Origin of the sequence: Kitasatospora sp. NPDC094016, assembly GCF_040304045.1 — a bacterium.
In the GTDB taxonomy this organism is placed as follows: Bacteria; Actinomycetota; Actinomycetes; order Streptomycetales; family Streptomycetaceae; genus Kitasatospora.
On sequence record NZ_JBEOUK010000013.1, the window covers coordinates 1 to 111,491 of the forward strand.

At 74.7% G+C, this 111,491-nt stretch carries 103 protein-coding genes and 1 pseudogene (1 of these 104 running past the window's edge); 48 read left to right on the forward strand and 56 right to left on the reverse strand.

Annotated features, from left to right (window positions below):
• Positions 1-59: 59 nt before the first annotated feature.
• From galE to ABT015_RS14800, 4 genes are all read right to left on the reverse strand, one after another.
• Positions 60-1,076 (reverse strand): UDP-glucose 4-epimerase GalE, encoded by a 1,017-nt coding sequence (gene galE, locus ABT015_RS14785; RefSeq protein WP_350879370.1) that lies wholly within the window; start codon positions 1,074-1,076, stop codon positions 60-62.
• Positions 1,077-1,229: 153 nt separating this feature from the next.
• Positions 1,230-1,877 (reverse strand): hypothetical protein, encoded by a 648-nt coding sequence (locus ABT015_RS14790; RefSeq protein ID WP_350879371.1) that lies wholly within the window; start codon positions 1,875-1,877, stop codon positions 1,230-1,232.
• 807 nt (positions 1,878-2,684) lie between these two features.
• A complete protein-coding gene (locus ABT015_RS14795; RefSeq protein WP_063350641.1) occupies positions 2,685-3,116 on the reverse strand; it encodes a hypothetical protein in 432 nt (143 codons plus the stop codon).
• Between the two features lie 91 nt (positions 3,117-3,207).
• Entirely contained in the window at positions 3,208-3,945 is a 738-nt protein-coding gene (locus ABT015_RS14800) for a sigma 54 modulation/S30EA ribosomal C-terminal domain-containing protein (RefSeq protein ID WP_350879372.1), read from the reverse strand.
• Between the two features lie 336 nt (positions 3,946-4,281).
• On the opposite strand from ABT015_RS14800, the gene ABT015_RS14805 reads away from it, so the two are divergent.
• Positions 4,282-6,822 (forward strand): cytochrome P450, encoded by a 2,541-nt coding sequence (locus ABT015_RS14805; protein ID WP_350879373.1) that lies wholly within the window; start codon positions 4,282-4,284, stop codon positions 6,820-6,822.
• A gap of 7 nt (positions 6,823-6,829) precedes the next feature.
• On the opposite strand, the gene ABT015_RS14810 is transcribed toward ABT015_RS14805, so the two are convergent.
• The 5 genes from ABT015_RS14810 to pdxR (ABT015_RS14830) all read right to left on the reverse strand — a co-directional run bounded on the left by ABT015_RS14810 (position 6,830) and on the right by pdxR (ABT015_RS14830) (position 11,342).
• A complete protein-coding gene (locus tag ABT015_RS14810; RefSeq protein ID WP_350879374.1) occupies positions 6,830-6,973 on the reverse strand; it encodes a DUF6126 family protein in 144 nt (47 codons plus the stop codon).
• Between the two features lie 134 nt (positions 6,974-7,107).
• Entirely contained in the window at positions 7,108-7,452 is a 345-nt protein-coding gene (locus ABT015_RS14815; protein WP_063350638.1) for an ArsR/SmtB family transcription factor, read from the reverse strand.
• A 257-nt stretch (positions 7,453-7,709) separates the two neighbouring features.
• Positions 7,710-8,180: a hypothetical protein gene (locus tag ABT015_RS14820; RefSeq protein ID WP_350879377.1), complete on the reverse strand. Its 471-nt coding sequence runs from the start codon at positions 8,178-8,180 to the stop codon at positions 7,710-7,712.
• A gap of 249 nt (positions 8,181-8,429) precedes the next feature.
• Positions 8,430-9,632, reverse strand: a complete 1,203-nt coding sequence (locus ABT015_RS14825; RefSeq protein WP_350879379.1) for a glycoside hydrolase family 3 N-terminal domain-containing protein — start codon at positions 9,630-9,632, stop codon at positions 8,430-8,432.
• Between the two features lie 159 nt (positions 9,633-9,791).
• Positions 9,792-11,342, reverse strand: coding sequence for a MocR-like pyridoxine biosynthesis transcription factor PdxR (gene pdxR / locus ABT015_RS14830; protein WP_502897320.1), 1,551 nt, complete (start codon positions 11,340-11,342; stop codon positions 9,792-9,794).
• On the opposite strand from pdxR (ABT015_RS14830), the gene ABT015_RS14835 reads away from it, so the two are divergent.
• Positions 11,341-12,210 carry an L-histidine N(alpha)-methyltransferase gene (locus tag ABT015_RS14835; protein ID WP_350879384.1) on the forward strand — a complete coding sequence of 290 codons (870 nt, stop codon included), beginning with the start codon at positions 11,341-11,343 and terminating at the stop codon, positions 12,208-12,210. The two genes, pdxR (ABT015_RS14830) and ABT015_RS14835, sit on opposite strands and share 2 nt — an antisense overlap.
• A 40-nt stretch (positions 12,211-12,250) precedes the next feature.
• On the opposite strand, the gene ABT015_RS14840 is transcribed toward ABT015_RS14835, so the two are convergent.
• Positions 12,251-12,754 (reverse strand): MarR family winged helix-turn-helix transcriptional regulator, encoded by a 504-nt coding sequence (locus ABT015_RS14840; protein ID WP_350879385.1) that lies wholly within the window; start codon positions 12,752-12,754, stop codon positions 12,251-12,253.
• 141 nt (positions 12,755-12,895) lie between these two features.
• Between ABT015_RS14840 and ABT015_RS14845 the strand changes: the two genes are divergently transcribed.
• From ABT015_RS14845 to ABT015_RS14855, 3 genes are all read left to right on the forward strand, one after another.
• A complete protein-coding gene (locus tag ABT015_RS14845) occupies positions 12,896-13,798 on the forward strand; it encodes an EamA family transporter (RefSeq protein ID WP_350879386.1) in 903 nt (300 codons plus the stop codon).
• Positions 13,799-13,966: 168 nt separating this feature from the next.
• Positions 13,967-15,571 (forward strand): alpha/beta hydrolase, encoded by a 1,605-nt coding sequence (locus ABT015_RS14850; protein ID WP_350879387.1) that lies wholly within the window; start codon positions 13,967-13,969, stop codon positions 15,569-15,571.
• Between the two features lie 173 nt (positions 15,572-15,744).
• Positions 15,745-16,443, forward strand: a complete 699-nt coding sequence (locus tag ABT015_RS14855) for a DUF6585 family protein (protein WP_350879388.1) — start codon at positions 15,745-15,747, stop codon at positions 16,441-16,443.
• A 34-nt stretch (positions 16,444-16,477) separates the two neighbouring features.
• On the opposite strand, the gene ABT015_RS14860 is transcribed toward ABT015_RS14855, so the two are convergent.
• The gene (locus ABT015_RS14860) at positions 16,478-16,774 is read right to left on the reverse strand and encodes a hypothetical protein (RefSeq protein WP_350879389.1); all 297 of its coding nucleotides are present in this window, start codon (positions 16,772-16,774) and stop codon (positions 16,478-16,480) included.
• Positions 16,775-16,795: 21 nt separating this feature from the next.
• Positions 16,796-17,179 carry a hypothetical protein gene (locus tag ABT015_RS14865; protein ID WP_350879391.1) on the reverse strand — a complete coding sequence of 128 codons (384 nt, stop codon included), beginning with the start codon at positions 17,177-17,179 and terminating at the stop codon, positions 16,796-16,798.
• A gap of 673 nt (positions 17,180-17,852) precedes the next feature.
• On the opposite strand from ABT015_RS14865, the gene ABT015_RS14870 reads away from it, so the two are divergent.
• Complete coding sequence (locus tag ABT015_RS14870; RefSeq protein ID WP_350879392.1) at positions 17,853-19,340, forward strand: lytic transglycosylase domain-containing protein; 1,488 nt, start codon at positions 17,853-17,855, stop codon at positions 19,338-19,340.
• Positions 19,341-19,436: 96 nt separating this feature from the next.
• On the opposite strand, the gene ABT015_RS14875 is transcribed toward ABT015_RS14870, so the two are convergent.
• On the reverse strand, positions 19,437-19,970 hold the full coding sequence (locus ABT015_RS14875) for a GbsR/MarR family transcriptional regulator (protein ID WP_350879393.1): 534 nt from the start codon (positions 19,968-19,970) through the stop codon (positions 19,437-19,439).
• Between the two features lie 95 nt (positions 19,971-20,065).
• Between ABT015_RS14875 and ABT015_RS14880 the strand changes: the two genes are divergently transcribed.
• Positions 20,066-20,992 (forward strand): ABC transporter ATP-binding protein, encoded by a 927-nt coding sequence (locus ABT015_RS14880; RefSeq protein WP_350879394.1) that lies wholly within the window; start codon positions 20,066-20,068, stop codon positions 20,990-20,992.
• Entirely contained in the window at positions 20,989-22,650 is a 1,662-nt protein-coding gene (locus tag ABT015_RS14885; RefSeq protein ID WP_350879396.1) for an ABC transporter permease, read from the forward strand. Before ABT015_RS14880 ends, ABT015_RS14885 begins: the two co-directional genes overlap by 4 nt.
• 63 nt (positions 22,651-22,713) lie before the next feature.
• On the opposite strand, the gene ABT015_RS14890 is transcribed toward ABT015_RS14885, so the two are convergent.
• Complete coding sequence (locus tag ABT015_RS14890) at positions 22,714-23,301, reverse strand: TerD family protein (RefSeq protein WP_350879397.1); 588 nt, start codon at positions 23,299-23,301, stop codon at positions 22,714-22,716.
• A gap of 371 nt (positions 23,302-23,672) precedes the next feature.
• Here ABT015_RS14890 and ABT015_RS14895 point away from each other — a divergent pair, with 371 nt between their 5' ends.
• Positions 23,673-25,886, forward strand: a complete 2,214-nt coding sequence (locus ABT015_RS14895) for a hypothetical protein (protein WP_350879398.1) — start codon at positions 23,673-23,675, stop codon at positions 25,884-25,886.
• 31 nt (positions 25,887-25,917) lie between these two features.
• Here the strand turns inward: ABT015_RS14895 and ABT015_RS14900 are convergent, their stop codons facing one another.
• The 3 genes from ABT015_RS14900 to ABT015_RS14910 all read right to left on the reverse strand — a co-directional run bounded on the left by ABT015_RS14900 (position 25,918) and on the right by ABT015_RS14910 (position 28,412).
• On the reverse strand, positions 25,918-26,964 hold the full coding sequence (locus ABT015_RS14900) for a TolB family protein (RefSeq protein WP_350879399.1): 1,047 nt from the start codon (positions 26,962-26,964) through the stop codon (positions 25,918-25,920).
• Positions 26,965-27,015: 51 nt separating this feature from the next.
• On the reverse strand, positions 27,016-27,693 hold the full coding sequence (locus tag ABT015_RS14905; RefSeq protein WP_350879401.1) for a hypothetical protein: 678 nt from the start codon (positions 27,691-27,693) through the stop codon (positions 27,016-27,018).
• Positions 27,694-27,767: 74 nt separating this feature from the next.
• Positions 27,768-28,412 (reverse strand): methyltransferase domain-containing protein, encoded by a 645-nt coding sequence (locus tag ABT015_RS14910; protein WP_350879403.1) that lies wholly within the window; start codon positions 28,410-28,412, stop codon positions 27,768-27,770.
• Between the two features lie 285 nt (positions 28,413-28,697).
• Here ABT015_RS14910 and ABT015_RS14915 point away from each other — a divergent pair, with 285 nt between their 5' ends.
• A complete protein-coding gene (locus ABT015_RS14915; RefSeq protein WP_350879404.1) occupies positions 28,698-31,049 on the forward strand; it encodes a glycosyl hydrolase family 18 protein in 2,352 nt (783 codons plus the stop codon).
• Positions 31,050-31,124: 75 nt separating this feature from the next.
• On the opposite strand, the gene ABT015_RS14920 is transcribed toward ABT015_RS14915, so the two are convergent.
• Positions 31,125-31,895, reverse strand: a complete 771-nt coding sequence (locus ABT015_RS14920) for a bestrophin-like domain (RefSeq protein WP_350879405.1) — start codon at positions 31,893-31,895, stop codon at positions 31,125-31,127.
• Positions 31,896-32,097: 202 nt separating this feature from the next.
• Between ABT015_RS14920 and ABT015_RS14925 the strand changes: the two genes are divergently transcribed.
• Positions 32,098-32,553 (forward strand): hypothetical protein, encoded by a 456-nt coding sequence (locus ABT015_RS14925; protein ID WP_350879406.1) that lies wholly within the window; start codon positions 32,098-32,100, stop codon positions 32,551-32,553.
• A gap of 646 nt (positions 32,554-33,199) precedes the next feature.
• On the opposite strand, the gene ABT015_RS14930 is transcribed toward ABT015_RS14925, so the two are convergent.
• From ABT015_RS14930 to ABT015_RS14945, 4 genes are all read right to left on the reverse strand, one after another.
• A complete protein-coding gene (locus ABT015_RS14930) occupies positions 33,200-34,609 on the reverse strand; it encodes a family 2B encapsulin nanocompartment shell protein (protein ID WP_350879407.1) in 1,410 nt (469 codons plus the stop codon).
• Positions 34,610-35,134: 525 nt separating this feature from the next.
• Entirely contained in the window at positions 35,135-35,647 is a 513-nt protein-coding gene (locus ABT015_RS14935; RefSeq protein WP_350879409.1) for a hypothetical protein, read from the reverse strand.
• Positions 35,648-35,867: 220 nt separating this feature from the next.
• Positions 35,868-37,322, reverse strand: a complete 1,455-nt coding sequence (pdxR, locus tag ABT015_RS14940) for a MocR-like pyridoxine biosynthesis transcription factor PdxR (RefSeq protein WP_350879410.1) — start codon at positions 37,320-37,322, stop codon at positions 35,868-35,870.
• A gap of 54 nt (positions 37,323-37,376) precedes the next feature.
• On the reverse strand, positions 37,377-37,898 hold the full coding sequence (locus tag ABT015_RS14945) for a universal stress protein (protein ID WP_350879412.1): 522 nt from the start codon (positions 37,896-37,898) through the stop codon (positions 37,377-37,379).
• Between the two features lie 474 nt (positions 37,899-38,372).
• On the opposite strand from ABT015_RS14945, the gene ABT015_RS14950 reads away from it, so the two are divergent.
• A complete protein-coding gene (locus tag ABT015_RS14950; protein WP_402452231.1) occupies positions 38,373-38,768 on the forward strand; it encodes a transglycosylase family protein in 396 nt (131 codons plus the stop codon).
• A gap of 138 nt (positions 38,769-38,906) precedes the next feature.
• Here the strand turns inward: ABT015_RS14950 and ABT015_RS14955 are convergent, their stop codons facing one another.
• On the reverse strand, positions 38,907-39,848 hold the full coding sequence (locus ABT015_RS14955) for a hypothetical protein (protein ID WP_350879413.1): 942 nt from the start codon (positions 39,846-39,848) through the stop codon (positions 38,907-38,909).
• Positions 39,849-40,072: 224 nt separating this feature from the next.
• Here ABT015_RS14955 and ABT015_RS14960 point away from each other — a divergent pair, with 224 nt between their 5' ends.
• A complete protein-coding gene (locus ABT015_RS14960) occupies positions 40,073-40,429 on the forward strand; it encodes a hypothetical protein (protein ID WP_350879414.1) in 357 nt (118 codons plus the stop codon).
• A 25-nt stretch (positions 40,430-40,454) separates the two neighbouring features.
• On the opposite strand, the gene ABT015_RS14965 is transcribed toward ABT015_RS14960, so the two are convergent.
• Entirely contained in the window at positions 40,455-41,045 is a 591-nt protein-coding gene (locus ABT015_RS14965; protein WP_350879416.1) for a pyridoxamine 5'-phosphate oxidase family protein, read from the reverse strand.
• A gap of 206 nt (positions 41,046-41,251) precedes the next feature.
• Here ABT015_RS14965 and ABT015_RS14970 point away from each other — a divergent pair, with 206 nt between their 5' ends.
• The 4 genes and pseudogenes from ABT015_RS14970 (at position 41,252) to ABT015_RS14985 (ending at position 44,527) form a co-directional block, all read left to right on the forward strand.
• Positions 41,252-42,166: a helix-turn-helix domain-containing protein gene (locus tag ABT015_RS14970; protein ID WP_350879417.1), complete on the forward strand. Its 915-nt coding sequence runs from the start codon at positions 41,252-41,254 to the stop codon at positions 42,164-42,166.
• A gap of 29 nt (positions 42,167-42,195) precedes the next feature.
• Positions 42,196-42,627, forward strand: coding sequence for a VOC family protein (locus ABT015_RS14975; protein WP_350879418.1), 432 nt, complete (start codon positions 42,196-42,198; stop codon positions 42,625-42,627).
• Positions 42,628-42,733: 106 nt separating this feature from the next.
• Positions 42,734-43,612: pseudogene (gene ligD, locus ABT015_RS14980) on the forward strand (non-homologous end-joining DNA ligase); the annotation flags it as partial.
• 60 nt (positions 43,613-43,672) lie between these two features.
• The gene (locus ABT015_RS14985) at positions 43,673-44,527 is read left to right on the forward strand and encodes an ATP-dependent DNA ligase (RefSeq protein WP_350879563.1); all 855 of its coding nucleotides are present in this window, start codon (positions 43,673-43,675) and stop codon (positions 44,525-44,527) included.
• An 18-nt stretch (positions 44,528-44,545) separates the two neighbouring features.
• On the opposite strand, the gene ABT015_RS14990 is transcribed toward ABT015_RS14985, so the two are convergent.
• The 10 genes from ABT015_RS14990 to ABT015_RS15035 all read right to left on the reverse strand — a co-directional run bounded on the left by ABT015_RS14990 (position 44,546) and on the right by ABT015_RS15035 (position 53,484).
• Positions 44,546-45,130 carry a type 1 glutamine amidotransferase domain-containing protein gene (locus ABT015_RS14990; protein ID WP_350879419.1) on the reverse strand — a complete coding sequence of 195 codons (585 nt, stop codon included), beginning with the start codon at positions 45,128-45,130 and terminating at the stop codon, positions 44,546-44,548.
• 3 nt (positions 45,131-45,133) lie between these two features.
• Entirely contained in the window at positions 45,134-45,439 is a 306-nt protein-coding gene (locus ABT015_RS14995; protein ID WP_350879420.1) for a PRC-barrel domain containing protein, read from the reverse strand.
• A complete protein-coding gene (locus tag ABT015_RS15000) occupies positions 45,439-45,864 on the reverse strand; it encodes a hypothetical protein (protein WP_350879421.1) in 426 nt (141 codons plus the stop codon). The genes ABT015_RS14995 and ABT015_RS15000 overlap by 1 nt, the downstream gene beginning before the upstream one ends.
• A 66-nt stretch (positions 45,865-45,930) precedes the next feature.
• Complete coding sequence (locus tag ABT015_RS15005; RefSeq protein ID WP_350879423.1) at positions 45,931-46,398, reverse strand: HAD family hydrolase; 468 nt, start codon at positions 46,396-46,398, stop codon at positions 45,931-45,933.
• Between the two features lie 151 nt (positions 46,399-46,549).
• Positions 46,550-47,161, reverse strand: a complete 612-nt coding sequence (locus tag ABT015_RS15010) for a GNAT family N-acetyltransferase (protein ID WP_350879424.1) — start codon at positions 47,159-47,161, stop codon at positions 46,550-46,552.
• A 137-nt stretch (positions 47,162-47,298) separates the two neighbouring features.
• Positions 47,299-47,997 (reverse strand): TNT domain-containing protein, encoded by a 699-nt coding sequence (locus tag ABT015_RS15015; protein WP_350879425.1) that lies wholly within the window; start codon positions 47,995-47,997, stop codon positions 47,299-47,301.
• 225 nt (positions 47,998-48,222) lie between these two features.
• Positions 48,223-49,545 (reverse strand): geranylgeranyl reductase family protein, encoded by a 1,323-nt coding sequence (locus ABT015_RS15020; protein ID WP_350879427.1) that lies wholly within the window; start codon positions 49,543-49,545, stop codon positions 48,223-48,225.
• A 390-nt stretch (positions 49,546-49,935) separates the two neighbouring features.
• Positions 49,936-51,036 (reverse strand): calcium:cation antiporter, encoded by a 1,101-nt coding sequence (locus ABT015_RS15025; protein WP_350879428.1) that lies wholly within the window; start codon positions 51,034-51,036, stop codon positions 49,936-49,938.
• Between the two features lie 91 nt (positions 51,037-51,127).
• The gene (locus tag ABT015_RS15030; protein WP_350879429.1) at positions 51,128-52,726 is read right to left on the reverse strand and encodes a protein kinase domain-containing protein; all 1,599 of its coding nucleotides are present in this window, start codon (positions 52,724-52,726) and stop codon (positions 51,128-51,130) included.
• On the reverse strand, positions 52,723-53,484 hold the full coding sequence (locus ABT015_RS15035; protein WP_350879431.1) for a serine/threonine protein kinase: 762 nt from the start codon (positions 53,482-53,484) through the stop codon (positions 52,723-52,725). Before ABT015_RS15035 ends, ABT015_RS15030 begins: the two co-directional genes overlap by 4 nt.
• Before the next feature lie 283 nt (positions 53,485-53,767).
• Between ABT015_RS15035 and ABT015_RS15040 the strand changes: the two genes are divergently transcribed.
• On the forward strand, positions 53,768-54,175 hold the full coding sequence (locus ABT015_RS15040; protein ID WP_350879432.1) for a hypothetical protein: 408 nt from the start codon (positions 53,768-53,770) through the stop codon (positions 54,173-54,175).
• Between the two features lie 276 nt (positions 54,176-54,451).
• The gene (locus ABT015_RS15045; protein WP_063350602.1) at positions 54,452-55,234 is read left to right on the forward strand and encodes a glucosamine-6-phosphate deaminase; all 783 of its coding nucleotides are present in this window, start codon (positions 54,452-54,454) and stop codon (positions 55,232-55,234) included.
• A gap of 77 nt (positions 55,235-55,311) precedes the next feature.
• Here the strand turns inward: ABT015_RS15045 and ABT015_RS15050 are convergent, their stop codons facing one another.
• The 3 genes from ABT015_RS15050 to ABT015_RS15060 form a co-directional block, all read right to left on the reverse strand.
• The gene (locus ABT015_RS15050; protein ID WP_350879433.1) at positions 55,312-56,442 is read right to left on the reverse strand and encodes an aminotransferase class I/II-fold pyridoxal phosphate-dependent enzyme; all 1,131 of its coding nucleotides are present in this window, start codon (positions 56,440-56,442) and stop codon (positions 55,312-55,314) included.
• A 7-nt stretch (positions 56,443-56,449) separates the two neighbouring features.
• Complete coding sequence (locus tag ABT015_RS15055) at positions 56,450-57,190, reverse strand: helix-turn-helix transcriptional regulator (RefSeq protein WP_350879434.1); 741 nt, start codon at positions 57,188-57,190, stop codon at positions 56,450-56,452.
• 126 nt (positions 57,191-57,316) lie between these two features.
• Positions 57,317-58,966: a beta-propeller fold lactonase family protein gene (locus ABT015_RS15060; protein WP_350879436.1), complete on the reverse strand. Its 1,650-nt coding sequence runs from the start codon at positions 58,964-58,966 to the stop codon at positions 57,317-57,319.
• 290 nt (positions 58,967-59,256) lie between these two features.
• Here ABT015_RS15060 and ABT015_RS15065 point away from each other — a divergent pair, with 290 nt between their 5' ends.
• From ABT015_RS15065 to ABT015_RS15085, 5 genes are all read left to right on the forward strand, one after another.
• The gene (locus ABT015_RS15065; RefSeq protein ID WP_350879438.1) at positions 59,257-59,700 is read left to right on the forward strand and encodes an RrF2 family transcriptional regulator; all 444 of its coding nucleotides are present in this window, start codon (positions 59,257-59,259) and stop codon (positions 59,698-59,700) included.
• A 73-nt stretch (positions 59,701-59,773) separates the two neighbouring features.
• Positions 59,774-60,952, forward strand: coding sequence for a globin domain-containing protein (locus ABT015_RS15070; RefSeq protein WP_350879439.1), 1,179 nt, complete (start codon positions 59,774-59,776; stop codon positions 60,950-60,952).
• A 105-nt stretch (positions 60,953-61,057) separates the two neighbouring features.
• Complete coding sequence (locus ABT015_RS15075; RefSeq protein ID WP_063350596.1) at positions 61,058-61,819, forward strand: (Fe-S)-binding protein; 762 nt, start codon at positions 61,058-61,060, stop codon at positions 61,817-61,819.
• The gene (locus ABT015_RS15080; protein ID WP_350879441.1) at positions 61,816-63,246 is read left to right on the forward strand and encodes a lactate utilization protein B; all 1,431 of its coding nucleotides are present in this window, start codon (positions 61,816-61,818) and stop codon (positions 63,244-63,246) included. The genes ABT015_RS15075 and ABT015_RS15080 overlap by 4 nt, the downstream gene beginning before the upstream one ends.
• Entirely contained in the window at positions 63,243-63,932 is a 690-nt protein-coding gene (locus ABT015_RS15085) for a LutC/YkgG family protein (protein ID WP_350879443.1), read from the forward strand. The genes ABT015_RS15080 and ABT015_RS15085 overlap by 4 nt, the downstream gene beginning before the upstream one ends.
• A gap of 179 nt (positions 63,933-64,111) precedes the next feature.
• On the opposite strand, the gene ddaH is transcribed toward ABT015_RS15085, so the two are convergent.
• Both ddaH and ABT015_RS15095 read right to left on the reverse strand, forming a co-directional pair.
• Positions 64,112-64,939 carry a dimethylargininase gene (gene ddaH / locus ABT015_RS15090; protein ID WP_350879444.1) on the reverse strand — a complete coding sequence of 276 codons (828 nt, stop codon included), beginning with the start codon at positions 64,937-64,939 and terminating at the stop codon, positions 64,112-64,114.
• Between the two features lie 227 nt (positions 64,940-65,166).
• The gene (locus ABT015_RS15095; RefSeq protein WP_350879445.1) at positions 65,167-66,060 is read right to left on the reverse strand and encodes an MBL fold metallo-hydrolase; all 894 of its coding nucleotides are present in this window, start codon (positions 66,058-66,060) and stop codon (positions 65,167-65,169) included.
• 219 nt (positions 66,061-66,279) lie between these two features.
• Here ABT015_RS15095 and ABT015_RS15100 point away from each other — a divergent pair, with 219 nt between their 5' ends.
• Complete coding sequence (locus ABT015_RS15100) at positions 66,280-67,062, forward strand: SGNH/GDSL hydrolase family protein (RefSeq protein ID WP_350879446.1); 783 nt, start codon at positions 66,280-66,282, stop codon at positions 67,060-67,062.
• Positions 67,063-67,069: 7 nt separating this feature from the next.
• On the opposite strand, the gene ABT015_RS15105 is transcribed toward ABT015_RS15100, so the two are convergent.
• Positions 67,070-67,501 carry a ribosomal maturation YjgA family protein gene (locus ABT015_RS15105; RefSeq protein ID WP_350879447.1) on the reverse strand — a complete coding sequence of 144 codons (432 nt, stop codon included), beginning with the start codon at positions 67,499-67,501 and terminating at the stop codon, positions 67,070-67,072.
• Between the two features lie 93 nt (positions 67,502-67,594).
• On the opposite strand from ABT015_RS15105, the gene ABT015_RS15110 reads away from it, so the two are divergent.
• From ABT015_RS15110 to ABT015_RS15130, 5 genes are all read left to right on the forward strand, one after another.
• Complete coding sequence (locus tag ABT015_RS15110) at positions 67,595-68,056, forward strand: ribonuclease domain-containing protein (protein WP_350879448.1); 462 nt, start codon at positions 67,595-67,597, stop codon at positions 68,054-68,056.
• Between the two features lie 837 nt (positions 68,057-68,893).
• Complete coding sequence (locus ABT015_RS15115) at positions 68,894-70,741, forward strand: APC family permease (RefSeq protein WP_350879564.1); 1,848 nt, start codon at positions 68,894-68,896, stop codon at positions 70,739-70,741.
• A 91-nt stretch (positions 70,742-70,832) separates the two neighbouring features.
• Complete coding sequence (locus ABT015_RS15120; RefSeq protein WP_350879449.1) at positions 70,833-71,852, forward strand: LysR family transcriptional regulator; 1,020 nt, start codon at positions 70,833-70,835, stop codon at positions 71,850-71,852.
• Between the two features lie 69 nt (positions 71,853-71,921).
• Positions 71,922-72,593: a DUF3592 domain-containing protein gene (locus tag ABT015_RS15125; RefSeq protein ID WP_350879450.1), complete on the forward strand. Its 672-nt coding sequence runs from the start codon at positions 71,922-71,924 to the stop codon at positions 72,591-72,593.
• A 178-nt stretch (positions 72,594-72,771) separates the two neighbouring features.
• On the forward strand, positions 72,772-73,836 hold the full coding sequence (locus ABT015_RS15130; protein WP_350879452.1) for a substrate-binding domain-containing protein: 1,065 nt from the start codon (positions 72,772-72,774) through the stop codon (positions 73,834-73,836).
• Between the two features lie 20 nt (positions 73,837-73,856).
• Here the strand turns inward: ABT015_RS15130 and ABT015_RS15135 are convergent, their stop codons facing one another.
• Together ABT015_RS15135 and ABT015_RS15140 are read right to left on the reverse strand one after the other, a co-directional pair.
• On the reverse strand, positions 73,857-74,651 hold the full coding sequence (locus ABT015_RS15135; RefSeq protein WP_350879454.1) for a sugar phosphate isomerase/epimerase family protein: 795 nt from the start codon (positions 74,649-74,651) through the stop codon (positions 73,857-73,859).
• Between the two features lie 9 nt (positions 74,652-74,660).
• Positions 74,661-76,718 carry a DUF2264 domain-containing protein gene (locus ABT015_RS15140; protein ID WP_350879455.1) on the reverse strand — a complete coding sequence of 686 codons (2,058 nt, stop codon included), beginning with the start codon at positions 76,716-76,718 and terminating at the stop codon, positions 74,661-74,663.
• Between the two features lie 210 nt (positions 76,719-76,928).
• On the opposite strand from ABT015_RS15140, the gene ABT015_RS15145 reads away from it, so the two are divergent.
• The 8 genes from ABT015_RS15145 (at position 76,929) to ABT015_RS15180 (ending at position 86,328) form a co-directional block, all read left to right on the forward strand.
• A complete protein-coding gene (locus tag ABT015_RS15145) occupies positions 76,929-78,266 on the forward strand; it encodes an ABC transporter substrate-binding protein (RefSeq protein WP_350879457.1) in 1,338 nt (445 codons plus the stop codon).
• Positions 78,263-79,213 carry a carbohydrate ABC transporter permease gene (locus ABT015_RS15150; protein WP_350879458.1) on the forward strand — a complete coding sequence of 317 codons (951 nt, stop codon included), beginning with the start codon at positions 78,263-78,265 and terminating at the stop codon, positions 79,211-79,213. Before ABT015_RS15145 ends, ABT015_RS15150 begins: the two co-directional genes overlap by 4 nt.
• Positions 79,210-80,124, forward strand: a complete 915-nt coding sequence (locus ABT015_RS15155; protein ID WP_350879460.1) for a carbohydrate ABC transporter permease — start codon at positions 79,210-79,212, stop codon at positions 80,122-80,124. Before ABT015_RS15150 ends, ABT015_RS15155 begins: the two co-directional genes overlap by 4 nt.
• Positions 80,121-81,170: a hydroxyacid dehydrogenase gene (locus ABT015_RS15160; protein ID WP_502897321.1), complete on the forward strand. Its 1,050-nt coding sequence runs from the start codon at positions 80,121-80,123 to the stop codon at positions 81,168-81,170. The genes ABT015_RS15155 and ABT015_RS15160 overlap by 4 nt, the downstream gene beginning before the upstream one ends.
• An 85-nt stretch (positions 81,171-81,255) precedes the next feature.
• Positions 81,256-82,359 (forward strand): Gfo/Idh/MocA family protein, encoded by a 1,104-nt coding sequence (locus tag ABT015_RS15165; RefSeq protein WP_402452255.1) that lies wholly within the window; start codon positions 81,256-81,258, stop codon positions 82,357-82,359.
• Entirely contained in the window at positions 82,359-83,531 is a 1,173-nt protein-coding gene (locus ABT015_RS15170) for a dihydrodipicolinate synthase family protein (protein ID WP_350879462.1), read from the forward strand. The genes ABT015_RS15165 and ABT015_RS15170 overlap by 1 nt, the downstream gene beginning before the upstream one ends.
• Positions 83,528-84,454 carry a sugar phosphate isomerase/epimerase family protein gene (locus ABT015_RS15175; RefSeq protein WP_350879464.1) on the forward strand — a complete coding sequence of 309 codons (927 nt, stop codon included), beginning with the start codon at positions 83,528-83,530 and terminating at the stop codon, positions 84,452-84,454. Before ABT015_RS15170 ends, ABT015_RS15175 begins: the two co-directional genes overlap by 4 nt.
• Positions 84,455-84,522: 68 nt before the next feature.
• Positions 84,523-86,328 (forward strand): glycoside hydrolase family 35 protein, encoded by a 1,806-nt coding sequence (locus ABT015_RS15180; RefSeq protein WP_350879466.1) that lies wholly within the window; start codon positions 84,523-84,525, stop codon positions 86,326-86,328.
• Positions 86,329-86,389: 61 nt separating this feature from the next.
• Here the strand turns inward: ABT015_RS15180 and ABT015_RS15185 are convergent, their stop codons facing one another.
• Positions 86,390-87,181 carry a methyltransferase domain-containing protein gene (locus tag ABT015_RS15185; protein ID WP_350879467.1) on the reverse strand — a complete coding sequence of 264 codons (792 nt, stop codon included), beginning with the start codon at positions 87,179-87,181 and terminating at the stop codon, positions 86,390-86,392.
• 275 nt (positions 87,182-87,456) lie between these two features.
• Between ABT015_RS15185 and ABT015_RS15190 the strand changes: the two genes are divergently transcribed.
• Positions 87,457-88,536 (forward strand): peptidoglycan recognition protein family protein, encoded by a 1,080-nt coding sequence (locus ABT015_RS15190; RefSeq protein WP_350879469.1) that lies wholly within the window; start codon positions 87,457-87,459, stop codon positions 88,534-88,536.
• Positions 88,537-88,614: 78 nt separating this feature from the next.
• Here the strand turns inward: ABT015_RS15190 and ABT015_RS15195 are convergent, their stop codons facing one another.
• On the reverse strand, positions 88,615-89,088 hold the full coding sequence (locus tag ABT015_RS15195) for a helix-turn-helix domain-containing protein (protein WP_350879471.1): 474 nt from the start codon (positions 89,086-89,088) through the stop codon (positions 88,615-88,617).
• Between the two features lie 299 nt (positions 89,089-89,387).
• On the opposite strand from ABT015_RS15195, the gene ABT015_RS15200 reads away from it, so the two are divergent.
• Together ABT015_RS15200 and ABT015_RS15205 are read left to right on the forward strand one after the other, a co-directional pair.
• Positions 89,388-90,440, forward strand: coding sequence for a DUF2690 domain-containing protein (locus ABT015_RS15200; protein WP_350879473.1), 1,053 nt, complete (start codon positions 89,388-89,390; stop codon positions 90,438-90,440).
• A gap of 56 nt (positions 90,441-90,496) precedes the next feature.
• Complete coding sequence (locus tag ABT015_RS15205) at positions 90,497-91,066, forward strand: DinB family protein (protein WP_350879475.1); 570 nt, start codon at positions 90,497-90,499, stop codon at positions 91,064-91,066.
• 38 nt (positions 91,067-91,104) lie between these two features.
• Here ABT015_RS15205 and ABT015_RS15210 read toward each other — a convergent pair whose 3' ends face one another.
• Entirely contained in the window at positions 91,105-93,537 is a 2,433-nt protein-coding gene (locus ABT015_RS15210) for a polysaccharide lyase 8 family protein (RefSeq protein ID WP_350879477.1), read from the reverse strand.
• Between the two features lie 101 nt (positions 93,538-93,638).
• Positions 93,639-94,655: a LacI family DNA-binding transcriptional regulator gene (locus ABT015_RS15215; RefSeq protein WP_350879479.1), complete on the reverse strand. Its 1,017-nt coding sequence runs from the start codon at positions 94,653-94,655 to the stop codon at positions 93,639-93,641.
• Between the two features lie 241 nt (positions 94,656-94,896).
• Between ABT015_RS15215 and ABT015_RS15220 the strand changes: the two genes are divergently transcribed.
• Positions 94,897-96,345 carry a DUF2252 domain-containing protein gene (locus ABT015_RS15220; protein ID WP_350879481.1) on the forward strand — a complete coding sequence of 483 codons (1,449 nt, stop codon included), beginning with the start codon at positions 94,897-94,899 and terminating at the stop codon, positions 96,343-96,345.
• Positions 96,346-96,415: 70 nt separating this feature from the next.
• Here the strand turns inward: ABT015_RS15220 and ABT015_RS15225 are convergent, their stop codons facing one another.
• From ABT015_RS15225 to ABT015_RS15235, 3 genes are read right to left on the reverse strand one after another with little or no spacing between them, the layout of a single operon-like run.
• Positions 96,416-97,102, reverse strand: coding sequence for an alpha/beta fold hydrolase (locus ABT015_RS15225; RefSeq protein WP_350879482.1), 687 nt, complete (start codon positions 97,100-97,102; stop codon positions 96,416-96,418).
• Positions 97,103-97,129: 27 nt separating this feature from the next.
• Positions 97,130-98,608, reverse strand: coding sequence for an MFS transporter (locus ABT015_RS15230; protein ID WP_350879484.1), 1,479 nt, complete (start codon positions 98,606-98,608; stop codon positions 97,130-97,132).
• Complete coding sequence (locus ABT015_RS15235) at positions 98,605-99,168, reverse strand: helix-turn-helix domain-containing protein (RefSeq protein WP_350879486.1); 564 nt, start codon at positions 99,166-99,168, stop codon at positions 98,605-98,607. Before ABT015_RS15235 ends, ABT015_RS15230 begins: the two co-directional genes overlap by 4 nt.
• A gap of 273 nt (positions 99,169-99,441) precedes the next feature.
• Here ABT015_RS15235 and ABT015_RS15240 point away from each other — a divergent pair, with 273 nt between their 5' ends.
• Complete coding sequence (locus tag ABT015_RS15240) at positions 99,442-100,752, forward strand: DUF5685 family protein (RefSeq protein WP_350879488.1); 1,311 nt, start codon at positions 99,442-99,444, stop codon at positions 100,750-100,752.
• A 190-nt stretch (positions 100,753-100,942) separates the two neighbouring features.
• Here the strand turns inward: ABT015_RS15240 and ABT015_RS15245 are convergent, their stop codons facing one another.
• Positions 100,943-101,110: a hypothetical protein gene (locus ABT015_RS15245; RefSeq protein ID WP_350879489.1), complete on the reverse strand. Its 168-nt coding sequence runs from the start codon at positions 101,108-101,110 to the stop codon at positions 100,943-100,945.
• A 186-nt stretch (positions 101,111-101,296) separates the two neighbouring features.
• On the opposite strand from ABT015_RS15245, the gene ABT015_RS15250 reads away from it, so the two are divergent.
• Complete coding sequence (locus ABT015_RS15250) at positions 101,297-102,493, forward strand: alginate lyase family protein (RefSeq protein WP_350879490.1); 1,197 nt, start codon at positions 101,297-101,299, stop codon at positions 102,491-102,493.
• Between the two features lie 96 nt (positions 102,494-102,589).
• On the opposite strand, the gene ABT015_RS15255 is transcribed toward ABT015_RS15250, so the two are convergent.
• Positions 102,590-103,429, reverse strand: coding sequence for an HAD family hydrolase (locus ABT015_RS15255; RefSeq protein ID WP_350879491.1), 840 nt, complete (start codon positions 103,427-103,429; stop codon positions 102,590-102,592).
• Positions 103,430-103,822: 393 nt separating this feature from the next.
• Here ABT015_RS15255 and ABT015_RS15260 point away from each other — a divergent pair, with 393 nt between their 5' ends.
• Together ABT015_RS15260 and ABT015_RS15265 are read left to right on the forward strand one after the other, a co-directional pair.
• Positions 103,823-104,701: a chitosanase gene (locus tag ABT015_RS15260; protein WP_350879492.1), complete on the forward strand. Its 879-nt coding sequence runs from the start codon at positions 103,823-103,825 to the stop codon at positions 104,699-104,701.
• A gap of 231 nt (positions 104,702-104,932) precedes the next feature.
• Entirely contained in the window at positions 104,933-106,198 is a 1,266-nt protein-coding gene (locus ABT015_RS15265) for an ROK family transcriptional regulator (protein WP_350879493.1), read from the forward strand.
• Positions 106,199-106,231: 33 nt separating this feature from the next.
• Here ABT015_RS15265 and ABT015_RS15270 read toward each other — a convergent pair whose 3' ends face one another.
• On the reverse strand, positions 106,232-106,801 hold the full coding sequence (locus tag ABT015_RS15270) for a TetR/AcrR family transcriptional regulator (protein ID WP_350879494.1): 570 nt from the start codon (positions 106,799-106,801) through the stop codon (positions 106,232-106,234).
• Between the two features lie 101 nt (positions 106,802-106,902).
• On the opposite strand from ABT015_RS15270, the gene ABT015_RS15275 reads away from it, so the two are divergent.
• Together ABT015_RS15275 and ABT015_RS15280 are read left to right on the forward strand one after the other, a co-directional pair.
• A complete protein-coding gene (locus tag ABT015_RS15275; protein WP_350879495.1) occupies positions 106,903-107,373 on the forward strand; it encodes a nuclear transport factor 2 family protein in 471 nt (156 codons plus the stop codon).
• Between the two features lie 308 nt (positions 107,374-107,681).
• Positions 107,682-108,878, forward strand: coding sequence for an RICIN domain-containing protein (locus ABT015_RS15280; protein WP_350879496.1), 1,197 nt, complete (start codon positions 107,682-107,684; stop codon positions 108,876-108,878).
• Positions 108,879-108,967: 89 nt separating this feature from the next.
• Here ABT015_RS15280 and ABT015_RS15285 read toward each other — a convergent pair whose 3' ends face one another.
• From ABT015_RS15285 to ABT015_RS15300, 4 genes are all read right to left on the reverse strand, one after another.
• A complete protein-coding gene (locus tag ABT015_RS15285; RefSeq protein WP_350879497.1) occupies positions 108,968-109,957 on the reverse strand; it encodes a PI-PLC domain-containing protein in 990 nt (329 codons plus the stop codon).
• 89 nt (positions 109,958-110,046) lie between these two features.
• Complete coding sequence (locus ABT015_RS15290; protein WP_350879498.1) at positions 110,047-110,196, reverse strand: hypothetical protein; 150 nt, start codon at positions 110,194-110,196, stop codon at positions 110,047-110,049.
• A gap of 154 nt (positions 110,197-110,350) precedes the next feature.
• Positions 110,351-111,235 carry an alkaline phosphatase family protein gene (locus tag ABT015_RS15295; RefSeq protein ID WP_350879500.1) on the reverse strand — a complete coding sequence of 295 codons (885 nt, stop codon included), beginning with the start codon at positions 111,233-111,235 and terminating at the stop codon, positions 110,351-110,353.
• Positions 111,236-111,313: 78 nt separating this feature from the next.
• Positions 111,314-111,491 carry the final stretch of a phospholipase D-like domain-containing protein gene (locus ABT015_RS15300; protein ID WP_350879502.1) on the reverse strand. Its footprint extends 821 nt past the window's final position, so the window shows 178 of its 999 coding nt (coding positions 822-999); its start codon lies off the right edge, out of view; the stop codon is at positions 111,314-111,316.

The following is a 111,491-nucleotide window of genomic DNA, read 5'->3' on the forward strand; positions in this document are numbered from 1 at the left end:
CCCTTTTTGCGCGCCATTTGGCCGGCCCTCTCCGGGCCCGGGAGCGGCCGCGCCGGGGATCAGCTGGCGCCGAGGCGGGCGGCCCACTGCGCGCGCCAGGCCAGCGCGTCGGCGACGCCCTCGGCGATGCCCCGCCGCGGCTGCCAGCCGAGCAGCTCGCGGGCGGTGTCGACGGCCGCGTAGCAGCCGATCACGTCGCCCGGCCGGGGGCCCGCCTCGCGGACGTCGAGCGTCGCGCCGACGGCCTGCTCGAAGGCGGCGATCAGCTCGCGCACGGTGGTGCCGTCGCCCGTGCCGACGTTGATGACCTGGTAGCGGTCCTCGGCGCCCTCGGCGATCACCTCGTCGAAGCGGAGCAGCGCCGCGACGTGCGCCTCGGCGAGGTCCCGCACGTGGACGTAGTCGCGGATGCCGGAGCCGTCCCTGGTCGCCCAGTCGACACCGGTCACGGTGAACGGGGTTCCGTTGGTGTGCGCCTCGATCAGCTTGCCCAGGGCGTGGGTGGGGTTGAGGTCCTGGAGTCCGGTGCGCAGCCGCGGGTCGGCGCCGATCGGGTTGAAGTAGCGCAGGGCGATGACCCGCTGCCGCTCGGCGCCCTCCCCCCTGGTCCAGTCCTGGAGCACCTGCTCCATCATCAGCTTGGTGCGCGCGTACGGACTGTTGGCCTCGACCGGGCTGCTCTCGTCGACCCGCCCGTCCGGGGTGGGCGCGTAGATGGAGGCGGAGCTGCTGAAGACGACGCGGGTGCAGCCGTGGCGCTGGAGGGCGTCGAGCAGTTCGACGGTCTTGCCGACGTTCTCCCGGTAGTAGTACAGGGGCCTGGCCACCGAGTCCGGGACGACGATCCTGGCCGCGCAGTGCACGGCGGCGTCGATGTCCGGGTGCTCGGCGAAGATCCGGTCGAGCAGGGCCACGTCGGCGACGTCGCCCTGGTAGAACACCTTGCCCTCGACGAACTCGGCCCGGCCCTTGGACAGGTCGTCCAGGATGACCGGGGTGATGCCCTGGTCGAGGAGGGCGAACACCACCGAACTGCCGATGAATCCCGCGCCGCCGGTGATCAGGACCTTCTTCATGCGCGGACGCTCCCTTGCGGTCGGCCGGGCGCCCGGTGGCGCCCGGTGACCTCTGGGACGGTGGTTCGCGCTCGACGGTTCCCGCCGCCGGGCTCAGCGGTGGACTCGGTGGCGGACTCAGTGGCGGACTCGGTGGTGGACTCGGTGGCGGACTCAGCGGTGGGGGCGGCGGCGGAGCCAGAAGCCGGTGGCGACCAGTACGACGGCCGCGACGGCGGTGCCGATCGCGGCCCAGGCGGCGGCGTCGGGCGTGGTGTCGGAGGGGGTGTCGCGGGCGCCGGAGCGGGCCCGGGCGGCGCCGTCGGCGGCCGTCGGGGCGGTCGGGGCCGGGGGCGTGGCCGGGGGCGTGGTCGGGGGCACGGGCGCGGGTATCGGGGCCGGGGCGCCGGTCGTCGCGCCCGTCGCCCCCGGCAGCGGCGGATCACCGATCACCGCGGCCTCCACGTCGAGTTCACCCTCGCCGTGCCCCGGCGAGGGGAACGCGCAGTCGACGCTCACCCGCCAGTGGCCGGCCGGGAGGATCTCCCGGGTGGTGTAGGTCCCCGGCTCGCCCGGCACGGCGACCAGGCGCCAGGGGCCGGCCGTGCGCCCGTCGGTGGCCGTCGCGGCCAGCGTGCCGGTGAACTCCCCGGTGACCGGGTCGTGGTCGTTCTCCCAGGTGGCGATGGTGCTGACGCGGCCGTTCCGCTGGCCGGAGACGTCCAGGTGGACGGAGTCGCCGTGGGCGGCGACCGGCACGGCGGCGGGCAGCACGGCCGCACCGGCGAGGGCGAGGGCGACGACGAGGGGTCGGGTTCGCATGGCGGGCAATCCTCGTGAGGGGTGAGGGGCAGGGAGCGGTGACGCCGGGTGCGGGCGCCGCCGGGTGGTGACGGTGCCCGCACCCGGCGCCGCCGGACGGTCTCAGGAGGCCTTCAGCAGCGGCCGGTTGTTGCACGGCCGGCCGTTCGGGCTGCTGGAACTCCCCCAGGGGCGGGCCCGACGGTTCGCGCCCTGCGAGAATCGTCGGATCGCCCCGAGGCGTGTCCTGTGGATCAGGACACGCCCTAGCCGACCACCGTAGTACCAGCGGCCGTCGAGCCCGAGCACCAGCGCGCCGCCACCCGTCGCGAAGTGAACCGGCCGACGCCGGAGGCGAGTTGCCGCTACGGGGGGGCACGGCTCCGCGCTCCGGCGTCCCATCGCGTCTTCCCCTCCTCGTACGAGGTGCGGGCGCTCCGCGGAGCGGGGCCCGGACCTTCCGGCACTCAGGAGAGCGGCGGGCCAGGCGGGAATAACGAAAACCTCTTGCGGAATTCGGCCCGCTGGCGCGCGGCCGGCCGGGTCGCACGAAGCGGACGACACCGCAGGGGCGGGCCGAGGGCTGCCCGAGAGACCCCAGGGGCGGCCCCGGACGTGACGGTGCCGGGAAGCGCACTCGGGGGGTGTGCGCTCCCCGGCAACGGGGTGGTGGCGGCCACCCGGCCGGAGTCCCGGGGCCTGGGCTCAGACGGCCGTGACGGAAATGCTAGGGCGTGTCACGGGGCCGTGGCCAGAGTCCTGAACTGGCCAATTCCCGCCCAGGACATGCCAGCTGGCGCCAGTGGCTGACGCTGCGTCAACCAGCGGTCAGGCCGCTGCCCGCACCGGGGCCTGCTGCGCCGCCGCCCGGCCGCCGGCGCAGCCGCCGTGCAGCCGGGCCAGCCCGGCGGCCAGCCCCGCCCGGTCCCCGGCGAGCCACAGGCGCAGCGCGGCGGACAGCGCGGCACTGGCCGGGCCGCTCGACGGACCGCCGGTGCGCGCGATCCGCTCGCCCAGCAGCGGCAGCAGGTCCGCGATCGGGGCGGGCAACCAGAGGGTCAGGGCGCAGGGGGCGGGCCGGGCCAGGACGCGTCGCAGCGGCAGCGCGGAGGCGTCGTCGTGCAGCGCGGGGATGACCTCCAGCAGGCCGTCGACCACCACCTCGGAGACGTCCCCGCCGTGGCCGCGCGCGAGGGCCCGCAGCAGCGCGCGTTCGGCGGCGGTGATCCGGACGGTCAGCATGACCTCGTCGCAGTCCATGGTCCCGGTTCCCCTGTCGTGGAAGTCGTGGCGGTCGTGGCGGTCGTGGCCAGCGGGGCCGGTGGGCCCGCCCCGGTGGTTCTCCTGCCCGTCAACGAGGCTCCGCTACCGGCGTTATCAGGCCGTAGTGGCCGTCGTAGCGGCGGTAGAGCACCCGGGCACGGCCGTCGCCGGGGTCGGCGTAGCAGACGAACGGGCCGCCGGTCAGCCAGAGCCGCCGGGCCGCCTCGGCGAGGTCGAGCGGGCCCGCCGGGTCGGCGCCCGTGGACGGGCCCGCCCCGGGCGCGCCGCTGAGCGGACAGCGGTGGACCAGCGCGTCCCGGCCGGTCACGGCGTCCGCGAAGAGGTGGAACGGCCGGTCCAGCGCGAGCAGTTCGCGGGTGGCCTGCTCGGGGGTGCGGCGGGCGGGGACGACCTCCTTGCGCCGGGCGATCCGCCGTTCGGCGAGCGGGCGGGCGGCGTACTGCGGGCGGTAGGCGCTCTCGTGGGCGGCGGCGAACCCGATGTCACCCTGCTCGCGCAGCCGGCCGGCCCGGCCGGCGAGGGTGCCCAGGGTGACGTCGACGGCCTCGCGGGCGGTGGCGGCGGCGAGTTGCACCCGGACCGGGCCGACGCCGGCCAGGTCGACGTCGGCCTGCGCGAGGGCGGGCCGGGTCATGGCCCGGTCGCGCACGCGGGTGAGCCGGATGCGCAGCGCGCGGGTTCCGGGGCCGAGCCCGACCGCCGTGTCCAGTGCCTGCGCCCGGGCGTACTCGGCGTCCTCGCGCGGCAGCTCGCCGCGGATCTCCACCCGGACGTCGAGGGCGGGCCGGTGGCGCAGACTGGTCATCAGGGTCCTCCTTCTCCTGGACCATGCTGGCCCTCGGGCGGCCGGACGGCGAGGGTCCAAAGACCCTCCGCGAGGGGCCCGGCCCGGATCTTTCCGGTGGGGCCTTCACCGCAGGTCAGCACCACGTTCCGGGGCGGTCGGAGCCACTGCGGATGATCGACCGTTGGAGTGATCCGCCCGCGTTCGGCGCAACGCCCGTCGGACCGGCGCGTTTGCCATAACGTGCGCCCCTCCAGCCGGGGCACGCGCGGATCCGCGCGAGCCGGCCCCCCACCTCCCGGCCCGCCGGGGCCCCCGGTATCGTCCGCACCGGCTCCTCTGATGAGAGGTACTGACATGACCCTGCTGACCGAGACGCGGCAACGGGACCTCCCCCCGAGAACCGCACCCACCGCACCCCGCACCACCCGCGCGGCCGTCCCCCCGCTCGCCCCCGGCGCGGTCCCCGGCCTCGGCCACGCGCCCGCCCTGCTGCGCGACCCGCTCGGCTTCCTCGGCTCGCTCTCGGGGCACGGCGGCGTCGTCCGGATCCGGCTCGGGCCGCGCACCGTCTGCGTGGTCACCGACGCCCCGCTCGTCCACACCCTGCTCGTCGCCCTCGCCTACGACTGCCCGCGCGGCGCCGTCCAGGACACCCTCAAGACGGCGTTCGGCGACGGCCTGCTGATGTCCGAGGGCCAGGCCCACCGCGACCGCCGCCGGATCATCCAACCCGCCTTCGGGCCGGACCGGATGGCCGAGTACGTCGCCGTGATGCACCAGGTCACCGAGGAACGGGCCGGGCGCTGGCACCCCGGTCAAGTCCTCGACGTGGCCAAGGAGATGAACCACCTCGCGCTGGAGATCGTCACCCGCTCGCTGTTCGACGCCCGGCTGAGCGAGGACGCCACCCTGGCCTTCCACCAGGCCCTGCCGGACCTGGTGAAGGGCCAGATCGTCCAGTCCCTCTACCCGCACCCGGCGCTCGCCCGGCTGCCGCTGCCCGTCAACCGGCGCTTCGACGCCGCCGTCCGGGTGCTCAACCAGGTCGTCGACCAGGCCGTCCGGCCGACGGGCGCCCGATCCGCCGAGCGGGGCGGCACCCTGCCCGCCCTGCTGCGCGCCGCCACCGACCCGGGCACCGGCCGGCCGCTCACCGAGGCGGACGTCCGGTCCGAGGCGATCACCATGTTCGGCGCCGGCACCGAGACCGTCTCCACCACACTGACCTGGCTCCTCGACGAACTCCTGCGCCACCCCGAGGTGGAGGCCCGGGTGCTCGCCGAACTCGACGAGCACCTGCCCGCCGGCGCCGCCCCCACCCCCGAGGCGCTGGCCAGGCTCACCTACACCCGCAGCGTCACCCAGGAGGTGGTGCGGCTGCACGCGCCCAACGCCTTCCTGATGCGCACCGCCCAGGTGCCGGTGGACCTCGGCCCGTACCGGATCCCGGCCGGCACCGAGCTGCTCTACAGCCTCACCGCGCTGCACCGCGATCCGGACCGCTACCCGGACCCGCTGCGCTTCCGCCCGGAGCGCTGGCAGTCGGGCGGGGTCGGGCGGCACTCCTTCCTCCCCTTCGGGGCCGGCAAGCACAAGTGCGTCGGGGAGGCCTTCGCCTGGGCCGAACTGACGGTCGCGGCGGCCGCGATCCTGCGCCGCTGGCGGCCGGTGGCCGTCCCCGGCTCCCGGGCCCGGGAGGTGGTGTGGACGACGGTCCAGGCGCACGGGCTGCGCGTGCGGCTGACCCCGCGCGGCGCCCGGGTGCCCCGCCCGGACAGCCCGGCGGACGACCAGGTGGGGGACGACCGAGCAGCGGACGACCGAGTGGTGGACGACCGGGCAGGAGACGACCGGACGGGAGACGACCGCTCGGTCGTCGAGGCCCCGGCGGCGGCCCGCTGCCCGGTGAGCAACCCCGCCCCGACCCCCGCCGCGCCCCAACTCCCGCAGCGGTCCGGCGAACTGCGCACCGCCGCGGCTCGGCACGCCGCCTGGGTGGTCGGCCGCAACCTCCTCACCCCGCCCGAGATGACCCGCTACGGGGCCTACGCCCTGCACGAGTTGATCGGCCACGCCTTCCCCCGCGCCCACGGCGCCAACCTCGACCTGCTGGTGGACATGCTGGGCTGGTTCACCATCCTCGACGACCGCTTCGACGGCCCGCCGGGGCACCGCCCCGCCGAAGCCCGCGCCGTCGTCGACCCGCTCATCGACGCCCTGCGCCGCACCGGGCCCGATCGGACGGGCGCCTGCGCGCCGGTCGGCGGGGGCCCGGCACCGCGCTCGGGCGACCACCTGCTCCGCGCCTGGAACGACCTGTGGAGCCGCCAGGCGCAGGGCATGTCGCCCAACTGGCGCGGCCGGGCCGCCCGGGAGTGGCAGGCCTGTCTGGAGACCTTCCCCGCCGAGGCCGAACACCGCGCCCAGGGCACCGTCCCCGCCCTCGGACTGCCCGAGACCATGCGGCTGCGCCGCCACGGCAGCTGCCTCTACCCGTTCATGAACATACTGGAACGGGTCCACGGCGCCGACGCCCCCGCCGCCCTCCACGCGGAGCCCGCACTGCACCGGCTGCGCGCCAACACCGCCGACGCCGCCACGCTGATCAACGACCTGTACTCCCTGGAGCGGGAGGAACGCCAGAGCGCGGCCGCCTTCAACACCGTCCTCACCCTGCAACGGATCCGCGGCTGCACCCGCAGCCGGGCCGTCGGCGCCGTCCGCTCCCGGGTCGCCCGGCTGCGGCGGGAGAACGAAGCCCTGCGCAGCGACCTGCGCCGCCGCCACCCGGCCGGGCGCTGGTACCTGGACGGCACCCGGGAGCTCATCGAGGGCGTCCAGGCCTGGACCAGCACCAGCGACCGCTACCTCGTGAAGGACGGCCCTCGGACGTAGGAGGTACCTACTTGCGGCCGCCGAGCGCGAACAGCAGCAGCACGAAGCCGGCGAACAGGTGCGTGGCGAAGATGTAGATGCCGGCCCGGATGAGCATGGCCTTGCGTCGGCGCTTCTCCTCGCGCATGCCGTCGCTCGTGCTCTCGCTCATGGCGGGTGTTCTCCTCGGGTCGGCCGACCGGGTCGGGCGCGGGTTCAGCGGGCCGGCCAGGGTCGCCGGACCGGCCGGGTCGGCCGGGTCGGCCGGGCTCCTCGGGTCCGGTCGGCCCGAGGGCCTCGGCGGGCTCAACGGTGCGGCCGACCGCCGGGCTCGCGCAGTTCGGTGAGCAGCGCGCCCTGGTCGGTGATCAGCTCGGTCAGGATCCGGCGCGCGGCCCTCAGCAGCTCGGCCACGTCCGGGGTGCTGAGCGCGTACACCACGGTGTTGCCCTCGCGGGTGGCGGCGACCAGCTGGGTACGGCGCAGCACCGCGAGCTGCTGGGAGAGGTTGGACGGCTCGACCTCGATCTCGGCCAGCAGCTCGCGCACCGGCCGGGGCCCGTCCTGGAGCAGTTCCAGCACCCGGATCCGGACCGGGTGGCCGAGGGTGCGGAAGAACTCCGCCTTGGCCTGGTACAGCGGGACGGGCATCGTCGGCGTCCCTCCCTCGGGTACGGATCGCTGGGTGTGCGGCCGCGTCCTCACCGGCGGCCGGCAAGCATCATCGCCACAGATGAAGGTTTCTTCAAGTCGTCACAGTGGGCGCCCGGCCGTCACCTGGTGGCGGCCCGGCCCGCGGGGGCCGCCCCCGGGTGGTCCACGTCACATCCGGAGGGTGCGCGGGAACGCCGGAAGCCGAGCCCGGGACGCTGCCAACTCCCGGACTCGGCGGTCATGGTGAGGTTCCGTCAGCAGCCTACAGGTACATCCACCTCGACCGGGGCCGGCCCCCGCGAGATCGACTCGACCGCGAAGGTCGCGTGGAGGGTCGAACCGCACGGCACGGTGACGCTGATGCCGTCGACCCGCACGGTCGCGGCCGTGAACACGGCACGCACGCTCGCCGAGCCGAGCGACTCGCCGCCGACCACCCCGGCCGACAGGCGGGTGAGCAGTTCCTGCGGCTTCGGCGGCCACGGGGTGTCCGGGGTGGGCGGACCGGCCAGGCCGATCTGCCCGTACAGCACGACACTGCCGCCGGTGACCTCGGCGCAGACCTTGGTCGACAGCCCGGCCTGGAGGCCGCTGTAGCCGCAGGTCGTCACCGTGGCGGCGGTCTCGGCGGCGCCACCGGTCGACGCGGCGAGCGCCGGCACCGGCGCCGCGAGCAGGGCGACGGCACCGGCCGCGCCCGAGGCGATCCGAGTGATGCGGTTCATTGCCTTCTCCTTCGGAGGGTACGAGGAACGATCAGAACAGGTGATGTCACATGTGACATTTCACATGTGCCATGACGAGACTTTGCCATGTGATTCCCATGTCATGACCGCGATTCTGCCTTCGAAGTGCCGAGCAGACCGAAATCAGACCTTCGATGGCGTAATCCCACCCCGGAGGGTCGGGCTCCACGCACCTGCCGCGGCCGCTCTCCCCGGCGCCCCGCGCGGGGACGGCCGACCGCCGCCGGCTCAGTCCAGGGAGGCCCGCAGGGCGTCGACCCGGGTGACGGCGTCCGCGAAGGCGGCGCGGTCGAGGCGGCCGGAGTCCAGGGCGTCGGCGAGGGCCGTGGTGGCGTCCTCGGCCTGCTGCGGGTCGCGGGCCGAGCAGAGGATCAGGTCCATCCCGGCCTCGGCGGCAGCGACCGCACGGTCGCCCGCGCCGCCGTACGAGGCGAGGGCCTCGGCCTCCAGGGCATCGGTGACCGTGACGCCCTGGAAGCCCAAGCGCCCGCGCAGCTCGCCCTGGACCACGGCGGGCGACATCCCGGCCGGGCGGTCCGGGTCGAGCGCCGGGTAGACCGCCCAGGAGGCCATCACCAGCCGGACGCCCGCCGCGATGGCCGCCCGGTAGGGCTCCTCACCGCGGGTGCGCAACTCGTCCAGCGGCACGGACAGGGTGACGGGGCGGTCATCGGTGTTCTCGCCGTTGGCGGCCGAGCCCAGCCCGGGGAAGTGCTTGGCGGTGGCGGCCACGCCCAGGCCCTGCTGGGCGGCGAGGAAGGCGCTGCCCAACTCGCCGACGCCGGCCGGGTCCTGGCCGTAGGAGCGCTCATGGCGGTCGATGAAGTTGCCCGGGGTGTCGTAGACGTCCAGCACCGGCGCGAGGTTCACGTTGAGCCCCGCGTCCGCGAGCGTCCCGGCGGCGCCGACACCGGCGCGGCCTGCCGCGCCGAGCGGGTCGGGGTCCGATCCGGTCCGGCGGGCGGAGAGTTCGGGCTCGCCGGGCAGGCGGCGCACCTTGCCGCCCTCCTGGTCGGTCATCAGGAGCAGCCCCCCGGGCACCGACGACTGCGCCGCCGCCTCCCGCAACTGACCTACGGCCTCGGCCAGTTGCGCCGGGCTCGTGACATTCTCGGCGAACAGGATGACCCCGGCCGCCCGCCCCTCCCGGATCGTCCGCAGCACACCCGGCGGCGGTGTCGGACCGGCGTAGGAGAGTACGATCCGGCGCCCCGCGAGCTGCCGCGCGTCCTGGTCGGCCATCTCCGCCGCCACCGTCCCCTCTCCCGGGGCAACTCCCCGCCCCGGTATCGACTCCGGCGCGTCCGGTATCGAGGCCGGCACGGACACCGGTGCGGACGCCGACACCGACCCGGCCGGAACCGGCCCGAGCGTGGCCGCCAACACCACCAGCATCGCGCCGAACTGGACGGTGCGCCGAAGCACGGCCATCACGCCTCCCTGAAGTCGGCAGCGGGATACGGCCCGTCGAGGCACCCAAGCCTGTCCAGGCACCCGAGCCCGTCGCCACCATAGCCCGGACCCCGGAGGAGCACACCCGCGCCCGCGCGGACGGGGGATACGGGCGCCAGGCGCCGGACGTCCGGCGGCCTACCGGCGCAGCAGCAGCCCCAGGACGGCGATCCCCTCCGCGATCTCCCCCGGCGCACCCGCCGCGTAGCCGAGCACCAGCCCCGGCGGGTACGGCAGGCGCGCGTGCCAGGACAGCGGCTGCACCTTGACGCCCTCGGCGAGCGCCGCCGTGGCCAGTTCGGTGTCCGTGCAGCGGACCCCGGGCGGCAGGGTGAGCATCAGGTGCAGGCCGGCCGCCGCGCCGTGGACGGTGGCGCCAGGGAGGTGGGCGTGGACGGCGGCGATCATCGCGTCCCGTCGACGGCGGTGGCGGTGCCGCAACAGCCGCAGGTGGCGGTCGAGTTCGCCGGACTCCATCAGCCGGGCCAGCACCAGTTGCGGCAGCACCGGGTTGCCCAGGTCGGCGAACCGCTTGGCCTCCAGGACAGCCTCGCGCAGCCGCGGCGGCACCAGCAGCCAGCCGGTGCGCAGCGCGGGGGCGAGCAGCTTGGAGATGCTGCCCGCGTAGCAGACCTGCTCCGGCAGGACGGCGCGCAGCGCGGGGACGGGCGGGCGGTCGTAGCGGTGCTCGGCGTCGTAGTCGTCCTCGATGACCAGGCCGCCCTCGCCCGCCCAGCGCAGCAGTTCGCGCCGCCGCTCGCCGCCGAGGACGACCCCGGTCGGGTACTGGTGGGCCGGGGTGAGCAGGACGGCCGGGGCACCGGTGGCGCGCAGCGCGTCGACCCGGACGCCCTCGGCGTCGACCGGGACGGGCGGGGTCGCGGCGAGCCAGTGGGCGAGGTGCTGGCGGGCGCCGAGCGAGCCCGGGTCCTCGACGGCGACCTCGGTGACGCCCACCCGGCCGAGGGCCCGGCCGAGCAGGGCGAGGGCCTGGGCCGTCCCGGCGACGATCAGCACCTCGTCCGGATCGGCGCGGATGCCCCGGTTGCGGGCCAGCCAGTGGGCGACGGCCCGGCGCAGCGCGGGGGTGCCGCGGACGTCTCCGTAGCCGAGGTCGGCGGCGGCGAGGCCGTCGAGGACGGCGCGTTCGGCGCGCAGCCAGGCGGCACGGGGGAAGGCGGCGAGGTCGGGTACGCCGGGAGTGAGGTCGATCCGGGCGGGCGTGCCGCGCAGCAGGTCGAACACCTCGGGGTCGGGGTCGGCGTGGAACAGGACGGGCTCCGGCCGGGCGCGCGACGGGGCCGGGGGCGTGTCCGGCAGCGGGGCTGCGGCCGACCGTGGGGGCGCGGGCGGCGTAGGGGCCGCGACGACGACGGTGCCGCCCCTGCCCCGGCCGGCGATCTGGCCCTCCTCGGCCAGGCGCCGGTAGGCGTCGGTCACCACTCCCCGGGAGACGCCGAGTTCGGCCGCCAGCCCCCGGGTGGCGGGCAGCAGGCTGCCCGTGGGGAGGCGGCCGTCGGCGATGGCCTCGCGCAGCCGGCGGGTGAGCCAGCCGGTCAGGCCGCCGGGCGGGGCGTCGGCGGTGTCGAGCTGGAGGAAGTCGGCGCCCGGGTCCGCCTGTTTGGACCTGCCGTCCGGTGCTTCTTTGGACCTGTTCACCGGGCCATTGTGGCGCGAGGGTGGGGCCATGACCACGGAAACGGCATCACCGAAGGACCGGCAGGACGCCGCAGGCCCAGGCCACGGCTACGCCCCGGATTACGTCCACGGCTACTCGGAGACCGAGGCGCACCGGCTCGGCGACCAGGCGGACACCCTCGCCGAGCTGCTGCACGCGGGCACCGCGTACCCGGCGGGCAGCCGGGTGCTGGAGGCCGGCTGCGGGGTGGGGGCGCAGACCGCGCACCTGCTGGCGGCCAGCCCCGGCGTGCTGCTGACGGCGGTGGACGTCTCGGCGGAGTCGCTGGCGCGGGCCCGGGCCCGGGTGGCGGCCGAGGCGCCCACCGCGCGGGTCACCTGGCACCACGGCGACCTGCACCGGCTCCCCTTCCCGGACGGCGCGTTCGACCACGTCTTCGTGTGCTTCGTGCTGGAGCACCTGGCCGACCCGGTGGCCGCGTTGACCGCGCTGCGGCGGGTGCTGCGGCCGGGCGGCACGATCACGGTGATCGAGGGCGACCACGGCTCGGCATTCTTCCACCCGCAGGGCCCGGCGGCCCGCGACGCGGTCGACCTGCTGGTGCGACTCCAGGCGGCGGCGGGCGGCGACGCCCTGCTCGGGCGCCGCCTGTACCCGCTCCTGACGGAGGCCGGCTTCCGGGACGTGGCCGTCCGCCCCCGCACCGTCCACGCCGACGGCGCCCGCCCCGCCCTGGTCGAGGGCTTCACCCGGCGTACCTTCGTCGCGATGGTCGAGGCCGTCCGCACCGAGGCGCTGGCCGCCGGTCTGACCACCCCCGACGCCTTCGACCACGGCATCGCCGAACTGCGCCGCACGGCCGAACCGGGCGGGACGTTCCACTACACCTTCTTCAAGGCGGTGGCGGTCAACCCGTAGGCCGGTCGGGCGTGGAGGCCCGCCCGCGCGCGCCTCCCGCTCAGTCCGGGCTGTCGCCGAGGGCGGCCAGGAGGGTGCGCATGGCGTCGACGAGGGCGGCGGTCCCGGGGTCGTCGAGGCCGGCGAGGAGGGCGCGCTCGGTGGCGAGGTGGTCGGGGAGGGCGCGGTCGATCAGGGCGTGGCCCTCGGGGGTGAGCGCGACCACGCGGCTGCGGCCGTCCTGGTCGCTCTGGGTGCGGGTGACCAGGCCGCGGGCCTCCAAGCGGTCCAGGCGCTGGGTGATGGCACCGGAGGTGACCATGGCGGACTGCATCAGTCCGGTGGGGGTGAGGCGGTAGGGCGGGCCGCTGCGCTTGAGGGTGGCGAGGACGTCGAAGGAGGCGGCGTCCAGGCCGTGTTCGCCGAAGGTCCGGTTGAGCTCCGTGTCCACCAGGCGGTAGAGGCGCTTGAGCCGGCCGAACACCTCCATCGGGGAGACGTCCAGGTCGGGGCGCTCGGCGGCCCACTGCGCGACTACTCGGTCCACATGATCTGCATCTGCCACAGGTTCAGGGTAGGGGATTGCACCGGGATTCCTTAGCGATGAGGTAACTGTGAGCCACGTCACCCCATCAAAGCGGCGAGATATCTCTTAGCGCTGAGATATATTTGCTTAGTGCTAAGAAACCGCCTCGGAATCGTGCTGATGACGGCAATAGCCCCCGCCGTCTGGGGGTCGACGTACATCGTCACCACCGAACTGCTCCCGCCCCACCGCCCACTCCTCGCGGCCGTCCTCCGGGCCCTGCCCGCAGGACTGCTGCTGATCGCCGTCACCCGCCGGCTGCCGAAGGGCAGCTGGTGGTGGCGCGCACTGGTCCTCGGCGCGCTGAACATCGGCGCCTTCCTCGCCCTCCTGTTCATCGCCGCCTACCGCCTGCCCGGCGGGGTCGCCGCCACCGTCGGCGCCGTCCAGCCGCTGATCACCGCCGGACTCTCGGCCGCGCTGCTCGGCGACCGGCTCACGCCGCGCACGGTGATCTGCGGCATCGCGGGGATCGCGGGCGTCAGCCTGCTGGTCCTGCGGGCCAACGCCCAGCTGGACGCCGTCGGCGTGGCCGCCGCGTTCGCCGGCGCGGTCGTCATGGCCACCGGCGTCGTCCTCTCCAAGCGCTGGGTCTCCCCCGCCCCGCTGCTCGCCACCACCGGCTGGCAACTCACCGCCGGCGGACTGCTGCTGGTGCCGGTCGCACTGTTCGTCGAGGGCGCCCCGCCGTCCCACCTCACCGGCGGCAACCTGCTCGGCTACGGCTACCTCAGCCTGATCGGCGCGGCCCTCACGTACGCGCTCTGGTTCCGCGGGATCCGGGCGCTGCCGCCGACCTCGGTCTCCTTCCTCTCGCTGCTCAGCCCGGTGGTCGCCACCGCGATCGGCTGGCTGGCCCTCGGGCAGGACCTCAGCCCGCTCCAGGCGCTCGGCGCACTGATCGTCCTCGGCTCGCTGATCGCGGCCCAGACCCGGCGCCGCCCCGGCACCACCGCGGCCTCCGCGCCCACCGCCCCGGACGCCGCACCGGCCTCCGCGCCGCCCGTCCGCGAGAACGCCTGACCCCGCCTCGGCTCCGCCGAATCCCCTCCCGCACTCCCCGATCCCCGCCCAGCAGCCGCTGGCACCGACCTGGGGCGATCCTCCGTGTCCGGGGTGTACCCAGCACCACCCCGGACACGGAACCCCGCATGATCGACCGTCAGGGCGGGCTCGGACAGGATCATTCCCGTGAACACCAACGCATCGAACACCAACGCATCGAACACCACGGCCTCGAACACCACCGCGCCGAACGCCACCGCCTCCCGCACCCGGCGCGCCGCCGTGGCCGTCGCCGTCGCCGCCCTGGCCGGCCTCGCCGTGCCGGCCACCGCCAGCGCCGCCCCGGACGCCGGCCGCAACCCGGGCGACGCCGAGGTCGCCCCCGCCCGCTACACCCACCAGACCCTCGCCTGGCAGCCCTGCGCCAAGCAGCCCGCGCTGGACTGCGCCACCATCGTCGCCCCGCGCGACTGGCACCACGCCGACGCCGGCGCCGACGTGACGATCGCCGTCTCCCGGCACCGCGCCGGCGACCCGGCCAAGCGCAAGGGCACGCTGCTGATGGCCGCCGGCGGCCCCGGCGCGTCGGGCCTGCTGCGCCCGGCGAACCTGGCCACGGCCGCCCCCGCCGTCGGCGCCGCGTACGACATCGTGGGCTTCGACCAGCGCGGGGTCGGCGAGAGCACCCGGGCCGTGTGCCAGACGCCGGAGGAGTTCCAGGACTTCCTGGCCGGCGACTTCCGCGACCAGTCCCCGGCGGCGATCGACCGGGTGGTCGCCAACTCCAAGAAGCTGGCCGCCAGTTGCCAGGCGCGCACGGGCGATCTGCTGCCCTACCTGAACACCGAGCAGACTGCCCACGACATCGACCTGTTCCGCGGCCTGCTCGGCGAGCAGAAGCTCAGCTACTTCGGCCCCTCCTACGCCTCGATGATCGGGGCCTACTACGGCACGCTCTTCCCGCACCGGGTCGAGCGGATGGTCCTGGACAGCAACATCGGCTTCGACGGCACCTGGGCGAAGTTCGAACTGGGCCAGCCGATGAGCTTCCAGCGCCGCTTCGACGAGGACTTCGTGCCGTGGCTGGCGGCCCGCGACGCCACCTACCACTGGGGCTCCACCTCCGAGGAGGTGCAGGCGCACTGGGAGCAGCGGCGCGCCGCGCTGCACGACCGGCCCATCGTCGACGGCTCCCTGACCATCGGCCCGAACCAACTGGACAACGGCGCCATCAGCGCGATCTACGAGCGGGACACCTTCCCCTTCCTCGCCCAGGCCCTGACCGCCGTCGACGACTGGCAGGGGGCCGACCCCGCGGCCAGGACGATGGCCGGGAAGCTGTTCGGCCAGTACCTCAGCCCGGAGTTCCTCGCCGAGTTCTTCTCGGTGACCTGCAACGACACCCCGTGGACCAAGGACATGGACACCTGGGTCCAGCACGGCTCGGAGAACACCGCGCGCTATCCGCTGGCGGGCGCGCGCACGCTGGCCTTCAGCGCGGTCTGCGCGGCCTGGCCGACCGCGACCGCCCCCAAGGTCAAGGTGACCGGCGCCCACCTGCCGACGGTGCTGATGCTCAACTCGGTGCACGACCCGGCGACGTACTACGAGGCCGCGCTCGGCGCGCACCGCGCACTGCGCGGCTCCAAGCTGGTGACCGTCACCGGGAGCGGCGACCACGGTCAGTACCCCACCGCCAACTCCTGCGTCACCAACGTCGTCGAGAGCTACCTGCTGGACGACCGCGCCCCCGAGCGCGACCTCGTCTGCCCCACCCCGCAGGCGGGTTGAGCGCCCGGCCGCTCGGCCGCGGCCGTCGAGGCGCGGGTCGGGTGAGGCACGGCGGGGCGCACGATTGGCCGAAAGACCGTCAAAGTCCGCTCGGGCAGCAGCTGTTGTGTCTCACCACTCTTGGCTCCGGGGAATACTGCGGTGGACGTAGTCGCCACACACAGGAGCGAGCCATGGTGAAGGTCGTCGAGACCACGGATACCCAGATCACCGCCGCAGTGGCCGAGCAGGCACAGGAGGCCGACCTCGGCCTGCTGCGCCAGTCCTTCCTGGTGCTGACGAAGACACGGCTCTTCGGCCGGCCGCGCGAGGAGGAGAAGCTCCGGGTCTACCACTTCGACCACGGCCTGGTGCACGAGGGCGGCGGCCTGGAGCTCACGGTCTTCCGCTGGGACGAGGTCTCGACCGTGCTGCAGTCGACCGTCGCCCACTACACGCACAGCATCTACACCGAGACCGACTTCTCCTACCAGTTCACCCGGGACGACGGGGAGACGTTCACGATCGACGGCAAGTACCGCGACCCGCGGCGCGCCAAGCTCAGCGGCGGGGACAAGGGCACCCAGCTGGGCAGGTGGGCGGAACTGGGCGAGACCGCCGCACACTACGTCGCGGCCACCCAGCTGTCCGGGGCCCGGGCCTCGCTGGCGGACGGAGAGGAACTGGCCTTCGGTGACCTGCTGGTCAGCTCGGCCGGGCTGAGCACGGTGAAGCGCGGTTTCGTGCCCTGGTCCGACATCAAGTCGATCAGCGTGGTCAACGGCTACCTGGTGGTCAGGAAGGACGGCAAGTTCCTCTCGCTGTCGAACACCGCGGTCAGCCGGATCCCGAACTACGCGCTCTTCATGATGCTGCTGGGCCGTTCCGGCTGACGCACCGCCGGCCCGGACCGGCCCTGGAGCGCCGTCAGGACGGCGAGTCGCCCGCCGAACGCCCCAGCCGCGACCGGAGCCAGGCGAAGGCGGCGGCGAGCCCGGCGAAGCCCCCGACGGCGAGCTTGATACCGGCCTTGGCGACGATCCAGCCGACCCAGGGGACGCTCCAGCCCAGCCAGTGGAAGACGGCCAGCAGGACGGCGGCGCCGCAGAGGACGGCGAGCACCGTCACGGCCACGGCAGCGGCCCGCGAGAGCTCTCGCGGGCCGCCGTCCGTCGCGTCCTGCGCCTGGTCGTCCGTCAGTTGCTTGGTGTCCCCGTCGTCCATGGGGATCATCCTACGGATTCCTCACCGGCGGGCGCGATGGGTGTCGCCGAGGTGCTCGCCGGTCTCGTCGTCGGGGAAGCTGACAGCGAGGGTGACGCGGTACTCGTCCACGTCCTCGCGGTGCCCCGGCACCCGGGCCCAGGCGAGCGAGTGCACCTCGGCCGCAGGGGCCTGCCGGCACCAGGCGGCGGCCTCCTCCAGTACGCGGGCGGCCGAACGCCCGGTGCACACCACGGCGGTGTACGCGGCGACGGCGAGGTCCCCACCGCTGCGGGCGACCCGCGAGACCGCCCGGACGGCGGCCGCGGCCTGGGTCAGGTCGCGGGCCAGGTCGTCGACCACCCGAGGGGGGGCCGGCAGGACGACCGCTCCCTCGGCGACGGTCTCGGGCAGGTTCGCGCTCACAGTCCGGGCCTCCATCCGCATGGTCACGGGGCACAGCATGCCGGGCGGAGATTCCTGGCATGCCCTTTTCACCAGAACGTCACCCGTCCAGGGGCGAGTTGGGGCCGCCCCCTGGTGTCCGCACGCTCGCCCTGGTAGGGAAACGCCCACCCGGTGGCGGACATCAACGCAGGTCAGGAGGGTCGGCGGCGGGCGCCGCCGGGGAGCCCGGAACGACGCGCACGCACCACCCCCGCGCCCCGGACCGCCGGTCCGGGCCCCTGCACGCCCGGCCCACCACCGGCACGCCCCCGGTCAACTCCCTTGGCAGAAAGGGGAGATGTCGTCGACGCTCGACCCGTGCGGCTCTCCGGTGCCGCCACCGGGCCCGCGGACGGAACCCGCGGGGGCCGCGCACACACGTCAACTCGCCTACCCGGCCGGGCCGTCGGCCATCCCGGCCGCGCCGCGGATCGCATCCCGGCCCGAGCCCGAGCGATCGGTCACCCACCCCTGCTGACCTGCGGTGTTCGATGTCCGCGCCGGGCCACGGCAACCTCCGGCCACCCCCGTCGCGTCAGACCGTCGTGATACTAATCGTTGCGGCGGCGGGAGCCGCCGTCCGGCGGCAGGCACGATGACGACGGTTCATCCGTTCCGGCAGGGTCGGGACGGCTACGGGGAGGGGCACGGTATGACGGCGAGGTTCGGCAAGGTGCAGGGCGGGCGCGGGCTGCGGCTCGGCAAGCGGGTCACGGGGACGGCTGCGGCCTTCACCGCACTCGCCGCACTGACGGGCTCCCAGGTGACGGGCTTCGGGCTCGCCCCGGTCGCGGCCGCCGACGCCGTGACGACGCCGGACGCCTCCGCCTCCCAGTCCGGCCCACCGGCCGGCGGCGGCCCGACCGGCGGCGCCGGCAGCGCCTTCGGCACCGGCGTCCCGGCCGACGGCGGCGGCACCGTCCAACTGCCGCAGCCGCCCGGCACGGTGCCCGGCGCTCCCGACGCCGGCCCCTTCGCGGCCACCGGCCCGGCCCTGCCCGCGACCGTGCTCGCCGCCTACCGCCAGGCCGAGGCCTCGGCCGCACAGCGCTCGCCCGGCTGCCACCTGCCGTGGCAACTGCTGGCCGCGATCGGCCAGGTCGAGTCCGGCCAGGCCAACGGCGGCCAGGTGGACGCGGCGGGGACGACCCTCACCCCGATCCTCGGTCCGGCGCTGGACGGCAACGGCTTCGCCGCGATACCCGACAGCGACGGCGGGCGCTACGACGGCGACGCGCGCTGGGACCGTGCCGTCGGGCCGATGCAGTTCATCCCCTCCACCTGGGCGGCCTGGGGCACGGACGCCAACGGCGACGGCAAGGCCGACCCGAACAACATCTTCGACGCCGCCGAGACCGCCGCCCGCTACCTGTGCGCGGGCGGGCGCGACCTCTCCGACCCGGCGCAGCTCGACCGGGCGATCCTCAGCTACAACAACTCGGGCGAGTACCTGCGGACGGTCCGCAACTGGATGGCGCACTACGGCAGCGGCAGCGTCACCACCGTGCCGAACCGCCCGGCCTCCTCGACCCCGCCGGCCTCGCTGCCCTCCCCGCTCCTGCCGCTCGCGCCGCTGCTGCCGCCGACCGGGACGACGCCGGGCGCCACCCCCGGGACGCCGAGCGCCCCCGGGAGCACCCCGACCCCGGGCGGGCAGCCCTCGCCGAGCGCGCAGCCGACCTCGCCGGCCCCGACGCAGTCGTCCTCCGCGCAGCCGACGACGGACCCGAGCACCACCCCGACGGGCGCGCCCAGCACCACGCCGCCGTCGACCCCGCCGACCACACCGTCGGGCACGCCGTCGACGACTCCGTCGGGCACCCCCACCGGCACCCCGTCCTCGTCGGCCACCCCGACCGGAACGCCGTCCGGCACCCCCACCACGACGCCGACCACGACGCCGACCGGCACCCCCACCGACTGCCCGAGCCCGACGGCCACGACCACCCCCACGGGCAGCCCGTCCCCGACGGCCACCCCGACCGGAACGCCGTCCGGCACGCCGGCCACCCCCGGGTGCGCCACGACGACGCCGACCCCCGGTGGCACTCCCACCCCGGGCGGCACCCCCTCCTCCGCCGCCCCGAGCACGACCCCCAGCGCGGGCCTCTCCCCCTCGGCCGCCCCGCCGACCCGCTGACACCGCCCCATCCGCCGACGGCCCGCACCCCTTGAACCCAAGGAGCTGGTGCGGGCCTTCCGCGTTCCCCGCCCCGCCGAGCTCCCGAGACCAGGCCTACGCCGGATCCGACCCGGCCCCGGCCCTGGGCAGCGCCCCCGGCCCCAGCCCCTCCCGGTGCACCCGCCACCGCGCGAGCATGCCGTGCAGTTCGTCCACCATGAACGCGAAGAAGGCCGCGCTCTCCGCCAGCCGCTCCCCCGCGACGGTACCCGCGCCGACGGTGGCCTCGCCCTCCCTGAGCACCCGCACCCAGCGCAGCAGGTACTCGTCGCGCCGGGTCAGCGACTCGAACCAGACGTCGTTCAGCACCCGGTAGCGGTCGCGCCGCGAGCCCGGCTCGCGTTCCTTGGCGGCCAGGCCGATCTGGGTGAGGTAACGCATCCCGCCGGACACCGCGGCCGGGCTGATCCGCAGCCGTTCGGAGAGCTCGGCGGAGGTCAGGACGCCGCTCTCCTCGGCCATCAGGCAGGAGAAGAGCCGGGCCGGCATCCGGCCCATGCCCGCGGCCACCAGCTCGGCCGCGAACCGTTCGACGAAGTCCGACACCGCCTGCTCGTCGCGCCCCTTCTCCGCTTCCCGCTCCACCACGCGCGCCTTCCCCTCTCCGGTGATCAACAACTCGACTGAACTTTAACGCCTTCCCAATATTCACGTTTTTCTGAAACTACGGTAGCTTCAGCAGCATGACGAAGGCAATCGCCCTGACCGGCCTCCGCAAGACCTTCGGCCGGACCACCGCGCTGGACGGCCTCGACCTCACCGTCGAGACCGGCGAGGTGCACGGATTCCTGGGGCCCAACGGCGCCGGGAAGTCCACCGCCATCCGGGTGCTCCTCGGCCTGCTGCGCGCCGACGGCGGCAGCGCCCGGCTGCTCGGCAAGGACCCCTGGCACGACGCCGTCGAACTGCACCGCCGCCTCGCCTACGTGCCCGGCGACGTCGAACTGTGGCCCAACCTCACCGGCGGCGAGGCCATCGACCTGCTCTCCCGGCTGCGCGGCCGACTCGACCGCCGCCGCCGCGACGAGCTGATCGAGCGCTTCGACCTCGACCCCACCAAGAAGGGCCGCAGCTATTCCAAGGGCAACCGGCAGAAGGTCGCCATCGTCGCCGCGCTCGCCTCCGACGCCGAACTGCTGCTGCTCGACGAGCCGACCTCCGGCCTCGACCCGCTGATGGAGGTGGTCTTCCAGGACGTCGTCCTCCAGGCCCGGCACCAGGGGCGGACCGTCCTGCTGTCCAGCCACATCCTGGACGAGGTGGAGAAGCTCGGCGACCGGGTCAGCATCATCCGCCACGGCCGGGTGGTGCAGACCGGCAGCCTCGGCGAACTGCGCCACCTCACCCGCACCACGGTCGAGGCCGAGACCCACCGCCCCGTCACCGGGCTGGACACGCTGGAGGGCGTGCACGCCGTCCGCACCGAGGGCGCCCGGGTGCGCTTCGCCGTGGACGGCGCCCACCTGGACGCCGCCATCCGCCGCCTCGGCGAGGCCGGGCTGCGCAGCCTGGTCAGCCACCCGCCCACACTGGAGGAGCTGATGCTGCGCCACTACGGCGACGAGCTGGCCGCCAACGGGCACCCGGTCGACGGCGAGGCCGCCCGATGACCGCCACCACCACCGCGGCCGGCGCGCCCACCACGGCCCCGCGTCCGCCCCGCTCGCACACCCTCCTGTCCGGCACCGCCACGCTGCTCCGCTTCGCCCTGCGCCGCGACCGGCTCCGCCTCCCCGCCTGGGTGTTCGGCCTCGGCCTGCTCACCCTCGCCAGCGCCAACAGCGTGCACACCCTCTACCCGACCGCCGCCGACCGCGCCTCGATCGCCCACGCCTCCGCCGGCCCGGCCGTCCTCGCCATGACCGGCCCCGGGCACTACCTGGCCGACTACACCTGGGGCGCCATGCTCGGCCACCGGCTGCTCGGCCTGCTGGCGGTGCTGGCCGGGCTGATGAGCGTGCTGACCGTCACCCGGCACACCCGGGCCGAGGAGGAGAGCGGGCGGGCCGAGCTGGTCCGCTCCGCCGCCGTCGGCCGGCACGCCCAGCTCGCGGCCGCCCTCGGCTCCGCGGCCGTCGCCGACCTCGCGCTCGGCCTGCTGCTCGCCGCCGGGCTGCCCGCCCTCGGCGTCCCCGGGCTCGGCACCGGCGGCGCGCTGCTGTTCGGGGCCGCGGCCACCGCCGCCGGACTGCTGTTCGCGGCGGTGGCCGCCGTCGCCGTCCAGGTCACCGCGCACGCCCGGACGGCCTCCGGGCTGGCCCTCGCGGTGCTCGGCGCCGCCTACGCGGTGCGCGCGGCCGGGGACGCCGGGTCGAACGGGCTCTCCTGGGCCTCCCCGATCGGCTGGCTCCAACGCAGCTACCCCTTCGTGGACGACCGCTGGTGGCCGCTGCTGCCCGCGCTCGCGCTGGCCGCCGTCACCGGCGCGGCCGGCTTCGCGCTGAGCACCCGACGGGACGTGGGCGCCGGGCTGCGCGCCGCCCGCCCGGGGCCGCCCACCGCCCGCCCCGCCCTCGGCACCCCGCTCGGCCTCGCCCTGCGCCTGCACCGCGGCCTGCTGGGCGGCTTCGCGGTCGCGCTGCTGCTGCTCGGCGCGATGTACGGGTCGCTGCTGGGCGGCGCCGACGCGATGGTCAAGGACGTCGACCAGCTGAAGGAGGCCCTCGCCCGGCTCGGCGGCCGCTCGCTCACCGACTCCTTCGCCGCGATGACCCTGCTGGTGGTGGCGGTGGTCGGCGCGGTCTACGCGGTGCTGGCGACGCTGCGCCCGCGCGCCGAGGAGAGCGCCGGGCGGGCCGAGCCGGTGCTGGCCACCGGGGTGTCCCGGTCCGGCTGGCTGGGCGGGCACCTGGCGGCGGCGCTGCTGGGCTCGACCGCGGTGCTGCTCGCGGCGGGGGTGGGTTTCGGCCTGGCCGGGGCGCTGTCCACCGGTGACGCCGGCGCGTTCCCGCGACTGGTCGGCGCGGCCCTGGCGTTCGCGCCCGCCCAGTGGGTGACGGTCGGGTTCGCCGCGGCCGTGTACGGCTGGCTGCCCCGGGCGACGCAGCTGGCCTGGCTGGTGCCGGTGTACGCGTTCGTGATCGGGTACCTGGGCCCGCTGCTGAAGCTCCCGGCGGGCCTGGACCGGCTCTCCCCGTTCGGGCAGGTGCCCCGGCTCCCGGCGGCCGCCATGGACTGGACGCCGCTCGCGGCGCTCACCCTGGTCGCGGCCGCCCTGATCGCCCTGGCGCTGGCCGGGTTCCGGCGCCGCGACCTCGAAACCCGCTGACTCCCGGGGCTGCGGCGGGGGAAGTGGACGGGGCCGGCCGGGGCCGGCCGGCCCCGGGCCGGGTCACAGGTGCTTGACCAGCTCCGGCATCAGGTCCTGGAAGGTCCGCCCGCTGGCCGGCTGCCCGATCGCGGTCATCTGCCAACCGGCGGGCGTGCGCTGCACCTTGGCCATGATCTGCGCGGTGTACGGGCCGCCCCCGGTGAGCGTGTACCGGGCCAGCTCGGCGCCCGTCTGCTCGTCGACCAGCCGGCAGAAGGCCGCCTCGACCTCCTGGAAGGTCTGGCCGGTGAAGGAGTTGACGGTGAAGAGGATCTGGTCGACCTCGGCGGCCATCTTGGTCAGATCCACGGTGATCGACTCGTCGTCGGTCGCGTCGCCCGCGCCGCCGACCAGGTTGTCGCCGCTGTGCCGGACGGAACCGTCATTGCTGTTGAGGTGCTGGAAGAAGACCACGTCCACCGGCCGCCCCTGGGAGAACAGCACCGCCGAGGCGTCCAGGTCGATCTCCCGACCGGCGGCCAGCAGCTTGGCGAAGAAGCCCTTGGGCTGCGCGGCCTTCCAGCCCAGACCCATCCGGACCACACTCAGCTGACCGCCGCCCGGCTTCTCCAGGCTGATCTTCTGCCCCTTGGCCAGCGAAACGCTCATCGTGCCCTCCTCGTCCCTGCCGCCGCTCCGTGCCGTGAATCTACAGCACTGTCGAACTTCTATGATCATCCGACCGGCGCGCTCCCAGCACCCCTACCCCGCGCTCCCCCCGCCGTCACCGCCGGGGGCGGTCTGCACACTGTCAAGCGCCCCGGGGAGGAGCTTGCGCGGGGCGGCGCGCAATCCGGCTCGGCCAACCTGGCAACCGGCGATCCGACGTCTGGCGTAGCCGCGAACAGGGGCCGAACAGGCGGGCGGCTCGCGGTCTAGGGTCGGCTCGGAGGCGCCGCCGACCGGGAGAACCGCCTCCTCCGCACCGAGCGTTCCGCGCACGTTCCCGTGATCCGCCAACCCACACCGGGGGGACCACCATGTCCGAGCACGAAGGAACACCGCCCGCCACCGCCGCCACCACCTCGCGCCTCGGCCGCCGCCGCCTGCTGCGGGCCGGCCTGGGCACCGGCGGCGCGCTCGCCGCCGTCCGCCTGCTGCCCGGCGGCCAGGCCTGGGCCGCCGCCCCGGAATCCGCGCCCGCGCCCGTACCCGAGTCCGCGCCCGCACCCGCCCCCCTCCCGGGCGGCGGCGCCACGGCGCAGCCCTGGCCGGACTGGGCCCGGTTCGCCCGTGTCGGTGACGGCACCTTCAACGAGCCCGCCGACATGCAGAGCGCCGTCGACGCCCTCAAGGCGCAGAACGTCAGCGTCATCGAACTCGACACCCTGCTCTCCAACTGGCTCACCGACGCCGAGTTCGCGGCCCACATGGCCGAGGTGAAGACCTTCACCGCTCTGGCGCACGCCGCCGGCCTCAAGGTCGTCATGTACTACCCCTCCCTGGAGCTGATCTCCCCCGGCGGCGAGAAGGGCCGCTCGTTCTACAAGAACGACCAGGGCGGCGCCTGGGTGCAGCGCGACCTCGCCGGAAAGCCCAACGTGTTCTACGGCAGCGTGGTGGTCTGGGTCGACCCGGGCGACGAGAGCGTCTGGCTCAGCCCCAACTCGCCCTGGCGGGACTACTACCTCAAGCGGATCAAGGGCGTGGCCGCCACCGGCGTGGACGGCATCTGGCCGGACGTCCCGATCTACTTCGACGGCGTGCTCTCCTGGTGCGACGCCTCCACCTGGGGCGCGGCCGCCTTCAAGGCCGACACCGGCCTCGCCCTGCCCAAGGCCGCCGACTTCGCCGACCCGGTGTTCCGCCGCTACCTCGAATGGCGCCACCGCAACCTGCTCCAGTTCCAGCTCGACATCGCCGCCGCCGGGCGCGCGGTCAACCCCGACCTGGTCACCTTCGTCGAGACCGTCTCGATGGACTACCGCTACGCCACCTCGATCGGCCTGGACGGCGGCTACCTGCGCCAGGCCGACGGCGCCGTCAGCCAGGTCTGGGAGGTGGACATCCTCGGCAACTACGACGGCATGCGGCACGCCACCGCCTCCGACTGGGTCTGTCTCATCTCGATGTACAAGTACGCGCGCGGCGCCAGCGGCACCAAGCCCGCCTGGGCGTTCTCCTACGGTTGGCAGGCCGACGACGCCTCGCTGGTGATGTCCCAGCTGATCGCGGCCGGCTGCAACCCCTACGAGGTGAAGACGCCGTACAAGAACGACACCGTGGACGCGGCGATGCGCGCCCGGATGTACCGCTTCGTCCGGACCAACCAGGAGCGGCTCTACAACGCCGCCTCGACCGCCCAGGTCGGCGTCTACCACTCCAGCCCGTCCCGGGACTACGTCAGCCCGGGGGCGGGCATCGGGATGTACGTCAACGCGACCGCGCCGGCCGGGATCAGCGACTGGTGGGGCGGCGACGACCCGGAGCAGAGCTGCGCGTCCGTCCCCTGGCTTGGCGAGTTCCGGGGTGCGGTGAAGGCGCTGGTGTACGCGCACATCCCGTTCGACACGGTGCCCAGCCCCGGCCTGGCCGCCGCCGACCTGGCCCGGTTCAAGGTGCTGCTGCTGCCCGACCTCCAGGCGGTCTCGGACGCCGAGGCGGCTGTGCTGCGGGGCTTCGTCGCGGCCGGCGGGACGATCGTGATCACCGGCCCGGCGCCCACCGCGCTCGACGAACTGGGCGGCCAGCGATCCGAGTTCGCGCTCTCCGACGTGCTCGGACTGCGCCGGGGCAGCCCGCTGCCGGCCAGCAAGCAGAACGCCTACGGCAGCGGCACCTGCTGGTACGTGCGCGACCGGGCCGGGCTCAGCTACCTCACCAAGACCGACCAGGCCTCGGCCGACCAACTGCTCACCCCCGTCCGCCAGTCCGCACCGCCCGCCGTCACCCTGGCCGGGGACCGCCGGATCTTCCTGGACGCGCGGCGGCTCGGCAACGACACCGTCGTCCACCTGGTGAACTTCACCAACTTCGGCGACACCCCGGCGGCCTTCCGCACCACGCCCGCCAACTGCACGCTCTCCTACGCCCTCCCGGCCGGCGCCGCCGTCACGGCCGTCACCGTCGCCACCCCGGACGGCACCGACCCGACACCCAAGCCCGTCCCGTACACCGTCACGGGAGCGACGGTCAGCGTGCCGCTGACCGTCGTGCAGTACTCGGTGGTGACGGTGACCGTGACCGTCGGCTAGGCCCTGTCCGGCCGATCTTGCCGGACAGGGCCTAGAGCGCGGGCGCGGGGATGCGCCAGAGGGCGGCGGGGTTGGCCTCGCCGCCCGGGGCGGACTCGAAGGCGATCCACTTCCCGTCCGGGGACCAGCTCGGCGCGCCGTCGTACGAGCCGTCGTCGCCGGTCACCCGGACGGGGCGGCCGCCGTCGGCCGCGACCACGAAGACCTGGGCGTTCGGCAGGCCGCCGAGGTCGGAGGAGAACACCAGGTACCGACCGTCCGGGGACCAGGTGGGATCGGTGTGCTCGCCCGGCACGTCGGTGACCTGGCGCAAGCCGGTGCCGTCCGCGCCGACCGTCCACAGCGCCCAGTTCTCGGCGCCGGCGGCGCGCCGCTGGAAGACGATCCGGTCGCCCCGGGGCGACCAGTTCGGCTGCCGGTTGTCGGTGCCGGTGCCCTTGCCGTCGACCAGCCGGAGGGGGGCGCCACCGTCGCGGCGGACCTTCCAGAGCGAGTCCTGTTCGGCGTCGTCGCCGTGCACGGCGGCGTGTTCCGGCTCCCAGCTCTCCTGGAAGACGATCCACACGCCGTCCGGGGAGAAGCTCGGCTCGCTGTAGCCGCTGTTGTCCTCGTGCCGGGTGACCCGCTCGGGGCTGCCGCCGGGCGTCATCAGCCAGACCTCGTCGTGGCCTGACTCCCGGTCGGTGGCGAAGGTGAAGGCACCGGTGGCGGCGTTCCAGCTGGTGCCCGGGAGGTTGACGGCGGCCTTGTCGGGATCCTCCAGGACCTTCTGCGGCGTGCGGGCGCCGTCCAGCGGCAGCACACCGAGGGCGGCGGCGCCCTTGTTGTAGCCCTCGCTGAACTCGGTGAGCAGCACCGAGCGGCCGTCCGGGGCGAAGGCGGGGTTCTGGGCGCTGCGACCGCCCTCGGCCCGGTAGAGCAGTTCGGCGCCGTCGGCCCTGCGCTCGCCCCCGGTCGGCGGCGCGCCGCTGCCCCGGGTCGGCCGGGGCTGCGGCCCGCCCTCGGAGCCGGATTCGGCGCAGCCGGACAGCAGCAGCACCGCGACGGCCGCGGCGGTGAAGAACGTGCGAGTCCTCATGACTCACAAGCTAGTTGACGCTTCGTCATATCGCGTACGCCCGCAGGCGGATCAGGCGTCGCCGTCCAGCAGGTGCTGGCGGACCTCCTGGAAGGTCCAGGCCCCGCCGGCCGGGCGGGCGAACACCCAGACCAGGTCGAAGCGGTCCGGCCAGGTGGCGGGCGCGCCGCTGCCGGCGGCGCCGAGCGCCTCGACGATCCGCGGGATCCGCGAGTGCTCCCAGCAGATCAGCACCGGCTGGGGCCCCGCCAGGGCGGCGCCGGCCAGCGCCGTCTCCTGGGACTCGGCGTACCCGGTGTCGACGGTCAGCCCGAGCTTGGCGGCGAGCGGGGTGACGGTCTGCCGCATCCGGTGCGCCCCCGCCAGTGGACCCTGGTCGGCGGCGGCGAGGATCCGGGCGGGGGTGCGCAGGCCGGGGGCGGGCGGGGCGAACAGGGTGGGCAGCGCCCGGGCGCGGGACCAGCCGCGCTCGGTCAGGGACTTGCCGTCGTGCCCACCGTTCTCGTCCAGTCCCGGGTGGCTGCCGTCCGGCTTCTCGCCGTGCCGGATGATCATCACCAGGGCCTCGCCACCCGCGTCGCTCGCCCTGGCCGCGGCGGCCTCCTTGCCCGCCTTCCTACCGGCCTTGCCGGAGGAGGCCGAGCAGCCCGCCAGCAGCACCGGAGCGGCGATCGCCAGGCCGGTGAGCAGGGTGCGCCGGGCCGGCCGCGCCGCCACTCGGCGCTCCATCACCCGGTGCTCCATCACTCGGCCCCCGATCACCTGGTCCCCCGTCACTCGCTGTCCCGTCACTCGCCGCCCCGTCACTCGGCACCCCGCTCCAGGCGCACCAGCGCGTCGACCGCGACGCCGTCACCCTCACCCTTGTGCCCGGGCTCCGGGCCGACCGTCCGGTGCACCCGTTCGGCCCGGACGGTGCGCAGGCCGCGGTCCGCGAGGTCGGCGAGGACGTCCTCCGGGGTGAACAGCACGGCCGGGTCCTGCGGGCCGCCGACGCCCTCGGTGAGGTTGCTCAGGTCGTGCCCGACCACCAGCAGGGTCCCGCCGGGAGCGAGCGCGGCGGCGCGGCGCAGCGCGGCCCGCCGGTCCTGGGCGGGGACCTGGAGGTAGGCGACCAGGATCAGGTCGTAGCCGGCGGCGGGGGCCTCGAAGGTGCGGGCGTCGCCGTGGCGCCAGGTGAGCCGGTCGGCGACCTCGTCGGGCAGGTCGGCGGTGAGCCGCTCGGCACGTTCCAGGGCGACGGCGGAGTAGTCCAGCCCGGTGACCTCCCAGCCCCGGCCGGCCAGCCAGATGGCGTTGCGGCCTTCGCCGGCGGCCAGGTCGAGGGCGTGGCCGGGGGTGTGGGCCGGGGTGAGGCCGGCCAGTTCGCGGACCACCCAGCGGTTGGGCTCCGCGCCCCACACCAGCTCGGTCGCGGCGTAGCGGTCGTCCCAGTCCTGGCTGTCCATCGCGAGTCCTCCGTTCGGCGGGCCTGCTCCGCAGCGGTCAACCTACCGGGCCCGGGCGTCGGCGGCCCGGAACGGTCCAGCGGGCGGACACCCTTGACGGCGAATATTGGTCCAGTCCAATCTGTGATGTCGTGACGCGAGCGGGTCAGCCGGCCCGCCGCGCCCGCCGTCCGTACGTCGGCACGCTCCACCTGTCCGCGCGCCCCCACAGCGCCCGGGCGGCTCCCCCGGCCCACCCCGGGCCACGCACCGCCGGAACCCCCACACATCCGGAGGACACACCGCATGCACGACCGCGTCATGCCCGCACGGCCCACCCAGGCCGCCGGGCGCCGGACCGCTCCGCGCAGACGGGCCCTGGCCCTGGCCCTCGGCGCCACGCTCAGCACCAGCGGCGCCGCTCTCGCCCTGACCCTCAGCCCCGCCTCGGCCGCCCCGGTGAACCTGCTGGCCAACGGCGACTTCGAGGCCGGCACCCTGGCCGGCTGGACCTGCGCCAACGGCTCCGTCGTCACCACTCCGGTACACGGCGGGAGTTACGCGCTCAGCGGCGCGGCCTCGGCCTCCGACACCGCGCAGTGCCAGCAGACCGTCACCGTCCAGCCGAACACCACGTACACCCTGTCCGGCTTCGTCCAGGGCAGCTATGTCTACCTCGGCGCCACCGGGACGGGCGTCAACTCCTCGGTGTGGACACCCGGCGGCACCGGCTGGAACCAGCTGAGCACCACCTTCACCACCGGCGCCACCACCACCTCGGTGACGGTCTTCACCCACGGCTGGTACGGCACCGGCGCCTACTACGCCGACGACCTCAGCCTGACCGGCCCGGCCGGGCCCACCTCCACCGGCAGCCCGACGGCCACCGGAAGCCCGACGGCCTCCACCAGCCCCACCGCGTCCGGCAGCCCCACCACCTCGACAAGCCCCACCGCGAGCGGCAGTCCGACGGCCACCGGCAGCCCCACCACCAGCCCCACCGCGTCCGGCAGCCCGACCGCGACGGCCACCGCCAGCGGCCCGGCCGGGGACGGCAAGGTCACCACGCCCACCGGCGTCGGCGTCAGCAAGGTCACCGCGGGCGCCGTGGTGCTCACCTGGCAGCCCTCCACCCTGACCACCGGCGACGGCCCGATCGCCTACAAGGTGTGGTCCAACGGCCAGCTGGTCGCCACCTCGATGGGCACCTCCGTCGCCGTCAGCTCACTGCTGCCCGGCAAGGCGTACACCTTCAGCGTCCAGGGCTACTCCGGCTCCCACGCCTCGGCCCAGTCCGCCGCGGTGAGCACCACGACGGCCGCCGCCCCCGCGCAACAGCCCGTCCGCTCGGCCTACTTCGACCAGTGGGGCGTCTACGAGAACGCGTACTACCCGAAGAACGTCGACACCAGCGGCGCCGCGGGCAAGCTGGACGTCATCCACTACGCGTTCGCCAACATCGACCCCACCAAGCTCACCTGCTTCCAGGCGGTGAAGGCCTCCGACTCGACCAACGAGAACAACCCCAACGCCGGTGACGGCGCGGGCGACGCCTATGCCGACTACCAGTCCGACTACAACTCCGGCACCAGCGTGGACGGCAGCAGCGACACCTGGGAGCAGCCGCTCAAGGGCAACTTCAACCAGCTGCGCCAGCTCAAGGCCAAGTACCCGAACCTGCGGTTCACCATCTCGATCGGCGGCTGGACGTACTCCAAGTACTTCTCCGACGCGGCCGCCACCGACGCTTCCCGGAAGACCTTCGTCTCCTCCTGCGTCGACATGTTCCTCAAGGGGAACCTGCCGACCGGCGTCGCGGGCGACGCCTCCGGCGGCGCGGCCACGGCGGCCGGCATCTTCGACGGCGTCGACCTCGACTGGGAGTACCCGGGCTCGGCCGGCGGCCACACCGGCAACCACTACTCCCCCGCCGACAAGCAGAACTTCACCCTCCTGCTCAAGGAGTTCCGCACCCAGCTGGACGCGCTCGGCTCCGCCCAGGGCAAGCGCTACCTGCTGTCCGCCGCCCTGCCCAGCGGCCAGGACAAGATCGCCCAGCTGGAGACCGACAAGATCGGCAACTACCTCGACTACGCCGACGTCATGTCCTACGACATGCACGGCGCCTGGGACGCCAAGGGCCCGACCAACCACCAGGACCCGCTGCACGACAGCCCGGCCGACCCGACCACGCCGATCACCCCCGGCACCCGCAAGTACAACGTGGACACCATGCTCGCCGCGTACACCACCGGCCTGCCCGAGTACGGCATCCCCGGCGGCTTCCCGGCCAACAAGCTGGTGCTCGGCATCCCGTTCTACTGGCGCGGCTGGACGGGCGTCCCGGCCGGCTCCAACTACGGCCTGTACCAGAGCGCGACCGGCCCGACGGCCGCCAAACCGCTGAGCCAGGAGGCCGGACTGGCCGCCTGGAAGGAGCTCAACCCGACCGCCGCCACCACCCACTGGGACCCGGTCACCGAGAGCAGCTGGGTCTACGACGGCACCAACTTCTGGACCGGCGACACCCCGCAGGCCATCCAGGCGCGCGGGGCCTACACCAAGAGCAAGGGCCTGGGCGGCCTGTTCGCCTTCTCCCTGGAGAACGACGACGCCTCCGGCACGCTGCTCAACTCCATGGACGGCAGCCTGCGCTGACGTCCGGCACGCCGGTGGGCCCGCGCGCAGATCCGCGCGGGCCCACCGGCTTCGGCGAGGTTCGGCGGGCCCTGCTCAGCCCTTGAGCCCGAGGGAGGGGAACAGGTCGACGAACGGCTGGGTCGTCACCGAGACGCTCCGGCCGAACGGATCGTCGAAGTCCCAGATCATGAACAGCAGGAACGCGATCAGCGCGCTGAAGCAGCCCGCCAGGATCAACTCCCTCGGCGTGCGCCGGATCTGGAGCGCGAACAGCATGCCGACGGTCACCACGGCACCGGTGATCAGGCCGAACCAGACGACCCCGGGCATGGTCGGCCCGGCGTTCTGCCCGCGCGAGTTGCGGGCGTCGTCGGCCTGGCTGATCCGGTCCATGATCGGCTGGTAGGACTGCGACTCCAGCTCGGAGGCCGGCGGCCGGGTGGCGACGTCCACCCGCAGCTTGTCCAGCAGTTCGGTGCCCTTGTCGGAGATCTCGCCGTTCTTGCGCATGTAGTCCCACTCGACCTTCACCACGTACGAGACGTAGGCGTCCACGTCGGCCCGGACCTGGTCGCGGAACTCGGCCGGGTAGACCACCGCCCGGTCGCTCACCTCCTGCAACGACTGCGCCTCCCGGAACAGGTCGTCCTGGGCGGCGCCGCGCGCCTCCCAGACCCCCGCGAGGGCGAGACCGAGGACGATCGCGTAGACCACGCCGATCATCATCGTGATGTAGTCGATGACGTCCGGGGTCTCGTCGACGTTCTTCTCGGTGCCCACCCGGCGGTGCCGCAGCACCACCACCGCCACCACGACGGCACAGGCCGCCGCCATCGCGACGGCCAGCGCCAACCATTCGGACATGGGAACTCCCTTCTCTGGCTCGGCTTGTGACGGAACAAAGGGTCGAGGCCGGCCCCGGGCCGGGCAGGTCGGGCTCCAGGGCCGGACCGGGGGCCGGGGCGGGCCACCTCGGCGGGGCGGTCAGGACCGCCCGGAACGGCCGCGGCCGCGGCCGCGTCCACGGCCCGGGCGCAGGGCCGCCGCCGCCAGGATGGCGGGCACGGTGACCAGCAGCATGGTGGTCGTCGCCGGGGCGTTGTGGTGGTGCTGCAGCGGGGCCGGCGGCTGCGCCGCCCGCACGTGGTACACGGGTTGCGCCGCCGGGGTCGGCCACGGCGGGCTCGGGCGCACCGGGCTCGGCGCGTCCGGACTGGGAGCCGCCGGGGCCGGTGCCGGGGGAGCCGCCGGGGCCGGCGCCGGAGGCGCGGGCGGGTTCGGCGCGGGCGGCGGAGGGGGCGCGGGTGCCGCCGGCGGAGGGGTGGGCCCGGGTGTCCTGCTGGGAACCGGCGTTGTCGGCGCGGGGGTCGGCGACTGCGTGGGGACGGGTGTCGGAGCCGGACTGGGCTTCGACGTCGGTGAGGGCGTCGGCGTGGCGCTCGGCGACGGGTCCGCCGTCGGGCTGGGCGTGTGGGTGGGGCTCGGCGTCGGCGTGGGGCTCGGGCAGGGGTACGGGTGGTGATGGTGGTGGTGCCACCAGCCCCCGTGCCACCAGTCCCCGTCGTGGTCCCCGTCGTGGTCCCGGTCGTCTCCCCCGCCATGGCCCCCGTGCCCGCCGCACGGGTGGTGCCAGCGCGGGAGCTCGGGGCCCTCGGCCTTCGGGGCGACGGTGACGCCGACCTGGACGTCCACGTCGACCCCGACGCTCACGCCCCCGCCCGGCCCGACCTGCACCGACACGTCCGTCCCGGTGCAGACGCAGGAGTCGACGGCCGTACCGTGCCGCTGCTCCCCGCCGCCGTGGCGTCCGGCGCCGGCCGCCGAGGCGCCGCCGACCAGGGCGAACATCGCGACCACGCCGACCGCGGCGCCGATCAGCCTGGTCCGCCGACCGGAGGCCGCACCCCCACCGCCGTCCAGCGATATCCGTCGGGACTGCCGGCGCTGCGGCATGGGCTCCACTCACCTCTCGGGTCGCCGGGGACGGGATCAGAACAGGGCGATCCGCCCGGCCCGCACGGAGAACGCGGACAGGCGCGATCGGACATGATCAGACGTGATGGGGCACGATCAGGCGGACGGCCCGCCTTCGGGGGCGGGCCGTCCGTCATCAGGTCAAACGATCTTCGAGTCGGCCGGTTACGGCCCGGCCCCGCTGTCGGCCGTCCTCAGTGGCGGCGGTGCGCGATCTCGACGTTCTCCAGGACGCCGACCGCGTCCGGCACCAGGATCGCGGCCGAGTAGTAGGCGCTGACCAGGTAGGAGATGATCGCCTTCTCGTCGATGCCCATGAAGCGGACCGACAGCGACGGCTGGTACTCGTCCGGGATGCCGTTCTGGTGCAGGCCGATGACGCCCTGGTTGTCCTCACCGGTACGGATCACCAGGATGGAGCTGGTGTTCTCCTTGGTGATCGGGATCTTGTTGCACGGCAGGATCGGCACCCCGCGCCAGGCCGGCACCTGCTGCCCGCCGAGGTCGACGTGGTGGGGGTACAGGCCGCGGGCGTTGAACTCGCGGCCGATCGCGGCGATCGTCTTCGGGTGGGCGAGCAGGTAGTCGGGGTCGCGGCGGCGGTTGAGCAGCTCGTCCAGGTCGTCCGGGGTGGGCGGGCCGGAGTGGGTCTGGATCCGCTGGTCGAAGTCGGCGTTGTTGAGCAGGCCGAACTCCGGGTTGTTGACCAGCTCGTGTTCCTGGCGCTCGCGCAGCGCCTCGATGGTCAGCCGGAGCTGGTGCTCGATCTGGTTCATCGGCTCGTTGTACAGGTCGGCGACGCGGGTGTGGACCTTGAGGATGGTCTGCGCGACGCTCAGCTCGTACTCACGGGGCTTGAGCTCGTAGTCCACGAAGGCGCCGGGCAGCTCGAACTCGCCGTGGTGGCCGGCCGACATGGCGATCTCGGCCTCGCCGCGCTCGTTCTGGGCCTGCTGCGGCAGGGCCAGGAACCCGAGCAGGTGCTCCTGGAGGCTCGGCGAGTTGTCCCGGATGGCGGCGAAGTCGCGGCGGGTCAGCGTGAGCGCGACGCCGGCGGTGGCGGTCGTGGCGGTGAACTCCCAGACGGCGTCCGGGTTCAGCAGGGCGTCGTCGCCGAAGCGGTCGCCGTCGCCGGCCACGCCGACCACGGTGTCGTCGCCGTACTTGCCCGTGCCGATCTTGTTGACCTTGCCGTGCGCGATCAGGAAGATCCGGTCGGCGGCCCCGCCCTGGGTGGTGAGCACCTCGCCGGGGCCGAAGTCGCGCTGCTCGCAGCGGTCGGCGAGGGCGGTCAGCACCTCCTCGTCCTCGAAGCCGCGCAGCAGGGCGAGCTCGCCCAGCTCGGCGGGGATCACCCGGACCTGGGAACCGGTCTTGATGAACTCGACCACACCGTTGCCGACGGTGTAGGTGAGCCGTCGGTTGACACGGTAGGCGCCACCGGCGGCCTGTACCCAGGGAAGCACCTTGAGCAGCCAGCGGGAGGTGATCTCCTGCATCTGCGGTGCGGACTTGGTCGTGGTGGCAAGGTTGCGGGCAGCGGCCGTCGTGAGGCTGGACTGCTGCGGGACCTGCGCTGTCTCCGGGCTCGTGTCCACGGGCATCGGCAGGGTTCTCCATTCATCTGGTCGGATCACGCGGTCAGGGTGGGACGGCGACTAGGTCACCCCTGTCCACCTCGACTGATGCCATGATGGATCATCAGATACGCGCATCGATGGGTGTGTTGGCGATTCATCGCGATCACGGCCACCGTCTCCCGGCGGCCCATCGGGAACCCTAGATCACCATCGCCCGACCGAGCCCGCGCGGAGGCCGACTACCCCCCGATAGGGTGAATCTGAAGCAGTCCCATTCCGCTCGGGCCCCGGGTCGCGAGAACATCCGTTCCCCGTCGCGGATCCCGCGCGACCGACGCCCCGCCCGCGCGTGGACAGCGGGCAGTAGGCAGCGGACAGGCGGCGTACCTCCCGTACGACATCGGCGGGAGCGGACCGCCGCCGGGATCCGGGCACGCGAACGGCCCGTCAGGTGCCGGGACGGGGGCGGCCGGCACCTGACGGGGGATCGGGGATGCGCAGTGGGGGTGCGACGGGGAAACGGCGAGGGAGCGCCGGTCGGGCGATGCGTCAGGCGCAGGCGATCTGACTGCCGGGGATGCCGACGATGCCGGAGTTCTTGGCCTCGCCCCCCTTGTACTCGTAGTACAGGTAGGAGTAGAAGTCGATCCTGGTCGCCGCGCCACAGGTCGAGTCCGGCGCCACGGTGTAGGTGACCGTGAAGCTGCTCGTGGCACCGGGGGCGAGCGGCACGTTGTACCGGGCGATCCCGCCGTGGACGTTGTCACTGCAGCCGTTGGTCTGGGTGCCGCAGGCCGTGGCGGTGAACTTGAGGCCGTTCTCCAGACTGGTCTGGTAGGTCGGCTGAACGCTCTGGTACACGAACTGGATCGGCGTGTCGTACGGGTTGCTGAGCGTCAGGGTCAGGGTGAACTCGCCGCCCCGGACGGTCGTTTGCCGGTCGGAGACGGCCGTGAACGGCAACGGGGTGTCGGCCTGGGCGGGTGTGGCGGAGAGGAGCAGACCGACGGCGAGGGCCGGGCACGCGGCGAGGGCGACACGGCTCGAATGTGTTCTGCGCATGACCAAGGAGCGTAGGGCTCGGTACCGGTTCCGTTGCCCCGCTCCGCCCCGGTCCGTACCGACGCACGAGTCGGGGGCGGACACCGCGGACCACCCCGGCCGCGTTCCGCCCCCACTCCCCCGCCCGGGGCCCTATGCTTCGCCCGCCGCTCCGGCCGGCCGGCCGGCGCCGGTCGCCCGGCGGTTCGGTGCCGGTCCGGACGCCCCGGGCCCGGCCGGTTCAGGCGGGCGGCGGCAGGATGTCGCAGAGCGCGGCGAGCGCCGCCGGGTAGGCGTGGTCGGGCGGCGTGGCGTAGCCCACGACCAGGCCGTCCATGGCCGGCATGGCCTCCGGGCCGATCCCCGGGTACCGGAAGTCGGCGAGCCCGTCCAGGCCCAGGCCCCGGCGGGCGGCGGCCTGGAGCACCGCGCGCTCGGTGCCGGGCTCCAACCGCAGGACGGCGTGCAGGCCGGCCGCGACGCCGGAGACCCCGACGTGCGGGGCGCTCGCCGCCAGCGCGGCCACCAGCTGGTCCCGGCGCTCCCGGTAGCGGCGGCGCATCCGCCGCACGTGCCGGTCGTAGCCGCCGGAGTCGATCAGCTCGGCGAGGGTCAGCTGGTCCAACGCGCTGGCCCAGCCTTCGCGTTCACCCTTGGCGGCGAGCACCCGGTCGACCAGGTGGTCCGGCAGCACCATCCAGCCGAGCCGCAGCGCCGGTGACAGGCTCTTGCTGACCGAGCCGAGGTAGACCACCCGCTCGGGGTCGAGCCCCTGGACGGCACCGACCGGCTGGCGGTCGTAGCGGAACTCGCCGTCGTAGTCGTCCTCCAGCAGCAGGCCGCCGCGCCCGCGCGCCCAGTCGACCACGGCGGCGCGGCGGCCGGCGTGCAGCGGTCCGCCGGTCGGGAACTGGTGGGCGGGGGTGAGCAGCGCCGTCCGGACGTCCTGACGGCGCGCCAACCCGCCGAGCCGGGCGCCGTGTTCGTCGACCGGAAGGGGCACGGTGGCGACCCCGGCGGCGGCCAGCAGCCCGCGGTGGAATCCCAGCCCGTACGCCTCGACGGCCAGCGGCCCGGTCGACTCGGGCGGCAGGGCGGGCGCCCCGCCGGCGAACAGCAGCCGCAGCGCGTGGGCGAAACCCGAGCAGACCACGATCCGGTCCGGGTCGGTGCGCACCCCGCGGACGCGGGCCAGGTAGTCGGCGAGGACGGTGCGCAGTTCGCGCCGGCCCTGCGGATCGCCGGGCCCGAAGGCCTCGTTGGGCGCCGCGGTCAGGGCCCGGCGGGCGGCGGCCAGCCAGGCGGTGCGCGGGAAGGACGCGGCGTCCGGCTGGCCCTGGCGCAGGTCGTGGACGGGCCCCGGCCGCAGGGAGGGTCGAGGGGACGGGCTCGGCGGGACGGGCTCGGCGCGCTCGGCGACGGCGGTGCCGGAGCCCTGACGGGCGGTCAGCCAGCCTTCCGCGACGAGTTCGGCGTACGCCTCGGCGGCGGTGTTGCGGGCCAGCCCGAGGTCGGCGGCGAGCGCGCGGTACGGCGGCAGTCGGGTGCCGGGTGCGAGCCGGCCGCTGCGGATCGCCTCGCGCAGGGCCGCCATCAGCGCGGCACGGCGGCCCCCGACGGCGGGGAGGTCGAGGTGCAGGTCGCTGCCGGTCGGGTGGGCGGGCCCGGTGGGGTGCGCGCCCGGCGTTTCCGTCATGGTCACGCACCCTACCCGCCGCCGCCGGGCCGCCCGCCGGGCGGCCCGGCCGCGCTACGGCACCACGGTGACCGGCCAGCGGCCCGCCTTCACCAGGCGGACGGCGACCGAGCCGATCACCCGGTGCCCGGCCTGCTCGGAGGCGCCGACCACGACGGCGTCGGCGCGCAGTTCGTCCGCGAGCTTGGCCAGCCCCGTATAGGGGTCGCCGCGCATGGTGAGGAAGCGCCATTCCACTCGCCACACCTCCTTCACGTGGTGCTCGGCCTCGCGCAGGGCGGCCAGCAGCTCGTCGGCGATCTCCTGGGTGGTCTCCTCCACCGCGGCGCCGGCCAGCGCGGTGGCCGCGCCCAGGATCGGCTGGACGTACGCGACCGCGAGGGTGGCGCCCTGGCGGCGGGCGAGCCCGGCGGCGTAGGCGGTGGCGCGCCAGGAGGAGTCGGAGCCGTCCAGCCCCGCCAGGATCACCTTGGGCCCGTCCGTCCCCAGTTCGAAGCCCGCGGGGGCCGCCGCCGTCCCGGGCTCCCCGGCGCCGCCGACGGCCTCCACGTCCTCTGCATCGCTCTCGTTGCTCATGGCCCCGAGGCTATGCCCGCCACCGTGCGTGAGCGGAGGGGGGCCTCCCGGTGAGCGTTGTGGTGCGGGCCACCCGGGGCGCCGGACGGTGCGGCGATTTCGCCACCGGGGGCTCGCGGGGCGTCACGCGCTGTCGACGATGTGCGCGGGCTCACACGGCGTTCGGCGTGACGCAGGCCACTTCGCCGGGTGGTTTGATCTTGCAAATGGTGGCAAATCGGGCCAAATCATGTCATTTCCTTGATCCTTACGCCCGGTAACAGCCCCCTGACGTGCCTAAACCTCCAAATCCTTGAAACCGCCTCAATCGCCCCCGTACCTTCGAATCCGTTGCACCAAGCACTCCGCTCCGGTCGGCTTCACCGCCCCGGAACCGGAACGGTGCCGGACCACGCGAGTGACGTGTCCCCCGAAACCAACGGCCTTCCGAGGGCCTGGTTCCGCGCGCTCGCAGCCTCCTCCGAAAGGACCCGCATGACCTTCCGTAACGAGACTGCCGCTGCCACCACCACCGCCACCCCGAAGCGCCGCAACCGCGTCCGGATGGCTCTGATGGCCGGGGCGATCACCGCCCTGCCGGTCGCCGGCCTCGTCACGGCCACCAGCGCCTCCGCCGCGCCGGCCACCGTCTGGGACAAGGTCGCCTCCTGCGAGGCCACCGGCAACTGGGCCGTCAACTCCGGCAACGGCTTCTTCGGCGGCCTGCAGTTCACCTCCAGCACCTGGGCCGCCTTCGGTGGCACCGCGTACGCCCCGCAGGCCCACCAGGCCACCAAGGAGCAGCAGATCGCCATCGGCGAGAAGGTCCTCGCCTCGCAGGGCCCCGGCGCCTGGCCGATCTGCTCCGTCAAGGCCGGTCTGGGCAAGTAGTCCCACCCCCCCCCGGCCCGCCTGTCCCGGGCCCCCGACGCCGCCGCACCCTCCCCGGGTGCGGCGGCGTCGTCGCGTTCCCGCCCGCTGCGGCCGACCGCACGCGCCGGTCCGCGGACGGCGGTCGAGCGAGCCGGGCTACCGGACCGGGGCCCGTTCCGGACCGCCGCCGGGCGGGCCGCCGGCCGCCACCGTCACCGAGAAGTCGGTGTGCCAGTCGGGCGAGGGGCAGTCCTCCCGCCCGGCCACGTCCAGCGTCCCGCCGGGCAGCACCTGGCCGGCGGTCGTCGCCGGATCGATCACCACGGCCGGGTCGATGAAGATCGCGTCGTGGTAGCGCGGCCCGACCCCGTAGTGACAGGTCAGGGTCCGCGGCCCGGTGGCCGTGCAGCCGGACGGCGTCGGGCTGGTCAGTGTGGTGTGCTCCGGCACGGTGATCCGCACGTCGATCGGGTGGGTCGAGTACGACGGACCCGCGTTGTACACCCACAGCGGCAGGTCAATGGTGGCCCCGGGTGCGCCGGTGAGGTCGCCCGGCTGCGGCACCGGGTGCCCGGCCTGCCAGGCGGAGGAGGCGCCGACCATGAAGTGGGCCTGGGTGTCGGCGGTGGTGAAGCTGTACGGCGTGGTGTGGCCGGACTGGTCCGGGTCGCCCGGGTAGAAGGCCTGCACGTCACCGCTGATCGTGGTGAACGGAGAGGTGATCGGCGCCACGTACAGCGACAGCCGCTCCACGGACGTGGCCCCCGGCGCCAGGCCGGCCGGGACGGCGTAGGAGCTGCCCGTCCCGAAGTACGTCAGCTCCACCGGCGGGTCGGCCGACTTCACCACGCCCGGCGGGGGCAGATGCACGACCACCAGGGTCGGATCGGTGGTCGCCGCCGGGCCCTGGTTGGTGACGCGCACCTCCAGGATCCCGCTCTCGCCCGGGACCACCGGGCCCCGGGGCGGGCAGAGTTCGACGGACAGCCGCGCGGTCGCCGACCGCTCCGCGCGCGGGGCGGCGACGGCCTGGACCGGCCAGGCCATGAGGACTGCGGAGAGCGCGGCCAGGGCGGCCGCACGCAGGGTTCGTATCATGACCATCACGCTCCCCCCATCCGACACGCAGGGCAACCGGATGACTGCCGTCCGTAGCGCGACCGGCGGCGCCGTTCCGCTCCGGCACGAGCCACCCCGGGGGCCCGAGCGAGTACCGAGGTGGCGACGTTCCGGCCGCGAGCCGGTCACGAACCGATCCGGCGCACCGCACGGCAGGTACGGTCGGTTCGCCGGGACCGTAGGCGAATTCCACCGGGGGGATCATGCGCCGCACCTGGACCCTGCTCGTGCTCGTGGCCTCGCTCGGGCTGGCCGCCTGCGATCCGCACACCGATCCCGGCCGTACGCTGCCGCCGGACGACCGGCCCGGCTACGCGATCCCCGCACCCAGCCCGCCCCACCCGCCGATGCCCGAGCTGCGCGGCCAGACCGTCCTGGCGGCACGGGCGCTGCTGCCCCTCTGGTACCCGGTCAGCGTGCGGGACGCCGATCCGCGGGGGCGGGTCGTGGTGGTGCAGTGGGAGTGGCGGGTGTGCGGGCAGAGCCCGGCGGCCGGCGAGGTGCTGACCGGGCAGGTGATCGGCCTGACGGTGATGCGCGTCGAGGAACCCTGCCCGTAGCGCGGGCCTGACGGAAAGAGAGCCGCTACGTCCTGTCCGGCCGGGGCGGGAGCGGCAGCGGGAGAGCGGGGAGGCCGTCGATGCTGGTGCCGACGTACTGCTTGCCCTCGCAGTAGGTGCTGAACTCCTCCTCGTCCTTGCGGCCGAAGAACTGCGCGTGCAGCTCGCGGTCGGCGCGGTAGTCCATCAGCGGGACGGCGAACCCGCAGGAGTCGCTGACCCGTTCGGCCCGCACCAGCACGATCGCACGCAACCCGGAGCCGTCGACGGCCGGGTCGAAGCGGCCCAACAGCCCGGCGAAGCGCGGGTCGTCACGGAACACCGGCTCGCCCCGGCCGTGCACCCGCACCACGGTCGGCGGGCCGTCGAAGGCGCACCACATCAGCGTGATCCGGCCGTTCTCCCGCAGGTGAGCGATCGTCTCGGCGGTGGATCCGCCGAAGTCCAGGTAGGCGAGGGTGAGTTCGTCGATCACCACGAGCGTGCCGGAGCGGCCCTTGGGTGAGACGTTGACGTGCCCGTCGGTGGAGAGGGGCGCGGTCGCGACGAAGTAGACGGGCTGCCGTTCGATGAACTCCCGCAGCCTGCCGTCGATGCTCTCGTACTGCTTTCCCATGCCCACCAGTGTGCGCCCATCTCGCCTGGTAAGAAAGGATGATCCACTAAGCGAGACAGCCGCCCCACCGGGACGCCCGCAGGGCGGCCGAACTCGGCGGCCCCGGTGCGCGTTTGTCCAAGACACCCGCCCCCGCCGCGCGGCACCCTCGAAGGGCCCGGCCGGTACGGGGGACCGGCCGGGCCCGGGCGGTCGATACTGGGAACGTGACGACGGAAACCCCCGAGACGTCCCCAGCCGGCGCGGACACCGCCACCGGCCGGATCGACGAAGCCGTCCGCGCCCGGCCCGCGCCCGCGCTGCGCCCGTACGTGGCCTGGTACTCCGGGTACCGCCAGCGCGGCATCCCGCCCGCCCTGCACCGCGGCCTGCCGTCCCCGTACCTCACGTTCATCCTCACCCTGGACGAGCCGCTGGTGATCGCCGGGCACCCCGACCCGGCGCAGCCGCCCGGCAGTTACCCGACGCTGCTCGGCGGCCTGCACACCGGTCCGGCGCTGATCACCCACGACGGCCGGCAGTCCGGCGTGCAGATCGCCGTGCACCCGCTGGCCGCCCGGGCGCTGTTCGGGCTGCCCGCCGGCGAGCTGGCCGGGATCGACCTCCCGGCGGAGGAGGTGCTGGGGCGGCTCGGCCCGCGCCTCCAGGAGCAGTTGCGGTCCGCGCGCACCTGGTCCGAGCGCTTCGCCGTGCTGGACGGGACGCTGCTGCGGGCCGCCCGCCCGTCCGGGCAGGTGCCGCCGGAGGTCGGCTGGGCCTGGCGGGCGCTGCGGCGCAGCAACGGCGCCCTGCCGGTGGCGGCGCTGGCCCGGGAGACCGGCTGGAGCGCCCGGCACCTCCAGGAGCGGTTCCGCCGGGAGACCGGTCTGACGCCGAAGGCCGCCGCCCGGGTGATCCGCTTCGACCGGGCCCGCCATCTGCTGGCCGCCGCGCCGCCGCCCCGGCTCGGCGACCTGGCCGTCCGCTGCGGGTACTTCGACCAGGCGCACCTGGCCCGGGAGTTCCGCGCGTTGGCCGGGGCGGCGCCGAGCGCGTGGCTGGCGGCGGAGGGGCCGGAGGAGGCGAAGTTCCGAAACGTCCAAGGCGGGGCGGGTGCGGCGGCCGCAGAGTGGGAGGCGTAAGCAACCAGCCCCCCCCCGAGGAGACAGCCATGGACGGCACCGCCCCCGCCCCTCAGGTCTGGCCCAGCCTGCGCGCCACCGACGCCCGGGCCCTGATCCGCTTCCTGGTCGACGCCTTCGGCTTCCAGGAGGTCGTCGCCTACGGTGAGGGCGGGTTCGTCGCCCACGCCGAACTGGCCTGGCCGGAGGGCGGCGGCGTGATGCTGGGCTCCGACCGGGAGACGCCCGAGGGCGGCGCGCCCTGCCCGGGCCGGCCGGGCGGTTTCACCGCGTACGTGGTCACCGCGGACCCGGACGGCGTGCACGACCGCGCCGTCGCCGCCGGGGCCCGGATCACCACCGCGCTCACCGAGACGGACTACGGCTCGCGCGACTTCGCCGCCGCCGACCCGGAGGGCAACCAGTGGTACTTCGGCACCTACCGGGGTGCGCCGCGGCCCGCCGCCCCCGCGCGGGGCTGAGCGGCCCGCCTCCGACGCCGGTGGACCGGCTGCGCCCCCGCCGCCGCCCGGGCAGACTGGCTGCGGGGGCCACGCACAGGCCCACCCAGGCTCCGGGGAGCACCCAATGCCGCAGCTCACGGTGGACGGGCGCACCCTCGCGCTCTCCCACCTCGACAAGGTGTACTACCCGCGCACCGGCACCCTCAAGGGCGAGGTGCTGCGCTACTACGCCGCCGTGCACGACGCCCTGCTCCCCCACCTGCGCGACCGCCCGGTCTCCTTCCTGCGCTGCCCGGACGGGGTGGAGGCCGAGGTGTTCATCGCCAAGAACCCGCCGGCCGGAACCCCTCGCTGGGTGCGCACCGTCGAGGTGCCGAGCAGCGGCGGCGACCTGCGCCAGGTGGTCCTCGACGACGGCGCCGCGCTCCTCTGGGCCGCCAACCTGGGCTGTCTGGAGCTGCACGTCCCGCAGTGGCACGCGGCCGCGCCCGGGCTCGCCGACCGTCTCGTCCTGGACCTCGACCCCGGGGCGGGCGCCTCCGTCCTCACCTGCCGCACCGTCGCCGTCCTGCTGCGCGAGCGGCTCGCGGCGGACGGCCTGGCGGCCTGGGTGAAGACCTCCGGCTCCAAGGGCCTGCACCTGCTCGTCCCGATCGAGCCCACCCCCAGCACCCGGGTCTCGGCGTACGCGAAGGCGCTCGCCGCCGCACTGGAGGGCGACCACCCGGAGCTGGTGGTGCACACCATGGCGAAGGCCCGGCGGGCCGGCCGGGTACTGGTCGACTGGTCGCAGAACAACGCCGGGAAGACCACCGCCGCGCCGTACACCCTCCGGGCCCGGCCGCTGCCGACGGTCTCCACCCCGCTGACCTGGGCCGAGCTGGAGCGCGCCGGCACGGCGGACGACCTGGTGTTCACCCTCGCCGAGGTGCCGGATCGCCTCACCGCCCACGGCGACCTGTTCGCCCCGCTGCTGGACCCGGAGCGGGCCCGGCCGCTCCCGGCCGGCCCGGCGACCCGGCCGGAGCAGCCCCGCCAGGTGCTCCACCCGCCCGTCGAGGTGATGCGCCCCGCCGCCGTCACCGCCGTCCCGCCCGCCGGCGGCCTGGGCGGCGCGGGCGTGCAGTACGAGCTGAAGCTGGACGGCTTCCGCTGCGTCGCCTTCGCCCGCGGCGCCCGCCCGCCCGTCCTGCAGTCCCGCACCGGCCGCGACCTCGCCCCCGAGTTCCCGTCGATCGCCGCCGCCGTCGCCCGACTGCCCGAAGGGCTGGTGCTGGACGCCGAACTCGTCGCCTGGCGGGCCGGCCGGTTCGCCTTCGGGGAACTGCTGCGCACCCGCCGGGCCCGGGCCGCCGCCCCGGACGTCGTCCTCGGCCTGATCGCCTTCGACCTGCTCGCCCTGCCGGGCCGCGACCTGCGCCGGCTGCCGCTCACCGACCGCCGTCGGCTGCTGCTCGCCGCCCTGGCCGACGTCCCGCCGCCGATCCAGCCGGTACTGGCCACCACCGACCGGACGGAGGCGCTGGACTGGATGACCCGCCTCGCCGACACCGGTGTCGAGGGCCTGGTCTGCAAGGCCGCCGGCTCCCCCTACCGCCCGCGCGGCGCCGGCCGCGCCTGGGTCAAGTACCGCCGCAGCGACACCCTCGACGCCACCGTCCGGGCCTTCACCGGTCCGGCCTCCCGTCCGCACGCCCTCGTCCTCGAACTCGACGACGGCCGGGTGCTCCTCAGCACCCCCCGGCTCACCCCGGTCCAGGCCCGCGAGGTCGCCGAGGCCGCCCGCCCCCTCGCCGGCCCGCCCGTCACCGACCCCGAGCACGGCCCGGTCCACCCCCTCACCGGCCCGCTGCGCGCCGAACTGACCCTCACCGGCCGCCCACCCGCCGCCGCCTTCGTCCGGCTGCGCGGCGACTGACCGCCCCGGGAAGGGGGTTCAGCCCTTCCGCCGCTTCGCCGCGTGGACGAACTCGGTGACCAGGGTGTCGTTGAAGACCGGCAGGTCGGCGGGTCGGCGGCTGGTGACGAGGGGGCCGGGGCCGGCGCGGCAGACGTGCACGTCCTCGTCCACCCAGTGGGCTCCGGCGTTGCGCAGGTCGGTGCGCAGGCTCGGCCAGGAGGTGAGGGTGCGGCCGCGGACGGCGTCGGCCTCGATCAGGGTCCAGGCGGCGTGGCAGATCGCGGCGACCGGGCGGCCGGAGGCGCAGTAGGCGCGGACGAAGGCCACCGCGGCCTCGTCCAGCCGTAGCGCGTCGGGGCTCGCGACGCCGCCGGGCAGGACCAGGCCGTCGAAGGCGGACGACCGCGCCCCGGCGACGAGGAGGTCGACGGCGAAGGTGTCGCCCGGGGCCCGGTGCCGGACGGCCTGGACGCGGCCGGGCCCGGTGGACAGCAACCGCGGGGTGCCGCCGGACTCGGCCACCGCCTGCCACGGCGAGGTCAGCTCGACCTGCTCCGCCCCGTACGGCGCGACCAGGAAGGCGATCGTCCGGCCGGTGAGCGTGGTGGACGGCCAGCCCATGGCTCAGTGCCGGTGCGGGTCGCAGGCGGAACCCAGGTGGACGGCGGCGGGCGGGGCGGGGCTGAGCCTGGCGCGCGGGCAGTCCAGGTGGACGGTCAGCTCCAGGTGGTCGATCCGCGACACCAGGCCGACCGGGACGGACAGCCTGGTGCCCGCCACCCAGGGCCCGGCGTCGACCAGCAGGTGGTCCCCGGTGTCCTGTTCGACCCGGCCGAGCGGGCCGTCGGTCGCCTGCACCTCGTACCCGGTCAGGTTCAGTTCGGCAGCGTGGTGGGGGCCCGGTCGGTACTCCCACAGGTCGGTGGTCATCACGCCTCCGGTTGGTCCCAGGGGCGGCGTTCGCGGCGCTCGTCCCGGTCGGGGGGTTCGGCACGGCGTTCGCCCCGGTCCCGGCCCGCAGCCCGGTCCCGGCCCGCGGCCCGGCGGCGCAGCAGCGCCGAGGTGGCGATCGCCGCCGCCACCGAGGCCGCCCACACCAGCCCGAGGGCGGTCAGCACCGCGGTGGTCGGGGTCCGCACGCCGATGCTGAGGCAGATCGCGGACATCACCAGGGCGGTCAGCACCACCCCGGCGGACAGGCGGCGCCCGACGCCACGCAGCACGCGCCGGGCCCGGCTCGGCGGCTTGGCGCCCATCGTGCTCAACTTCCGGTCGAGGCGCGTGTCCTGGCGCAGATCGGACTCGATCTCCTCAAGAAGCCGTCGCTCCCATCCGCTCAACGCGGGTCCGTCCATCTCGGTCACCTCCGACACTTCCGGTGACGTGCTCGCACCCGGGCGGTTGCCCGGTCCGGGCAGGCGCTAACCGCTCAGGGGGCCGCCGGTTACGGCGTGTGGTGCGGCGCCGGCGGCGGCGCCCACGGGGCCAAAGGCCCGGGGACGGGCCAGCAGGCTGTCGTCCAGGACGCGCAGCAGGGCGTCGGCGTCGCGGTGGACCTCGACCGCGCCCGCCGCCCGCAGCTCGGGACCGGCGTCCACACCGGCCGCCAGCGCGACGCACGGCACCCCGGCCCGCCTCGCCGCCAGCACCTCGCGCACGCTGCCGGCCACCGCCACGGCGTGCGGCGGTGTGCCGCCGACCAGTTCCAGCGCGGCCCGCACCGGGTCACGCCCGGGGGCGGTCACGGTCAGGGCCGGTGCCCCGCCCGGCCCGGGCCCGGTCAGCACGACCGTCCAGCCCCGGGCGGCGCACTCGCGCAGCAGTTCGGCGGAGCCGGCCGGCGCAGGGCGCCAATCGGTACCGAAGAGAGCCGCCGAGATCACCGTCATGGCCGACCGTTTCCCTTCCCGGGCCACGCACCGTACGCGCCCTTCCAGGTTAGGCCGCTCCCCCGCCGTGCGCGCAGCCTGCGGCCCACCGGTTTCCCGGCAGCGGGAGGACCGGCACGGCGGCCGGTCGTCGGCCGGTCGGCGAACCCGGCTACCCGGCGTCCGGGTCGTTGGCGAGGCGGGCGTGGAGGTGCTCGTCGACGTGGTCGCCGTCGCCGTAGCGGTAGGAGGCCCGGGTGGTGCCCTCGTGGCGGAAGCCGCCGCGGTCGGCGACGCGGCAGGAGGCCTCGTTGCCGACCGCGTGCCAGAGCTCGATGCGGCGGGCCTCGGCGGTGGCGACGGCCCAACGGGTGACGGCGGCGACGGCACGGGTGGCGATGCCCCGGCCGCGGGCGGTGGGGAGCAGCCAGTAGCCGACCGTGGCGATGCCGTCCGACTGGTCGGTCCAGCCCAGGAAGGCGTTGCCGTGGAGCGCCCCGTCGAGGGCGTCGGTGATCGCGAAGGCGGCCGCGCTCCCTTCGGCCCAGCCGGTGTCGCAGCGGTCGAGGTAGGCCTCGGCGCCGGCCGGGTCGGCGATGCGCAGCGGGTTCCAGCGGGCGATCTCCGGGTCGGCCGCGGCTGCCAGCAGGGCGGGGACGGTGCCGCCGGGCACGTCGAGGGCCCGGCCCCAGGGGCGCAGCACGACGTCGCCCAGGTCGAGGGTGGCGGGCCGCAGGACGCGTCGCTCGGTGGACGTCTCGGTGGAGGTCTCGGTGGTGCTCATCCGGCTTTCCTATCCCGCCCGTTCCGGTTCCCGCCAACGAATTCTCCCGGCGGGGAATCCGCCCCCCGCCCCCCGATGGCTTCCGGTGAGCGGGGCGGCGCACGGCGGGCCCGCTGTGCGCCGCCCGGACGGCCGGGTCAGACGATCCGGGACAGGTACCCGTTGTCGACCAGCCAGAGCACGTTCAGCTTGGCCGGGCCGCCGGGCACCAGGGCCGCGTCGAGCTGGTACTGCAGGCCCCAGCCGGGCTGGCCGAACCACGGGGCGATCGGGCCGGCGTGCACCTTGAAGGGCTTGACCACCTTGTAGTCGTGGTAGTTGCAGCCCGCCGGCGGGGTGCCGTCGAGGCTCTGCGGCGGGATCGAGCGGGTGGAGTAGGGCAGTCCCTCGGGGGCGAGGAAGGCGCCGTACTCGCTGCCGTAGCGGTCGATGTTCTGGTTCGGGTAGAGCGTGAGATCGAACTCGACCGGGGTGCCGTCGGGCAGGGTGACGTAGCCGTCGGACGGCGGGTAGATCCAGCCGCCGGCGCCGTTGTTGCCGGCCGGGTCGTAGTAGGTGGTGAGGAACTGCTGCTCGCTCAGGGAGCCGGTGCGCTGGTAGCCGACGAGTTCCCTGCCGACCCGGCCGGTGGTGGGCAGGTCGGCGGGGCCGAGCCGCTTGTCACCCTGGTGGAAGTCGGCGGAGCACTCGTCGGCGGGCGTGGCGGCCCGGGCGGAGGTGCCCGCGGTGGAGGTGCCCGCGGTGGCGGTGTCGGCCGCGGCGGCCGGGATGCTCGGGGCGATCAGGGCGGCGGCCGCGGCGAGTGGCGCGACGAGCAGGCGAAGGCGAAGGCGCACGGTGTCTCCGTCGTGAAGGGGGGGTCGCACGGAGGGGGCGTGCCGCTCACCCTCCGTGTCCGTTTCGGCACCAGGCAAGCGGATCAGCTGATCATCCGTCAACACGACTAGGCCGACGGCGTACCGAATTCTCCGGTTCCGGCCAACCCCGGGACACCGGACCGGTTCACCCGAAAGAATGAGCGGTCCGGCACCGGTCCGGACACCCCGCGCGGCCGGCCCCCGTCAGCGCCCCGGCGCGACCCGCCCGACCAGGTGCAGCAGCCGGTCGAGGGCGTCCTTGGAGTTGGGCTCGGTGAGGTTGACCATGAGCCGGAACGCCACCTTCAGCAGCGCCGGGTGGCCGAGCCCGGCGGCGCCGGCCGCGCCGAGCAGCCTGGGCCGGCCGAGCAGGTCGGCGGCGAGGCGGCCGAGCGCGAAGTAGCCGGCGTAGGCGGAGCGCAGCGCCTGCGGGTAGGCGCGCAGGGCCAGTTCACGGCCGCGGTCGGTGCGCCGGGCGAGGGCCTGGACGATGGTCTCGGCGGCGTAGCGGCCGGATTCCATCGCGTAGGCGATGCCTTCGCCGGTGCCGGGGCTGACCGTGCCGCCGGCGTCACCGATGAGCAGCAGACCGTCGGCGTAGTGGGGTTGGCGGTTGAGGCCCATCGGGAGGGCGGAGCCGCGGACGGGCTCGGTGACGGCGTCGGGGGTGTAGCCGTACGCGGGCGGCAGGCTGTCGCACCAGCGGCGGAGCAGGTCCCGCCAGTCGAGGTCGACGTGGGCGGTGTCGAGGACACCGAGGCCGACGTTGGCGGTGCCGTCGCCCATGCCGAACACCCAGGCGTAGCCGGGCAGCAGGCGGCGGGCGGGGTCGCCCGGGTCGCGCAGGTCGAGCCAGGCCTCCAGGTAGCGGTCCTGGTGGCGGGGGGTGGTGAAGTAGGTGCGGTAGGCGACGCCCATGGCGCGGTCGGTGCGGCGGTAGCGCTTCATCGCGACGGAGAGGCGGGTGGAGTTGCCGTCGGCGGCGACCACGACCGGCGCCTGGTAGCTGACGGGCCGGCGCTCGTCGCCGAGCTTCGCGGTGACGCCGGTGATCCGGCCGCTCCGCTCGTCCACCAACGGGCCCGCCACGTTGGCCCGTTCGATCAGCCGGGCGCCGGCCGAGGCGGCCCGGCGGGCGAGCAGTTCGTCGAAGTCGGCGCGCCGGCGGACGAGTCCGTGGCCGGGGTAGGCGGACAGCTCGGGCCAGTCGAACTCCAGCGCGCGCCGGCCGGAGATCAGCCGCAGCCCCTGGTTGTGCAGCCAGCCGGCCTGCTCGGAGACGTCGATGCCGAGGTCGGTCAACTGCTTGACGGCGCGGGGGGTGAGGCCGTCGCCGCAGACCTTCTCGCGCGGGAACGCGGACTTCTCCAGCAGCAGGACGTCCAGGCCGGTGCGGGCGAGGTGGTAGGCGGCGGTGGAGCCGGCCGGGCCTGCGCCGACCACGATGACGTCGGCGCTCTCCTCGGTCCGGACGGGCCGGGGGGCCCGGCCGCCGTCTGCGGGCACCTGCTGCTCTGGGCCGGGCATCACGCACTCCCACGGGGTCGGATCGACTGCGGGCCCGACGGGGCCGCAGGGGGCCCGGACGGACTCGGACAGGTCATTCGGACAGGTTCGTTCGGACGGGGACATCCGGACGCGGCCGGACTCGGCGGTCCGAGACGGACGATAGAGAACCACGGCACCCGCCCGCCGCCCCGACACGCGGGCCCGCCCCGATGACCGGTCAATACCGGCCACCGGGGCGGCTGCGCGGCCACCCGCCGGGCCGGAGCCCGCCGTTGGCCACCACGGTGAAGACGGCGCCCGGCCCGTCGGCGGGCCGCCGCCCGGCACACGCCCCCCGGAAACCACGGAGCCCCTGGTTCCGACGGCGGTGTCGGACGGCAGGGGCTCCGTGGAACTGCTACGGCGGCGTCAGGGGTTCAGCGCCAGCACCACGTAGGCGGCCAGCACGGCGAGGTGCACGGCGCCCTGGAGCGGGGTGGCCCGGCGCGGGATGACCGTCAGGGTGCCGAGCACGATGGTCAGGGTCAGCAGCACCATGTGTGCCGGGCCGAGGCCGAGGTCGAGCGGGCCGGAGAGCCAGGAGGAGGCGATCGCGACGGCCGGGATGGTCAGGCCGATGCTGGCGAGCGCCGAGCCGAGGGCCAGGTTGAGGCTGGTCTGCACCCGGTTGCGCAGGGCCGCGCGCAGCGCCGCGATGGTCTCCGGCAGCAGGACGAGCAGGGCGATCACGACGCCGACGACGGAGTGCGGCAGTCCGGCGTCGTCCACGGCGTGCTCGATGGTCGGCGAGACGCCCTTGGCGAGGCCGACCACGGAGACCAGGGCCACGCCGAGCAGCATCAGGCTGATCCAGGCGGCCTTGGCGGTCGGCGGCGCGGCGTGGTCCTCCTCGTCGAGCACCCGGCCCTCGGGGGTCACCGGCAGGAAGTAGTCCCGGTGCCGGAAGGTCAGGGTGGTCACGAACAGCCCGTACAGCACGATCGAGGCGGTGGCCGCGAAGACCAGCTGGGTGGTGGAGAACTGCGGACCCGGGGAGCTGGTGGTGAAGGTCGGCAGCACCAGGCTGAGGGTGGCGAGGGTGCCGATGCAGGCGAGCGCGGCGCCGGTGCCCTCGGCGTTGAAGACGGCGGTCCGGTACTTGACCGCGGCGACCAGGATGGACAGGCCGAGGATGCCGTTGCAGGTGATCATCACGGCGGCGAACACGGTGTCCCGGGCCAGAGTCGCGGACTTGGAACCGCCGTCGGCCATCAGCGTCACGATCAGCGCGACCTCGATCACGGTGACCGCCACCGCGAGCACGAGCGATCCGAAGGGTTCCCCGACCCGGTGCGCGATCACCTCGGCGTGGTGCACGGCGGCGAGCACCGCGCCGGCCAGAAAGCAGGCGACGACGCCCACCACCCAACCGGGCAGGTCCCGGTGCCAGGTCAGGGCCAGGACGACGAACGACACCACCGGAACGACGACGGTCCATTGCGCGGCGGCCGCGCGGAGCTTCGTGATCATGCCGCCGAGCATCCCAGACCGGGGGCCGCCCACCCGGTTGCCCGCGCCGGGATACGGGCGGATGTGGCACAACTCATCCCGTTTTGCCTGGTCACCCGCCGTAGTCGGCGAGGTACCGGAGCACCTTGTCGACGTGTGGGCGGACCCGTTCCGGGACGCCTCCGGCGGCCGCCACGGTCTTGTCGCTGGTCCGGTAGGCGGCGGTCACCAGGGCCGGCAGGTCGCGGGTCAGACCCCGGTGCTTGATCTGCTGGTCCAGCCAGCAGACGTAGTTGCCCATCGCGGCGATCGCGTCGCCCGGGTCCAGGTAGGACTTGGGGCCGTCGTGGGCCGCCGCCTTCGACCAGGCGTCGAAGACGGCGGGCGTCCACATGGCGATGCCGTACTCGCCGGTCTCGGGGCGGGCCGCGTTCGGGTCGAAGCCGCTCTCGGCCTTGAGCATCGCGGCCAGCAGCGCCGGGGTGATCTCGGGCTCGGGGCAGCGCCGGGCGGCGAGCTCGATCATGCCGCGGTAGGCCACCGGGACGTCGGAGCCGGCCGGGATCGCGCCGGGCAGCGGGGGCGCGGCAGGGTGGACGGCCGGGTGGGCGGCCGACCCCGCGACGGGTACGGCGGCGCCTCGCTCCGCGGCCTCCGGCTCGGGGGCCCCGGTCAGGGCGAGGACGGTGGCGGCGCAGGCCAGCAGGCCGGTGGCGGCCCGCAGGGCGCCGCCGCGGCGGCAGGCCGGACCCGCGCCGGCCCGGGCGACCAGCGCGGCGAGGTCGGTGCGGGCCCGCTCCTCCCGCCCGGGGGCCAGGCAGGCGGTGACCACGGCCCGCCAGGGCCCGGGCAGCGCCTCGTCCAGCCTCAGCGGCGCCGCGCCGCGCGCGTACGCCTGGGCGGCCAGCGAGCGGGCTCGGGCGGTGGCGCCGAGGAACGGGTGCAGGCCGCCGGTGAGCACCTGGTGGGCGATCACCCCGAAGGCCCAGATGTCGGCGCTGGGGCGCACCGCGACGCCGCGCGCCCCGGTGCGCTCGGACCACCACTCGGGCGGGACGTGGTCGGGTGAGCCGAACGGCGGCGCGTAGGCGTGGGTGCCCTCCAGTTCGGCGGTGAGGCCGAAGTCCGCGATCTTGGCGGTGCCGTCGGGCATCAGCAGGATGTTGGCCGGTTTGAGATCCCCGTGCACCCAGCCGCCCCGGTGCATGTGGGTGAGCCCGGCGCAGACCTCGGTGAGGACGCGTTCGGCGCCGGGCACCGGGGTGCCGGGGCGGGCGGCGGCGAGGACGTCCTGGAGGCTGCGGGCGGCGCGTTCCATCACCAGGGCGACGGCGCCGTCCAGGCCGGGGTGGGCCGGGTCGTCGACGACCGTCACGGCGAGGGTGCGGATCAGGTGGGGGTGGTCGGCGCGGCGGCTGAAGCGCATCTCGCTGCGGGCGGCCTCCGTCATGCTCCGGCACTGGCCGGGGCTGAGCCGGGCGGGGCTGAGCAGTTTGACGGCGGCCGGGGTGCCGTCGAGGCCTTCGGCCGCGTACACGCTGCCCCAGGCGCCGGCCCCGAGGTAGGCGCCGGTGCGGTAGCCCGCGAGCCGGTAACCGGCCGGTACCTCGAACTGCTGGTCCGGCAGGGGCTGGTCCTTCTCCGGCAGCCGCTGCTCGGACGCCGGCTCGTCGGGCGGCCGCCCGTCGGGCGCCCGGCCGGCGGGCCTCACGGCCGGGCGGCCGGGCGCCGGGGCGGGAGCAGGGCCAGGTGCTCCTCCCGGACGAGGTCGAACTTCAGTGCCAGGGCCGCGAGTTCCTCGCGCTTGCCGCCGCCGGGGCCGTCCTCGTAGGGCTCGCGCAGCCGCAGCTTCGTCCACACCAGGTAGTCGATGTGGTAGTTGACCGCCGAGCGGGTCAGGCCGTGGCAGGAGGGCAGGGCACGCAGCCGGGCCAGCACGTCCGTCACACCGGGGACGACGGCGGCGGAGGGCGAGCGCAGCCGGGGCTCGCAGAGCGCGAGCAGCACCAGGAAGTACTTGGCGGTCGGGTCGAGGGCGAACGGGCTGACGGTGGGTTCGCCGCCGATGCCGCCGGCCCGGCTCTCCAGGTAGGCGTGCTGCGGGGCGAAGACCTTGAACGAGGCGGGTTCGCCGAGGGCGGGCAGCAGCACCCGGGAGAACTCGAACGGGACGGGCGCGCCGAGCCGGCCGGGCGCCACCTTGACGTGCTCGCCCGCGCCCTCCAGGTTCTCCACCACGTAGGTGGCGGAGGTGCTGAAGTTGGACAGCCGCCAGTAGTCCTCGGCGGCGGTGACCTCCCCCGCGCGCCGGGAGACGCCCTGGTCGGGCAGGGGGATGGGGGCCGGACGGCCGGGCTCGCCGCGCCCGAACGCCGCGGCCTCGCCGGGGCCCATCCGCAGCAGGCCGGGCGGTTCGCCGGGCGCCATCACGGGCTCCCGGTCGGGCAGTTGCACGATGACCGTGTCCACGCAGGCACCTCCGTGGTCCGGGTCGATGCTAACGGCCCGATTCGCCCCGACGGCAGTTCGCCACCCGGACGAGTGAAGGAGCACCGCCAACCCGGTTCGGGCGTCGCCGAGTTGCCTCCAGGGCCGCTCACCTGCCGGTCCGTCGACCGCTCGACGGGTGGTTGCAGCACGTAGTTGAATGGTCACCTTGAGTGTGACGCAACACACACACGACATGTCCACGTTCTGTGCAAGACTCATCTCAAGGAGTGAGATCCCCTTAATTTCCAAGGAGGTTCATATCATGCGCGCTCGGATCGCAGCTGTGACGATGATGGTGGCAGGGATAGCAGGCCTGATGGCCGGACCGGCCATCGCGGCCCCGGCGACGACCGAGAACGAAGCGGTGGCCTGCGCCTCCGTGCTCAACACGCCCTGCATCTCGCACCAGCACGACGGTGAGGGCTTCTTCGGCGTCGCCCAGGTCTCCGCCGACCCGAACCAGTTGACGATGGTTCAGGTCGAGGTGCGGACCCAGAAGGCCTGGGGCAGCCCGTGGGAGACGATCGCCTCCGCGACCACCGTGCGCCTGGGCTCCGCGAAGGCGGTCACCCCGCGCGTCGTCACCACCGACCTGCGGATCATCTGCGCCACCGCCGGCCCGGCGCTGCAGGCGACCCAGCAGGTCACCACCTGTACCAACCCGTTCTGACGGACCCCGCCGCTCCACTGGCACCAAGGTCCTCGATCGACCCGACCCACCCCACCCGCCGGGGCGCCCGCGCCCCGGCTCCAGGGCCGGCCGCCGGCGCATCCGGCGGCCGGCCCGTCGGCATGTACCGCCCCGGCAGGGCGGCTCCCGACGCTCCGGGGACGGGCGGAGCGGCTCCGACCAGGGCCCGAGTGGACCTGGGGCGCCCGTTCACGGCAAACTGGTCTAGACCTCAAGGGTCTAGACCAAGCACCCGGCTCAGAACGGTGGACCAGTATGGAAATCGTGATCGTCCCTGACGCCTCAGCGGCCGGCGAACTCATCGCCGCGGCGATCACCGATCTGCTGACCGGCAAGCCCGAGGCCCTGCTCGGCGTGGCGACCGGCTCGACGCCGCTGCCGATCTACCAGGCCCTCGCCGAGCGGGTCCGCGACGGCCGGCTCGACGCCTCCCGGGCGCGCATCTGCCAGCTCGACGAGTACGTCGGCCTGCCCGCCGGCCACCCCGAGTCCTACCGTTCGGTGGTGCTGCGCGAGGTCGTCGAGCCGCTGGGCCTGACCGAGGACTCCTTCCTCGGCCCGGACGGCAACGCGACGGACATCGCCGCGGCGGCCGCCGCCTACGACCGCGCGCTGGCCGCGGCCGGCGGCGTGGACCTCCAGCTGCTCGGCATCGGCACCGACGGCCACATCGGCTTCAACGAGCCCTGCTCCTCGCTGGCCTCCCGGACCCGGATCAAGACGCTCACCCGGCAGACCCGCGAGGACAACGCCCGGTTCTTCGACAGCCTCGACGAGGTCCCGCACCACGTCATCACCCAGGGCATCGGGACCATCCTGGAGGCGCGCCACCTCGTCCTGCTCGCCACCGGCGAGGCCAAGGCCGAGGCCGTCGCCCTCTCCGTCGAGGGCCCGCTGTCCGCCGCCGTCCCCGCCTCGGCGCTGCAGCTCCACCCGCACGCCACCGTGGTGGTCGACGAGGCCGCCGCCTCCGGCCTCAAGCTCGCCGACTACTTCCGCGACACCTACGCCGCCAAGCCGGCCTGGCAGAAGCTCTGAGGTCGGCGGGCCCGTTCGGGAGGCGACTGCCTCCCGAACGGGCCCGACCCACATGTCCTTCCAGCAGCACCCGGCGGTCAGCGACCGCGGAGCCAGTCACCGAAGGCCGCCAGGGCGGGGCCCGGGTCGCGGCGCCCCAGGCCGATCCGGAAGCGGTCGGCGGGGGCGGGCGTCAGGTCGGAGTGAAACATGCTCGCGGGCAGCAGCAGGACGCCCGCCTGCTCGACCAGCGCGGTGCAGAAGTCCTCGACCCCGTCCGCCCCGAGGTAGCGCGGGTAGGCCACGCAGCCGCCGTCCGGGGCACGCCACTCGAAGAGGTCGCCGAACTCGGCGAAGAACGCGTCGAACCGGGGCAGGTTCTCCGCGATGATCGCGCGGTTGCGCGCCAGGATCTGCTCGCGGGCGTTGATCGCGATCCGGGCCAGCACCTCGCTCGGCGCCGAGTTGCAGATCGTGGTGTAGTGCTTGGCCCGCTCCAGCCGGGAGCGCAACTCCCGGTCGCGGCAGGCGATCCAGCCGATCCGCAGGCCGGGCAGGCCGAGCGACTTCGAGGTGACGTTGAGCGAGAGGGCGCGCGCGGAGAGGTCGGCGGCCTGCGGCAGCGCCCGGGCCGGGTCGCGCTCCAGACCGCGGTAGACCTCGTCGGAGAAGAGTCGGATGCCGCGCTCGTCGCACAGCTCCACCAGACGCGTGAAGTCGGCCGCGTCGATGACCTTGCCGGTCGGGTTGTTCGGGAAGTTCACCGACAGCACCCGGGTGTTCGGGCGCAGTGCGGCCGTGACCGCGTCGAGGTCGAGGGCCCAGTCGTCCTTCTCGTCCAGGGCGACGCCGGTGACCTCGCAGAGGGAGAGCGGGATGGTCTCGGCCGACTGGTAGTTGGGGGTCACCACCACGGCGTGGTCGCCCCGGTCGAGGAGCACCTGCATGGCGAGGTTGAGCCCCTCCTGCGCGCCGCCGAAGCAGAGCACGTCGTCGGCGTCGACCTCCTGGTACATCCCGGCGATCGCGCGGCGCAGCTCCGGATCACCGTAGGTCTCGGTGTAGCCGAGGGCGAGGCCGTCCCAGGCCCGGCGGTCCTCGGGACCGGCCAGGGCGAGGAGTTCGGCCATCGTCATGGTCTGGGCGTCGGAGGCGGCGAGGTGGTGGCGGGCGCTGAACTCCCAGCGCGAGAAGTAGGTTTCGAGCCGGAAGTCGGGGAGCCTGGTCATCTCTCTGTCACTCGCTCTCGTCGGCGTCGGCGTCGGCGCCGGTGTCGGGGTCGGGGTCGGGGTCGGGGTGCCGGTGCCGGGGTTCGGGGGGCTGCCGGTCCTCAGGGGCTTGCCGCGGCTCGGGGGTCTGCTTGAGCTCGGCGAGCAGGGTGTAGGCGGTCGAACGGGAGACCCGCAGTGCGGTGGCGACGGCCGGGACGGCGCGACGGACGGCGAACACGCCGGCCTGGTCGAGTTCGCGCAGGACGGCGAGCCGGTCCTCGCGGCCGAAGCGTTCGAGCGGGCGGCCGTGCTCGCGGACGTAGCCGCCGATCACGTCGTTCATCCGTTCCGTCCAGTCGCGCTCGAAGAGCGGTTCGGGGCGGGGCGCGGTGGGCGCGGCGAAACCCGCCAGCAGGGCGGCGGCGTGCTCCAGCGGGCCCCGGTCGAGGTTGACGCAGAGCACCGCCGAGGGCCGTCCGGCGTCGTCGCGCAGCACGGCGCTGACGGAGGAGAGCCGGCGCCCGTCGGGCAGCAGCTTCTCGTAGGGCCCGTAGACGTCGGGGGCGGACGCGTCGAGGGCGTCCAGCTCGCCGAGCAGCGACGGGTCGCCGGGGGCGCGGGGGGTCATCGGGTTCCAGATGGCCAGCACCCGGTCGGCGGTGGCGTCGTGCAGCACCACCTCGGCGTACGGCCCGAGCAGCAGGGCCACGGCGCGGCAGACCGGTGTCCAGGTCCGGACGCGCGGGTCGGGGGTTTCGGTGGTCATGTTCGGACTGTACGTCCAAACCAGACGTTTAGTCCAGATGATGCGTCCAGGCGTTGCGTCCGGACATCCGGCGGCTACGGCGAAGGCCCCGCCGACGCCGGCGGGGCCTTCGGTGCTCGGGGAGGGTCAGTGGCAGGTGATCAGCAGTCCGAGGACGGCGGTGCAGCTGCGGGTGTCCCGGCTGGTGGCCGGGGTCGGGTCGGCGGGCACACCGGCGGTGCGGGCCACCGTGACGTCGAAGGTGCGGATCAGGCTGAGCAGGCCGACCGAGATCGAGAAGTGCCGGGTGGTGCTCGCCCCCTTGGCGAGCGGCCCGGTGAGCTTGCAGGTGAGCTTGGTGCCCGCGATGGTGCAGTCGCTGGAGGTCGCCGCGAGGCCGGCCGGGAGGTCGGCGGAGACGGTGCCCGAGGTCAGCGTGTCGGGGCCCTGACCGGTCAGTGTGACGGTGTAGTCGACCCGGCCGCTCAGCAGGTTGGACACCGGCGTGGCGGTCAGGGCGACGCCGAGGTGGGCGCTGGGGGCCGTGTAGCTGAAGCGGTCGGCGGCGACGGCGGCGCTGGTGCCGCCGGGCGTGGTGACCCGGACGTCCACCGGCCCGGTCACCGTGGTGGCGGGGGCGGTGGCGGTGCAGCTGGTCCTGGTGCACTTGAAGGCGGTGGCGGCGCCCGCCGTACCGAAGGTCACGGCGGTGGCGCCGTTCAGGTCGGTGCCGGTGACGGTCACCGTCGTGCCGCCGACCCCCGAGCCGCCGGACGGGCTGATCCCGGTGACGGCCGGGACGGGCAGCGGGAAGTCGAGCACGTCGACGGCGCCGCCGGTGAAGTCGGTGAGGTAGCCGCGCCGGCCGTCGCCGGTGATCGCCAGGCTGTACGGGCTCGCGCCGACCGGGACGGTCGCGGTGACCGTCCGGCTGGCGGTGTCCACCACGCTGACCGTGCTGTCGGCGTAGTTGGAGACGTACGCGACGCTGCCGTCCGGGGCGATCGAGACGGCGTACGGGCCGGCGCCGACGGCGACGGTGCCGACGAGCGTGTTGCCGGTGGTGTCGAGGACGCTCGCGGTGGCGTCGTCGGCGTCGGCGGCCCACAGCCGGGTGCCGTCCGGGCTGAGCGCGAGGCCGAAGACGCTGTGGCCGACGGGAACGGTGGCGCTCACCGTGCTGCTCGCGGTGTCGATCACGTTCACCGCCTTCGCGCCGGAGGCGGCGACGTAGAGCCGCTTGCCGTCCGCCGAGACGGCCAGCCCGTGCGGCTCGGCGCCGACCGGGACGGTGGCGGTGACCGTGTTGGTGGCGGTGTCCAGCACGCTCACGGTGTCGGCCCCGGCGTTGCCGACGTAGGCGCGCGAGCCGTCCGCGGAGAGCGCGAGGCCCCACGGCTGGGCGCCGACCGGGACGGTGGCCGTCACGGTGTTGCTCGCGGTGTCCACGACGCTGACGGTGCCGTCGAGGTGGTGGGTCAGGTACGCCCGGCGCCCGTCGGGGGACAGGGCGACCGTGTAGGAGCCGGTGCCGGCGGTGAAGGTGGCGGACACCGTGTTGTTCGAGGTGTCCAGCACGCTCACGGTGCCGCTGCTCTGGCTGGTCACGTAGGCGTGGCCGCCGTCCGGCGTGAGCGCCACGCCCGCCGGGTAGGGCGCCACCGGCACGTGCGCCTTGACGGTCGGCGGCGGTGTGGCGGCCTCGGCGGTGGCGGGCTGCGACAGCAGCGCGGCCGTGGCCGCGGCTATCGCGGTCACGGCCGTCCAGGTGCGCCCGGGTGCGCGACGTGTTCTCACGAGTCTCTCCAGCATGGTCGGTCAAGGGATGCAACGCCGGTCGCTCCAGCCCCCTGCGGATCCGGAGCCGCACGAAGCGTAGAAGCCGGTATGACCATCCGTCAGGGGCTGATCGGTAATGTCGCCAACTGTTCAGATTCGACCGAGATTCGGACAGCGGTCGCCGCCCTCCCCCCTCCCCGTCGCGACCGGGGGCCGGACGTGGGCTGGTCGAGGGTGGGTCGGGACCGGTCGGGGAGGGGCGTGCAGGAAATTGGAGTTGTGGAGTCGTATTCGATAGCGTTTCGAACGTGAGGCTGACCAAGAGCACCGACATCGCCCTGCGGATCGCCATGCGGCTGGCCGTCCTGGACGAGGACGCCAACCCGACCACCCGCGAGGTGGCCGAGGCGGTCGGCGTGCCGTACACCCACGCGGCGAAGGTGGTCAGCCGCCTGCAGCACCTCGGCGTGGTGGAGGCCCGGCGCGGGCGCGGCGGCGGGCTGCTGCTCACCTTCGCCGGCCGGACCGGCTCGCTCGGGCTGCTCCTGCGCGAGCTGGAGGGGGTCGGCGACGTGGTCGGCTGCGAGGACGACCCGCCGTGCCCGCTGCGGGCCGCATGCCGTCTGCGCGGTGCGCTGCGGACCGCCCAGGAAGCGTTCTTCGCCTCGCTCGACCCGCTCAGCATCGACGACCTGGTGGCCGCGCCCACCGGCCCGGTGCTGCTCGGCCTCACCACCAGACCCACCGACTGATCCCCCCACCCCCGGGCCGGGCTCACGCACGGCCTTTAATGCGAATCTCACATACCAGTTAGGAGCCGGACTGATGCTGTCCGCCAAGTCCGCCGAGGTCATCGAGGCCACCCTGCCCGTCGTGGGCGGCGCCATCGGGGACATCACCCCGCTCTTCTACGACCGCATGTTCGCCGCCCACCCGGAGCTGCTGCGCGACCTGTTCAACCGCGGCAACCAGGCCAACGGCACCCAGCGACAGGCGCTCGCCGGGTCGATAGCCGCCTTCGCCGGCGCGCTGGTCGCCCACCCCGACCAGCGGCCGGACGCGATGCTCGCCCGGATCGCCCACAAGCACGTCTCCGTCGGAATCGACAGCAGCCAGTACCGGATCGTCCACGAGCACCTCTTCGCCGCCATCGTCGAGGTGCTCGGCGAAGCCGTCACCCCCGAGGTCGCCGCCGCCTGGGACGAGGTGTACTGGCTGATGGCCAACGCCCTCGTCGCCGTCGAGGACCGGCTGCGCGCCGAGGTCGCCGCCGGCGGCGACCAGGCCGACCTCTGGCGCCCCTACACCGTCGTCGCCCGCTACCAGGAGACCGACACCGTCACCACCTTCCTGGTGCGCCCCGCCGGCGGCGGCCCCGTCCCCGCCGCCCGACCCGGCCAGTACGTCTCGGTGCGCACCGAACTGCCCGACGGCGCCCGGCAGATCCGCCAGTACAGCCTCTCCGGCACCGCCGACGGCGCGCTGCGCTTCACCGTCAAGCGCGAGCCCGGCGGCGAGGTCTCCGCCCACCTGCACGACCACCTGCACACCGGCGGCCTCGTCCACCTCGCGCCCCCGCTCGGCGACATCGCCCTCCCCGACGGCGACGGACCGGTGCTGCTCGCCTCCGCCGGCATCGGCAACACCCCGATGACCGCCATGCTCGACCACCTCGCCGCCACCGGCTCCACCCGGCAGGTCGTCTCGGTGCACGGCGACCGCGACCAGCTCACCCACGCCTTCCGCGCCGACCTCACCCAGCTCACCGCCAAGCTGCCGAACGCCACCGCCCACGTCTTCTACGAGCGGCCGCTCGGCGACTGGCCCGCCGAGCGCACCGGCCTGGTCGACCTCTCCACCGTCGGCGTCCCGGCCGGCACCACCGCCTACCTGTGCGGCCCGCTGCCCTTCCTGCGCGCCGTCCGCGAGCAGCTCCTCGCGGCGGGCGTCCCGGCGGCGGACATCCACTACGAGGTGTTCGGCCCCGACCTCTGGCTCGCCTGAGACTCCCTGGGACCCCCCGAGGTACCCGAGATCCCCCGCCCCGGCCGACCCGCTCGGTACGATCACGAGCGGGCCGGCCGGTGTCGCCGGACGAAGGGAGGGCCGATGCGGGTCGCACTGTTCGCCACCTGCGTCAACGACGCGCTGTTCCCCGCCACGGCGGTCGCCACCGTCCGGCTGCTCGAACGCCTCGGCGTGACCGTGGACTTCCCCGCCGGGCAGACCTGCTGCGGGCAGCCGCAGTACAACACCGGCTACCGGCAGGCGTGCGAGCCCCTGCTGCGGCGCACCGCACGGGCCTTCGCCGGGTACGAGCACGTGGTGACGCCCTCCGGATCGTGCGTGGCCATGGTCCGGGACAACTACCCGCGGATCGGAGCCCGGGCCGCCGCCGACGGCCGGGGCGGCGAACTCGACTCCATGGCAGCCTCGTTGACGCCCCGGGTGTACGAGCTGACCGAGTTCCTCACCGACGTGCTGGGCGTCGAGGACGTCGGCGCGCACTTCCCGCACACCGTCACCTACCACCCCTCCTGCCACGGCCTGCGGGTGCTCGGCCTCGGCGAACGGCCGCTGCGGCTGCTGCGCGCCGTCCGGGGCCTGGAACTGGTCGAACTGCCCGGCGCCGAGGAGTGCTGCGGCTTCGGCGGCACCTTCGCGGTCAAGAACGCGGCCGTCTCGGCGGCCATGGCCGAGGACAAGATCGCCCACGCGCTCGGCACCGGCGCCCAAGTCCTGTGCGGCGCCGACAACTCCTGTCTGCTGCACCTCGGCGGCACGCTGCGCCGCCGGGGCGCGGCCCTGCGCCCGCTGCACCTGGCGGAGATCCTCGCCAGCACCGAGGAACACCCGTGGAGGCCCGCATGACCGGCACCTTCCTCGGCATGCCGGCCTTCCCGCAGACGCCCTTCCCGCAGGCCGCCGCGACGGCCGTCCGGGACGAGCGGCTGCGCGCCAACCTGCGGCACGCCACCCACACCATCCGGGACAAGCGGGCCCGCGCCGTCGCCGAACTCGACGACTGGGCCGAACTGCGCGCCGCCGGCAAAGCGATCAAGGACCACACGCTGCGCCATCTCGACCGCTACCTCGTCCAGTTGGAGGAGGCCGTCACCGCGGCCGGCGGCACCGTGCACTGGGCGGCCGACGCCGAGGAGGCCAACCGGATCGTCGCCGACCTGGTCCGCGCCACGGGAGAGACGGAGGTCGTCAAGGTCAAGTCGATGGCCACCCAGGAGATCGGGCTCAACGAGGCGCTCGCCGCCGAGGGGATCACCGCGTACGAGACCGATCTCGCCGAGCTCATCGTCCAGTTGGGCGAGGACCGGCCCTCGCACATCCTGGTGCCCGCGATCCACCGCAACCGCGCCGAGATCCGGGAGATCTTCGCCGAACGGATGGCCGCCTGGGGCCGCCCCGCACCCGAGGGCCTGACCGACTCCCCCGCCGAACTCGCCGAAGCGGCCCGGCTGCACCTGCGGGAGAAGTTCCTGCGCGCCCGGGTCGCGGTCTCCGGCGCCAACTTCATGGTCGCCGAGACCGGCACCCTGGTGGTCGTCGAGTCCGAGGGCAACGGCCGGATGTGCCTCACCCTGCCGCGCACGCTGATCTCCGTCGTCGGGATCGAGAAGGTCGTGCCGACCTGGCGGGACCTGGAGGTCTTCCTGCAACTGCTCCCCCGTTCCTCCACCGCCGAGCGGATGAACCCGTACACCTCGCTGTGGACCGGCACCACGGAAGGCGACGGCCCGTCCGCCTTCCACCTCGTGCTGCTCGACAACGGGCGCACCGCCGCGCTCGCCGACCAGGTCGGCCGCCAGGCGCTGCGCTGCATCCGCTGCTCGGCCTGCCTCAACGTCTGCCCGGTGTACGAACGGGCCGGCGGCCACGCCTACGGCTCGGTCTACCCGGGCCCGATCGGCGCCATCCTGACACCCCAACTGCACGGCACCACCAGCCCCTTGGAGGCCTCGCTGCCGTACGCCTCCTCGCTCTGCGGGGCCTGCTACCAGGTCTGCCCGGTGGCGATCGACATCCCCGAGGTGCTGGTGCACCTGCGCGAGCGGGTCGCCGAGCAGGGCGGGCACCCGCTGGAGCGGGCCGCGATCGCGGCCGCCGGGTACGTGCTCGACCACCCGGCGGCGCTAGCGGCCGCCGAGCGGCTCGCCGGACGCACCCGCGCGCTGCACCCGCGCCGGCTGCCCGGCCCGGGCCGGGCCTGGACCGACACCCGGGACCTCCCGGAGGTGCCCCCCGAACCGTTCCGCGACTGGTGGCGGAGGAACCGCTCATGACCGCACGGGAGTTGATGCTCGCCCGGATCCGCGCCGCACTCGCCGACCCCGGCCCCGGCCCGGACCGGGACCAGGACCGGGACCAGGACCGGGCCCCCGACCGGGGCCCGGCAGCGGAGGAGCCGGTCGCCCGGGACTACCTGCGCACGCACAGTCCGGACGATCCGGCGGCCCTGCTCGACCTGCTGCACCACAACCTGGCCGACTACCGGGCCCGGGTACACCGCTGCACCGAGGCCGAACTGCCCGGCGTCCTGGCCCGGTTGCTGGCCGAACGCGGCAGCCGCACGGTCGCCGTGCCGCCCGGCCTGCCGCCCGGCTGGCTCAGCGCCACCGCCGTCACGGCCGTCCCCGACGACGGTACGCTCACCGCCGCCCGGCTCGACGCCGTGGACAGCGTCGTCACCGGCTGCGCGCTCGCGATCGCCGAGACCGGGACGATCGTGCTGGACGCCGGACCGGGCCAGGGGCGGCGGCTGCTCACCCTCGTCCCGGACCACCACCTGTGCGTCGTCCGGGCCCCCGGGCAGGTCGTCGCCTCCGTGCCGCTCGCACTCCCCCGGCTCGACCCGGCCCGCCCGCAGACCTGGATCTCCGGGCCGTCCGCGACCAGCGACATCGAGCTCGACCGGGTCGAGGGCGTGCACGGCCCGCGCACCCTGGAGGTGCTGCTGGTCGAGGGCTGACCGAGCCGACCCGGGCCGCGGCGGCTCGGCTCATCGCCACCTCCGCCCCGAATGCCCTGGATGCCCCGGATGCCCCGGATGCCCCAGCCACGCTCTACCGGACGGCGGGGCGGCCGGGAAGGTCCGCGAGGGCAACGCGGAGGGCAGCGCCGAGGGCAGCTCCGACTGCGGGGCCGGACTCAGGCGGGCCGCAGCTCCAGCGTGCAGCACTTGGCTCCGCCGCCGCCCTTCAACAGCTCCGAGACGTCCACCGGGACCGGCTGGTAGCCGTGCTCGACGAGCCGCCCGGCCAGGTGTTTCGCCGCCTCGGGCAGCAGCACCCGGCGCCCGTCCGAGACCGCGTTGAGGCCGAACACCTCGGCGTCGGCCCGGTCGGCGAGGATCGCGTCCGGGTACAGGGTGCGCAGCGCGGCCCGGCTGTCGACGTCGAAGGCCTCCGGGTAGTACATGACGTGGTCGTCGGCGAGCACGGCCAGCGCCGTGTCCAGGTGGTAGAAGCGCGGGTCGACCAGGGTCAGGCCGACCACCGGGACGCCGAAGAACTCGCCCGCCTCCGCGTGCGCGGCCCGGGAGGTGCGAAAGCCCGTCCCGGCGAGCACCCGGCCGCCGGCCACCAGGTGGTCGCCCTCGCCCTCGTTGACGTGCCCGGCGCGGTGCACCTCGCGGTAGCCGTGCGAGCGGAACCAGGCCTGGTAGGCCTCGGACTCGGCGGCCCGCTCCGGGTAGCGGAAGGTCGCGACCAGCGCCCGGCCGTCCAGCACGGTCGCGCCGTTGGCGGCGTAGACCATGTCGGGCAGGCCGGGCACCGGGTCGATCAGCTCGACGGTGTGGCCGAGGCGGCGGTACAGCCAGTACAGCCGCTCCCACTGGCGGACGGCGAGCGCGGTGTCGGTGGGCTGTGCCGGGTCCATCCACGGGTTGATCGCGTAGTCGACGGTGAAGTACGTCGGCCGGCACATCAGGTAGCGCCGCGGCCTGGCGGTGCGCTCCGGTGTCTGCGTGGGCATTCCTCAACCATCCTCGGGTACAGGGGAGTTCGGGGATTCCGTTCCCCAGGCCGCTGCCCCGGCGGGGCTGTTCGCACACCCGCGCGGGCGCCCCCGGCGGGCGCAGGCCCCCGCGCACCCGGCGCGGGCTCCGGCGCACGCGCGGCCGATCGCCACGGGACGGACCGCACCGAGCGTCACGGGGGCGGGCCGCGCCGAACGTCACGGGGACGGGCCGCGCCGAGGTGTCACCAGCGGACCGCGCCGAAGTCCACCGGCGCGGTCCGCAGGCCCCGACAGCGGTCGGCGAGCGCCCGCAGCCGGGCCGCCGCCTCCTCGGCGGGCATCCGGTGCCGCTGGCCGTGCCCGGGCAGCAGCCACTCGAAGCGCAGCGCGTCCAGGCTGCGGTCCAGCGAGGCGGAGAGCTCCTCGATCGAGTACCAGGTGACGGTGTCGTACACCTCCAGGTCACCGGTGGTGCGGGACCAGTACAGGGTGTCGCCGGTGAAGCAGTACCGCTCGTCGACCAGGTACAGCACGCTGCCGCGGGTGTGGCCGGGGAAGGGGTGGGCGGTGACGCCGGGGGCGACCTCCACCGGCTCGACGCCGCGCAGCACCCGGTCGGCGTCGGGCGCGGCGTCCAGGTCGCCCTCGTGGATCCAGAGCCGGGCGCCGAGCCGGTCGGCGTACGCCCGGCCGTGCGCCGCGTGGTCGCGGTGCGTCAGCAGGATGTCGGTGACCGGGCCGAGGGCCTCGTACCGGGCCGCGAGCGGCTCGGCGAAGCGGGGAGTGTCGACCATCAGCCAGCCCGTGGGGCGGCGGCAGAGGTAGGAGTTGGCCCCGGCGTTGTGGCGGGAGTTGTGGCCGAGCAGCAGCAGGCCGTCGTCGAGGCCCAGCGGGAAGGGGTCGGTGGCCGGGTCGAGCGGGCCGGTGCCCGGCCGGATGGAGCGGGTGGGGCAGGCGTGGGCGGCGGCGAGCAGCCGGCGGTGCTCGGCCTCGTCGCGCGGCTGGCGGACCAGCTCGGAGCGGCCGGCGCGCTCACGGATCAGTCCTGGCGCGAGCTGCCGGGCCACGTCGCAGTTGGTGCAGCGGTCGTCGACGGACCACTGCCCGGACAGGCCGGAGGTCGGATTCGGAGCCATGGTTGTCTTCCCCCTGGAAGGACGGCGGCCGGGCCGGCCGCGCCCTTCGAGCATCGTCCGGGCGGGCCCAAAAGCGGAAGGGGGGCGGGATCTTGTGGTTTCCGGGGGCCGCCGCTCTGCACCCGGTTGTATTCCGGGTGGGGCACGTGGCCCATCTCACGTGCCGGCGGGGTCACCTACGGTGGCGTAGGTCACTTGAATGGGTGAACTATCTCCTTCATGCCGAACCTCCAGGAGACCCTTGACCTCAGTTCGTATGCCGCCCTCGGCGACAGCTTCACCGAGGGCCTGAACGACCCCGGTGCCGACGGCGCCTTCGCCGGCTGGGCCGACCGCCTGGCCGGGCTGCTCGCCGACGGACGTCCGCCGGGCGGGTTCCGCTACGCCAACCTGGCGGTGCGCGGCCGGCTGCTGGACCAGATCACGGCCGAGCAGGTGCCACAGGTCCGTCGGCTCCAGCCCGACCTGGTCACCTTCTGCGCCGGCGGCAACGACATCCTGCGGCCCGGCAGCGACCCGGACGAGGTCGCCGAGCGCTTCGAGGCGGCCATCGTCCAACTCACCGCCTCCGCCGGGACGGTGCTGATCTGCACCGGCTTCGACACCCGGGACGTACCGCTGTTCAAGCACCTGCGCGGCAAGATCGCCACCTACAACGGGCACATGCGGGCGGTCGCCGACCGCAACGGGTGCAAGGTGGCCGACCTGTGGTCGCTGCGCGCCGTCCAGGACCGCCGGGCCTGGAGCGAGGACCGGCTGCACCTCTCCCCCGAAGGCCACCAGCGGGTCGCCCTGCTGGCCGCCCGCTCCCTGGGGCTGCGCACCGAGCAGGACCCGGAGGCGCCCTGGCCGGCCACCCCGGAGCTGTCCCCCGCCGACCAGCGGCGCGAGAACCTCCAGTGGGCCCGCGAGTACCTGCTCCCCTGGGTCGGCCGACGGCTGCGCGGGGAGTCCTCGGGGGACCACGTCGAGGCCAAGCGGCCCGACCTGCTTCCGCTCTGACGTCGCGTCAGACGACACCGGGTGCTGCGGTCCTCCTCGCAGCCCTTGCGGCCTTCGCGGTCCGCAGCACCCGGTGCACCAGCGCGGGGAACACGGCGCCGACCAGGTACCAGAACAGGTCCGGCGGATTGAACGTCGACCCCAGCACCAACCGGGCCAGCCCGCTGCGCCGCCCCAACTCGTCGGGCACCCCGGTGATCTGGAACAGCTCCACCGCCCAGCTCAGCCCCGCCGCCACCACCGCCGCCCGCCCCGGCCGCACACGGGGCGCGACCAGCACCACCAGCGCGTACACCAGCACCGTGTAGAGCGCGTCCCCGGCGTACTTCGCGACGTCCCCGCCCAGCCCGGCCCGCACGCCCAGCCCGGCCGCCACCGTCACCCCGGCCGCCAGCAGCGGCACCACCCGCACCCGCAGGCGCCCCCAGAGATCATCCACCCGCTCCACCCTACGGCCCGGCCGTCGAGTCCAGGGCTGGGCCGTCCGGGTGTCTCCGCGCACCCGGGACGCCCGCATGTCGTTGGCCGATGCGTGACCACACCCGGAAAGCTCGTCCGCACGGCCGCCGCCGCGCTGTTCCTGACGGCCGTCACCGTTCCCTCCGCCGCCCCGGCCGCCGCCGCCCCCGCGGCCCACCCCGCGCCGCGGATCGTCCGCGACATCCTCGAACCCTCGCTGCCCGTCGACCAGTTCCCGCCCCAGGTCGAGGAGGCGTGCCGCATCTGGCACGACCTGCACTGGCCGACCGCGAACGCCCCCCGGGACTACCCGGTGGCCGGCTCCCCCTTCGTGATCCGCGGCAGCAACGTCTACGGAAACCGCAGCGGCGACCTCCCCCAGGACGGCCACTACCGCGAGTACGACGTCAACCCGCGCCAGCCCGGCCGGCATCGCGACGCCGAACGCCTGGTGCGCGACCCCGCCGCCCAACAGGTCTGGTACAGCGACGACCACTACGCCGACTTCCGCGAGATCAGCTCGGGATGCTCCTGATCCGACCATGCGGACACCGCCCGCGGGCCGGGACCGCGCGGGTCACTCGCGTGACCGCTCGGCCTCGGGCTCGCCGACGGCGTCGGACCCGCCCCAGACCCGGACCGTGACCGCCCGGGGCCGCTCCTCGGTGCTGTCCGGTCAGTGCAGTTCGGTCGTGGGCTCGGAGCCGATGCCGATGGCCAGGAGGATCTGCCGCGCCGAGTCGGTGCCGCCGGCCCGGACCTCCTCCATACGGACCCCGCACAGAAAGGCCGCACCCGCGGGAGTGCCGTCAACCAGTCCGGATCCTCCGCCGATCGGCCCTCCGTCACGCCCGACGGCGGCGCGTTGCGTCCGCGCGTGCGGAGGACTCCGCACCGGCGGACGCCCGCGCGGGAGGGCGTGGTCCTGCTCGACGCCCCGGCTGCGGACCTGCGTCACCGAGAGCCGCGATGCGTAACACTGTGTGTCGTGTCGAATGCGAAGAATGACGGCGGTGGCGTGGGGGCGGGCGGTGCGCCCAGTCCCGACGCCCCGCTGCCGGCCCTCGACCGGGAGCAGGTCGGGGTACTGCGCCGGGTGGGCCGGGAATGGGGTCGGGCGGCCGGGGATCCGCAGGCGTGGCGCCGGGCACTGCCGGTGGACCCGGAGCTCGGCCGTTTTCCGGCCTCCTCCGAGATCCGGCCGGTGCGCTTCGGCCGCTTCGTGCGGGTGGCCACGGTCGGCGGGCAGCCGCCTCCGGTCGAGGCGGGCGGCGAGGACATCCGGACCTCCCGACTCGGCCGGGCGGGCGCCGGGGTCAGGCACGTGCTGCTCGGGGCCCCGCTGCGCAGTACCGCGATCGCGCACGAGCGGATGCGCAAGCTGGTGGCGCTGCCGGTGCTCTCCGCCGATGCGCTCTCGTCCGTCGCCTACGGGCCCGAGGCGATGCTGGCCGTCCTGGTCCTGGCGGGCACCGCCGGCCTGCGCTACTCGGTGCCCATCGCCGCGACGATCACGTTCCTGATGCTGGCGGTCGGGGTGTCCTACCGTCAGACGATCCGCGCCTACCCGCACGGCGGCGGCTCGTACATCGTCGCCACCGCGAACCTCGGCCGCCTCCCCGGGCTGGCGGCGGCCGCCGGTCTGATGACGGACTACATCCTCACGGTCGCGGTCTCGATCGCCTCCGGCATGGAGGCCGTCACCTCGGCGGTCCCCTCGCTCCATGGCGACGTCGTGCCGATCGGCCTCGCCGTGATCGGCGTGCTGCTCGCCGGGAACCTGCGCGGCGTACGGCAGGCGGGCGTCCTGTTCGCCGCACCGACCTACGCCTTCGTCCTCGCCGTCCTCGCCCTCATCGCCTTCGGCCTGTACGACGCCGCCGGCCACGGCTTCCAGCCCACCGCGGCTCCGCAGTCGACCGCGACCGAGGGGGTCGGCGTGCTCCTGGTCCTGCGGGCCTTCGCCTCCGGCTCGACGGCGATGACCGGCATCGAGGCGATCTCCAACGCCGTCCCGGCCTTCCAGCCCACCGAGTGGCGCAACGCCCGTACCACCCTGACCTGGATGGTCGGCCTGCTGATCGTGCTCTTCGCCGGCACGGTCGCGCTGGTCCACCTCGACGGCGTCGTCCCCGACGCCCAGGAGACGGTGCTGTCGCAGCTCGCCCACCGCGCCTTCGGCCCGGGCTTCGGCTACGTCTTCACCCAGGCCGCCACGGCCGCGATCCTGCTCCTGGCGGCCAACACCGCCTACAACGACTTCCCCCGCGTCCTCTACCTCCTGGCACGCGACAACCAGGCGCCGCGGATCTTCCTACGGCTGGGCGACCGGCTGGCCTTCAGCAACGGCATCATCGTGCTCTCGGTCGCCGCGGCCGCGATCTACGCGGCGTTCGACGGCATGACGGCGCCGCTGATCCCGCTGTACGCGGTCGGCGTGTTCCTCGCCTTCACGCTGTCGCAGACCGGCATGGTCGTGCACTGGTGGCGCCTGCGCGACCGCCACTGGCGCAAGAGCCTGATCTTCAACGCCGTCGGCGCGCTGCTCTCGGCGGTCGTGCTCGTCACCGCCGCGATCACCAAGTTCACCTCGGGCGCCTGGTTCGCCGCGCTCGTGGTGGGCCTGTTCATCCTGGTGGCCGCCAGGATCCGGCACCACTACGAGCAGGTCGCCGCAGCGCTCGCCCTGCACCCGCACGCCGTGGAGGTGCCCGGCCGCGCCCTCACCCGGCCGCGCCCACGGGACGGCGCGCCCGCGCCCTCCGCAGAGGCGAAAGCGGAGTGTGAGCGCGAGGCGGAGAGCGAGGAGACTCCCGAGGAGATCCACCCCCTGCTGATCGTGCCGATCGCCGCACTGGACCTGGCCGGCATGCGCGCCCTCGCCTACGCCGCCTCGCTCCGCCAGCCCGTCCTCGCCCTGCACATCAGCGCCAGCGAGGAGGAGGCCCGGCGCTTCCGCGCGTACTGGAACCTGTGGGGCGACCACCTGCCCCTGAAGATCCTCCTCTCCCCCTACCGCACGATCGTCGCGCCCCTGGTCAACTACATCGAGTCCCTGCACGACCAGCGCCCGGACCTCACCCTGACCGTCGTCCTCCCGGAGATCGTCGTACGACACCGGCGCCACCGCCTCCTGCACAACCGACTCGCCCCCCGCCTGCGCAGGGCGCTCCGCCCACTGCCGAAGATCGTCGTTACCACCGTCCCGTTCCACGTCTGAGGACTGAACAGCTGTCCGCATCCGGACCGCGTCCGGCCTCTGCCAGGATGGGCGTCCTCGACCCCGGGCGCGGCGAAAGGGCGGTACAGCGGTGGAACTCGACCCGAAGAGGCTGCTGATCCTGCGCCAGATCGCCGACGCCGGCAGCGTGGCGGGCGCCTCGCGCGCGCTGGGCCACACCCCCTCCGCGGTGTCCCAGCAGCTGGGCCGGCTGGAACGCGAGGTCGGCGTCCCCCTGGTGGACCGCACCGGCGGTCGGGCCGAACTGACCGCCGCAGGCCGCCTGTTGGCGGGTTACGGCGACCGGATCGGCCAGGCGCTCCAGGACGCCGCCCGCGACCTGCGCGCACTCGGCGCCGCTGCCGCCGGCCCGGTCGCCATCGGCGTGCCGGCGCCCGCCATCACCTTCTTCGCCACCACCGCCGTCCACCTGCTCGCCCGCACCCACCCCGACCTGGCCCCCCGCCTGGTGGAGACCGGACGGCAGGAGGGCCTGCGCGCGCTGCGCCTGGGCGAACTGGACGTCCTGGTCATCGAGGACGACCAGCAGGAACCCACCCCGCTGCCGCCCGGCGTCGAGGCGAGCGTCATGTTCGAGGACGCCTACCGCCTGGTCGTCCCCTCCGACTGGCCCCCGCTCACCGACCCCGCCCAACTGTCCGGCCGCCCCTGGATCGCCGCCCCGGCCGGCTCACCCCGGCAGCTGGCCTTCCAGCGCCTGGCCACCCGGCACGACATCGTGCCCCTGGTCGAGCACACCGCCCGCTACCGCTTCGCCGTCTACTCCATGCTCGCCGCCCGTCTGGGCGCGGCGATCCTGCCCGCGAACGCCGCCGCCCTGATCGGCCCGGGCGCCGGCACCGTCACCACGCTGCCGGTGCCGGGCGCCTACCTGGTGCGTCTGCTGCGCCGCACCGGACCGTGGGGGGCGCCGCCGGCGGTGCGGGCGGCGGCCGAGGCGCTGCAGAGCGCGCTGCTGGCGGCGAGCGAGCGGCTGGCGGCCCAGGGGCTGACCGAGAGTGAGCCGCGCGTGAACGGCCATCTGGTCGACCCCAGCGAGCCGGGCACTCCCGAGGGCCCGCCCGACGAGCCGCCCGCCGGGGCGCCGTAAGCGCTGCTGAACGCCGGGAGTGAGCGCCGCTTGCTGGTGCCCGGCCCGGCCCTCTGCCAGCGTGGCCGCGTGACCACCATCGAGGACGAGCGACCCCCCGTCCCTGCTCCTCCCCGCTCAGACCGGCTGCGCCGCCGGGCACGCGCCGCCACGCGCCTGCTCCAACGGGCAGCCTGGGCCGCCGCGCTGGTCGGCGCGGTGACGACGGCCTGCACGCCGTGGGGATCCACGCCCTGGTACGCCGGCTGGATCGGGGCCGCCGGCGCGGCGGCACTCGCGGCGCTGGCCTCGCCGGTACGGCTGGCCCTGGGCCAGCGGCCGCGCTCCGGCTCCGTCTCCGCCCTGTTCCACGGCGCCATGCTCGCCCTGATGCTCTGCACCTTCGCCGGCTGCTTCGCCTTCTCCCTCAGCGGCTGGTTCCACGAGCGCGCCCTGGACCGGCACGCCACGCTGCGGGTGTCCGCCACCGTCACCGGCTGCCGCAGCAGCGGCGACACCAGCAGCGAGTGCACCTTCCTCTGGACGGCGGACGGGCACGAGTACCGCGCCGCCGAGGGCACGGACGTGCAGTGGCCCGACGGGCACCGGGTCGAGGTGCGGATCGATCCCGCCCACCCGCGACGGGCCCCCGTCACCGACGGCAGCTACTGGCCGCTGTGGATCGCGGTCGTCGTGGGCGGGCTCGGCACACCGTTCAGCCTGTGCGTCTGGTGGGTCCTGGAGGAGTCCGCGAACTACTGACACCGACCCGGGGCGGCACCGGCGACGGCGACAGCGACGGCGGGCCCGGCAACGGCGACAGCGACGGCGGGCCCGGTGGATATCAGGTGCGGCATCGCGGTCATACTTGATCGGAAGTCGATCGAAAGATATGGTCCGATCAACCAGCCACGGTTCGGAGCAGTACGGGGGACAGGCGATGACCATCTCGGCCGAGGAACGTCGGGACCTGATCCTCAAGGCCGTCGGCGAGGCGAGCGGGCCCCTGCGGCTCGCCGACCTGGCGGCACGGCTCGCCATTCCGGCCGTGACCGTGCGGCGGGACGTCGCCGCGCTGGCCGAGGCCGGCCGGGTGGGGCGCTCGCACGGGTTCGTCGTCCGGCGCACACCGGAGAAGCCGACGGACGGCGAGGGCGAGACCCGCACCCTCGGGCTGCTGGTGCCCTCCGTCGGGTCGTACTTCGACGAGCTGATCAACGGAGCCCGGGCCGCCGCGACGGCAGCGGGCGCCCGCCTGGTCCTCGGCATCGCCCCCTACGAGGCCCGCGACGACCGCACCCAGGCCGAACGGCTGCTGGAGTCCGGCCTCGACGGGCTGCTGCTCGCGCCCAACCTCCTGCCCGGCCGGCCCGCGCAGGCCCACGACTGGCTGGACGACCTGCCGGTGCCCGCCATCCTGGTCGAACGCGGCACACCCGAGTACGGGGGCCCCGGCGCCGGCCTGGACTCCGTCGGCTCGGACCACCGGCAGGGCGTCCTCCTCGCGCTGCGCCACTTCGCCGACCTGGGCCACGACCGGGTCCTGCTCGCGGCCCGCGGCGACTCCTGGACGGCCCGGGAGGTCCGGGCCGGCTACCAGCACGGCACCCGGCTGCTCGGACTGGCCGCCCTGCCCGTCCTGGACACCCTCGGTGACGACGGCCGCCCCGCCGACTCCGACCGGCTCGCCGGGCTGATCGCCGACGCCGTGTCCGACGGCGTCCGCGCCGCCCTCATCCACAACGACCAGGACGCGATCCAGCTGCTCCCGCTGCTCCGCGCCCGCGGCCTCGCGGTGCCCGACGACCTCGCGCTGATCGCCTACGACGACGTGTTCGCCGCCCTGGCGGCCCCGCCGCTGACCGCCGTCGCCCCGCCGACCCGCGCGGTCGGCGAGACGGCCGTCGGCCTCCTGCTGCGCCGCCTCACCGCCGGGCCCGACCTGCCGGTGCACCGGATCTCCCTGCTCCCGGCCCTGCGCGTCCGCACCTCCTGCGGCGGCTGAATTCCCGGGCCGGGGGCCCGCTACCGCCGCAGTCCCGCCAACCAGTCGGCGGCCGCGCCGAGCAGCGGAGCCAGCGGGGCGGCCTCGGGGTACCAGGGCGCCTCGTACTCCCAGCAGACCCAGGCGTCGGCCGGCAGCAGGGCGAGGCAGGCGGCGATCGGCAGGGTGCCGGCGCCGAGCGGCAGCGGCGTGCGGTCGGCGGCCGAGGCGACGTCCTTGACCTGGACGTGGCCCAGCCGGTCGGCCAGCGCCCGGTGGGTGGTTTGCGGCGGCTCCCCTCCGAGGACGGTGTGCTGGAGGTCCCACAGGGCGCCGACGGCCGGGTGGTCGACGGGGGCGAGCAGCCGGGCGAGGTCGCGGCCGGTCGGGTGCGAGTCGTGCGTCTCGACCAGGACCCGGACGCCGAGCGCGCCCGCGCGGTCGGCGACGGCGGCCAGCCGCCGGGCGGCGCGCTCGCCAGCCCGTTCGTCGACCGCCGCCGGCCCGGGCGCGGCGCCGCCGCGCGGGAAGACCCGGACGGCCGGGCAGCCCAGGTCGGCGGCGAGTTCCAGGTGTCCGCCGAGGTCGGCGAGCAGCGGGGCGTCCGCGCCCGGGGCGGCGATGCCGAGGTAGGAGGTCAGCGCGAGCGGAACCGTCCCGGTGGACGCCAGTGCGCGCACGGCGGCGCGCCGCTCGTCGGCGGTCAGGCCGGGGTGGACCGGCTGGCCGGGGGCGCAGCGCAGTTCCAGCCCGTGCCAGCCGTGGTCGGCGGCGAGGCGCGCGGCGGCGGCGAGCGGCAGGCCGGGCAGGCCGAGGGTGGAGAGGGCGAGCGGCACGGGTGCTCCTCAGGTCCGGGCGCCGGGCGGAAGTCGGCGGGCTGAGGCCGCTCCTGGCGACAGCTCCGCCTCGTGGACGGCGCCGTCGGCCCACCGCACCCGCAGCCGGTAGGCGCCGTCCGGCGCGGCCGCCACGTCCGCCGTCAGGCCACCGAGCGGCGGGAGGTCATCCGTGGCGGCGGTGAGGGGGACGGCGGTGGGGTGAGCGGCGACAAGGCGGTCGGCGGTGAGGGGGACGCCGGTGAGGGGGACGGCGGTGAGGCGGGCGGCGCACACCAGCAGGTGGACGGCCCCGCCGGTGGCGCCGGTCAGGACCGGCAGGGCGGCGGCCGCTCCGAAGGCCGTGCCGTCCGGGACGGGGCTGGTGCGGGCGGCGGTGTAACCGTGCAGGGCGCGCAGTTCGCTGGTCAGCAGCCGGCCGTCCGGCGTGTGGGCGGTCGCGGTGGCAGCAGCAGCGGCAGCGGCGGTGCCGGGCCGGACGGGCGGCAGGTGGTCTCCGGCGACGGCCCAGCCGCCCTCGCGCAGCGGGGTGCCGGGCGGGGCGCCGGCGACCAGGTGGGCGCGGACCTCGTCGGCGCCGTGGGCGAGGGTCAGCGAGGTGACGGTGACACCGGGCAGGGGGTGTCCGGCGGCCCGGGGGCGGTGGGTGGAGGCCGCCCAGCCGTCGCCGGTGGCGAGCGGGGTGATGCGGCCGCGTTCGGTGGGTTCGCCGTCGACCAGCAGGGCGAGGTGGTTGTCGGCCGGGCCGGTGTGGACGGGGCCGGTGGCGGTGGAGTGGGCGAGCCGCGCGTAGTGCGGGTCGTCGGGGTGGACGCGGTCGGCGGGCTGGTCGTCGCTGCCGTGGTTGTGGAGGCGGACCAGGCCGTCGGCGGCGGTGGACTGGACCAGCCAGCCGGGGCCGGGCAGCGCGCGGACGGTGTCGCGGCGTTCGGCGGGGGCGGGCTCCTCGCGGTCGGTCCAGGCGGGGTGATCGGCGGGCAGCAGCAGGCCGAGGAAGCCGGAGGCCGCCCAGTAGGGCGAGGAGGGGCCGGAGTAGGGCTGGACGAGCGGGGGGTGGGGGCCGTACCAGCCGAGGGTGAGCAGGCCGTCGGGGCCGGTGGCGCCGCGGTCGAGGAAGTGGCGCAGGGCGCCGGAGGCGAGTCGGCGGGTGGTGCCGGGGGTGAGCGGGGTGTGGCCGGTGAGGGTGCCGGCCCAGAGCGGGGCGGCGGCGGCGAACCGGTAGATCAGCGAGCGGCCCTGGTGCACCGGGGCGCCGTCACCGCCGAACAGGTGGGCGTGGTCGGCGAGGTGGGCGGCGAGTCGGGGGCCGTATTCGGCGAGCAGGGCGCGGTCGTCGGCGAGGTGGGCGTGCAGCACGGGGTAGAGGTGCAGGGCCCAGCCGTTGTAGTGGTCGAAGGCCCGGGGGCGGCCGTCGGTGTACCAGCCGTCGCCCAGGTGGAAGCGGTCGATGCGTTCCAGGCCGCGCCGGACGGCGGCGCGGGCGGCGTGCTCCTCGATGCCGGCTTCGGCGAGGAAGCCGCCGACGGCGAGCGGGAAGAGCCACCAGTTGTTGTCGTTGGGTGTGCGGTGGAGGGCTTCGGCGAGCCACCGGGCGGTTCTGGTCCGGACGTCGGCGGGGAGGCGGTCCCAGAGCCAGGGGCGGGTCAGCCGCAGGGCGAACGCGATGGCGGCGGCCTCGACCATGGCCTGGCCGCGGTCGGTGACGACTGGCCAGGACGCCGGGTCGTCGTCGGTGAGGTCGCGCGCGGTGGTGGGGTGGCGGGTGCCGGCGTCGAGTCCGGCGGCGTAGCGGTCGAGCAGGCCGTGCGGGTCGGCGCCGCCGGCGCCGGCGACGCGCAGGGCGGCGAGGAGGAAGGTGCGGGCGAAGCCTTCGAGGGCGTCGGAGCGGCGGCCGGACCAGCTCGGCCGGGGGCCGGGGAGGTCGATCAGCGCGTGTCCGGGTCCGGCCCAGGGGAGGACGGCGTCGAGCAGCCCGTCGGCGGCGGCCTCCCAGTGGGCTCTGGTCCAGCCGGTGCGGGGGCTGAGGGCGTGGTCTTCCGGGGGCAGCAGCACGGCGGTGTCCTCCATGGCACGGGGCTCGGGAGTCGCGCCCCGTGCGGGGAATCTAGAAAGCGGTTGATCGTTCGTCAAGGCTTTTGATCGCAACGGATCATTTGATCCCGATCTCTTGACTTCGATCGTTCGTCCGCCCAGGATGGCGACCACTTGCTCGCCCGGTCGCGGCCACCGGCAGCCCCCCTGACCTCCCGGCCGCGCCCCCCTCTCCCGGAGTCGTGCATGCCCTCACTCCCGCTCTCCCTCCCCCACCCCCGGCGCAGACTCCTCCGCGCCGCCGCCGGCGGCCTGCTGTCGACCGTCCTCCTCGCCGCCTGCGGCGGCAGCGGCGGCGGGGCCCCGAAGGCCGACGACGGCAAGCCGGTCACGCTGACCTTCTGGGCCTGGTCCAAGGGGACGAAGGAGGTCGTCGCCGCCTTCAACGCCTCCCACCCCGACGTCAACGTGGTCTACGAGGAGATACCCTCCGGCACGGCCGGCGGGTACGCCAAGATCTCCAACGCGGTGAAGGCCGGCAACGCCCCCGACGTGTTCAACGTCGAGTACGCCCAACTGCCGGACTTCGTCAGCCAGGGCGCCGTCCAGGACATCTCCGGGCTCGTCCCCGGCGAGCTCAAGGCGAAGTACCTGCCGCAGACCATGGACCTGACCAGCCTCGGCGGCCGTACCTGGGCGCTGCCGCTGGACGCCTCGCCGCAGGCCTTCTACTACCGCAAGGACCTCTTCGACCGGGCCGGCCTCACCCCGCCGAAGACCTGGGACGAATTCCGCACCGCCGCGCGGAAACTGAAGGAGGCCCAGCCGGACACCCGGATCGCCACCTTCTTCCCCGACGACCCGGCCACCTTCGAGGCGATGGCCTGGCAGGGCGGCGCCCACTGGTTCACCGGCCGCGACGACGCCTGGAGCGTCGACCTCAACGGCGCGGGGACCAAGCAGACCGCGGACTACTGGCAGCAGCTGATCGCCGAGGACCTGGTCCGCGTCCAGCCCTCGTTCAGCCAGCCGTGGACGGCCTCGCTGCAGAAGGGCGAGACCGCCGGCTACCTCGGCGCCTCCTGGGGCGGCGGGGTACTGAAGGGCACCCTGCCCGACGCGGCCGGCACGTGGGCCGTCGCCCCGATGCCCAGCTGGGACGGCGTCCCGGCCAGCGGCATGGTCGGCGGCACCACCTTCGCCGTCTCCAAGAACAGCAAGAAGGCCAAGGCGGCCGTCGAGTTCGCCACCTGGGCGACCACCACGCCGGAGGGCATCAAGGCCCGGATCGCCTCCGGCACCTCCTCCGCCTTCCCGGCCGCGCCCGCGCTCGTCCCGGTGGCCGAGGAGGCCTTCAAGGCCGACTTCTACGGCGGCCAGGACGTGTACGCGCTCTACTCGGACGCCGCGAAGTCGATCAAGCCGAACTGGCAGTGGGGCCCGACGATGAACGCGACCAACAACGCGCTCAAGGACGCGTTCGGCAAGCTCACCCAGGGCGGCACCGTCCAGGCGGCCCTCGACGCCGCGCAGCAGTCCACGCTGGCCGAGCTGAAGAACCGCGGCCTCAAGGTCAAGCAGTGACCGCCGAGGCGCCCCGCACCGGGCCCGGGCCCGCCGTCGCCGCCCGCGCCCGCCGGCGCGGGCGGTACGGGGCGCCGGCCGTCCTGCTCGCCCCGTTCGTGCTCCTGTTCACCGCCTGCACGCTCGTCCCGATCGGCTACGCCGTCCACCTCAGCCTGTACACCGAGCACCGGTCCGGGCTCGGCTTCGGCGGCGGCGAGACGGTCTTCACCGGCCTCGGCAACTACGCCCGGGCGCTCGGCGACCAGGCGTTCCGCTCGGGCTTCTGGACCACCGCGCAGTACTGCCTGCTCTACATCCCGCTGATGACGGGGCTGGCGCTGCTCCTCGCGCTGCTGCTGGACTCGGCGCTGGCCCGCGCCCGCCGCTTCTTCCAGCTGGCGCTGTTCCTGCCGCACGCGGTGCCCGGCATCATCGCCGCGCTGATCTGGGTCTACCTGTACACGCCCGGCATCAGCCCGGTCATCGACGTGCTGAACGCCGGCGGCGCCCACCCCGATCCGTTCGGCGCGCCGCTGCCCGCCGTGGTCAACATCGCGCTCTGGGAGTGGACCGGCTACAACATGGTCATCTTCTACGCCGCGCTCCAGGCCGTCCCGCGCGAAGTCCTCGAAGCGGCCGTCGTCGACGGCGCCGGACCGCTGCGGACCGCCGTCAGCGTCAAGATCCCGCTCATCCGCGCCTCGATCGTGCTGGTCGGCCTGTTCACCCTGATCGGCTCGCTCCAGCTCTTCACCGAACCGATGATCCTGCACGGCGCCTCCCCCGGTGTCGTCTCCACCTGGACGCCCAGCATGTACGCCTACACCGCCGCCTTCGACCGGGGCGACTACGGCCTGGCCGCCGCCGCCTCGGTGCTGCTCGCGCTCGCCGCCGCCGCGCTGTCCTTCCTCGTCACCCGGGCCACCCGCCCGCGCCCGGACCGGCGGACGGAGGCCACCGGATGACCACGCTCGCCCCCGGACGCCGCCCCCGGCAGCGCTCCGCCGCCCGCAGCCACCCCCACGGGCACCCGCCCCGCCGCCCGTGGACGCTCTCCAAGGCCGCCGTCAACGGCGCCCTCGTCCTCGCCACCGCCTACACCCTGCTGCCGCTGCTGTGGCTGGTGACCGCCGCCGCCAAGAACACCGGCGACCTGCTCGGCGGGCGCGCCCTCTCCCCCTCCACCTGGCACCTCGGCGACAACCTGCACGCGCTGGCCACCACCGGCGACGGCATCTACTTCCGCTGGTACCTCAACTCCCTGCTGTACGCCGGGCTCGGCGCCCTGGCCTGCGCCCTGGTCTGCGTCTGCGCCGGGTACGCGTTCCACGTCCACGCCTTCCCCGGCAAGGAGAAGCTGTTCGGCCTGGTGCTGCTCGGCGTGCTGGTGCCCACCACCACGCTGGCCCTGCCGATGTACCTGCTCGCCTCGGACCTCGGCGTGGTCAACACCTTCTGGGCGGTCTTCGTGCCCTCCCTGGTCAACCCCTTCGGCGTCTACCTCGCCCGGGTGTTCTGCGCGGGCTACGTCCCCGGGGAGGTGCTGGAGGCGGCCCGGATGGACGGCGCCGGCGAACTGCGCACCTTCTGGTCGATCGGCCTGCGGATGATGACGCCCGGCTTCGTCACGGTGTTCCTCTTCCAGTTCACCGCGATCTGGAACAACTTCTTCCTCCCCCTGGTGATGCTCTCGGACAACCGGCTCTTCCCGGTCAGCCTCGGCCTGTTCAGCTGGAACGCCCAGACCCACGCCTTCCCCGAGTACTACCCCCTCGTCGTCAGCGGCTCGCTGCTCGCCGTCCTCCCGCTCGTGGCGGCCTTCGTCGGCCTGCAACGCCACTGGCGGGCCGGCCTGACCGCAGGAAGCGTCAAATGACCACCACCACAGCCGACATCCGCTCCCCCGCCGCCCCGGCCCGCCGACCCCGAGCCCTGCTCGCGATGGACCGCGCCCTGCCCGCCCGGCTGCTCGACCGGCACGCCGTCCAGCGGCTCACCGACCTCGCCGACCTCGACCCCGACCTGGTCGTGGACGACTTCGCCGCCCCCGAGGCCGCCGCCGCGCTGGCCCGCACCGAGGTCATCATCAGCGGCTGGGGCTGCCCGCCGCTGGACGAGGCCGTACTGGCCGCCGCACCCCGGCTGCGTGCCGTCATCCACGCCGCCGGCTCGGTCAAGCACCACGTCACCGACGCCTGCTGGCGGCGCGGCCTCCAGGTGACCTCGGCGGCCTGGGCCAACGCGCTGCCCGTCGCCGAGTACACCGTCGCCGCCGTGCTGCTCGCCAACAAGCGGCTGCTGGCGATCCGCGAGGACTACCGGCACCGGCGCGCCCCGCACGACTGGCAGGGCGCCTACGCCGCCGCCGGGAACTACCGGCGCACGGTCGGCGTCGTCGGCGCCTCCCGGATCGGGCGCCGGGTGCTCGAACTGCTCGGCCCGCACGACCTCGACCTGCTGCTGTACGACCCGTACGTCGAGGCCGCCGAGGCCGCCGCGCTCGGCGCCCGGGCCGTCGGCCTGGACGACCTGTGCGCCTCCTCCGACGTGGTCACCGTGCACGCCCCCGAACTGCCGGAGACCCACCACCTGGTGGACCGCCGCCGGCTCGCCCTGATGCGCGACGGCGCCACCCTGGTCAACACCTCCCGCGGCTCGCTGGTCGACCAGCAGGCGCTCACCGACGAACTCGTCGCCGGCCGCCTGGACGCCGTCCTCGACGTCACCGTCCCCGAGGTCCTGCCCGCCGACTCACCGCTGTACGAGCTGCCGAACGTCCTGCTCACCCCACACGTGGCCGGCTCGCTCGGCGGCGAGCTGCACCGGATGGCCGCCGCCGCGGCCGACGAACTCGCCCGCTACGCGCGGGGCCTGCCGTTCGCCCACGCCGTCCACCCCGAAGGCATCCACCGCACGGCCTGACCGCCACCCCCCGTTACCAGCTGCAAGGAGAACACCCGTGGACCGCAAGGTGATCGGCGTCGTCCTGAACGGCGTCACCGGCCGCATGGGCCACCGCCAGCACCTCGTCCGCTCGATCCTCGCCATCCGCGAGCAGGGCGGCCTCGACCTCGACGACGGCCGGGTGCTCTGGCCCGAACCCATCCTGCTCGGCCGCAACGAGGCCAAGCTGCGCGCCCTGGCCGAACGCCACGGCCTGGAGCACTGGACCACCTCGCTCGACGAGGCGCTCGCCCACCCGCTCACCGAGGTGTACTTCGACGCCCAGGTGACCCCCGCCCGGGAGGCCGCCCTGCGCGCCGCGATCGCCGCCGGCAAGCACGTCTACACCGAGAAGCCGACCGCCGAATCCCTCGACGCCGCCCTGGAACTGGCCCGCCTCGCCCGGGCGGCCGGCGTCCGCAACGGCGTCGTCCAGGACAAGCTGTTCCTGCCCGGGCTGCGCAAGCTCAAGCGGCTCGTCGACGGCGGGTTCTTCGGCCGGATCCTGTCCGTCCGCGGCGAGTTCGGCTACTGGGTCTTCGAGGGCGACTGGCAGAGCGCCCAGCGCCCGTCCTGGAACTACCGCGCCGAGGACGGCGGCGGCGTGATCCTCGACATGTTCCCGCACTGGCGCTACGTGCTGGACAACCTCTTCGGGCCCGTCCGCACGGTGTACGCGCACGCCTCCACCCACATCCCCCACCGCGTCGACGAGCAGGGCCGGGCCTACCCCGCCACCGCCGACGACGCCGCGTACGGCGTCTTCGAGCTGGCCGGCGGCGTCGTCGCGCAGATCAACTCCTCCTGGGCGGTGCGGGTCGACCGGGACGAACTGGTCGAGTTCCAGGTCGACGGCACCGAGGGCAGCGCCGTCGCCGGGCTGCGCGAGTGCCGCATCCAGCACCGGGCCACCACCCCCCGGCCGGTCTGGAACCCGGACCTCCCGGCCACCGACCCCTTCCGCGCCCAGTGGCAGCCGGTGCCCGCGAACGACGAGTACGACAACGGCTTCAAGGTGCAGTGGGAACTGTTCCTGCGCCACGTGGCGACCGGCTCCGCCTACCCGTGGGACCTCCTGGAGGGCGCCAAGGGCGTCCAGCTCGCCGAACTCGGCCTGCGCTCGGCGCGCGAGGGCCGCCGGCTCGACGTCCCCGAGCTGGTGCTCTGATGGCCGAACTGAACCTGCCCGGACACGGCCGGCTGCGGCTGCGCGAGCCCGCACCGCTCGACCTGCCCGCGCACCCGCCCGCCTCCCGCACGGCCTTCGCGGCCGCCCACGTCGTCGCCGACCCGCTCGGCGCCAACGCCGCCGGCGCCCCGGCCGCCCTGGACTGGGACGCCACCCTCGCCTTCCGCCACCACCTCTGGTCACTCGGCCTCGGCGTCGCCGACGCCATGGACACCGCCCAGCGCGGCATGGGCCTGGACTGGGCCGCCACCCGCGAACTCATCACCCGCTCCGGCGCGGCGGCCCGCGCCGTCGGCGGCCGGCTCGCCTGCGGCGTCGGCACCGACCAGATCACCGACCCGGCACGCTCCTTGAGCGACATCACGGCCACCGCCCTGAGCGAGGTCGCGGACGCCTACGAGGCGCAGCTCGCCGTCGTCGAGGCCGCCGGCGCGCAGCCCGTCCTGATGGCCAGCCGGGCCCTCAACTCCCGCGCCCGCGGCCCGGAGGACTTCCTCCGCGTCTACGACGGACTGATCCGGCAGTCCGCCCGGCCGGTGATCCTGCACTGGCTCGGCGCCGCCTTCGACCCGGCACTGGCCGGCTACTGGGGCTCCGCCGACCTCGACGCGGCCACCGACACCGTCCTCACCCTCATCCGCGAACACCCCGGGCGGATCGACGGCATCAAGGTGTCGCTGCTGGACGCCGACCGGGAGATCGCGCTGCGCCGCGCCCTGCCCGCCGGGGTGCGGCTCTACACCGGCGACGACTTCCACTACCCCGAACTGATCAAGGGCGACGGACTCGGCCACAGCGACGCCCTGCTCGGCGTCTTCGACCCGATCGCCGGCCACGCCGCGGCGGCCCTGCACGCCCTCGACGCCGGCGACAGCGCCCGCTACGACGCGCTGCTCGGCCCGACGCTTCCGCTGGCCCGGCACCTCTTCGCGGCGCCGACCTACCACTACAAGACCGGCGTGGTCTTCCTCGCCTACCTGGCCGGCCACCAGGAGCACTTCACCATGGTGGCCGGCGCCCAGAGCGGCCGGTCCGTACCGCACCTCGTCGAGCTTCTTCGGCTCGCCGACGCCGCCGGGGTGCTCCCCGACCCCGAGCTCGCGGCCGACCGGATGCGCCGCTACCTCGCCCTGGCCGGGTGGTCGGCATGACCGCACCGGGCCCCGCCACACCGGACGCCGCCGCACCAGGCCCCGCCCTGCCGGGCCCCGTCCTGCCGGGCGTCGCCGCCCCGGGACTGGAACGGCTCTCGCTCAACCAGATCACCACCAAGCACTGGTCCCTGCCCGAGGCCGTCCGGGGCTGCGCACAGGCGGGCATCCCGGCGATCGGCCTGTGGCGGGACAAGGTCGCCGAGACCGGAACGGCCCGCGCCGCCCGGCTGGTCCGCGACAGCGGCCTGACCGTCAGCAGCCTCTGCCGGGGCGGCTTCCTCACCGCCGCCGGGGCCGAGGGCCGCCGCGCCGCGCTCGACGACAACCGGCGGGCCGTCGAGGAGGCCGCCGAACTCGGCACCGACACCCTGGTGCTGGTCGTCGGAGGCCTGCCCGAGGGCAGCCGCGACTTGCCCGGCGCGCGCGCCCGGATCGCCGACCTGCTCGCCGAACTCGCCCAGTACGCCGGGCAGTCCGGCGTCCGGCTGGCCATCGAACCGCTGCATCCGATGTTCTGCGCCGACCGCGCCGTGGTCTCCACCCTCGGCCAGGCGCTCGACCTCGCCGCACCGCACCCGGCCGCCCAGGTCGGCGTGGTCGTCGACAGCTACCACGTCTGGTGGGATCCGGCGCTGCCCGAGCAGCTCGACCGGGCGGGCCGGGACGGCCGCATCGCCGCCTACCAGGTGTGCGACTGGACGCTGCCGCTACCCGCCGACGTCCTGCTCGGGCGCGGCCACGTCGGCGACGGCCACATCGACTTCCGCTCCCTCACCGACCAGGTCACGGCCGCGGGCTACACCGGCTGGATCGAGGTCGAGATCTTCAACGAGCGGGTCTGGGCCACCCCCGGCGCGCAGACCCTCGCCACCGTGGCCGACCGCCACCGCACCCACGTCGCCGCCGCGCCGCGCCGGTAGCCGTTGGCCGTCCACCGTCGGGGCCTACCCTGGCAGCCCGTGCCAAACCCTCGAAAGCTGGTCACGCGATGATCGAAACGATCGAACTCGAATACGACGACTCCGGGTTCCGCCGCAACGGGGCCCCGCACCGGATCGTCGCCGGCTCCCTGCACTATTTCCGCGTCCACCCCGAGCTCTGGGACGACCGGCTGCGCCGCCTGCGCGCCCTCGGCGTCAACACCGTGGACACCTACATCCCGTGGAACTTCCACGAACTGCCCACCGGCGAGATCGACTTCACCGGCTGGCGGGACGTGGCCCGGTTCGTCCGGCTGGCCCAGGAACACGGACTGGACGTCATCCTGCGGCCCGGCCCCTACATCTGCGCCGAATGGGAGTTCGGCGGCCTGCCCGCCCGGCTGCTCGCCGTCGACGGCCTGCGCCTGCGCTGCGCCGACCCCGCCTTCCTGGCCGCCGTCGACGGCTGGTTCGACGCTCTCGTGCCCGAGCTGGTGCCGCTGCTGGCCAGCCGCGGCGGCCCCGTCGTGGCCGTCCAGGTCGAGAACGAGTACGGCAGCTACGGCACCGACGCCGGCTACCTCGCCCACCTGCGCGACGGCCTCCTCGCCCGCGGCGTGGACTGCCTGCTGTTCACCGCCGACGGCGCCGAGGACTTCATGCAGCAGGGCGGCGCGATCCCCGGCCTGCTCGCCACCGCGACCTTCGGCTCCCGCGCCCCCGAGCGCTTCGAGGTGCTGCGCCGTCAGCAGCCCAAGGGGCCGCTCGCCGCCATGGAGTTCTGGATCGGCTGGTTCGACCGCGTCGGCGGGCCCCACCACGTCCGCGACCCGGAGGAGTCCGCCCGCTCCCTGGACGCGCTCCTCGCCACCGGCGCCTCCGTCAACCTCTACATGGCCCACGGCGGCACCAACTTCGGCCTCTGGTCCGGCGCCAACCACACCGGCACCAGCCCCGACACCCCGGGCTACGAGCCCACCACCACCAGCTACGACTACGACGCCCCCATCGGCGAGGCCGGCGAACTCACGGCCAAGTTCCACGCCCTGCGGGACGTCATCGGCCGGTACCTCCCCCTGCCCGACGGCGAGCTCCCCGCCGAGCCGCCCCGCCTGGCCCCGCGCCGCATCGACCGCGGGACCGGCCGGGCCCGCCTGTTCGACTCCCTGGACGCCCTGGCCACCCCGCACCACCGGCCCGTCCCGGAACCCATGGAGAACCTCGGCCAGTCCCTCGGCCTCATCCACTACCGCACCCGCGTCCCCGGCCCCCGCCCCACCCTGCCGCTGCGCATCGACGGCCTCGGCGACCGCGCCCAGGTCTTCGCCGACGGCAACCCCCTCGGCACCCTCGACCGCAACGACCCCGGCGCCACCCTCCCGCTGGCCACCGCGCCGGCCGGCACCACCCTGGACATCCTGGTCGAGGCGCTCGGCCGCACCAACTACGGCCCCCAGCTCGACGACCGCAAGGGCATCCGGCGCGGCGTCTCGCACGAACGCCAGCGCCTCCACGACTGGGAGATCCGCCCGCTCCCCCTCACCGACCTGAGCGGCCTGGACTTCGACCCGGCCACCGCCGCCACCGACGGGGACCCGGCCTTCCACCGCTTCGAGACCGACCTCGACACCCCCGCCGACGCCTTCCTCGCCCTCCCCGGCTGGGGCCGCGGCCTGCTCTGGCTCAACGGCTTCCTCCTCGGCCGCTACACCGACGAGGGCCCGCAGCGCACCCTCTACGCCCCCGCCCCGCTCTGGCGCCCGGGCACCAACACCCTCGTCCTCCTCGAACTCACCCGCCACGGCGAAGCCCTCGACCTCCGCGACCGACCCGACCTCGGCCCCGTCACGGACGCCCCCAGCTCCGAGTTCTGAGGCGCGTCGAAGCGCGTCGAGGACCGGTCGGCCGAGGACTGGGCGTTCCCGCGGTGGTCGCCTACCGGCGCCGGCCCCAGCAGGTGATCAGCGGGGCGGTCGTCACGTCCAGCTCGGTGTCGCGGAGGTTCGCCAGGTGCCGGTCCAGGTCGGCGGCGGGGAGGTCGGGGCCCACCAGCTGCTCGCGGAGCTGGCGGACCGTCGCCGCCTCCAGCTCCCGGCAGGCCGGGGAGGTGACGGGGAAATACGCCTCGGCGGCGACGTCCGTCAGGCCCGCCTCGCGGAGCAGCCGGGGCAGGGTCCGGCCGAAGGCGAGGTCGGCGCCGCGCTCGGCGAGCCGGGCCCGGAACGCCCGGCGCACCCGGTTCGCCAGCTCCTCGTCCGGTCCGTGCTCGTCCGGGCAGGCGAGCGGCTGCAGGGCCGGGTCCGCGTCCTCGACCACCAGCCAGCCCCCGGGCCGTACCGCCGACGCCAGCCGCCGCAGCACCTCGGCCCGGTCGGGCAGGTGCACCAGCACCAGGCGGACGTGCACCAGGTCGAACCGCTCGTCGGGCAGCGGGTCGCGGGTGACGTCGTGCCGCAGGACCTCGACGCGGTCGGCGGGCAGTCCGGTCAGCCAGCTGGTGTCCAGGTCACTGGCCAGGACCCGGCCGGCCGGCCCGACCCGCTCGGCCAGCGCCAGCGGGATCCCCGGGCCGCCCGCACCCACCTCCCAGCAGTGGTGCCCGTCGGCCGGGCCCAGCCGGTCCAGGTGCTCCAGCGTCCACGCGTCGAACAGCTCGGCGATGCCCTCGAACCGTCGACCCGCCTCCCGCTGCCGATTGTCCAGCAGGTAGCCGCGCTCGTCGCCCATGCTCCGCGCCTCTCGGATCGCCCGTGCCCGTCGCCCCGCCCGTCGCTCGACGCGGCCGAACGCGGTCGACCGCGATGGTAGGCGATCGGCGCCGGGTGCGCGAAGGCGCCCCGGGAGACGCACTTCTGCGTCTCCCGCCCCGGGCTGTGGCGTCCCGGGACGCGGGAGGGACGGCGAAGCCATGGTGGACCGGGCCTCCGCACTCCTAGCGTGGCGGCCGACCGGTCCGACGGGTCCGGACCCGCCAGCCAGCCGAGGAACAGGTGGCCCCGTTCATGTACCCCGACTCCACCCCGCCCCGCCCCGGTCGCCGCTCCTTCCTGACCGGCGCCCTCGCGGTCGGCGGCGGTGCCCTGCTCGCGTCCGCCCTGCCCGCCGGGGTGGCACGAGCCGCCGACGGCCCGACGGTGGCCGACACGGCCGCGTGGGGCGCCCGGCCCTCCAGCATCCCCGTCAACGTCCTGACCGGGGTGCCGGACAAGGTGATCGTGCACCACACCGCGACCCCCAACGTGACGGACTACTCGCAGGCGGCCGCGTTCTCGCTGGCCCGGTCCGTGCAGACGTACCAGATGGACTCCGAGGGCTGGATCGACACCGGGCAGCACTTCACCATCAGCCGCGGCGCGTACGTCCTGGAAGGCCGCCACGGCAGCCTGTCCACGCTGCGCGACGGCGCCCGGCACGTCGAGGCCGCCCACTGCACGGCGCAGAACACGGTGGCGATCGGCATCGAGAACGAAGGCACCTACACCACCGTCGACCCGCGCGGCGAGCAGTACGCGGCGCTGATCGACCTGATCACCTACATCTGCCGCCAGTACGGGCTGCGGGCCTACCAGATCTACGGGCACCGGGACTTCAACAACACCGAGTGCCCCGGTGACCGCCTGTACGCGCTGCTCCCGCAGCTGCGCCGCGACGTCGCGGCCCGCATCGGCGGAGACCCGACCGGGCCCGTGTGGCCGCTGCTCACCGGCGGGGCCTCGGGCGAGACGGTGCGGACCCTCCAGTACCTGCTGGTGCAGCACGGCGCGAGCCTGACCGTCGACGGCGCGTACGGGCCCGCGACGCAGAGCGCCGTCACGGCCTTCCAGAACCTCACGCACGCCACCGCGGACGGGATCGCGGGCAACCAGACGTGGAGCCAGGCGGTCGCGCCCCTCGCCGACGGCGCCTCGGGCAGCGCGGTGCTGGCCGTGCAGGGCCAGTTGGTGGCGCACGGCATCCAGGTGGGCGTGGACGGCGCGTTCGGCCCCGGCACCCGGTCCGCGGTGACGGCCTTCCAGACCTCGGCCGGACTGCCCGCCGACGGGGTGGTGGACGCCCGCACCTGGAGCCGGCTGGTCGCCTGACCCCCGTACCCGCCGGGCCCGGCCCGGATCACCCGACGCCCCCGCGGATCCGTCGCGTCCGCGGGGGCGTCGTCGTGGTCAGCCCACGGTCCTGTCCGGCCGGGACGGCCACCGGCCGGTGACGGCCAGCACCAGGCCCGCCGCCAGCATCAGCACGAGGGCGACCAGCGGCCGCAGCAGGCCCGTCCGGTGGCCGTGATGCTGCCGGCACCCGGACCGTGCGGCCCCCGCTGGCCCGGGTGCCGGCGGCACGGCGGTGTCCGGCAGTGCGCCGGCCGGTGTGCCCGCGGCACGGCAGCCGTCCGCCCGGCGCCACAGGTCGAGCAGCCGGTCGGCGTCGCCGGCGCAGACGGAGGCGATGCTCTCCACGGCGTCGCGCGGCGGGAACTGCTTGCCGTTCACCCACCGCTCCCAGGAGGACTTCGCGTAGTGGGTGCGTTCGCTGATCCGGGCGTACGTCAGGCCCGACTCGGACTTCAGCGACCGGAGCTCCCTGGCGAGTTCTTCGGCAGGGGCCGGAGACGTGGTGTACGGCGCGTGGTGGCGGTCCATGTGGCTTCTCCCCCGTTGCTCTGTGCTGTGAGGTGCCCGGGCCGGGGGGCCTGCCGGCGTGCCGGCCGGGGCGCGGCCCACTCTGCGGGATTCTCCACCGGTCTTCGAGCGTCCTCGGCGGTTCTGAGACGGTTCGAGGTCGTCCCAGGGCCCGGAGCTGCGGCTTGGGACGCCGGGGCGGAGGCATCGTGAGACGGTGTCCGGGACGCGGGCCCCGGGTGGGTGCGCCGCAGGGCGCGGCGCTCGGGGAAGCGGGCGGTGACCGAGGGAAGTCGGTCGACTAAACTGATCATCCGAAAGTGGATCAGTTTGCATCCTCCGCCGACCCGCCCGAGGTACCCGCGATGAGCCAGTCCTGGAAGCCGCTCCCTGACGATCTTTCGGAACCCGCTCGGCGCCTGGCCGAGGAACTGCGTGCGGTCAAGGACGCGCACCGGATCTCACTGGCCGAACTCGGGAAGAGGACCTACCTCAGCAAGGCCTCCTGGGAACGCTGGTTGAACGGGAAGCGCCTGATCACCCCGCAGGCCCTGACCGGCCTGATCGCCACGGTCGAGTGCGACGCCGAACTGCTCACCTCCCTGCTGCGGAAGGCCGAGGCCGCACGCGACGCGGACGAGGCGCCCTCCCGCGAGGCCGCGCCGGCGCCGGCGCCTGCGGCCGAGCCGGTCGAAGCTCCCGAGCCCCAGCCCGCACCCGCACCGCCGGCCGAGGTGCCCGAGCCGGCGGCCGAAGCGCCCGACGCCGCCCCCGCCTCGCCGCGGCCCGCCCCGTGGCGGCGGCCGGCGGCCGGCGTGGGAGCCGCCGTCGCCGCCGTGCTCATCCTGTTCGCGGCCCTGTACCTGCGCGGCCCGCACGGCGGCAACGGCACGGCATCGGCGGCGACGCTCCCGCCGAAGACGGCGGCGACGACGACGACCGCCGGGTCGGCGCCGCTCTGCGAGGGCGTCGGCTGCGCCGGCAAGGACCCCCAGGACACGCACTGCGACGTCGACCAGCGAACCCTGCTGACCGGCAACGTGGGCAAGGTCGTCCTCTACGTCCACTACAGCCCGCGCTGCCGGGCCGCCTGGTCGGGGATCACCGACGGCTCCCCCGGGGACAGCGCCACCATCACCACCAACCACGGCTCGCAGGAGACCGCCCTGATCCACTGGGGCTACGACAACTACTCCGTGATGGTCGACGCGAGCCCCGGCGACACCACCTTGCAGGTGTGCGGTCACCAGAAGGAGGGCGACAGCTGCACCAGCGTCGTCACCGACCTCGCCGCCCGCGCGAGCGCCCTCCCCAGCCCCCCGCCTCCGGCCGCCGCTCCCACACCGACGACTACGCCCACGCCCACGCCCTGAGGAACCGCCGCCATCGCGGCGAAACCCACTGGCGGCTCGGGCCCTCACGAACGAGCATGGCCCGTATGAGCGACCAACCCGAGCGATGGACCCAGGCAACCGTCTACCCCGACATGTGGGCCGACCCGGACGACGACCCCCGCAACAGCGAGGGAGTCAGCCCGGACGGCGAACTCCCGACTCTGAACGACTTCCTGACGAACTACCGGCACACCCTGCGGATGAAGTGCGAGGGCCTGGACCCGGAGCAGCTGGCCCGCCGCTCCGTCCCGCCGTCGACGATGTCGCTGCTCGGCCTGGTCCGCCACCTCGCCGAGGTGGAACGGGACTGGCGCGGCTGGATCAGCGACGGCGATCCGCTGCCGAAGCTCTACGGCCGGCGGGACGCGGACTTCGACGGAGCCGTCGCCGAGCAGGCCGAGGTCGACGCGGCGTTCGCCGACCTGGCCCGCGAACAGGCCGCCACCGACGCCGCCCTGGCCGCCCACCCTGATCTGGGCGTGCGGCTGGGGAAGAGCGGCATCGCGGTGCGAGAGCTGCTGGTGCACAGGATCGACGAGTACGCCCGCCACTGCGGGCACGCCGACCTGTTGCGCGAGTGCCTCGACGGGCGGGTCGGCCAGTGAGGCCCGTCCCGGTGCGCTGACCTCGGCGGCCGACCCCGTCAGGCGGCGCCCCGCCGGAACACCGCCGACAGGCTCGCTCCCCCGGTGCCCGCCACCGCACAACGCAGCACCAGCGGCCCGGAGTCCGAGAGCACCGTGATACCGGCGCCGCCGCTCGCGAGCCGGTAGCCGTCCCGCGCCAGCGTCAGCTGGACGGTGGCCGCCTTCCGGGTGGGGTCGGCGACGGTGACGGAGAGGTCGCCGTCGTTCTCCCGGAGCAGGACGGAGCAGGGGGCGGAGACGGTCAGCGGGCCGACGGCGCCGGGGGCGAAGAAGTTGGCGAGGGTGAGTCCGAGTCCGGGCACGCTGATCGCCTGGGCGTCGGCCGTGTTGGCGAGCACGGTGGCCGTCGGGGCGGCCGCGCGGGCCGCCGCCTGGTCCGGGCCGGCCCCGGGCATCAGCACGTAGTGGTACGTCCCGTCGACGGGGTCGGTGCCGTGGTCGAGGCCGATCGACAGGTAGGTCCGGGTGATCGGGTCGGGCGCCCCGCCCCGGTTGATGTCGGCCCACGCCCCGGTCCGCCGTTCGCGGGCGAGGTCGAGGGTGGCGCCGTCGGGGAACACCCAGGCGCCCGACCCGGCCAGCGCCGCCCAGCGGACGCCGTCGGCCCGCCGGCTCCAGCCGGGGTCGGCGGGCTGGCTGACGCCGTCCAGCACGAACTCCCGGTCCTCGCGGGCCCCGAGGTTGCGGTGGTCGACGGTCGTGCGGACGGCGACGCCGTCGGTGCAGCCGATGCCCGCGCCGAGGCAGACGATCGAATCGTCCAGGCAGAACCAGGACTTGCGCCCGACCAGGGTGGAGCCGAGGCCCCGGACGTCCTGGCCGACCACCGACCGGTCGCCGTCGCTCGCCCCGCCCGCCCAGGCGGTCGCCGGGCGGGCCTGGCCCCAGTCGCCGCCGGCGCCGTCGGCCAGCGGTCGCGTCGACACGGTGGTGCCGGGCAGCCGGTAGGGGTCGGCGGTGGGCCAGAAGGAGTCGCTGTACTGCTCGTCGCCCTGCTCGCCGCCGTACCAGTAGAGCATTCCGCTGCCGCTGTGCCAGGCCCGCAGGTTCTCGCCGTTCCCGCACTCGTAGAAGGCGGTCCGGGACGAGGACAGGCTGAGCTGCGCGCTCCAGCCGGGCCGGCGGTGGACGGCCCGGTCCATGGTGAACACCCTGCTGCCCGTGCCCTCGTCCGCCGCCCGGGTGCCGGAGTCCGCCAGGAGGGCCTGTGCGCGGGCGAGTTCGGGGATGTCGGCGAGGACGTTGGACAGGTAGGGGAGCACCTGGTCGCGCTGGAGGGAGCCCTTCACGGCAGCGCGCCAGGCCGCCGCCTGGGCGGCCGGCACCGACCCGGAGTCGGCCAGCCGCAGGACGTCCCCGAGCAGGGCGTGGCCGCGTACGTGGTCGTCCAGGCGGGCCCGCCGCGCGTCGCCGGCCTGCACGCCCCGGCTGACGGCGCGGCCCGAAACCCCGTCCATCACCAGGCCGTTGAACAGGAACGGCAGGAACCCCCGGTCGACGGCGGTGAAGACGTTCCGCAGCGCGGGGTCCGTGACGGCCCAGGGCGTACCGGCGAGCAGGCGCAGCAGCCGGCTCAGGCTGCCGAGCAGCACCTCGCCGTAGCTGCCGGTGTACGGCACCCAGGTGTGCTGGACGAAGCTGCCGTCGGCGTAGATCCCGTCGCCGGTGGTCACGTAGCGGAACACCGGCGACAGCCCCCGCTGAGCGGCGGCGACCGGGGCCGCCGAGCGGCCGATGACACCGCGCAGCGCGAGCACCCGGCACAGGTCCACCCGGTTGGCGCCGGTGCTGGTCCCGGTGTACTTGTCGACCACCGAGGACGGGACGAAGTGGTCCACGGCCGCACCGCACGCGGCCGCCCGTTCGGCCGTCAGGAGGTCGCCGAGCAGCACGCACACGTCCAGCAGGGCCTGGGGGGCGCCGATCTGCCAGTCCCACCAGTTCCCGTACGACGTGGTGGTGGCGGTGTAGGCGCGCTGGAACACCCAGTCCAGGCCCGTCGCGACGGCGGCGCCGAGGCCGGGATCGCCGGTCGAGCCGGTGGCCGGCCGGGTGAGGGCAAGGGCCATGAGCCGCAGCCGGCCGACCGTCGACGTGACGGCGGCGGAGGCCGAGCCGACGGGCAGGTCGGGCCAGAGCGACCCGGCCTGCGGGCTCAACGCGGCCTGGTGGCTCCGCGCCTGGTCGCCCAGCGCGGTGAGCGCGCGGGCGAACGGCGGTGCGGCCGGGTCGTACCCGGTGCCGGTCAGCTGCTCGGACCAGGCCGCGCGCATCGCGTCGTAGTTGTCGGCGGCCCGGGCCTCGGTGGGCCCTCCGAGCCACCACGCGGCCGCCGCGGCGGTGGCGGCCGCGCTGGTCCTGAGCAGTGCGCGCCTACTCAGGAGCGGTATCGCCGCCGGGTCACCGGTCTTCGTCCACGAGCTGTCCATCGGGCCGTCCTTCCTCGCGAACTCCCTTGTCTGACGGGAGAGTAAGCGCTTTCTATCGCGAGGACAACGCTTCCGGCACGGGCCCGTGGCCAAAGGGCCCGCTATCCCACCGGCCCCGTCGACCCGCGCGGCACCAGCTCGGTGGCGAGGACGGCCCGCTGCGGCTCGGGGCCGGGGCGGTGCAGCGCGAGGCGCAGCGCCGTGCGGCCGAGGTCGAGGTGCGGGATGCGCACGGTGGTCAGGCCGGGCCTGAGGTCCTCGGCCCCGGGCAGGTCGTTGAAGCCGACCACCGAGACCTGTTCGGGCACGGCGATCCCGTGCTCCCGCAGGACCGTCAGCACGACGGCGGCCACGTCGTCGTCGTGCGCGAAGACCGCCGAGAAGTCCGGCGGCCCCTGGGCGAGGCGGCGGCGCAGCCAGGCCCGCGCCCCGTCCCGGGTGTGGCACCCCTCCACCGTCAGTTCGACCGGGCGGCACAGGCCGTGGGCCGCCAGCGCAGCCTCGTACCCGGCGAGGCGCTCCCGGGTGGTGGTGTTCGCGGCCGGTCCGCCGAGGAAGAGGATCCGCCGGTGGCCCAGCGCCAGCAGGTGGTCGACGGCCGCCCGCGCGCCGCCCGCGTTGTCGTAGTGCACGGCCGTCAGCGGCAGTTGCTCCCCCGGGGCCGGCCGGCCGCAGAGCACCAGCCGGGAGCCGGCCGCGTCCAGGATGCCCGCCAGCCGGGCGATCCGGGAGCGGTACCCCGGGCTGTCCTCCACCCCGCCCACCAGCACGACGGCCTCCACGTCGCGCGCCCGCATCTCCTCGACCAGCGTCAGTTCGCGGTCGGGGTCGTCGTCGGTCGCCGCCACCAGGCAGAGGCAGCCCTCGTCCACCGCCTGCCGCTCCACGCCGTGGGCGACCCGGTTGTGGAAGGGCGCCGCGAGGTTGCCCAGCAGGATCGCCACCGTCCGGGACCGCCGGCCGGCCAGCGCCCGCGCCTGCGCGTTGACGACGTAGTCGAGGTCGCGCACCGCGCGCAGCACCCGCTCCCGGGTGGCCCCGGCCACCGGGTAGTCGCCCGCCAGCACGCGCGACACCGTAGCCATCGACACGCCCGCCAGCGCCGCCACGTCGTTCACCGTGGGCCTGCCCCGCCGGGCTCTCCCCCCGTCGCTCACCGCTGTCCCCCCGGTCCCGACCCGATCCGCGCCCGGCCTTCCACGGCGGGCCGTGCCCCGAGGATACGGGCGGCCGCCGCCTCGCGTCCGGCGGGCTCAGGAACCGTCGTCAGATGCCGGACGTCACTCCCCCTGCAGAACCGTTCGCGCAGGTCGCGGGCGGGTGGGAGCCGGAAGGGACGGGTGGGGAGCGGTGACTCAGGTGACTCAGGTGACCGAGGTGGCGGACGGGGCCGTCGCCGGCGTGGACGGGGCTGCGCCGCAGGGGCGGCGGGCGTTCGCGGTGGCCGGGTTCGCGTCGGGGCGGGGCGGGCGGGCGCGGGAGCGGGGGAAGGCGCTGCGGGGGCGGATCCCCCGGGAGCGGCACGCGGAGTTCTCGCCCGGGCCCGGGCGGCCCACGGCCGTCGAGGCGATCGAGGCGTCCAACGCGGGGCGGATCGCCGCCCTGGTGCCGATCCGGGTGGGGCGGATGGCCGCTACGCCGTTCGCGTTCCTGCGCGGCTCGGCCGGACTGATGGCCGCCGACCTGGCGGGCACCCCGGACACCGGGGTGGGCGCCCAGCTGTGCGGCGACGCGCACGCCGCCAACTTCGGGCTGTACGGGGACGCCCGCGGGCAACTGGTGATGGACATCAACGACTTCGACGAGACCGTGCCCGGCCCGTGGGAGTGGGACCTCAAGCGGCTCGCCGCGAGCCTGGTGCTGGCCGGCCGCGAGACCGGGGCCGACGAGACCACCGCCCGGGAGGCCGCCCAGCACGCGGCCGGCTCCTACCGCCGGACGATGCGCACGCTCGCCAAGCTGCCCGCGCTCGACGCCTGGAACGCCGTCGCGGACGAGCAGTTGGTCTCCTTCACCGAGGCGCACGACCTGTCCGAGGTGCTGCGCAAGGTCGGCGCGAAGGCACTGGGCAACACCAGCGCCAGATTCGCCGCCCGCAGCACCGCCCGTACGGCGGACGGCGGTCGGCGGTTCACGGCCGCTCCGCCGGTGCTCACCGAGGTGACCGACGCGACCGCGCGGGCCGTCGCGCAGTCGCTCGGCCCGTACGTGGCGACGGTGCCCGCCGAGGTGCGCACCCTGCTGTCCCGCTACCGGGTGCAGGACGTGGCGTTCCGGGTGGTGGGCACCGGCAGCGTCGGCACCCGCTCGTACGTGGTGCTGCTCACCGACCACCGGGACCAGCCGCTGGTGCTCCAGGTGAAGGAGGCCCGCCCGTCCGTGCTGCTGCCGCACCTGGAGCGCGCGGGCCACCCGGTCGCCGGTCAGGACGGCCACGAGGGCCGCCGGGTGGTGCTCGGGCAGAAGCACATGCAGGTGGTCAGCGACACCCTGCTGGGCTGGACGACGGTGGACGGACTCCCCTACCAGGTCCGGCAGTTCCGCAACCGCAAGGGCAGCGTCGACCCGGCCGCGCTGCTGCCGGGCCAGCTGGACGACTACGCCCGGATCACCGGCGCCCTGCTGGCCCGGGCGCACGCGCACACCGCCGACCCCGGGCTGCTGGCCGGCTACTGCGGCAGAAGCGAGGCGCTGGACGAGGCCGTCGCCGCCTTCGCCGTCGCGTACGCGGACCGGACCGAGGCCGACCACGCCGACCTGGTCGCGGCGGTGCGCGCCGGCCGCCTGCCGGCCGAGTTCGGCGTCTGACCGGCGCGTCCGCGTCAGGACGCCTGGGTCAGGACGCCTGGGTCAGGGCGCCTGGGTCAGGGCGCCTGGGTCAGGCGGCCAGGAACGGCGCCACCGCGGCGACGAACTCGGCGGGCCGGGCACCGTGCACGAGGTGCCCGGCCTCGATGGTGACCATCCGGCAGTCCGGGATCAGCCGGGCGAGCTCGGCGAGCCGCTCCTGCGGGACGTGGCTCGCCGAGCCGCCCGCGACCAGCAGGGTGCGGGCGGTGATCCCGGCCATCCCCGCCAGCCAGGCCGGGTCGGGGGTGTCAACCTGGGCCTTGACGGCCTTCACCACGGCCCAGTCGAAGTGCACCGGCTCGTCCGGCGCGTCCGGCACCGCGCCGGCGGGGCGCGGGTGCGGTGCCGGGATGTCCTCCAGGACCAGCCGGCCGATCAGCCCCGGCCGGGCCTGGGCGACCAGGTAGCCGACCACGCCGCCCATCGAGTGGCCGACCAGGTCGACCCGTGCCAGGCCGAGCGCGTCGAGGAAGGCGAGCACGTCGTCGCGCATCTCCTCCAGGCCGTACCGGGCAGTGCGGCCGCTGTCGCCGTGGCCGCGCAGGTCGAGCGCGTACACGCGGTGCCCGGGCGCGAGGCCGGGCAGGACGACGTCCCAGTCCGTGGCACGCTCCCCGAGGGCGTGCAGCAGCACCAGCGCCGGGCCGTCCGGCGGGCCGCTCTCGCGGTAGGCGAGCGCCACCTCGGGCAGGTCCACGATCCGGTTCTCCGTCATGCCCGCCACCGTACGTGCGGGCCTGCGCTAGCGGACCGCTGTTCGCCCACGGCTCACCGCGACGGGCTCGCCGGGCGCTTCCCGGGCCGCCCGCCGGCCGGCGAACACCGAGGCCAGGACGGCGAGGGCGGCGACCGCCGCGCACACCACGCTGGTGGCCAGGTAGGCGGAGCGGTGGTCGCCGCCCCCGGCGGTCTGCCGCAGGTAGACGCCGGACAACGCCGAGACCGCGACCGCCGCCGCGATCCGCTGCGCCATCTGCAGGATGGCCCCGCTCACCCCGGCCGCCTCGGCGGGCGCGTGGCGCAGCACGTACGCCTGGTTGGTGGCGCCCATCACGCCGATCGAGGCGCCGCCGAACAGTTGCAGCAGCGCCAGCAGCCAGGGCAGGACGGCCGCGGGCGCCCAGTGCGCGACCAGTCCGCTCGCCAGCATGACCAGGGCGGAGCCGGTCATGCCCGCGGTGACGGTGCGCCGCCCGAACCGCTGCACCACCCGCCAGGCCAGCGCGGAGGCGACGCCCATGGCCACCGCCGAGGGCAGCGCGACGAGTGCGGCGCCCATCGGGGAGAGCCCGAGGCCGTCCTGGAGGAACATGGTGAGCACCAGTCCGGCGGCGAGCGAGGAGCCGAACTGGGCCATCGCGGTCACGGTGCCGAGCGCGTACGGCGCGGAGCGGGTGAGTGCCGGGTGGATCAGCGGGTGGCCGCCGGAGCGGGCGTAGCGGCGCTGCCACCAGGCGAGGGCGCCGAGCAGCAGTACGGCGACAGCCGCGAAGGCCAACCAGCCGGTCCAGCCGGGCGGTTGGACGAACGGCAGCATCAGGGCGAGGGTGAGCGCGGCGACCAGCAGCAGGCCGACCAGGTCGAGGTCGGCGTGCCGGGCGCTCGGGCGCGGCCTGGGCAGGTGACGCACCGCCAGCGCGACGGTGGCCAGGCCGAACGGCACGTTGAGCAGGAAGGTCAGCCGCCAGCCGTGCTCGGGGCCGGCCGCCGCCAGGACCGCGCCGCCGATCGGCGGGCCGAGCGCGAAGGCCAGCCCGCCCGTGACGGCGTACATGCCGAGGGCGCGGGCCCGCAGTTGGCCGTCGAACACGTCCTGGAGGGTGCCGATCATCTGCGAGTTGACGAGCCCGGCGCCCACGCCCTGGAGCAGCCGGGCGGCGATCAGCACCTCAGGCGCGGTGGCGGTCGCCGAGACCAGGCTGACCAGGGTGAACAGGGCGAGGCCGGTGACGAAGAACCACTTGCGGCCCCTGACGTCGCCCAGCCGCCCGCCGGGGATCAGCGCCAGGCCGAAGGCGAGCGAGTAGCCGGCGACGATCCACTGGAGGTGGGCGGGCTGGGCGTGCAGGCTCTCGCGCAGGGCCGGGATGGAGGTGTTGAGGACGGACTGGTCGAGCAGCGTGGTGAAGCCGCCGGCGACGCAGACCAGCAGGACGCGGCGCCCGGCGGCGTCGAAGCGCTCGCGGGGCCCGGCGGCTATCCGGGCCTTCGGGCGCCTCACGGTTCCACCACCACCAGGGCGTACCGGGCGTCGTCCGGGCCGGGCGCGCGGAAGCGGCTGGTCCCGGAGACGTAGCGCAGGCAGTCGCCGGGGCCGAGCAGGTGCCGCTCGCCGTCGACGGTGAGCTCCAACACCCCCTGGAACACCCAAAGGTGGTGTTCCAGGTCCGCCACGCAGGGGCGGTCGTAGGCGATGTCGGCACCGGCGGGCAGCCGGCCCTCGACGATCTCGGCGCGCAGCGAGCCGTGCGGCGGGGAGACGGAACGGCGGACGAAGCCGGTGGTCTCGTCCCGCCAGATCCGCTGGTCCGCGGCCCGCACCAGCCGGGCCGGCGCCGACTCGACCTCGGCGAGCAGCCGGGACATGGTCCGCCCGTAGACGGCGCAGAGCCGCCCGAGCAGCGCGGCGGTCGGGCTGACCTCGGCCCGTTCGACGCGCGACAGCGTGGAGCGGCTGACGTCGGCCAGCCGGGCCAGTTCCTCCAGCGTCCAGCCCCGTTCCAGCCTCAATTCGGCGAGCCGGTTGGCGAGCCGCTCGTCGGCGGCCGTCTCGATTCCCATATTCGCGATGCTATCCCGGATATGAGATCACTCCCAGGGGCGCGGGGCGCTGCGGCCGGGGCGTGGAGAAGGACGGGAGGCGTGGACTCGGCCGGGACGGCGTGCCGCGTTCGGGGGCGCGCCCCTGCGCTCCTCGCGCCCTCTCCCTTTCCTCCGGCTCCTCCGGTTCCTCCGTCCCTCCGGTTCCTCCGGCCCCTCGGCCCGACGGGGGCGGTGATCATATGATGTTCGGCGGATCGGGGCTGGTCAGCGGCCCACCGGCAAGGGGGAATCATGTTCGGCATCATCAGACCGTGCAAGCACCGGCTGTCCGAACGGCTTCAGGCATCGTGGCTGGCGCACCTGTGCGGGCTCTGCCTCGCGCTGCGCGACGACCACGGCCAACTCGCCCGCACCGCCACCAACTACGACGGCCTGATCATCTCGGTCCTGGTCGAAGCCCAGGCCGCCCGCGAGGACGCCTCCTGGCGGCGCACCGCCGGCCCCTGCCCGCTGCGCGGCATGCGCACCGCCTCCGTCGCCCGGGGCGAGGGCGCCCGGCTCGCCGCCGCCGTCTCGCTCGCCCTCGCCTCGGTCAAGATCCGCGACCACGTCGAGGACCGTGACGGCCTGTTCGGCCGCCGCCCGGTCGCCGTCGGGGCCCGCGCGGTCACCCGGCGGTGGGACCGGCAGAGTGCCGGCAGCGCCTCGGCGGTCGGCTTCGACACCGGCGTGCTACTCGAAGCCGCCTCCCGGCAGGGCGAGTTGGAGCGGTCGCTGCCGCCCGGCGGCTCCGTTCTGCTGGTCACCGAGCCCACCGAGACCGCCACCTCGGCCGCGTTCGCGCACACCGCCGTCCTCGCCGGGCGCCCCGGCAACTCCGCCCCGCTCGCCGAGGCCGGCCGGCTCTTCGGCCGGCTCGCCCACCTCCTCGACGCCGCCGAGGACCAGGCCGCCGACGCCGCCGGCGGCGCCTGGAACCCGCTGACCGCCACCGGCACCGACCGTGCCGAAGCCGAACGCCTGTGCCGCGACGCCGTCCACGGCATCCGGCTCGCGCTGCGCGAGGTCGAACTGACCGACCGGGCCCTGGTGCACCTGCTGCTCGCGCACGAGACCGAGCGGGCCGTCGAGCGGGTCTTCGGCCCGGCCGCCCACGCAGCCACCTGCCGGACCCGGAACGCCGGACCCGTCGCCGACGGGTCCGCGCACGCGGCGACCGGCGGGCACCCGCACGCCGCCGCCGGGGAGCACCCGCACGACGCGCCGCCGCGCCAGGCGCCGCCCGGACAGACCCCCGGTCAGGATCCCGACCAGGCCCCGCTCCCGCCGTGGGTGCCCCAGGGCCCCGGCTTCACCCCGATCGGCGCCAAGCCGCCGCGCCCGCGCAACCTGCTGGCCGGCTGCGCGGTGTGGGCGCTGATGGCCTGCACCTGCCAGTTGCTCTGCTGCGAGCACGACGACCCGTTCAGCCGGGAGCGCCGGGAGGGCTGGTGCCAGCGACACGGCTGCGACTGCGGCGACTGCTGCGACCCCTGCAACTGCTGCGAGTGCGACGGTTGCGACTGCTGTGATGGCTGCGACTGCTGCGACTGCAGCTGCTGACACGCCCTGCCGTCAGCCGTCCGGATTCCACCGCGCCGCCGGTGGCAGCGGCGGCATCCGCGACACCGCCACCCGATCGACCGCCACCGGCCCGGAGTGCCCCCGCGGCACCCCGGGCCGGTCCGCCGGCCCGTACGCCTCACCGCGCCGCCAGAGCGGCAGCACCACCACCGGGTGCCGCTCCGGCCCGTCAGGCATCGGACCCGGCCGCCGCCCGGCGCCTCGCCCGGTCAGCCGTCCGATCCGCCGCCAGCGAGTTCTCCAACCGCGCCAGCAACTCCCTGAACCGCTCGGTGTCCTGCTCCGTCATCCGCCCCTCGGGCGCCGCCCCCGGCCACTCGGCCGTCATCTCGTTCATGGGTCCGACGTTACGCCCCGACGATCAACAGGCGATAAATGCGGAACGCACGCCCACGGGTGCGGCGGTGAACGGAGCCGGTCCTCTTGGCGCGCGCGGGGGTTGGTGGTTCACTTCCCGTGTTAGGCAACTTTCCTAACCTGAGATCGGCGCTCGACCACCTCCCCGCGAGAGGACCAGCTCCCCATGGGCCGCAGCCGCACCAGGACACTGATCGCCGCGGCGGCACTCGCCGCCCTGCTCCCGCTCACCTCCGCACCGGCCGGGGCCGCCGCACCCGCCGCGCACGGCCCCCGGGCCGCCTTCCAGCACCCCGGCGTGCTGGTCGGCGACCAGCAACTCGCCTTCCTCAAAGGCAAACTGGCGGACGGGGCCGAACCCTGGACGTCCGCCTTCGCCGACCTGCGGTCGAGCAGGTACGCCTCACTGGACTGGCGGCCCCGGCCGCGCGCCACCGTCGAGTGCGGGTCCCGCTCCCACCCCGACAACGGCTGTTCGGACGAGCGCGACGACGCGATGGCCGCCTACACCCATGCCCTCCAGTGGGTGCTCACCCGCGACCAGCGGTACGCCGACAAGGCGATCGAGATCATGGACGCCTGGTCGGCCGTGATCCAGGAGCACACCAACAGCAACGCCCCGCTGCAGACCGGCTGGTCGGGCAACAACTGGTCCCGGGCCGCCGAGTTGGTCCGGCACTCCGGGGCGGGCTGGCCGACCGCCTCGATCGACCGCTTCGCCACCATGCTGCGCACCGTCTACGTGCCGCTGCTGTCGCCCGGCAGCCCGCGCAAGAACGGCAACTGGGAGCTGATCGAGACCGACGCCCTGATGGGCATCGCGGTCTTCCTCGACGACCGCGGCCTGTTCGACCAGGCCGCCGGTATGTGGCGCAAGCGCCTGCCCGCGTACGTCTACCTGTCCTCCGACGGCGCCCTGCCCGTCCCGCCACCCAAGGCCGGGATCCAGGGCAAGGCCGCGCTGGTGAAGTACTGGTCCGGCCAGTCGACCTTCGTGGACGGGCTGTCGCAGGAGACCTGCCGCGACTTCGGGCACACCGGCTGGGGCCTGGAGGCCGCCGCCCAGACCGCCGAGACCGCCCGGCTCCAGGGCCTCGACCTGTGGGGCGAGGGGCGCGAACGGCTGGTCAAGGCCCTGGAGTTCCACACCGCGTACGACAACGGCGCGAAGGTGCCCGGCTGGCTCTGCGACGGCTCGGCGAAGACCGGCCTCGGCCCGGCCGTCCAGCTCGCGTACAACGAGTACCACCTGCGCGAGGGCGTGGCGATGCCGCAGACCGAGCAGTACGTGGCGGCGCACAGCCCGTTCGGGGCCGACCACTTCATCGGCTGGGAGACCCTGACCCACACCAGCGCGCCCTGACGGCACGGGCGGGCAGGCGACGGATCCGGGAGCGTCCGTTCCGGGAACGGGCCTGCCGGGAACGGGCCTGCCGGGAACGCCCGTTCCGCGCGCGGCTCACCCCTCGGGGAACAGGCCCTCCAGGACAGTGGCCACCCCGTCCTCGTCATTGCTGCCGATGACGTGGTCCACCGCGGCCAGCACCTCCGGGTGGGCGTTGGCGACGCCGTACGAGGTGCCCGCCCAGGCCATCATCGGCAGGTCGTTGGGCATGTCGCCGAACGCGACCGCCTGCTCGCGGGTGATCCCGCGCCGCCGCGCCAGGTCGCCGAGCGCGGCGGCCTTGCTGACGCCCTTCGCGACGGCCTCGACCAGCCGCTCGCCGTTCGCGTGGTAGACCGTCACCAGCTCGCCGAGCACCGGGCGGGCCAGCGCCAGCAACTCGTCCGCGGAAAGCCCCGGGTGACGGCCGATCAGTTTGGGCGCCGGGCGGCCGAACAACCGTGCGTCGTCGAGGCGTTGCACGGTGGTGTCGGCGTCCCAGGCACCCGCCTCGTAGTGCGCGTCGCCGGCCAGCTCCTGGGCGTACTCGACGGCCAGCCCGATGCCCGGCACGGCCTCGCGCAGCCGCCGGGCGCTCTCGCCGAGCACGTCGACCGGGATCGGGTTCTCGGCGATCACCGCACGGGTGCGCATGTCGTAGCCGAAGGCGCCGTTGGAGCAGATCGCCACGCCCCGGTGGCCGAAGGCGGCCGCGATCTCGCCCATCAGGCGCGGCGGGCGGCCGGTGACCAGGACGACGAGCCCGCCGGCCCGTTCGACCCGGGCGAGGGCGGCGACGGTGCGGGCCGAGACGGTGCGGTCGCCGCGCACGATCGTCCCGTCGAGGTCGGTGGCCACCAGGCGCGGCGGCCGTATCGGGGTGACGGTGGGTGGGGTGGTGCTCGGGAGGCTCATGGGTCGGTGCTCCGTGCTGGTCGGGGTTTCGGTGGGAGCAGCCGGGCGCGGGGGCGTGTGCGGTACGCGCGCGTACGGCGCGGGCGGTGCGCACGCGGCGGGCACGCGGTGTGCGCGTGCGCGCGGGGCGCCCGGTTCGGTGGTGCGGGGAGCTCGCGGGCCGGGCCCGGCGGTGGCCGGGCAGTCGGTCGCCAGACGCTCGGACGGTATCACCGGGGTGGCCCGTTCGGCGACGACCGAGCGCCGCCTCCGAGACCCGGGCAATTTTATTAGGAAACTTTCCTTACCTTATAGACCGCCGTCGGCCGCGGCCCGTACTCTGCTGCCGCGAGCTCGCTCCCTCCCTTCCCCCACTGCCTCCGGCGGCACCGCCCCGGAGATCGGAGCACACCCATGCGAGTTTCCCGAACCCGACGCCTCGCCGCCGCCACGGCGGCGGCCGCCCTGGTCGCCGGTGCGGCCTGGGCCGCCACCTCCGCCTCGGCCTCCACCACCCCCGCCCGGGCGACCGCCGCGGCCGTCGCAGCCGTGCAGGGGGCGTCCGCAGGCGGCCTGACCCCCGATCAGCACCGCCGGGCCGACCAGCTGATCAGCATCTTCGAGAACAGCACCACCGAACTCCAGTACGGCTACGCCGAGAACATCAACGACGGCCGCGGCGTCACCGCCGGCCGCGCCGGCTTCACCACCAACGACGGCGACGCGCTCAAGGTCGTCCGCGCCTACACCGCCGTCTCCCCCGACAACCCGCTCGCCCGCTTCATCCCCGAGCTGGAGCGCCTGGCCGCCGCCGACAGCGGCGACACCAGCGGCCTGCCCGAGAGCGACTACGTCGCCGCCTGGAAGCAGGCCGCCCAGGACGCCGCCTTCCGGCAGGTCCAGGACGACCAGGTCGACCAGCGCTACTTCACCCCCGCCATGAACCAGGCCGACCAGCTCGGCCTCACCACCGCCCTCGCCCGCGCCGAGCTGTACGACGCCTCCATCCAGCACGGCAACGGCAGCGAGTACGACGCCCTGCCCGCCCTCATCAGCCGCACCAACGCCAAGGTCGGCCCGCCGTCCGGCGCCGGCGAGAGCACCTGGCTGAACACCTTCTTCGACGTCCGCGTCGACGACCTCACCAACCCGGCCAACTCCTCCACCGCCGCGGAATGGAGGAAGTCCGTCGACCGGGTCGAATGCCTGCGCCGGATCGCCGCCACCGACAACTACAACCTGGACGGCCCGCTCGGCGTCACCGCCTTCGGCTCCGGCTACACCATCGACTGACCCACCCGCACCCGTCGAGCCCGGGGTCCGGCGCGTGGGGCCGGACCCCGGCCCGGCGCGGCCGCGCCGGGCGATCCGACCGCCGGTGGCAGCAGGGAGCCGGGACTCCCCGCCGCCACCGGCGGTCCGCGCTTCCACCGCGCCCATCCGCCCACCGTCCATCCGCCCACCGTCCGCCCTCTCACCGTCCGTCCTCGTTCGTCGGCTGACGGGTGCCCTACGATCGACCGAATGAGCACAGCAGGACGGACTACGGCCACGGACGGGGCGCCGCAGCCCGTCGCCCTCGCTCCACTGTCAGGGCCTGGACAAAAGCCGTGGAACCGGCAGCGGCTCCGGAGCAACAACGAGTGGCTCCTGCTGGAGCGGCTGCGCTGCCACGGCCCGCTCTCCCGGGCCCAACTCGCCCGCGACACCGGGCTGTCCAAGCCGACCGTCTCCACCGCGCTGGCCACCCTCGAACTCGCCGGACTCGCCCGTGAGGCCGGCAGGTTCGCCCCCGAGCGCGGCCGCACCGCCGTCCTGTACGAGACCGACCCGGGGGCCGGGCACGTCCTCGGGCTCGACATCGGCCGGGCCCGGCTGCGGGTCGCCGTCGCCGACCTGTCCGGATGCGTCGTCGCCCGCCGCGACCTGCCCAACCGCGGCCGCTCGGCCAACGCCGTCGCCGACGCCGTCGTCGCGGCCGCCCGCGAGGCCCTCGCCGAGGCGGGCCTGCCCGGCACCGCCGTCGCCCATACCGTGGCCGGCACGCCCGGGGTCTGGGACGAGCGCAGACGCAGCGTCAGACTCGCCGCCAGCCTGCCCGGCTGGGGCCGCCCCGGCCTGTTCGACCGAATAGCCGACGGCCTGGGCACCACCGTCACCGTCGCCAACGATGCCAACCTCGCCGCCGTCGGCGAGTACACCTACGGCGCGGGCGCGGGCAGCCGGCTCTTCGTCTACCTGCTGGTCGGCACCGGGCTCGGCCTGGGTGTGGTCAAGGACGGCGAACTGCTGACGGGGGCGCACGGCGCGGTCGGCGAACTCGGACTGCTGCGCCTGCCGGACTGCGTCTCCGGCACCGGCCCCGGCACCACCAGCAACGGCACCACCGTGGAGGAGACCGTCTCCGCCGACGCCGTGGTGCGCACCGCCCTCGGCCTCGGGATGCGACGGCCGCTCAGCGCCGAGAAGGTGTTCACCCGGGCCCGGCTCGGCGAGCCCGCCGCGGTCGAGGCCGTCCGGCAGGAGGTGGACCGCCTGGGCCACGTCCTCGCCGTCGTCGCCGCGCTGCTCGACCCGGACGTGGTCGTCCTCGGCGGTGGCATCGGGCGCAGCGGCGACCTGCTGTTGCGCCCGCTGGAGCAGGCCCTGTACGAGCGCTCCCCGCTGCGGCCCCGGCTGGAGCCGAGCCGGCTGGGCCAGGACGCCGTCCTGCTGGGCGCCGTCGCCACCGCCCTGGAGGCGGCCCGCCCCGAGGTCTTCGAGCGGCGCACGGCCCCCATCCCGGGCTGACGGCCCCACCGCACCTGACGGCCCCACGGTCCGTCAGGTGCGGCGGGACAGGGCGGCGTCCAGCAGCACGCGGGCGGCCGCCTTGGCGTCGGCGGCGGCGCTCGGGTCGCCGTGCACGGCAGCGGTGGTCATCGCGCCCTCGGCGAGCAGCGCCAGCTGGGCGGCGGTGGCGGGCGGGGCGCCGGCGGCCTCGGCCAGGCAGGCGAGGTAGGCGTTGAACTCCTCCTTGTGCTGCCGGGCGGTCGCCGCGACCGCCGGCGAGACGGCGCCCAGCTCGCCGAAGGAGTTGACGAACGCACAGCCCCGGAAGTCGGGTTCGGCGAACCAGCGGCCGAGCCAGTCGAAGACGGCGAGCAGTTGGTCGCGCGGCGGCGTGGCGGCGCCGGCCACGTAGGCGGCGAGGTTCGCCCGCCAGCGCCCGTCCCGGCGCCGCAGGTACGCCTCGACCAGGTCGTCCTTGGACGGGAACTGCTGGTAGAGCCGGCGCATCGTCAGGCCGGAGGCCGCCCGGACGGCGTCCATGCCGACCGCCTGGATGCCCTGCCCGTAGAACAGTTCCTCGGCCGCGTCGAGGATCAGGCCCCGCGGGTCGTGCTGGTCCATCTGACGTGCCCTTTGCGTGAGAACGATGGTTCTCCTAGGGTAGCCGTTACGATGAGAACGACCGTTCTCGCCGTCGGCTCCGCCGTACCCGAGGAGACCCCGTGACCGAACAGCGCCCTCCCCTGCCCCCGTTCACCCCGGAGACCGCCCGACGGAAGGTCCGCGCCGCCGAGGACGCCTGGAACACCCGCGACCCCCAGCGCGTCGCCCTCGCCTACACGCCCGACAGCCGGTGGCGCAACCGCACCGAGTTCCTCACCGGCCGCGAGCAGATCGCCGACTTCCTCACCCGCAAGTGGCACCGCGAACTCGACTACCGCCTCGTCAAGGAGCTGTGGGCGCACGACGGCGACCGCATCGCCGTCCGCTTCGCCTACGAATGGCACGACGACTCCGGCCAGTGGTACCGCTCCTACGGCAACGAGAACTGGGAGTTCGACCGCGACGGCCTGATGGCCCACCGCCACGCCGCCATCAACGACCTGCCGATCACCGCCGCCGAACGCCTCTTCCACTGGCCGCTCGGCCGCCGCCCCGACGACCACCCCGGCCTCACCGCCTTCGGCCTCTGACCCGGCGTCAGGATCCCGGCCCGCCACCCCGGCCCCGGCCTCCACCGTCAAGGGCCTCCCCGCCTAAGGGCCGTGAGCCCCCAGGGCCGGGCAGCGTGACCGGCGGACGTGGACCATTGAACCCGGGCGGCCCGATCACCCGTCCTTCACAAGGGGCTTGAGGAATCGCCCGCACGGGTTCGGGCCGGCGCACCGCGGACGTCAGGCCTACGCAAGGGACGCGTATGGATCGAGACAAAGTGGCACTGATCGACTGACCGGAATGCCATATTTTGTCCCGCCCATCACAGAACTCGCAAGGAGAGCACGTGCGTTCGACGAAGAAGCTGTCGGCCCTGGCCGCAGGGATGAGTGCCGTGGCCGTCCTGGCTCTGGCGGGGCCCGCGATGGCCGACGGCTCGTACGACCCGGCCCAGGAGAACTGCAACGCCGCCAACACGGTGACTCCCGGCTCGACCAGCCTGGTGTGGTGCATCGAGGCGGCGAAGCGCACCTCGGAGATCAAGAACCAGGCCCGCGGCGAGTACGTCCAGGGCACGCTCGACATGCTGATCAGGATGACCGGCGGCAGCTACAACGTCATGGTCTTCAACATCAAGGGCGACAACGCCTTCGGAGACCCCTGGTACGTCCACAACTACGAGCAGAACCTCCAGAACGTCGCCTTCACCTACGACGTCGACTACCACGACAAGACCTCGCGCGAGGACCAGACCTACCGGATCTGGGTCTTCGCCGGCGGCGGCAGTTTCGCCAACGGCTTCGACGGCGGCTGGGGCAACTGGGGGTTCTACGGCCTCTTCACCCGGACCACCCGCGAGCACACCTGGACGTACCCGAGGGGCACGGGCAGCGCCGGCCAGCGCTACAACCACACCGACGGCGTCGTGAACTTCTCCCCGATGGCGTTCCCCGGCGTACCCAGGGACCCGGGCACTCCCGCGCCGGGCGGGCAGCCGGCCACCCAGATCGTCCCCGGGATGCCGCGGGACCCCGGCACGCCGTACGACCCCGGGGTGCCCGCCACGCCGGCCAAGCCTCCCCACACCGGCAAGCCCGGCGATCCGGCCGAGCCCGGCACCAAGCCCGGCACCGGCACCCCCACCGGATCCGGCCGGCCCGCGCTCAACACACCCGTGCACCTGCGGACCGTCGACAACCTCGGCGCCGTCGCCACCGGCTCCGGCGAGGGCGCCTCGGTGATCGCCGGGAAGCCGGGCGACGCGGGCGGCACCTGGACGTTCCGCGACGCGGGCGGCGGCCGCTACCGGATCACCAACGCGCTCGGGCGGGACCTCACCGAGAACACCGGCACCTACTTCGCCGACACCAAGGGGTGGAAGGGCTCTTCGGAGCAGAAGTGGGAGGTGAAGAACGTCTCGGGCGACCGGTACGTGATCCGGATCAGCGACCAGGACTGCCTGACCTACCACGAGGACAACAAGGAGCTCGGGGTGTGGACCTGCGACGGCTCCGCCGAGCAGCAGTGGACCGTCACCCGCTAGCCGTCGCGCCGTCCCGCCCGCCGGCCGCACAGGCGGCCGGCGGGCGGGACGGCGGATGTCCTTCAGGCGGACAAGGCCAGCGGAGAGGCCTAGCGGAACAGGCGGTCGCCGCTGTTGGCCATGCGGTGGGTGCCGCTGTGGCGGTTCACCCAGTCGCGGACGAGGTTGACGGCGTTGGCGCACTGCCAGCTGTTGTCGTACTCACGCACGCCGGTGAAGGCGCCGTAGCCCGCGATGATGCCGTCCACACCCGCATCGCCGAGCAGCTTGTCGACGTACCACGGGTCGTTGTAGGTGGTCGTCCAGGACAGCGTGGCCGCGAGCCGCCCGGCGGCGCGGTCCCCCGCCCCCTTCTTCAGCTCCGCGCACGTGTTGTAGGTGGCCTCCGTGCAGTTGCCGAAGCCCTTGGTGATGTCGGAGTCGCCGTAGTCCATCGCCCGGTGACCGGCCGGGAATCCGGAGCCGGACCGGTTGAAGGCGCCCTGGACCTGGTCACGGGTGCCGGTGGACGTGATGCCCTCCAGCGGGCCGAGCCTGCCTTCCAGGCTCTGCCAGCCCCTGCCGCCGACGTCCGGGGTGTTGCCGCCGTGGTACTCGAAGAAGCCGTAGAGCACCTGGATCCCGGCGGCCGTCAGCCGCTGCGCCTTGTCGCGCAGTCCGGCGACGCTGCACGTGCGGTTGGGCTGCTCCCCGCAGTAGTTCGGGTCCTTGATGTCCAGCCAGACCAGCGACAGCCGGCGTCCGGCGTTGGCGTTGGAGAGGATGCGGTCGATCATGCTGTCGAAGCTGGGGCCCAGGCGGTTCTCACCGGCCGAGGAGCAGTCGTGGTAGGCACGCCATTCGTTCGGGTTCCACCAGGCGCAGACGTCGATCTCGATGGCGTTGGCGCCGTGGCCGAGTGCGGCGTCCACCCCGTCCAGGGTGTCGACCCGGTGCGCGATGGCGTAGATCGCGTGACGCGAATCGGCCGCCGCCGCAGGGGTCGCACCGAGCGCGGTGAGGCCGACGATCCCGCACAGTGCCGCCAGCAGCGCCAGTACCTTCCGCGCGCCGGTGCCGTGCCTGAGGTGAGTGGTCAAGAAACGTACTCCTCGATGTCGGTGCCCTGCAGCCGCCGCTGACGGACGGCCACCCCTGATCCAGGACTGGTCATGTCCGCCTCAGTCTGTCACTGGTTCGTGTCCGGTACGGGGCGAACCGCGCAAATCCTCCGCCAAGGTCCACCGTGCGCGGCCAACTCGGCCCGGAGCGCGGGCAGCTGCTCGTCGGCGGGCTCGTGCGGCAGGAACTCGACCAGGTCCAGCAAGCGGAACAGCACCCGGCTCCCGGTGACGGCGAACCCGTCGTCGCCGAACCCGACCACCGCCCCCGTGCCGCCGTCGACCTTCGACGCGACGGCCGCCCCGCGCGGCGGGCGCGGGGCGGCCGGTGGTCCGGGGAAGGCTCCCGGTGGATCGTCCGAGCGACTGGCCTCAGTTCCAGATGCCGGTGATGTCAGCGGCGTTGGCCGCGTTGCCCGCGTGGGTGGTGGCGCCGGCGAGGTCCTCCAGGGTGCGCAGCACGTTGTAGTGGTTGTAGGTCGCGGCGGAGGTGCTGCCGGGGGTGACGTGGGCGCCGTAGAAGACGGTCGGGATGCGGTTGCCCGCGAGCCGGTTGTCCTCGTCGAAGGTGACCACGAGCAGGCTGTTGTGGCTCTTGGCCCAGGTGGCGTAGGCGCCGAGGTTGTTCTTGATCCAGGTGTCGCCGGTGCCGACCGAGCAGTCGTGCATGTCGCTGCAGAGGTTCGGCACGACGAAGGAGACGTTCGGCAGGGTGGTGTAGTCGGTCGGGAACTGGGCGAAGGTCCTGGCCGAGTTCAGCGGGACGTTGCCGAAGCCGAACCAGGGGTTGTGCTTCTGCGCGTACTTGCCGCTGCTGCACGTGGTGCTGCCCTGGGCGGGCAGGGTCTCGTTGTAACTGGCCCAGGTCTTTCCGGCGGCGGTGACCTCGGAGGCCAGGTTGGGGCCCTGGAGGGCGCCGACGGAGACGCAGCTGTCGTCGGTGACGCCCTGGGTGGAGCCGGAGAACAGGGCGTAGTAGTTCGGCTGGCTGGGGTGGGTGATGCCGAACGACTGGGTGAGGTTGGCGCCGCCGGTGGCCAGGGAGTTGAGGTAGGGGGCGCTGCTGCTGCCGACGACCTGGTTGTAGGCGTGGTTCTCCATCACCACCACGACGATGTGGTCGGGCGCGGGCAGCGCGGCGGCCTGCGCGGTGGAGGCGGTGGCGGCCCAGAGGCCGGCGGAGGCCGCGACCAGCGCGGCCACCGAGCCGAGGGCGGTGGCGGTGCGGCGGGGGCCGCGCTTGGTGGACGAAGTCATGACAATTCCTCGGGTAGGGAGCGGCCCGGGCGCGGACGCTCGATCAGGGCTGCGCGACGAACCGGTCCGGTACGGCGTCTAGTACGGCGTGCCGTTGGCGAAGTCGCGGGCGGCGGTGGCCTCGACGGTGGTCAGCACGCCGGGGTCGGTGGTGATCAGGCCCAGCTCGCGGTTGTTGTTCAGCGAGTTGTCGGAGAAGTTCTCCGAACCGGCGAACACCTTGGCCGAGGGCGTGCCGTAGTCGGCGACGATCGCC

Excerpts from the sequence above, each read along its gene's own strand:
- ABT015_RS15245 (WP_350879489.1), bottom strand. The coding sequence starts at position 101,110 with ATGAACGAGATGACGGCCGAGTGGCCGGGGGCGGCGCCCGAGGGGCGG.
- ABT015_RS15165 (WP_402452255.1), top strand. The coding sequence starts at position 81,256 with ATGGGCCACCGCCAGCACCTCGTCCGCTCGATCCTCGCCATCCGCGAG.
- ABT015_RS14870 (WP_350879392.1), top strand. The coding sequence starts at position 17,853 with ATGACGGCGAGGTTCGGCAAGGTGCAGGGCGGGCGCGGGCTGCGGCTC.
- ABT015_RS14895 (WP_350879398.1), top strand. The coding sequence starts at position 23,673 with ATGTCCGAGCACGAAGGAACACCGCCCGCCACCGCCGCCACCACCTCG.
- ABT015_RS15270 (WP_350879494.1), bottom strand. The coding sequence starts at position 106,801 with ATGGACCAGCACGACCCGCGGGGCCTGATCCTCGACGCGGCCGAGGAA.
- ABT015_RS14835 (WP_350879384.1), top strand. The coding sequence starts at position 11,341 with ATGACCACGGAAACGGCATCACCGAAGGACCGGCAGGACGCCGCAGGC.
- ABT015_RS15225 (WP_350879482.1), bottom strand. The coding sequence starts at position 97,102 with ATGACGGAGAACCGGATCGTGGACCTGCCCGAGGTGGCGCTCGCCTAC.
- ABT015_RS15265 (WP_350879493.1), top strand. The coding sequence starts at position 104,933 with ATGAGCACAGCAGGACGGACTACGGCCACGGACGGGGCGCCGCAGCCC.
- ABT015_RS15140 (WP_350879455.1), bottom strand. The coding sequence starts at position 76,718 with ATGGAGGACACCGCCGTGCTGCTGCCCCCGGAAGACCACGCCCTCAGC.
- ABT015_RS15155 (WP_350879460.1), top strand. The coding sequence starts at position 79,210 with ATGACCACGCTCGCCCCCGGACGCCGCCCCCGGCAGCGCTCCGCCGCC.
- ABT015_RS14985 (WP_350879563.1), top strand. The coding sequence starts at position 43,673 with ATGCGCCCCGCCGCCGTCACCGCCGTCCCGCCCGCCGGCGGCCTGGGC.
- ABT015_RS14950 (WP_402452231.1), top strand. The coding sequence starts at position 38,373 with ATGACCTTCCGTAACGAGACTGCCGCTGCCACCACCACCGCCACCCCG.
- ABT015_RS15040 (WP_350879432.1), top strand. The coding sequence starts at position 53,768 with ATGCGCGCTCGGATCGCAGCTGTGACGATGATGGTGGCAGGGATAGCA.
- ABT015_RS15255 (WP_350879491.1), bottom strand. The coding sequence starts at position 103,429 with ATGAGCCTCCCGAGCACCACCCCACCCACCGTCACCCCGATACGGCCG.
- ABT015_RS15160 (WP_502897321.1), top strand. The coding sequence starts at position 80,121 with ATGACCACCACCACAGCCGACATCCGCTCCCCCGCCGCCCCGGCCCGC.
- ABT015_RS14820 (WP_350879377.1), bottom strand. The coding sequence starts at position 8,180 with ATGAACCGCATCACTCGGATCGCCTCGGGCGCGGCCGGTGCCGTCGCC.
- ABT015_RS14855 (WP_350879388.1), top strand. The coding sequence starts at position 15,745 with ATGGTGAAGGTCGTCGAGACCACGGATACCCAGATCACCGCCGCAGTG.
- ABT015_RS14935 (WP_350879409.1), bottom strand. The coding sequence starts at position 35,647 with ATGCGCAGAACACATTCGAGCCGTGTCGCCCTCGCCGCGTGCCCGGCC.
- ABT015_RS14960 (WP_350879414.1), top strand. The coding sequence starts at position 40,073 with ATGCGCCGCACCTGGACCCTGCTCGTGCTCGTGGCCTCGCTCGGGCTG.
- ABT015_RS15145 (WP_350879457.1), top strand. The coding sequence starts at position 76,929 with ATGCCCTCACTCCCGCTCTCCCTCCCCCACCCCCGGCGCAGACTCCTC.
- ABT015_RS15260 (WP_350879492.1), top strand. The coding sequence starts at position 103,823 with ATGCGAGTTTCCCGAACCCGACGCCTCGCCGCCGCCACGGCGGCGGCC.
- ABT015_RS15025 (WP_350879428.1), bottom strand. The coding sequence starts at position 51,036 with ATGATCACGAAGCTCCGCGCGGCCGCCGCGCAATGGACCGTCGTCGTT.
- ABT015_RS14910 (WP_350879403.1), bottom strand. The coding sequence starts at position 28,412 with ATGGACAGCCAGGACTGGGACGACCGCTACGCCGCGACCGAGCTGGTG.
- ABT015_RS15180 (WP_350879466.1), top strand. The coding sequence starts at position 84,523 with ATGATCGAAACGATCGAACTCGAATACGACGACTCCGGGTTCCGCCGC.
- ABT015_RS14845 (WP_350879386.1), top strand. The coding sequence starts at position 12,896 with ATGACGGCAATAGCCCCCGCCGTCTGGGGGTCGACGTACATCGTCACC.
- ABT015_RS15000 (WP_350879421.1), bottom strand. The coding sequence starts at position 45,864 with ATGGACGGACCCGCGTTGAGCGGATGGGAGCGACGGCTTCTTGAGGAG.
- ABT015_RS15100 (WP_350879446.1), top strand. The coding sequence starts at position 66,280 with ATGCCGAACCTCCAGGAGACCCTTGACCTCAGTTCGTATGCCGCCCTC.
- ABT015_RS14945 (WP_350879412.1), bottom strand. The coding sequence starts at position 37,898 with ATGAGCAACGAGAGCGATGCAGAGGACGTGGAGGCCGTCGGCGGCGCC.
- ABT015_RS15295 (WP_350879500.1), bottom strand. The coding sequence starts at position 111,235 with ATGACTTCGTCCACCAAGCGCGGCCCCCGCCGCACCGCCACCGCCCTC.
- ABT015_RS15130 (WP_350879452.1), top strand. The coding sequence starts at position 72,772 with ATGACCATCTCGGCCGAGGAACGTCGGGACCTGATCCTCAAGGCCGTC.
- ABT015_RS15195 (WP_350879471.1), bottom strand. The coding sequence starts at position 89,088 with ATGGACCGCCACCACGCGCCGTACACCACGTCTCCGGCCCCTGCCGAA.
- ABT015_RS15115 (WP_350879564.1), top strand. The coding sequence starts at position 68,894 with ATGCGCAAGCTGGTGGCGCTGCCGGTGCTCTCCGCCGATGCGCTCTCG.
- ABT015_RS14900 (WP_350879399.1), bottom strand. The coding sequence starts at position 26,964 with ATGAGGACTCGCACGTTCTTCACCGCCGCGGCCGTCGCGGTGCTGCTG.
- pdxR (WP_350879410.1), bottom strand. The coding sequence starts at position 37,322 with ATGACGGAAACGCCGGGCGCGCACCCCACCGGGCCCGCCCACCCGACC.
- ABT015_RS15070 (WP_350879439.1), top strand. The coding sequence starts at position 59,774 with ATGCTGTCCGCCAAGTCCGCCGAGGTCATCGAGGCCACCCTGCCCGTC.
- ABT015_RS15175 (WP_350879464.1), top strand. The coding sequence starts at position 83,528 with ATGACCGCACCGGGCCCCGCCACACCGGACGCCGCCGCACCAGGCCCC.
- ABT015_RS14955 (WP_350879413.1), bottom strand. The coding sequence starts at position 39,848 with ATGATACGAACCCTGCGTGCGGCCGCCCTGGCCGCGCTCTCCGCAGTC.
- ABT015_RS14930 (WP_350879407.1), bottom strand. The coding sequence starts at position 34,609 with ATGCCCGTGGACACGAGCCCGGAGACAGCGCAGGTCCCGCAGCAGTCC.
- ABT015_RS15190 (WP_350879469.1), top strand. The coding sequence starts at position 87,457 with ATGTACCCCGACTCCACCCCGCCCCGCCCCGGTCGCCGCTCCTTCCTG.
- ABT015_RS15045 (WP_063350602.1), top strand. The coding sequence starts at position 54,452 with ATGGAAATCGTGATCGTCCCTGACGCCTCAGCGGCCGGCGAACTCATC.
- ABT015_RS15235 (WP_350879486.1), bottom strand. The coding sequence starts at position 99,168 with ATGGGAATCGAGACGGCCGCCGACGAGCGGCTCGCCAACCGGCTCGCC.
- ABT015_RS14805 (WP_350879373.1), top strand. The coding sequence starts at position 4,282 with ATGACCCTGCTGACCGAGACGCGGCAACGGGACCTCCCCCCGAGAACC.
- ABT015_RS15010 (WP_350879424.1), bottom strand. The coding sequence starts at position 47,161 with ATGAGCACCACCGAGACCTCCACCGAGACGTCCACCGAGCGACGCGTC.
- ABT015_RS14975 (WP_350879418.1), top strand. The coding sequence starts at position 42,196 with ATGGACGGCACCGCCCCCGCCCCTCAGGTCTGGCCCAGCCTGCGCGCC.
- ABT015_RS14885 (WP_350879396.1), top strand. The coding sequence starts at position 20,989 with ATGACCGCCACCACCACCGCGGCCGGCGCGCCCACCACGGCCCCGCGT.
- ABT015_RS15020 (WP_350879427.1), bottom strand. The coding sequence starts at position 49,545 with ATGCCCGGCCCAGAGCAGCAGGTGCCCGCAGACGGCGGCCGGGCCCCC.
- galE (WP_350879370.1), bottom strand. The coding sequence starts at position 1,076 with ATGAAGAAGGTCCTGATCACCGGCGGCGCGGGATTCATCGGCAGTTCG.
- ABT015_RS14890 (WP_350879397.1), bottom strand. The coding sequence starts at position 23,301 with ATGAGCGTTTCGCTGGCCAAGGGGCAGAAGATCAGCCTGGAGAAGCCG.
- ABT015_RS15005 (WP_350879423.1), bottom strand. The coding sequence starts at position 46,398 with ATGACGGTGATCTCGGCGGCTCTCTTCGGTACCGATTGGCGCCCTGCG.
- ABT015_RS14990 (WP_350879419.1), bottom strand. The coding sequence starts at position 45,130 with ATGGGCTGGCCGTCCACCACGCTCACCGGCCGGACGATCGCCTTCCTG.
- ABT015_RS15095 (WP_350879445.1), bottom strand. The coding sequence starts at position 66,060 with ATGGCTCCGAATCCGACCTCCGGCCTGTCCGGGCAGTGGTCCGTCGAC.
- ABT015_RS15240 (WP_350879488.1), top strand. The coding sequence starts at position 99,442 with ATGTTCGGCATCATCAGACCGTGCAAGCACCGGCTGTCCGAACGGCTT.
- ABT015_RS15055 (WP_350879434.1), bottom strand. The coding sequence starts at position 57,190 with ATGACCACCGAAACCCCCGACCCGCGCGTCCGGACCTGGACACCGGTC.
- ABT015_RS14995 (WP_350879420.1), bottom strand. The coding sequence starts at position 45,439 with ATGACCACCGACCTGTGGGAGTACCGACCGGGCCCCCACCACGCTGCC.
- ABT015_RS15250 (WP_350879490.1), top strand. The coding sequence starts at position 101,297 with ATGGGCCGCAGCCGCACCAGGACACTGATCGCCGCGGCGGCACTCGCC.
- ABT015_RS15170 (WP_350879462.1), top strand. The coding sequence starts at position 82,359 with ATGGCCGAACTGAACCTGCCCGGACACGGCCGGCTGCGGCTGCGCGAG.
- ABT015_RS14815 (WP_063350638.1), bottom strand. The coding sequence starts at position 7,452 with ATGCCCGTCCCGCTGTACCAGGCCAAGGCGGAGTTCTTCCGCACCCTC.
- pdxR (WP_502897320.1), bottom strand. The coding sequence starts at position 11,342 with ATGGCCCCACCCTCGCGCCACAATGGCCCGGTGAACAGGTCCAAAGAA.
- ABT015_RS15080 (WP_350879441.1), top strand. The coding sequence starts at position 61,816 with ATGACCGGCACCTTCCTCGGCATGCCGGCCTTCCCGCAGACGCCCTTC.
- ABT015_RS14880 (WP_350879394.1), top strand. The coding sequence starts at position 20,066 with ATGACGAAGGCAATCGCCCTGACCGGCCTCCGCAAGACCTTCGGCCGG.
- ABT015_RS15185 (WP_350879467.1), bottom strand. The coding sequence starts at position 87,181 with ATGGGCGACGAGCGCGGCTACCTGCTGGACAATCGGCAGCGGGAGGCG.
- ABT015_RS14920 (WP_350879405.1), bottom strand. The coding sequence starts at position 31,895 with ATGTCCGAATGGTTGGCGCTGGCCGTCGCGATGGCGGCGGCCTGTGCC.
- ABT015_RS15075 (WP_063350596.1), top strand. The coding sequence starts at position 61,058 with ATGCGGGTCGCACTGTTCGCCACCTGCGTCAACGACGCGCTGTTCCCC.
- ABT015_RS14905 (WP_350879401.1), bottom strand. The coding sequence starts at position 27,693 with ATGGAGCGCCGAGTGGCGGCGCGGCCGGCCCGGCGCACCCTGCTCACC.
- ddaH (WP_350879444.1), bottom strand. The coding sequence starts at position 64,939 with ATGCCCACGCAGACACCGGAGCGCACCGCCAGGCCGCGGCGCTACCTG.
- ABT015_RS14810 (WP_350879374.1), bottom strand. The coding sequence starts at position 6,973 with ATGAGCGAGAGCACGAGCGACGGCATGCGCGAGGAGAAGCGCCGACGC.
- ABT015_RS15210 (WP_350879477.1), bottom strand. The coding sequence starts at position 93,537 with ATGGACAGCTCGTGGACGAAGACCGGTGACCCGGCGGCGATACCGCTC.
- ABT015_RS14800 (WP_350879372.1), bottom strand. The coding sequence starts at position 3,945 with ATGACCAGTCTGCGCCACCGGCCCGCCCTCGACGTCCGGGTGGAGATC.
- ABT015_RS15085 (WP_350879443.1), top strand. The coding sequence starts at position 63,243 with ATGACCGCACGGGAGTTGATGCTCGCCCGGATCCGCGCCGCACTCGCC.
- ABT015_RS15050 (WP_350879433.1), bottom strand. The coding sequence starts at position 56,442 with ATGACCAGGCTCCCCGACTTCCGGCTCGAAACCTACTTCTCGCGCTGG.
- ABT015_RS14825 (WP_350879379.1), bottom strand. The coding sequence starts at position 9,632 with ATGGCCGTGCTTCGGCGCACCGTCCAGTTCGGCGCGATGCTGGTGGTG.
- ABT015_RS14795 (WP_063350641.1), bottom strand. The coding sequence starts at position 3,116 with ATGGACTGCGACGAGGTCATGCTGACCGTCCGGATCACCGCCGCCGAA.
- ABT015_RS14790 (WP_350879371.1), bottom strand. The coding sequence starts at position 1,877 with ATGCGAACCCGACCCCTCGTCGTCGCCCTCGCCCTCGCCGGTGCGGCC.
- ABT015_RS15205 (WP_350879475.1), top strand. The coding sequence starts at position 90,497 with ATGGCCCGTATGAGCGACCAACCCGAGCGATGGACCCAGGCAACCGTC.
- ABT015_RS14965 (WP_350879416.1), bottom strand. The coding sequence starts at position 41,045 with ATGGGAAAGCAGTACGAGAGCATCGACGGCAGGCTGCGGGAGTTCATC.
- ABT015_RS14915 (WP_350879404.1), top strand. The coding sequence starts at position 28,698 with ATGCACGACCGCGTCATGCCCGCACGGCCCACCCAGGCCGCCGGGCGC.
- ABT015_RS14860 (WP_350879389.1), bottom strand. The coding sequence starts at position 16,774 with ATGGACGACGGGGACACCAAGCAACTGACGGACGACCAGGCGCAGGAC.